This window comes from Streptomyces sp. MUSC 14 (assembly GCF_001866675.1).
In the GTDB taxonomy this organism is placed as follows: Bacteria; Actinomycetota; Actinomycetes; order Streptomycetales; family Streptomycetaceae; genus Streptomyces.
The window spans coordinates 56,710-172,052 of the sequence record NZ_MLYN01000026.1; the positions used below are offsets into that span (position 1 = coordinate 56,710).

General features: G+C 71.2%; 102 protein-coding genes, 1 tRNA gene and 3 pseudogenes (2 of these 106 only partly in view). 67 read left to right on the top strand and 39 right to left on the bottom strand.

Features of this window, described 5'->3' with window-relative positions; genetic code table 11:
- From nhaA to BIV25_RS17165, 3 genes and pseudogenes are all read right to left on the bottom strand, one after another.
- On the bottom strand, positions 1–717 hold the 5' end (the start) of the coding sequence (nhaA, locus tag BIV25_RS17155; RefSeq protein ID WP_071373216.1) for a Na+/H+ antiporter NhaA. Its footprint begins 726 nt before the window's first position; only the first 717 of its 1,443 coding nucleotides appear in the window; its start codon is at positions 715–717; its stop codon lies off the left edge, out of view.
- 236 nt (positions 718–953) lie between these two features.
- Positions 954–2,909, bottom strand: a complete 1,956-nt coding sequence (acs, locus tag BIV25_RS17160; RefSeq protein WP_071373217.1) for an acetate--CoA ligase — start codon at positions 2,907–2,909, stop codon at positions 954–956.
- 117 nt (positions 2,910–3,026) lie between these two features.
- A pseudogene (locus tag BIV25_RS17165) lies at positions 3,027–4,034 on the bottom strand (carbonic anhydrase); the annotation flags it as partial.
- A gap of 362 nt (positions 4,035–4,396) precedes the next feature.
- Between BIV25_RS17165 and BIV25_RS17170 the strand changes: the two are divergent.
- Complete coding sequence (locus BIV25_RS17170; RefSeq protein ID WP_071373219.1) at positions 4,397–5,662, top strand: hypothetical protein; 1,266 nt, start codon at positions 4,397–4,399, stop codon at positions 5,660–5,662.
- 31 nt (positions 5,663–5,693) lie between these two features.
- On the opposite strand, the gene BIV25_RS17175 is transcribed toward BIV25_RS17170, so the two are convergent.
- Positions 5,694–6,686: an ATP-binding protein gene (locus BIV25_RS17175; protein ID WP_177235312.1), complete on the bottom strand. Its 993-nt coding sequence runs from the start codon at positions 6,684–6,686 to the stop codon at positions 5,694–5,696.
- Positions 6,687–6,786: 100 nt separating this feature from the next.
- Here BIV25_RS17175 and BIV25_RS17180 point away from each other — a divergent pair, with 100 nt between their 5' ends.
- Complete coding sequence (locus BIV25_RS17180; protein ID WP_071373221.1) at positions 6,787–7,650, top strand: Fic family protein; 864 nt, start codon at positions 6,787–6,789, stop codon at positions 7,648–7,650.
- 361 nt (positions 7,651–8,011) lie between these two features.
- Here the strand turns inward: BIV25_RS17180 and BIV25_RS17185 are convergent, their stop codons facing one another.
- A complete protein-coding gene (locus tag BIV25_RS17185) occupies positions 8,012–8,842 on the bottom strand; it encodes an HAD family phosphatase (protein ID WP_071373222.1) in 831 nt (276 codons plus the stop codon).
- Between the two features lie 593 nt (positions 8,843–9,435).
- Here BIV25_RS17185 and ssd point away from each other — a divergent pair.
- The 7 genes and pseudogenes from ssd to BIV25_RS52820 all read left to right on the top strand — a co-directional run.
- Complete coding sequence (gene ssd / locus BIV25_RS17190; protein ID WP_071373223.1) at positions 9,436–10,542, top strand: septum site-determining protein Ssd; 1,107 nt, start codon at positions 9,436–9,438, stop codon at positions 10,540–10,542.
- Positions 10,539–11,756: a TadA family conjugal transfer-associated ATPase gene (locus tag BIV25_RS17195; protein ID WP_071373224.1), complete on the top strand. Its 1,218-nt coding sequence runs from the start codon at positions 10,539–10,541 to the stop codon at positions 11,754–11,756. Before ssd ends, BIV25_RS17195 begins: the two co-directional genes overlap by 4 nt.
- 95 nt (positions 11,757–11,851) lie before the next feature.
- Complete coding sequence (locus BIV25_RS17200; RefSeq protein ID WP_371273034.1) at positions 11,852–12,697, top strand: type II secretion system F family protein; 846 nt, start codon at positions 11,852–11,854, stop codon at positions 12,695–12,697.
- A gap of 125 nt (positions 12,698–12,822) precedes the next feature.
- On the top strand, positions 12,823–13,602 hold the full coding sequence (locus BIV25_RS17205) for a type II secretion system F family protein (RefSeq protein WP_071373226.1): 780 nt from the start codon (positions 12,823–12,825) through the stop codon (positions 13,600–13,602).
- A 71-nt stretch (positions 13,603–13,673) separates the two neighbouring features.
- Positions 13,674–13,874, top strand: coding sequence for a DUF4244 domain-containing protein (locus BIV25_RS17210; protein ID WP_071373227.1), 201 nt, complete (start codon positions 13,674–13,676; stop codon positions 13,872–13,874).
- A gap of 22 nt (positions 13,875–13,896) precedes the next feature.
- Positions 13,897–14,235, top strand: coding sequence for a TadE family type IV pilus minor pilin (locus BIV25_RS17215; RefSeq protein ID WP_071373228.1), 339 nt, complete (start codon positions 13,897–13,899; stop codon positions 14,233–14,235).
- Positions 14,232–14,663, top strand: a pseudogene (locus BIV25_RS52820) (Rv3654c family TadE-like protein); the annotation flags it as partial. The gene BIV25_RS17215 and the pseudogene BIV25_RS52820, both read left to right, overlap by 4 nt.
- Here the strand turns inward: BIV25_RS52820 and BIV25_RS17220 are convergent.
- Positions 14,611–17,160 (bottom strand): DEAD/DEAH box helicase, encoded by a 2,550-nt coding sequence (locus BIV25_RS17220; RefSeq protein ID WP_256255875.1) that lies wholly within the window; start codon positions 17,158–17,160, stop codon positions 14,611–14,613. The pseudogene BIV25_RS52820 and the gene BIV25_RS17220 overlap by 53 nt on opposite strands.
- A gap of 81 nt (positions 17,161–17,241) precedes the next feature.
- Here BIV25_RS17220 and bldG point away from each other — a divergent pair, with 81 nt between their 5' ends.
- From bldG to BIV25_RS17275, 11 genes are all read left to right on the top strand, one after another.
- Positions 17,242–17,583: an anti-sigma factor antagonist BldG gene (bldG, locus tag BIV25_RS17225; protein WP_071373230.1), complete on the top strand. Its 342-nt coding sequence runs from the start codon at positions 17,242–17,244 to the stop codon at positions 17,581–17,583.
- A gap of 158 nt (positions 17,584–17,741) precedes the next feature.
- Positions 17,742–18,170 carry an ATP-binding protein gene (locus tag BIV25_RS17230; protein ID WP_071373231.1) on the top strand — a complete coding sequence of 143 codons (429 nt, stop codon included), beginning with the start codon at positions 17,742–17,744 and terminating at the stop codon, positions 18,168–18,170.
- A gap of 284 nt (positions 18,171–18,454) precedes the next feature.
- The gene (locus BIV25_RS17235; protein WP_071373232.1) at positions 18,455–20,857 is read left to right on the top strand and encodes a sodium-translocating pyrophosphatase; all 2,403 of its coding nucleotides are present in this window, start codon (positions 18,455–18,457) and stop codon (positions 20,855–20,857) included.
- 268 nt (positions 20,858–21,125) lie between these two features.
- Positions 21,126–21,743 (top strand): small secreted protein, encoded by a 618-nt coding sequence (locus tag BIV25_RS17240; RefSeq protein ID WP_256255877.1) that lies wholly within the window; start codon positions 21,126–21,128, stop codon positions 21,741–21,743.
- Positions 21,744–21,763: 20 nt separating this feature from the next.
- Positions 21,764–23,293, top strand: coding sequence for a class I SAM-dependent methyltransferase (locus tag BIV25_RS17245; protein ID WP_177235313.1), 1,530 nt, complete (start codon positions 21,764–21,766; stop codon positions 23,291–23,293).
- A gap of 222 nt (positions 23,294–23,515) precedes the next feature.
- Positions 23,516–23,713, top strand: coding sequence for a hypothetical protein (locus tag BIV25_RS17250; protein ID WP_071373235.1), 198 nt, complete (start codon positions 23,516–23,518; stop codon positions 23,711–23,713).
- Positions 23,714–23,977: 264 nt separating this feature from the next.
- A complete protein-coding gene (topA, locus tag BIV25_RS17255) occupies positions 23,978–26,851 on the top strand; it encodes a type I DNA topoisomerase (RefSeq protein WP_071373236.1) in 2,874 nt (957 codons plus the stop codon).
- 155 nt (positions 26,852–27,006) lie between these two features.
- Complete coding sequence (gene tmk / locus BIV25_RS17260) at positions 27,007–30,210, top strand: dTMP kinase (RefSeq protein ID WP_071373237.1); 3,204 nt, start codon at positions 27,007–27,009, stop codon at positions 30,208–30,210.
- Positions 30,211–30,374: 164 nt separating this feature from the next.
- On the top strand, positions 30,375–31,580 hold the full coding sequence (locus BIV25_RS17265; protein ID WP_071373238.1) for a DNA polymerase III subunit delta': 1,206 nt from the start codon (positions 30,375–30,377) through the stop codon (positions 31,578–31,580).
- Positions 31,581–31,743: 163 nt separating this feature from the next.
- The gene (locus BIV25_RS17270; protein WP_071373239.1) at positions 31,744–33,348 is read left to right on the top strand and encodes an alpha/beta hydrolase; all 1,605 of its coding nucleotides are present in this window, start codon (positions 31,744–31,746) and stop codon (positions 33,346–33,348) included.
- A 130-nt stretch (positions 33,349–33,478) separates the two neighbouring features.
- Positions 33,479–33,552 (top strand) — tRNA-Thr (locus BIV25_RS17275).
- 127 nt (positions 33,553–33,679) lie between these two features.
- On the opposite strand, the gene BIV25_RS17280 is transcribed toward BIV25_RS17275, so the two are convergent.
- Together BIV25_RS17280 and BIV25_RS17285 are read right to left on the bottom strand one after the other, a co-directional pair.
- Positions 33,680–35,293, bottom strand: a complete 1,614-nt coding sequence (locus BIV25_RS17280) for a site-specific integrase (RefSeq protein WP_071373240.1) — start codon at positions 35,291–35,293, stop codon at positions 33,680–33,682.
- A complete protein-coding gene (locus tag BIV25_RS17285) occupies positions 35,290–35,973 on the bottom strand; it encodes a helix-turn-helix domain-containing protein (protein ID WP_071373241.1) in 684 nt (227 codons plus the stop codon). Before BIV25_RS17285 ends, BIV25_RS17280 begins: the two co-directional genes overlap by 4 nt.
- 95 nt (positions 35,974–36,068) lie before the next feature.
- On the opposite strand from BIV25_RS17285, the gene BIV25_RS17290 reads away from it, so the two are divergent.
- From BIV25_RS17290 to BIV25_RS17310, 5 genes are all read left to right on the top strand, one after another.
- Positions 36,069–36,308 carry a hypothetical protein gene (locus BIV25_RS17290; RefSeq protein WP_071373242.1) on the top strand — a complete coding sequence of 80 codons (240 nt, stop codon included), beginning with the start codon at positions 36,069–36,071 and terminating at the stop codon, positions 36,306–36,308.
- Positions 36,309–36,645: 337 nt separating this feature from the next.
- Positions 36,646–37,911, top strand: coding sequence for a DUF3631 domain-containing protein (locus BIV25_RS17295; protein WP_071373243.1), 1,266 nt, complete (start codon positions 36,646–36,648; stop codon positions 37,909–37,911).
- A 411-nt stretch (positions 37,912–38,322) separates the two neighbouring features.
- The gene (locus BIV25_RS17300) at positions 38,323–39,234 is read left to right on the top strand and encodes a DUF2637 domain-containing protein (RefSeq protein ID WP_071373244.1); all 912 of its coding nucleotides are present in this window, start codon (positions 38,323–38,325) and stop codon (positions 39,232–39,234) included.
- Positions 39,235–39,621: 387 nt separating this feature from the next.
- Entirely contained in the window at positions 39,622–40,188 is a 567-nt protein-coding gene (locus BIV25_RS17305) for a MobC family plasmid mobilization relaxosome protein (protein ID WP_071373245.1), read from the top strand.
- Positions 40,185–41,897, top strand: a complete 1,713-nt coding sequence (locus tag BIV25_RS17310; RefSeq protein ID WP_071373246.1) for a relaxase/mobilization nuclease domain-containing protein — start codon at positions 40,185–40,187, stop codon at positions 41,895–41,897. Before BIV25_RS17305 ends, BIV25_RS17310 begins: the two co-directional genes overlap by 4 nt.
- Positions 41,898–42,070: 173 nt before the next feature.
- Here the strand turns inward: BIV25_RS17310 and BIV25_RS17315 are convergent, their stop codons facing one another.
- The 5 genes from BIV25_RS17315 to BIV25_RS17340 form a co-directional block, all read right to left on the bottom strand.
- On the bottom strand, positions 42,071–42,394 hold the full coding sequence (locus BIV25_RS17315; RefSeq protein WP_071373247.1) for a DUF6087 family protein: 324 nt from the start codon (positions 42,392–42,394) through the stop codon (positions 42,071–42,073).
- A 31-nt stretch (positions 42,395–42,425) separates the two neighbouring features.
- Positions 42,426–43,613: an ATP-grasp peptide maturase system methyltransferase gene (tgmC, locus tag BIV25_RS17320; protein WP_071373248.1), complete on the bottom strand. Its 1,188-nt coding sequence runs from the start codon at positions 43,611–43,613 to the stop codon at positions 42,426–42,428.
- The gene (gene tgmB, locus BIV25_RS17325; protein ID WP_256255881.1) at positions 43,603–44,574 is read right to left on the bottom strand and encodes an ATP-grasp ribosomal peptide maturase; all 972 of its coding nucleotides are present in this window, start codon (positions 44,572–44,574) and stop codon (positions 43,603–43,605) included. The genes tgmC and tgmB overlap by 11 nt, the downstream gene beginning before the upstream one ends.
- Entirely contained in the window at positions 44,571–44,873 is a 303-nt protein-coding gene (tgmA, locus tag BIV25_RS17330; protein ID WP_071373249.1) for a putative ATP-grasp-modified RiPP, read from the bottom strand. Before tgmA ends, tgmB begins: the two co-directional genes overlap by 4 nt.
- 461 nt (positions 44,874–45,334) lie before the next feature.
- Positions 45,335–45,751 (bottom strand): ATP-binding protein, encoded by a 417-nt coding sequence (locus BIV25_RS17340; RefSeq protein WP_071373323.1) that lies wholly within the window; start codon positions 45,749–45,751, stop codon positions 45,335–45,337.
- Positions 45,752–46,034: 283 nt separating this feature from the next.
- Here BIV25_RS17340 and BIV25_RS17345 point away from each other — a divergent pair, with 283 nt between their 5' ends.
- The 3 genes from BIV25_RS17345 to BIV25_RS17355 are packed head-to-tail and all read left to right on the top strand — an operon-like array spanning position 46,035 to position 48,290.
- Complete coding sequence (locus tag BIV25_RS17345) at positions 46,035–47,258, top strand: XRE family transcriptional regulator (protein WP_256255883.1); 1,224 nt, start codon at positions 46,035–46,037, stop codon at positions 47,256–47,258.
- Positions 47,243–47,773: a GNAT family N-acetyltransferase gene (locus BIV25_RS17350; RefSeq protein ID WP_071373252.1), complete on the top strand. Its 531-nt coding sequence runs from the start codon at positions 47,243–47,245 to the stop codon at positions 47,771–47,773. Before BIV25_RS17345 ends, BIV25_RS17350 begins: the two co-directional genes overlap by 16 nt.
- A complete protein-coding gene (locus tag BIV25_RS17355) occupies positions 47,742–48,290 on the top strand; it encodes an NUDIX domain-containing protein (protein WP_071373253.1) in 549 nt (182 codons plus the stop codon). The genes BIV25_RS17350 and BIV25_RS17355 overlap by 32 nt, the downstream gene beginning before the upstream one ends.
- A gap of 433 nt (positions 48,291–48,723) precedes the next feature.
- Here the strand turns inward: BIV25_RS17355 and BIV25_RS51065 are convergent, their stop codons facing one another.
- Positions 48,724–49,059, bottom strand: a complete 336-nt coding sequence (locus BIV25_RS51065; RefSeq protein ID WP_177235314.1) for a hypothetical protein — start codon at positions 49,057–49,059, stop codon at positions 48,724–48,726.
- A gap of 174 nt (positions 49,060–49,233) precedes the next feature.
- Here BIV25_RS51065 and BIV25_RS17360 point away from each other — a divergent pair, with 174 nt between their 5' ends.
- The 4 genes from BIV25_RS17360 (at position 49,234) to BIV25_RS17370 (ending at position 60,533) form a co-directional block, all read left to right on the top strand.
- Positions 49,234–54,360: a DUF6531 domain-containing protein gene (locus tag BIV25_RS17360; RefSeq protein WP_177235315.1), complete on the top strand. Its 5,127-nt coding sequence runs from the start codon at positions 49,234–49,236 to the stop codon at positions 54,358–54,360.
- On the top strand, positions 54,360–55,058 hold the full coding sequence (locus tag BIV25_RS50360; protein ID WP_143076654.1) for a hypothetical protein: 699 nt from the start codon (positions 54,360–54,362) through the stop codon (positions 55,056–55,058). The genes BIV25_RS17360 and BIV25_RS50360 overlap by 1 nt, the downstream gene beginning before the upstream one ends.
- 857 nt (positions 55,059–55,915) lie before the next feature.
- Entirely contained in the window at positions 55,916–56,809 is an 894-nt protein-coding gene (locus tag BIV25_RS17365) for a glycosyltransferase family 2 protein (protein WP_079176704.1), read from the top strand.
- A 442-nt stretch (positions 56,810–57,251) separates the two neighbouring features.
- Positions 57,252–60,533 (top strand): BTAD domain-containing putative transcriptional regulator, encoded by a 3,282-nt coding sequence (locus BIV25_RS17370; protein ID WP_071373255.1) that lies wholly within the window; start codon positions 57,252–57,254, stop codon positions 60,531–60,533.
- Positions 60,534–60,573: 40 nt separating this feature from the next.
- On the opposite strand, the gene BIV25_RS17375 is transcribed toward BIV25_RS17370, so the two are convergent.
- Entirely contained in the window at positions 60,574–62,274 is a 1,701-nt protein-coding gene (locus BIV25_RS17375; protein ID WP_071373256.1) for a bifunctional 3'-5' exonuclease/DNA polymerase, read from the bottom strand.
- A 115-nt stretch (positions 62,275–62,389) separates the two neighbouring features.
- A complete protein-coding gene (locus BIV25_RS17380; protein WP_071373257.1) occupies positions 62,390–63,160 on the bottom strand; it encodes a Clp protease N-terminal domain-containing protein in 771 nt (256 codons plus the stop codon).
- A 255-nt stretch (positions 63,161–63,415) separates the two neighbouring features.
- Between BIV25_RS17380 and BIV25_RS17385 the strand changes: the two genes are divergently transcribed.
- On the top strand, positions 63,416–64,525 hold the full coding sequence (locus BIV25_RS17385; RefSeq protein ID WP_177235316.1) for a DUF2786 domain-containing protein: 1,110 nt from the start codon (positions 63,416–63,418) through the stop codon (positions 64,523–64,525).
- 92 nt (positions 64,526–64,617) lie between these two features.
- Here the strand turns inward: BIV25_RS17385 and BIV25_RS17390 are convergent, their stop codons facing one another.
- The 4 genes from BIV25_RS17390 to rpmB form a co-directional block, all read right to left on the bottom strand.
- Positions 64,618–65,136: a DUF4232 domain-containing protein gene (locus BIV25_RS17390; protein WP_071373258.1), complete on the bottom strand. Its 519-nt coding sequence runs from the start codon at positions 65,134–65,136 to the stop codon at positions 64,618–64,620.
- 98 nt (positions 65,137–65,234) lie between these two features.
- Entirely contained in the window at positions 65,235–65,711 is a 477-nt protein-coding gene (locus tag BIV25_RS17395; protein ID WP_177235317.1) for a hypothetical protein, read from the bottom strand.
- A 131-nt stretch (positions 65,712–65,842) separates the two neighbouring features.
- Positions 65,843–66,148, bottom strand: coding sequence for a 30S ribosomal protein S14 (rpsN, locus tag BIV25_RS17400; protein WP_071373259.1), 306 nt, complete (start codon positions 66,146–66,148; stop codon positions 65,843–65,845).
- Positions 66,148–66,384, bottom strand: a complete 237-nt coding sequence (gene rpmB, locus BIV25_RS17405) for a 50S ribosomal protein L28 (RefSeq protein ID WP_071373260.1) — start codon at positions 66,382–66,384, stop codon at positions 66,148–66,150. The genes rpsN and rpmB overlap by 1 nt, the downstream gene beginning before the upstream one ends.
- A gap of 61 nt (positions 66,385–66,445) precedes the next feature.
- Here rpmB and rpmG point away from each other — a divergent pair, with 61 nt between their 5' ends.
- From rpmG to BIV25_RS17445, 8 genes are all read left to right on the top strand, one after another.
- On the top strand, positions 66,446–66,610 hold the full coding sequence (gene rpmG / locus BIV25_RS17410; RefSeq protein ID WP_020141033.1) for a 50S ribosomal protein L33: 165 nt from the start codon (positions 66,446–66,448) through the stop codon (positions 66,608–66,610).
- 9 nt (positions 66,611–66,619) lie between these two features.
- Positions 66,620–66,883, top strand: coding sequence for a type B 50S ribosomal protein L31 (locus tag BIV25_RS17415; protein ID WP_071373261.1), 264 nt, complete (start codon positions 66,620–66,622; stop codon positions 66,881–66,883).
- On the top strand, positions 66,880–68,232 hold the full coding sequence (locus BIV25_RS17420) for a GTP-binding protein (protein WP_071373262.1): 1,353 nt from the start codon (positions 66,880–66,882) through the stop codon (positions 68,230–68,232). The genes BIV25_RS17415 and BIV25_RS17420 overlap by 4 nt, the downstream gene beginning before the upstream one ends.
- Complete coding sequence (rpsR, locus tag BIV25_RS17425) at positions 68,232–68,462, top strand: 30S ribosomal protein S18 (RefSeq protein ID WP_071373263.1); 231 nt, start codon at positions 68,232–68,234, stop codon at positions 68,460–68,462. Before BIV25_RS17420 ends, rpsR begins: the two co-directional genes overlap by 1 nt.
- Before the next feature lie 76 nt (positions 68,463–68,538).
- Complete coding sequence (locus tag BIV25_RS17430) at positions 68,539–68,913, top strand: VOC family protein (RefSeq protein ID WP_071373264.1); 375 nt, start codon at positions 68,539–68,541, stop codon at positions 68,911–68,913.
- A gap of 24 nt (positions 68,914–68,937) precedes the next feature.
- Positions 68,938–69,285, top strand: a complete 348-nt coding sequence (locus BIV25_RS17435; RefSeq protein WP_071373265.1) for a helix-turn-helix transcriptional regulator — start codon at positions 68,938–68,940, stop codon at positions 69,283–69,285.
- Positions 69,282–69,782: an SRPBCC domain-containing protein gene (locus BIV25_RS17440; protein WP_256255886.1), complete on the top strand. Its 501-nt coding sequence runs from the start codon at positions 69,282–69,284 to the stop codon at positions 69,780–69,782. Before BIV25_RS17435 ends, BIV25_RS17440 begins: the two co-directional genes overlap by 4 nt.
- A gap of 170 nt (positions 69,783–69,952) precedes the next feature.
- Positions 69,953–70,231, top strand: coding sequence for a DUF397 domain-containing protein (locus BIV25_RS17445; RefSeq protein ID WP_071373266.1), 279 nt, complete (start codon positions 69,953–69,955; stop codon positions 70,229–70,231).
- A 112-nt stretch (positions 70,232–70,343) separates the two neighbouring features.
- On the opposite strand, the gene BIV25_RS17450 is transcribed toward BIV25_RS17445, so the two are convergent.
- Complete coding sequence (locus tag BIV25_RS17450) at positions 70,344–70,820, bottom strand: ATP-binding protein (protein WP_071373267.1); 477 nt, start codon at positions 70,818–70,820, stop codon at positions 70,344–70,346.
- 367 nt (positions 70,821–71,187) lie between these two features.
- Here BIV25_RS17450 and BIV25_RS17455 point away from each other — a divergent pair, with 367 nt between their 5' ends.
- The 4 genes from BIV25_RS17455 to BIV25_RS17470 all read left to right on the top strand — a co-directional run bounded on the left by BIV25_RS17455 (position 71,188) and on the right by BIV25_RS17470 (position 74,907).
- Positions 71,188–72,021: a helix-turn-helix transcriptional regulator gene (locus tag BIV25_RS17455; RefSeq protein ID WP_071373268.1), complete on the top strand. Its 834-nt coding sequence runs from the start codon at positions 71,188–71,190 to the stop codon at positions 72,019–72,021.
- A gap of 66 nt (positions 72,022–72,087) precedes the next feature.
- Positions 72,088–73,548 (top strand): aldehyde dehydrogenase family protein, encoded by a 1,461-nt coding sequence (locus BIV25_RS17460; protein ID WP_071373269.1) that lies wholly within the window; start codon positions 72,088–72,090, stop codon positions 73,546–73,548.
- Between the two features lie 129 nt (positions 73,549–73,677).
- On the top strand, positions 73,678–74,226 hold the full coding sequence (locus BIV25_RS17465; RefSeq protein WP_071373270.1) for a DinB family protein: 549 nt from the start codon (positions 73,678–73,680) through the stop codon (positions 74,224–74,226).
- A gap of 39 nt (positions 74,227–74,265) precedes the next feature.
- Positions 74,266–74,907: a PadR family transcriptional regulator gene (locus BIV25_RS17470; RefSeq protein ID WP_071373271.1), complete on the top strand. Its 642-nt coding sequence runs from the start codon at positions 74,266–74,268 to the stop codon at positions 74,905–74,907.
- A 16-nt stretch (positions 74,908–74,923) separates the two neighbouring features.
- Here the strand turns inward: BIV25_RS17470 and BIV25_RS17475 are convergent, their stop codons facing one another.
- A complete protein-coding gene (locus BIV25_RS17475) occupies positions 74,924–75,244 on the bottom strand; it encodes a hypothetical protein (protein WP_071373272.1) in 321 nt (106 codons plus the stop codon).
- Entirely contained in the window at positions 75,241–75,405 is a 165-nt protein-coding gene (locus tag BIV25_RS51070; RefSeq protein ID WP_177235318.1) for a hypothetical protein, read from the bottom strand. Before BIV25_RS51070 ends, BIV25_RS17475 begins: the two co-directional genes overlap by 4 nt.
- 109 nt (positions 75,406–75,514) lie before the next feature.
- Between BIV25_RS51070 and BIV25_RS17480 the strand changes: the two genes are divergently transcribed.
- Both BIV25_RS17480 and BIV25_RS47060 read left to right on the top strand, forming a co-directional pair.
- Positions 75,515–76,309 carry a helix-turn-helix transcriptional regulator gene (locus BIV25_RS17480; RefSeq protein ID WP_071373273.1) on the top strand — a complete coding sequence of 265 codons (795 nt, stop codon included), beginning with the start codon at positions 75,515–75,517 and terminating at the stop codon, positions 76,307–76,309.
- Positions 76,302–76,523 (top strand): DUF397 domain-containing protein, encoded by a 222-nt coding sequence (locus BIV25_RS47060; protein WP_079176699.1) that lies wholly within the window; start codon positions 76,302–76,304, stop codon positions 76,521–76,523. The genes BIV25_RS17480 and BIV25_RS47060 overlap by 8 nt, the downstream gene beginning before the upstream one ends.
- Before the next feature lie 98 nt (positions 76,524–76,621).
- On the opposite strand, the gene BIV25_RS17485 is transcribed toward BIV25_RS47060, so the two are convergent.
- Both BIV25_RS17485 and BIV25_RS17490 read right to left on the bottom strand, forming a co-directional pair.
- On the bottom strand, positions 76,622–78,028 hold the full coding sequence (locus BIV25_RS17485; protein WP_071373274.1) for a glutamate decarboxylase: 1,407 nt from the start codon (positions 78,026–78,028) through the stop codon (positions 76,622–76,624).
- Between the two features lie 38 nt (positions 78,029–78,066).
- The gene (locus tag BIV25_RS17490; protein WP_071373275.1) at positions 78,067–79,353 is read right to left on the bottom strand and encodes an ion channel protein; all 1,287 of its coding nucleotides are present in this window, start codon (positions 79,351–79,353) and stop codon (positions 78,067–78,069) included.
- Between the two features lie 160 nt (positions 79,354–79,513).
- On the opposite strand from BIV25_RS17490, the gene BIV25_RS17495 reads away from it, so the two are divergent.
- Positions 79,514–80,275: a MerR family transcriptional regulator gene (locus BIV25_RS17495; protein WP_071373276.1), complete on the top strand. Its 762-nt coding sequence runs from the start codon at positions 79,514–79,516 to the stop codon at positions 80,273–80,275.
- 40 nt (positions 80,276–80,315) lie between these two features.
- Here BIV25_RS17495 and BIV25_RS17500 read toward each other — a convergent pair whose 3' ends face one another.
- Positions 80,316–80,681: a YbjQ family protein gene (locus BIV25_RS17500; protein WP_067046599.1), complete on the bottom strand. Its 366-nt coding sequence runs from the start codon at positions 80,679–80,681 to the stop codon at positions 80,316–80,318.
- A gap of 157 nt (positions 80,682–80,838) precedes the next feature.
- On the opposite strand from BIV25_RS17500, the gene BIV25_RS17505 reads away from it, so the two are divergent.
- Entirely contained in the window at positions 80,839–81,786 is a 948-nt protein-coding gene (locus tag BIV25_RS17505) for a DedA family protein (RefSeq protein ID WP_071373277.1), read from the top strand.
- Between the two features lie 5 nt (positions 81,787–81,791).
- Here the strand turns inward: BIV25_RS17505 and BIV25_RS17510 are convergent, their stop codons facing one another.
- Complete coding sequence (locus tag BIV25_RS17510) at positions 81,792–83,438, bottom strand: threonine/serine exporter ThrE family protein (RefSeq protein ID WP_071373328.1); 1,647 nt, start codon at positions 83,436–83,438, stop codon at positions 81,792–81,794.
- A gap of 121 nt (positions 83,439–83,559) precedes the next feature.
- A complete protein-coding gene (locus BIV25_RS17515) occupies positions 83,560–84,051 on the bottom strand; it encodes an inorganic diphosphatase (RefSeq protein WP_018547987.1) in 492 nt (163 codons plus the stop codon).
- A gap of 124 nt (positions 84,052–84,175) precedes the next feature.
- Between BIV25_RS17515 and dacB the strand changes: the two genes are divergently transcribed.
- From dacB to folE, 6 genes are all read left to right on the top strand, one after another.
- Positions 84,176–85,732 (top strand): D-alanyl-D-alanine carboxypeptidase/D-alanyl-D-alanine-endopeptidase, encoded by a 1,557-nt coding sequence (dacB, locus tag BIV25_RS17520; protein ID WP_071373278.1) that lies wholly within the window; start codon positions 84,176–84,178, stop codon positions 85,730–85,732.
- A 100-nt stretch (positions 85,733–85,832) separates the two neighbouring features.
- A complete protein-coding gene (locus BIV25_RS17525; RefSeq protein ID WP_071373279.1) occupies positions 85,833–86,966 on the top strand; it encodes a zinc-dependent metalloprotease in 1,134 nt (377 codons plus the stop codon).
- A gap of 192 nt (positions 86,967–87,158) precedes the next feature.
- The gene (gene tilS, locus BIV25_RS17530; protein WP_071373280.1) at positions 87,159–88,187 is read left to right on the top strand and encodes a tRNA lysidine(34) synthetase TilS; all 1,029 of its coding nucleotides are present in this window, start codon (positions 87,159–87,161) and stop codon (positions 88,185–88,187) included.
- A 97-nt stretch (positions 88,188–88,284) separates the two neighbouring features.
- Entirely contained in the window at positions 88,285–88,824 is a 540-nt protein-coding gene (gene hpt / locus BIV25_RS17535) for a hypoxanthine phosphoribosyltransferase (RefSeq protein ID WP_256255888.1), read from the top strand.
- A gap of 195 nt (positions 88,825–89,019) precedes the next feature.
- Complete coding sequence (gene ftsH, locus BIV25_RS17540; protein ID WP_071373282.1) at positions 89,020–91,062, top strand: ATP-dependent zinc metalloprotease FtsH; 2,043 nt, start codon at positions 89,020–89,022, stop codon at positions 91,060–91,062.
- Positions 91,063–91,174: 112 nt separating this feature from the next.
- Entirely contained in the window at positions 91,175–91,780 is a 606-nt protein-coding gene (gene folE, locus BIV25_RS17545; RefSeq protein ID WP_071373283.1) for a GTP cyclohydrolase I FolE, read from the top strand.
- 43 nt (positions 91,781–91,823) lie between these two features.
- Here the strand turns inward: folE and BIV25_RS17550 are convergent, their stop codons facing one another.
- The 6 genes from BIV25_RS17550 to BIV25_RS17575 all read right to left on the bottom strand — a co-directional run bounded on the left by BIV25_RS17550 (position 91,824) and on the right by BIV25_RS17575 (position 97,020).
- Positions 91,824–92,312 (bottom strand): DUF3180 domain-containing protein, encoded by a 489-nt coding sequence (locus BIV25_RS17550; protein WP_071373284.1) that lies wholly within the window; start codon positions 92,310–92,312, stop codon positions 91,824–91,826.
- Between the two features lie 72 nt (positions 92,313–92,384).
- A complete protein-coding gene (gene folK, locus BIV25_RS17555; protein ID WP_071373285.1) occupies positions 92,385–92,996 on the bottom strand; it encodes a 2-amino-4-hydroxy-6-hydroxymethyldihydropteridine diphosphokinase in 612 nt (203 codons plus the stop codon).
- Entirely contained in the window at positions 92,993–93,352 is a 360-nt protein-coding gene (folB, locus tag BIV25_RS17560; RefSeq protein WP_071373286.1) for a dihydroneopterin aldolase, read from the bottom strand. Before folB ends, folK begins: the two co-directional genes overlap by 4 nt.
- A gap of 249 nt (positions 93,353–93,601) precedes the next feature.
- On the bottom strand, positions 93,602–94,162 hold the full coding sequence (locus BIV25_RS17565; RefSeq protein WP_071373287.1) for a nuclear transport factor 2 family protein: 561 nt from the start codon (positions 94,160–94,162) through the stop codon (positions 93,602–93,604).
- Positions 94,159–95,073, bottom strand: coding sequence for a dihydropteroate synthase (folP, locus tag BIV25_RS17570; RefSeq protein ID WP_071373288.1), 915 nt, complete (start codon positions 95,071–95,073; stop codon positions 94,159–94,161). The genes BIV25_RS17565 and folP overlap by 4 nt, the downstream gene beginning before the upstream one ends.
- Positions 95,074–95,205: 132 nt before the next feature.
- Complete coding sequence (locus BIV25_RS17575) at positions 95,206–97,020, bottom strand: phosphatidylglycerol lysyltransferase domain-containing protein (RefSeq protein ID WP_071373289.1); 1,815 nt, start codon at positions 97,018–97,020, stop codon at positions 95,206–95,208.
- 224 nt (positions 97,021–97,244) lie between these two features.
- Here BIV25_RS17575 and BIV25_RS17580 point away from each other — a divergent pair, with 224 nt between their 5' ends.
- Positions 97,245–98,372, top strand: a complete 1,128-nt coding sequence (locus tag BIV25_RS17580; protein ID WP_071373290.1) for an esterase family protein — start codon at positions 97,245–97,247, stop codon at positions 98,370–98,372.
- Between the two features lie 95 nt (positions 98,373–98,467).
- Positions 98,468–99,703 carry a hypothetical protein gene (locus BIV25_RS17585; RefSeq protein ID WP_177235319.1) on the top strand — a complete coding sequence of 412 codons (1,236 nt, stop codon included), beginning with the start codon at positions 98,468–98,470 and terminating at the stop codon, positions 99,701–99,703.
- Positions 99,704–99,794: 91 nt separating this feature from the next.
- On the opposite strand, the gene BIV25_RS17590 is transcribed toward BIV25_RS17585, so the two are convergent.
- Positions 99,795–101,147, bottom strand: a complete 1,353-nt coding sequence (locus BIV25_RS17590) for a PH domain-containing protein (RefSeq protein WP_071373291.1) — start codon at positions 101,145–101,147, stop codon at positions 99,795–99,797.
- Complete coding sequence (locus tag BIV25_RS17595; protein ID WP_071373292.1) at positions 101,144–101,674, bottom strand: PH domain-containing protein; 531 nt, start codon at positions 101,672–101,674, stop codon at positions 101,144–101,146. The genes BIV25_RS17590 and BIV25_RS17595 overlap by 4 nt, the downstream gene beginning before the upstream one ends.
- 31 nt (positions 101,675–101,705) lie before the next feature.
- Between BIV25_RS17595 and BIV25_RS17600 the strand changes: the two genes are divergently transcribed.
- Positions 101,706–102,857 carry an NADH-quinone oxidoreductase subunit D gene (locus BIV25_RS17600; RefSeq protein WP_071373293.1) on the top strand — a complete coding sequence of 384 codons (1,152 nt, stop codon included), beginning with the start codon at positions 101,706–101,708 and terminating at the stop codon, positions 102,855–102,857.
- 18 nt (positions 102,858–102,875) lie between these two features.
- Here BIV25_RS17600 and BIV25_RS52830 read toward each other — a convergent pair whose 3' ends face one another.
- Positions 102,876–104,201 carry an SAM-dependent methyltransferase gene (locus tag BIV25_RS52830; protein ID WP_256255890.1) on the bottom strand — a complete coding sequence of 442 codons (1,326 nt, stop codon included), beginning with the start codon at positions 104,199–104,201 and terminating at the stop codon, positions 102,876–102,878.
- Positions 104,202–104,319: 118 nt separating this feature from the next.
- Between BIV25_RS52830 and BIV25_RS17610 the strand changes: the two genes are divergently transcribed.
- Both BIV25_RS17610 and BIV25_RS17615 read left to right on the top strand, forming a co-directional pair.
- A complete protein-coding gene (locus tag BIV25_RS17610; RefSeq protein ID WP_071373294.1) occupies positions 104,320–105,525 on the top strand; it encodes a sensor histidine kinase in 1,206 nt (401 codons plus the stop codon).
- Positions 105,526–105,592: 67 nt separating this feature from the next.
- Positions 105,593–106,264, top strand: coding sequence for a response regulator transcription factor (locus BIV25_RS17615; RefSeq protein ID WP_071373295.1), 672 nt, complete (start codon positions 105,593–105,595; stop codon positions 106,262–106,264).
- Between the two features lie 214 nt (positions 106,265–106,478).
- Here BIV25_RS17615 and BIV25_RS17620 read toward each other — a convergent pair whose 3' ends face one another.
- Positions 106,479–107,582, bottom strand: coding sequence for a DUF5937 family protein (locus tag BIV25_RS17620; RefSeq protein ID WP_071373296.1), 1,104 nt, complete (start codon positions 107,580–107,582; stop codon positions 106,479–106,481).
- 170 nt (positions 107,583–107,752) lie between these two features.
- Here BIV25_RS17620 and BIV25_RS17625 point away from each other — a divergent pair, with 170 nt between their 5' ends.
- Positions 107,753–107,959, top strand: a complete 207-nt coding sequence (locus tag BIV25_RS17625) for a hypothetical protein (protein ID WP_071373297.1) — start codon at positions 107,753–107,755, stop codon at positions 107,957–107,959.
- On the opposite strand, the pseudogene BIV25_RS17630 reads toward BIV25_RS17625, so the two are convergent.
- Positions 107,960–109,116 (bottom strand): annotated as a pseudogene (locus tag BIV25_RS17630) (low specificity L-threonine aldolase).
- Between the two features lie 197 nt (positions 109,117–109,313).
- Here BIV25_RS17630 and BIV25_RS17635 point away from each other — a divergent pair.
- The 6 genes from BIV25_RS17635 to BIV25_RS17660 all read left to right on the top strand — a co-directional run.
- Positions 109,314–110,258, top strand: coding sequence for a Rossmann-like and DUF2520 domain-containing protein (locus BIV25_RS17635; RefSeq protein WP_071373298.1), 945 nt, complete (start codon positions 109,314–109,316; stop codon positions 110,256–110,258).
- Complete coding sequence (gene panC / locus BIV25_RS17640; protein ID WP_071373299.1) at positions 110,258–111,259, top strand: pantoate--beta-alanine ligase; 1,002 nt, start codon at positions 110,258–110,260, stop codon at positions 111,257–111,259. The genes BIV25_RS17635 and panC overlap by 1 nt, the downstream gene beginning before the upstream one ends.
- Complete coding sequence (locus tag BIV25_RS17645; protein WP_071373300.1) at positions 111,256–112,977, top strand: L-aspartate oxidase; 1,722 nt, start codon at positions 111,256–111,258, stop codon at positions 112,975–112,977. The genes panC and BIV25_RS17645 overlap by 4 nt, the downstream gene beginning before the upstream one ends.
- A 37-nt stretch (positions 112,978–113,014) precedes the next feature.
- Positions 113,015–113,992, top strand: a complete 978-nt coding sequence (nadC, locus tag BIV25_RS17650; RefSeq protein WP_071373301.1) for a carboxylating nicotinate-nucleotide diphosphorylase — start codon at positions 113,015–113,017, stop codon at positions 113,990–113,992.
- A 5-nt stretch (positions 113,993–113,997) separates the two neighbouring features.
- On the top strand, positions 113,998–114,795 hold the full coding sequence (locus BIV25_RS17655; RefSeq protein ID WP_071373302.1) for a type III pantothenate kinase: 798 nt from the start codon (positions 113,998–114,000) through the stop codon (positions 114,793–114,795).
- Between the two features lie 228 nt (positions 114,796–115,023).
- Positions 115,024–115,343, top strand: the 5' end (the start) of a protein-coding gene (locus BIV25_RS17660; protein WP_071373303.1) for a hypothetical protein. Its footprint extends 328 nt past the window's final position; only the first 320 of its 648 coding nucleotides appear in the window; the start codon lies at positions 115,024–115,026; its stop codon lies off the right edge, out of view.

The window sequence follows — 115,343 nt, forward strand, 5'->3', positions numbered from 1 at the left end:
GTACATCAGCGCCCAGATCACCAGCGCGAGCGGCACGTACACGTACCAGCCGCGCACGCCCTTGCGCAGCAGCAGCCAGAAGACCACCAGTGCGGCGACGGCCCCGCCGAGGGCGGCGAAGTTCAGCCGGTCCGTGAAGAAGATCGCGATGATCATGATCGCGAAGAGGTCGTCGACGACCGCGAGGGTGAGCAGGAAGGCGCGCAGGGCGCTGGGCAGGGAGGTGCCGATGACCGCGAGGACGGCGAGCGCGAAGGCGATGTCGGTGGCGGTGGGCACCGCCCAGCCCTGGGTCGAGCCGTGTCCGGTGAGGTTGGTGAGGGTGTAGAAGAGCGCCGGTACGGCCATGCCGCACAGCGCCGCGACCACGGGCAGCGCGGCCGCCCGCGGGTCGCGCAGGTCCCCGGCGACCAGTTCGCGCTTCAGCTCGATGCCGGCGACGAAGAAGAACACCGCGAGCAGGCCGTCGGCGGCCCAGTGGGCCACGGAGAGGTTCAGGCCGAGTGCGCCGGGGCCCAGGTGGAAGTCGCTGACGGCCTCGTAGCTGTGGCGCAAAGCGGGGATGTTCGCCCAGACCAGGGCCGCGACGGCGGCGATCAGCAGCAGGATGCCGCCGACGGTCTCGGTGCGCAGCGCGTCCGCGACGAAGGACCGCTCGGGCAGGGACAGGCGTCCGAGGACCTTGCGGGGGTGGATGCGGGCGCGGGGCGCGGTCACGGCGGGACCTCCGGTGGGTAGGCAGGACGGCTCACTTCGCCGACCAGACTTCCCGGCACACCTTTGTCGCGCTCTTGACGCTTTACTTAGCTTACCTAAGATTGCCTGTTTACCCAAGAGCCGAGGGATGCGGTCCGGGACCGGTGATCCTCGCGCTGGACGCCGAAGGGGCACCCGGCGCGTCGGCCGGATGCCCCTTCGCGGGACGGTGCGGGTCGGTCCTCGGACCGTGCGGGTCAGTCCTCGCTGGACGCGGCCGGCAGCTTGGTCTGGATGAGGTCCATCACCGACGAGTCCGTCAGCGTCGTGACGTCTCCGAGCTGGCGGTTCTCGGCGACGTCGCGCAGCAGGCGGCGCATGATCTTGCCGGAGCGGGTCTTCGGCAGCTCGGCCACCGGCAGGATCCGCTTGGGCTTGGCGATCGGGCCGAGCGTGGCGCCCACGTGGTCGCGGAGCGCGCCGATGAGCGTGTCGTCCTCCGAGGCCGTGCCGCGCAGGATGACGAAGGCGACGATGGCCTGGCCGGTGGTCTCGTCGGCGGCGCCGACGACGGCCGCCTCCGCGACGGAGGGGTGCGAGACGAGGGCGGACTCCACCTCGGTGGTGGAGATGTTGTGGCCGGACACGAGCATGACGTCGTCGACCCGGCCCAGCAGCCAGATGTCGCCGTCGTCGTCCTTCTTCGCGCCGTCACCGGCGAAGTACTTGCCCTCGAAGCGGGACCAGTAGGTGTCGATGAACCGCTGGTCGTCGCCCCAGATGGTGCGCAGCATCGACGGCCACGGCTCGGTCAGCACCAGATAGCCACCGCCGCCGTTGGGCACCTCGTGCGCCTCGTCGTCGACGACGGTCGCGCTGATGCCGGGCAGCGGGGTCTGCGCGGAGCCGGGCTTGGCCTCGGTGACGCCGGGCAGCGGCGAGATCATCATCGCGCCGGTCTCGGTCTGCCACCAGGTGTCCACGACGGGGGTCCTGTCGGCGCCGATGTTCTTCCGGTACCAGACCCATGCCTCGGGGTTGATGGGCTCGCCCACCGAGCCGAGGACGCGCAGGCTGCTGAGGTCGAACTTCGCGGGGATGTCGTCGCCCCACTTCATGAACGTCCGGATCGCCGTCGGGGCGGTGTAGAGGATCGTGACGCCGTACTTCTGCACGATCTCCCAGAACCGGCCCTGGTGTGGCGTGTCCGGGGTGCCCTCGTACATGACCTGCGTCGCGCCGTTGGCGAGCGGGCCGTAGACGATGTACGAGTGCCCGGTGACCCAGCCGACGTCGGCCGTGCACCAGAACACGTCTGTCTCGGGCTTGAGGTCGAAGACCGCGTGGTGGGTGTACGCCACCTGGGTGAGGTAGCCGCCGGAGGTGTGCAGGATGCCCTTCGGCTTACCCGTCGTCCCCGAGGTGTAGAGGATGAACAGCGGGTGCTCGGCCTCGAACGCCTGAGGGGTGTGCTCCGCGGACTGCCGGCCGACGAGGTCGTCCCACCAGACGTCCCGCGTGTCGTCCCAGGCCACGTCCTGGCCGGTACGGCGCACCACCAGCACGTGCTCGACGTTGTCGACCTTGCCGATCGCCTCGTCCACGGCGGGCTTGAGCGCGGAGGGCTTGCCGCGTCGGTAGCCGCCGTCGGAGGTGATGACGACCTTGGCGTCGGCGTCCTGGATGCGCGTTGCGAGCGCGTCGGCCGAGAAGCCGCCGAAGACGACCGAGTGCGCGGCGCCGATACGGGCCGAGGCCAGCATCGCGATCGCGGTCTCCGGGATCATCGGCATGTAGATCGCGACCCGGTCGCCCTTGCGGACACCCAGCTCCAGCAGGGCGTTGGCCGCCCTGGAGACCTCGTCCTTCAGCTCCGCGTAGGTGATCGAGCGGCTGTCGCCGGGCTCACCCTCGAAGTGGATGGCGACCCGGTTGCCGAGTCCGGCCTCGACATGGCGGTCCACGCAGTTGTAGGCGACGTTCAGCTCGCCGTCCTTGAACCACTTCGCGAACGGAGGGTTCGACCAGTCCAGCGTCTCGGTCGGTTCCTTGGCCCAGGTCAGCCGACGGGCCTGCTCGGCCCAGAAGCCGAGCCTGTCAGCCTTGGCCTGTGCGTACGCCTCCGCGGTGACGTTGGCGTGCGCGGCCAGGTCGGCGGGCGGCGCGAACCTGCGTTCTTCCTTGAGCAGGTTGGCCAGGCTTTCGTTGCTCACGACATTTCCCTTTCGAAGGGTGTCTTTTGTGTCCCAGCCCACAGCTCATCAGACCCGGGGGTCCGATGACAAGGGTCGCCGCCCAAATTGGTGTAGACCTATCGGCAAACTATGGGCTCACACGGCACCATGGGCCTCCTCTCCTGCGAGGACGTCCTCTCCGAAGTCCTCTCCGACGTCCTCGAACACCCGGTCATCTTCCGCTTCCGCCAGCAGATATGCCCGCGCCTCGGCCACGTGGAAGTACATCCCGTGCAGCTCCAGCTCGCCCCTGCCCGACGCCCGCGCCACCGGCCCGTGCGCCCGCAGGTGCTCCAACTGCTGGACCACGTTGACCAGGCACAGCTGTTCCACGGCGTCCATGGCGTGTGCGACGTCCACCGTGGTCCGGCCGGTCAGCCGGGGCCGGGCCCAGCGGTCCTCCCGGGCCATCCGCGCGAGACTGGGCAGCCCGTGCCGGAGCCAGCGGCGCAGGGGCGTGGCCTCGGCGCCGACCGCGGCACCGGCTCCCGTCCCGGCCCCTGCTGCCGCGGAATCGCCGCTCCCGCCCTCGCACTTGCCGGACAGCAGCGCCTGCATCGCCCCGCATCCCGAGTGACCGCACACGGTGATGGAACGGACCCCGAGCACGTCCACCGCGTACTCGATGGCCGCCGCCACCGAGTCGTCGCCGTGCTCCTCGCCCGGCGGCGGCACCAGGTTGCCGACGTTGCGGACGACGAACAGGTCGCCGGGGCCGCTGGCGGTGATCATCGATGTCACGAGCCGGGAGTCGGCACAGGTCAGGAAGAGCTGTGCGGGCCGCTGGCCGTCCCGGGCGAGCCGCGCCAGCTCCGCCCGCACCAGCGGCGCCGTGTGACGCTGGAACGAGCTGATGCCACGCGCGAGTTCCCTCCCCGCCGCCATCTCGCCTGCCGTCTCCTGTTCTGCCGGAGAGGCCGGAGCGCCCGTGACGCAGTCCTGGTGATCACGCCACGGCGTCCAGGGCCGGCATCGGCAGAGCGCGGACCGGGCCGGGACGGTGACGGATCCGGCGGTCCGGATCCCGTCGCGTCGGCCCAACTCCACGGCGGCACGGGCGCCTTGAGGTCTGCGCCGAAAGGCCCTGTCGAGTCGGGGCGCCGACGGGACGCCGACGGCCGCCACCAGGGCGGCGAGGGCGGTGAGCGGCGGGTGCTGGGTGTGAGGGGGTGTGCAGGTCGGCATGGTCCCGTCTCCTCCGGGGCGGCGTGGTCGCGGACTGGGGCGGGAGAGGGACTCTCAGTAAATGAAGAGTAACGCAATGTAAAGAAGAGGTATAGCTTTGCGGGGCAAATGACGCACCAAATCCCCCGGATGGGCGAAGTAATCATTTGATCGGCTTGTCGTACTAATTCCCTCTCGGTCCCGTGCGACGTTGGCGGCGCTGTCGGTGCAAGCCCGGCAGATCGCCAGAGAACGGCCTCGTCAGCGTTTACCCGAGAGAAGGAAGAAGGTGGGCGGAACACATGACCGCCACCCAGAGGATCGCCGTCGGCGTCGTGGTCGCCGCGGCCTGTGCCTCGTCACTCGCCGGTTGCGCGACCGGCTCCCACGGTTCGAAGGAAGGGGCGCCCGGTCCGCAGAAGGCGGCGCCGCCGCCCCGGAGCATCGTCCGGCTGATCGGTGACGGATCCACCGCGTACACCGGCGCGCAGCCGCATCTGCCCAGACCGGATCGGCTGAAGCCCGGTCAGAAGCCCCCCCAGTTCGTCGTCTTCTCCTGGGACGGCGCCGGCGAGGACAGCCAGAAGCTGTTCTCGCACTTTCGTAAGGTCGCCAAGGAGAACCACGCGACCATGACCTTCTTCCTCAGCGGCGTGTACATGCTGCCGCAGGCCAAGCGCGACCTCTACAAGCCCCCGCAGCACTCCCCGGGCCGCTCCGACATCGGCTTCAACGACCAGAAGGGGATCGCCGACACCGTCAAGCAGGCGCGGCTGGCCTGGCTGGAGGGCAACGAGATCGGCACCCACTTCAACGGCCACTTCTGCGGGCCCGACGGCGGCGTCGGCACCTGGTCGGTGGACGAGTGGAAGAGCGAGATCGCCCAGGCCAAGCAGTTCGTGAAGACGTGGAAGACCAACACCGGCATGAAGGGTGCGGCTTCGCTGCCCTTCGACTACGACAAGGAGCTGATCGGCGCCCGCACCCCCTGCCTGGAGGGTCAGAAGAACTTCACGGAGGCGGCCCGTGAGCTGGGGTTCCGCTACGACTCCAGCGGGGTCGACAACCAGGTCTGGCCCAAGAAGAAGGACGGCCTGTGGGATCTGTCCATGCAACTGGTCCCCTTCCCGGGCCACACCTTCGAGCAGTTGACCATGGACTACAACTTCATGGTCAACCAGTCCGGCACCCAGACCCAGGGCGACCCTGGCAAGTTCGACTACTGGGGCGACCAGATGCGCGACGGCCTCGTCAAGGGCTTCTACCGGGCCTACGACGGCAACCGGGCACCGCTGATCATCGGCAACCACTTCGAGTCCTGGAACGGCGGCACGTACATGCGCGCCGTCGAGGACACGGTGAAGGAGGTGTGCAACAAGCCCGACGTGCGCTGTGTCTCCTTCCATCAGCTGGTCGACTGGCTGGACGCACAGGACCCGAAGACCCTGCAGAAGCTGCGCACCCTGACGGTGGGCGAGGCGCCCCGCCAGGGCTGGGCGTCCTTCCTCGCCGGCCGTCCGGCTCCGGCGCCCAGGGGTGTGCCCGGGGCGCCGGCGGTCAGGCCGTAGGCGGCAGGCGGGAGTTGCCGGCCGGGCGCGGTCAGGCGGGAGCCGTCACGCCCGCACCGGCGCTCTCGCTGAGCACGAATCCGGGGTCGACCTGCGCGGCCAGGTCGGCTCCCGTGCGTTCGTTGCCCCACGCCTCGGCGTTCTTCAGGTGGAAGTGCGCCATCTGGCGCGTGTAGCGCTCCCAGTCGCGCAGCTCGTACGTGGCGTCCACGGTGTCCTTGAGGGTGCGCAGGGCATGGGAGCCGGCCTCCTCCAGGAGATCGAACCGGGGCGGTCGCCCCTTCTCCATGGCGCGCACCCAGTCCGAGTACCCGACCGTGACGAGCAGGTCGTCCCTGACCTCCGCGCGCAGGAAATCGACGTCGTCCTGTTCCTGGATCTTGTTGCCGACGACCTTCAGGGCGACACCGAAGTCGCGGGCGTACTCCTTGTACTGGCGGTAGACGGAGACCCCCTTCCGGGTCGGCTCGGCGACGAGGAACGTCATGTCGAAGCGGGTGAACATGCCGGAGGCGAAGGAGTCCGAACCGGCCGTCATGTCGACCACGACGTACTCGTCGGGGCCGTCGACGAGGTGGTTCAGGAACAGCTCCACCGCTCCCGTCTTGGAGTGGTAGCAGGCGACCCCCAGGTCGGCGTCCGTGAAGGGGCCCGTGACCATCAAACGGACGGCACCGCCGTCGAGTTCCACCGGGCGCGCGCATGCGTCGTAGATCGGGTTCGGCTCGCTCACCCGGACCAGGCGCGAGCCTTCGCCGGGCGGGGTCGTCTTGATCATCGTGGCGGCGGAGGGGATGCGCGGGTTGGCGCCGCGCAGATGGTCCTTGATCAGCGGCAGCCGCTCGCCCATGGCGGGCAGCGCGGCCGCCTCCGCCTCGTCGAGTCCGAGTGCGGGACCGAGGTGCTGGTTGATGTCCGCGTCGATGGCGACCACCGGGGCGCCGACGGCCGCGAGGTGGCGGATGAAGAGGGAGGAGAGCGTGGTCTTGCCACTGCCACCCTTCCCGACGAAAGCAATTTTCATGTTCACCAAAGGTAGTCAGTTGATAGCTGTATGTGGCAGGTTGAGTGAAGAAGACCACTCCTTCGAGGGGTGGGGCGCTGTGGTGCGTAGTGTCGTACTCATGAGTACGACAGGCGCGACCGCCGATCCTCCCCCGAGCTCCCGGAAGAGCTCGAACAGCGGGGACCCCCTTGCGGCCCTGGGCTCGCTGCCCGGTGTGGCCGAGTCCGTGGAGTCCGTGCGCAAGGCCGTGGACCGGGTCTACGGGCACCGGATCATGCGGCGCCGGAGCGCCGAGATCACCGCCGAGGCGGCCCTGCGCGGCGCCCGCGGCTCCGCCGCGCTCTCCGGCGCCGACTGGGCTCTGGAGGAGGTGCGGCGGCGCACCGACTTCAGCGGTGACGCCGAGGCGCGCGTGGTGGGCGCGGCCCTGCGGCTGTCGGCCGAGGCGGGGCAGTTGCTGTCCATCTGGCGGCAGTCGCCGCTGCGGGTGCTGGCCCGCCTGCACCTGGTGGCCGCGGCCGGCAGCGGCGACGAGGTCGGCCGGCCGCGCCTGGCGGGCGAGGCGGTGGAGGAGCCGCTGATCGAGCTGCCGCTGCCGGACGCCGCGGAGGTCTCCGGCCGGCTGGAGGGGCTCGCGGACCTGATCATCGCCGGGACGTCCGCGCCCGCGCTGGTCACGGCCGCCGCGGTGCACGGCGAACTGCTCGCGCTGCGGCCCTTCGTGTCGCACAACGGTCTGGTCGCGCGCGCGGCCGAGCGGATCGTCCTGATCGGCAGCGGCCTGGACCCGAAGGCGATCTGCCCGGCCGAGGTCGGGTACGCCGAACTGGGCCGCGCCTCCTACCTGGCGGCCCTCGACGGCTACGTCTCCGGCACCCCCGAGGGCATGGCGGCGTGGATCGCCCACTGCGGCAAGGCGGTCGAGCTGGGTGTGCGCGAGTCGACGGCGGTGTGCGAGGCGCTCCAGCGCGGCGCGGCCTGAGGCGGCGCCCCGGGCGCGAGGAGTGCGTGGGAAGGGCCGGACAGGGTTGCGGCGGTACGAATTCTCGTACCGCCGCTGGCATGCTCACCCGGTTACCAAGCGTCCTCGATATGTGCCCATCAGGTCGGAGACTTTGCCCGCCACCTGGTGCTGCTGGCCCGTAATCGACGGGTCGACGTCGCGTGGGTACCCGATGTTCATGCGGGGGTCCGTGGGGCCAAGTGCGTAGTGAAAGGTGATCCTCTCGGATGTCCTTTGGTCTCGCGGGCCTAGGTTCTTTCTACCGCGAGCCCGGAGGAAGCGGAACCCCTGCCTGCACTTCTTTACTTTCAGGTTCAAACATGGGTGAAACGGGCGAAGTTCACGCCGTGCTGCGGCGTCGGCTGGCGTACCAGACGAGGCCGGCGGTCGCGGCCGCCGCTCCGACGGCCGCCGCCGCGACAAGTGCGGGGCGGGGCGGGACGGAGAGCGAGGGCAGCCGCTTCTTGAGCGGGACCGGCCGGCGGAACTCCAGAACCGGCCACCCGCGCGCGAGTGCCTCGCGGCGCAGCGCACGGTCCGGGTTGACGGCGTGCGCGTGCCCGACCGCCCGGAGCATCGGCAGGTCGGTCACCGAGTCGCTGTAGGCGTAGCAGCGGTCGAGGTCGTAGCCCTCGGACGCGGCCAGCTCGCGGACCGCCTCGGCCTTGGTCGGGCCGTAGGCGTAGTACTCCACCTCGCCGGTGAAGCAGCCGTCCTCGCCGACGACCATGCGCGTGGCCACCACCCGGTCGGCGCCCAGCAGTTCGCCGATCGGCTCGACCACCTCGGCGCCCGAGGTCGACACGATGACCACGTCCCGGCCGGCCGCGTGGTGCTCCTCGATGAGGGAGGCGGCCTCGTCGTAGATGATCGGGTCGATCAGGTCGTGCAGGGTCTCGGCGACGATCTCCCGCACCTGCTGCACGTTCCAGCCGCGGCACATCGCGGACAGATACTCGCGCATGCGCTCCATCTGGTCGTGATCCAGGCCGCCGGCCAGGAAGACGAACTGGGCATATGCGGTACGCAGCGCGGCTCTGCGGTTGATCAGCCCGCCTTGGTAGAAGGACTTGCTGAAGGTGAGCGTGCTCGACTTCGCAATGACCGTCTTGTCCAGGTCAAAGAAGGCTGCTGCGCGGGGCGAGGAGTGGTTTTCCACGCCCCTGAGCATAGGCGCCCACCATTCGGCGTAAGGTGGGGCGCGTGGGTTTGCCTGAGAAGGCTCTCGGGTACACCATGGAAGTCACGGATCGTTCGCGACCGTGCTAACCCGGTCCGGCTCCTCCCCCCCCGAGTCGGCCGTGGGGACGACCCCCGCTCTCCCCCCCGGCGGGGGTCGTCGCATGTCCGGACGCGGTTTCGTCCGCCTCTCCCTTCGTTCCGCGACCGCACGGGGACTCTCGCGCCGCTGCGGCCGGCGGGTCCGTATGTCCATGATTCATCACGCACGGTAATCGTGGCGCTGCTCTGTGGAAGTCGCACAGGGATCGGTGCAGGCGTCACCGGTATGGGTGATGGAGATATTCACAGGCCCTGAGTTGTCCACAGTTTTCCACCAAGATCCACATTATTTCGCGGATCGCTGCACCGTGATTCCAGCGCGCTGCGGCCGTGTCGAGTTCATGGCCGGTTCCGATTGTCGGAGCGCGTATGGCCGGATTCCGTCGGCCGTTCATATGGGGGGCCGCTTGTCGGTTCTCCGCATCTTTGGGAATCGCGGGGCCGCAGGGGCTGCGCGGCCCATGCAGCGAAGGGGGAACACCCGTGACCGGAACCGTCACCCACGACCCACCGCCCGATGCGCCGGGCCGGCCGGGCCGACCGCTCATCGTCACCGAGGACGCCGAACTTCTGGACGACCTGCTGCGCCTGTGCGCGGCCGCCGGTGCCACACCCGAGGTCCATCACGGGGTGCCGGACCACGGCGACGGCTGGGATACGGCCCCGCTCGTCCTGGTCGGCGACGACGCGGCCCGGCGGGTCGGCGGCGCCGCGCGCCGACGCGGAGTGGTCCTGGTCGGCCGGGACCAGGACGATTCGGGGGTGTGGAAACGCGCTGTGCAGATCGGCGCGGACCACGTCCTGATGCTCCCCGACGGCGAGCAGTGGCTGGTCGACCGCATCGCCGACGTCGCCGAGGGCGTCGGCCGCCCGGCCCTCACCGTCGGGGTGATCGGCGGCCGGGGCGGGGCCGGCGCCTCCACGCTCGCGTGCGCCCTCGCCGTCACCTCCGCGCGCGAGGGCCTGCGCACCCTCCTGGTGGATGCCGATCCGCTCGGCGGCGGACTCGACGTCCTCCTCGGCGGGGAGAGCGCCGAGGGGCTGCGCTGGCCGGCCTTCGCCGCCTCGCGCGGCCGGGTCGGCGGCGGCGCACTGGAGGAGTCCCTGCCGGAACTGCACGCACTGCGCGTGCTCAGCTGGGACCGCGGCGACTGCGTGGCCGTTCCGCACCAGGCGGTGCGCGCGGTGCTCGCCGCCGCCCGGCGACGCGGCGGCACGGTCGTGGTCGATCTGCCCCGCCGCCTCGACGACGGTGTCGCCGAAGCCCTTGCCCAGCTCGATCTGGCCCTGCTCGTCGTCCCCGCCGACCTGCGGGCGGTCGCGGCCGCCGGGCGGGTGGCGTCCGCCGTCGGCATGGTCGTGCGCGACGTGCGCGTGGCGGTCCGCGGGCCGTACGCGCCCGGCCTGGACGGCCGTGAGGTGGCCCGGCTGCTCGGCCTGCCACTGGCCGGCGAGGTCCCGGTCGAGCCGGCGCTGCTGCGCCCCCAGGGCGGCGCGAAACCGCCCGGCGCCACCGGCCGCGGCCCGCTCGCCCGCTTCTGCACGACCTTCTGGGAGCGTGCGCTGGTCGAGTCGGGAGGCGCCCGATGACACGTCCCGGACTCGCCCGGGCCGACGGCGCCGCCCTGCTCGACGGCGTCCGGCGCTGGCTCGCCGAGAGCGGCGGCGAACCCACTCCCGCGCGCGTGGCCCAGGCCCTGCGCGAACAGGGCCGCGTGCTCGGTGACGCCGAAGTCCTCGGCGCTGCCGCACACCTGAGGAGCGAACTGGTCGGCAGCGGCCCCCTGGAGCCGCTGCTCGCCGACCCGGACGTCACCGACGTCCTGGTCTGCGCCCCGGACCGGGTCTGGGTCGACCGCGGCCGTGGCCTGGAGCTGACCCCGGTGGCGTTCCCCGACCCCGCGGCGGTACGACGCCTCGCGCAGCGGCTGGCCGCCGTTGCCGGACGGCGCCTGGACGACGCCCGGCCGTGGGCGGACGCCCGGCTGCCCGACGGCACCCGGCTGCACGCGGTGCTGCCCCCGGTCGCCGTCGGCTGCACCTGCCTGTCCCTGCGGGTCGTACGGCCCCGGGCGTTCACCCTGGAGGAACTGGTTGCGGCCGGCACGGTGCCGCCCGGCGGTGACCGGATCCTGCGGGCGCTGCTCGCGGCCCGGCTGTCCTTCCTGATCAGCGGCGGTACCGGCTGCGGCAAGACGACCCTGCTCAGTGCCCTGCTGGGCCTGGTCGGAGCCGGCGAACGCATCGTCCTCGCCGAGGACTCGGCCGAGCTGCGGCCGGACCACCCGCACGTCGTGCGGCTGGAGACCCGGCCCGCCAACCAGGAGGGTGCCGGACTGGTCACCCTGCAGGACCTCGTCCGGCAGGCGCTGCGGATGCGGCCCGACCGGCTGGTCGTCGGCGAGGTGCGCGGTCCCGAGGTCGTCCATCTGCTCGCGGCCCTCAACACCGGTCATGAAGGCGGCTGTTGCACGGCTCACGCCAACGCCGCGGCGGACGTCCCGGCCCGGCTGGAGGCGCTGGCAACGGCCGCCGGGCTCGACCGGGCCGCGCTGCACAGTCAGCTGGCGGCCGCGCTCTCCGTGGTCCTGCACCTCGTACGGGACCGGTCCGGGCGGCGCCGGATCGCCGAGGTGCACGTGCTGGAGCGGGACGGCGCGGGCCTGGTGCGGACGGTACCCGCGCTGCGCTGGGGCGAGCGGGCGTTCGTCCGCGAACGGGGCTGGGGGCGGCTGCGGCAACTGCTCGGCGCGGCAGGCGGGTTCGGGGGCGACCTCGGGGACGAACGAGAGGCGGACCGGTGAGGGAGGGGACGGAAGTGGTCGGTGGGGCCGCAGGAATCGCTGGTAGCGGTGGGAGTGGCGGATTCGGCGGGATCGACGGACTGTCCGGGATGTCCATGGGCGCGGCGCTGGTCTGCCTCGCCGCGCTGGCGTGGCTGCTGGGCGGGCGGCACTACGGGATGCGGCGGGCTCGGCTGCTGCTCGCGGGCGGCGGAGTCGTGCCGACCGGGCCGCCCTCGTGGGACCGGCTGAGCGTGGAAGTACGGCGGCTGGGCGGCAGGTTGGGGGCCGAGTGGTGGGCGCTCGCGGCCGGTTTGCTGCTGGCGGCACTGGGCACCTCGCTGATTCCGGTCGTCGCAGGGGCAGCCGGGGTGCCGGTGCTGCGCCGGGTGCGGCGGGCACGGCAGGCCGGGCGCGAGCGTGAGCGACGGGCCGACGCGGTGATCGCCCTGTGCGGCTCCCTCGCCGGGGAGGTGCGTGCCGGACGGCAGCCGGGCGAGGCGCTGCCGCGGGCGGCGCGGGACACCGGAGGGCTCGGCGACGCGCAGGCGGCCGTGGTCGCGGCGGCGCGGTTCGGCGGGGACGTGCCCGGCGCGCTCACCACGGCGGCCCGGCAGCCGGGCGCCGAGGGCCTGCTGGGGCTCGCCGCGTGCTGGCGGGTGGCGGTGGACCAGGGCGCAGGACTCGCGGTCGGTCTGGACCGGCTGGACGCCGCCCTGCGCGCCGAGCGGGACCAACGCGCCGACCTGCGCGCGCAGTTGTCGGGTGCCCGGGCTACCGCCGTACTGCTCGCCGCGCTCCCCGCCCTCGGCCTGCTCCTCGGCACGGCCATGGGCGCCGACCCGCTCCACGTCCTGCTCCACACCGGCGCGGGCTTGGGCTGCCTGACGGTCGGCGCGGCTTTCGAGGCGGCGGGGACGGCGTGGGCGGTCCGGATCGTGCGGGGAGCGGAGGTGGTGTGAGCGGGTGCGGTGCACGGGCCGGAGCACGGCGTGCGGGCGGCGGCGTGCGGGAGTGGCGTGCGGGCACGGGTCAGGCGGGACGGGCGGTGCGGTGAAGTCGAGGAGAGACGAGGGGAACGGGCGGTATGGGTACGGAAGTTGTCCACAGGTTGGGGATGGCCGTGGTCGCGGTGCTGGGCCTCGGGTGGGCGGTCCGGCGGCTGGGGCTGGTGCGCCGGCGGCGCCGGTCGCGGCGACGGGCGGCCGAGTTGCTGGGGCTGGACGTGCCGGCACCGAGGCGGTCCTTCGACGTCGCGGTCGCGCTGCGGCGGTGGCTGCCGCCGGCCGGGGCCGGGTGCGGCGCGTGGGTGCTGGTCGGCGGCCTGCCCGGCGCCGTCCTGGGGCTGGCCGTCGGTGCGGGGCTGTGGCGGTGGCACAGCCGGCGGATGGCGGCCGGCCGGGGGGAGCCGGCGGACGGCGCCGAGGCCGCACGCGGGCTCCCGCTCGCAGCCGATCTGCTGGCCGCCTGCATCGCGGCCGGTGCCGGTCCGGTGATCGCCGCCCAGGCGGTGGGAGAGGCGCTCGGCGGGCCCGTCGGGCAGGCGCTGGCGCGGGGTGCGGCGGAGGTCCGGCTCGGTGGTGAACCGGCCGACGCGTGGCACCGGTTGGCCGCGCTGCCCGGCGCGGCGGCGCTGGCCCGGCTGCTGGCGCGGGCCGACGAGTCCGGACTGCCGGCGTCCGCCCCGGCCGCGCGCCTCGCCTCGGACGCCCGTGCGGAGTGGGCCCGCGGGGCCACCGTCCGGGCCCGGCGCGCCGCCGTACTGATCTCGGCACCCGTGGGCCTGTGCTTCCTGCCGGCCTTCATCGCCGTCGGCGTGCTCCCCGTCGTGATCGGACTTGCGGCCGGCGTGCGGGGAGGGAGGTGAGGCGTACGGGGGTGAACAGGAACGAGTAGGCGTGCACGAACACAAAAGACCTGAATCTCACGGGGGTTGGAATGAACAGAAAGATCAAGGAAGTCGCGGTACGGCTGCGGGGCAGGTGCTGCAAGGACGCCGGCATGGTCACGTCGGAGTACGCGATGGGGATCCTGGCAGCTGTCGGGTTCGCGGTGCTGCTCTACGAGGTCGTCACCAGTGGCCAGGTCCGGGCCGAGCTCCAGTCGATCGTGAAGAGGGCCCTCGGTGCGCGGATGTGAGCGAGGGGCGGACCGGGGGTTCGTGACGGCCGAGGCGGCCGTGGTGCTCTGTGTGCTGGTGGCGTTCACGATGGCGCTGGTCTGGGGGCTGCTCGTGGTGACGGCGCAGATCCAGTGCGTGGACGCGGCCCGCACGGGCGCCCGGGCCGCCGCCCGGCAGGACCCGGCCGACGCGGTGGTGACGGTGACCCGGGAGGCGGCACCGCGCGGGGCACGCGTGAGCGTGGAGCACGTGGGCGACCAGGTCCGGGTGACGGTGACGGCCAGACCCCCGGTGCTGGGCGGGCTGCCGTTCGAGGTCCGCGAGCAGGCCGTGGCGCTGGCCGAGGAGACGGTGGGAGCGCGGGAGGAGGGGCGATGAGAAAGGAAGCCGGGTGGACCGGCGGCCCTGCCTGCGGGTGCCGGGGGAGAGGCTGCCCGCGAGGCCGGCCCTGCTCCTGCCGGGACCGGGGATCCGCCACCGTCTGGAGCCTCGGGGTGATCACCCTGCTGTGCGTGGTGTTCGGCGCCGCGCTCGCGCTGGGGCAGGCCGTGGTCGTCCGGCACCGCGCGGCGGGCGGTGCGGATCTGGCCGCGCTCGCGGCGGCGGACCACTGGGACGAGGGCGGGGCGGCGGCCTGCGCCCGGGCCGGGCGGGTGGCGGCGGCCCAAGGGGTGCGGCTGGTGCGGTGCGCGATCGTGGGCGAGACCTCGGACGTGACGGCGGCCTCGGGAAGAGGCCCGTTCGCGGCGGAGGTCAGGTCGAGAGCGGGCCCTGCGGGGCCGTTGCCGGCTCCTGCGCCCCCGCCTCTGCCCCCGCCGCCTGCGCCTGCCCCGCCCCTGCCTCCGCGGGCTTCTCCTCCGGCGCTCCCCGCAACAGCACCGTGAGGAGCCGGACCGCTCCCCGCTTGTGCAACGGGTCGTTGCCGTTGCCGCACTTGGGGGACTGGATGCAGGACGGGCAGCCGGCCTCGCACTCGCAGGAGGCGATGGCCTCGCGGGTGGCGGAGAGCCAGGTGCGGGCGGTGTGGAAGGCGCGCTCGGCGAAGCCCGCGCCGCCGGGGTGGCCGTCGTAGACGAAGACCGTCGGCAGGAGGGTGTCGGGGTGGAGGGGGACGGAGACGCCCCCGATGTCCCAGCGGTCGCAGGTCGCGAACAGGGGCAGCAGGCCGATGGAGGCGTGCTCGGCGGCGTGCAGGGCACCACCGAGGATCTCCGGGTTGATCCGGGCCTCGTCCAGCTGGTCGTCGGTGACCGTCCACCACACCGCGCGCGTGCGGAGCGTACGGGGAGGGAGGTCGAGTTTGGTCTCACCGAGCACTTCGCCGGTGATCAGGCGTCTACGGAGGAAGGAGACCACCTGGTTGGTGACCTCGACCGAGCCGTAGCAGAGGCGGCCGGCGCCCCAGGGGATCTCGGTGTCCGTCTCCAGGACGGAGATCGAGGTGGTGTCGCGGGCGACCGTGGAGTACGGCGGGTCGGCCTGCTCGACCAGGGCCACCGACTCCTCCAGGTCCAGACGGCGTACCAGATAGGTGCGGCCCTGGTGGAGGTGGACCGCGCCCTCGTGGACCGTGGAGTGCGCGGCACCCGCGTCGACCGTGCCCAGCAGGCGGCCGGTGCCCTCCTCCACGACCTGCACCGGGCTGCCGCCCGCGCCGCGGATGTCGGTCAGGTCGGCGGCGCGCTCCCGGCGGGTCCAGTGCCAGGCCCTGGTGCGCCTGCGCAGCAGCTTCGCGGCCTCCAGCCGGGGCAGTACGTCCGCGCAGGCGGGGCCGAAGAGGTCCAGGTCCTGCTCGGTCAGCGGGAGTTCCGCCGCGGCGGCACACAGGTGCGGGGCGAGGACGTAGGGGTTGTCGGGGTCCAGGACCGTCGATTCCACCGGTTGGTCGAACAGGGCCTCCGGATGGTGGACCAGGAACGTGTCCAGTGGGTCGTCGCGGGCGACCAGCACGGCGAGCGCGCCCTGCCCGGAGCGGCCCGCGCGGCCCGCCTGCTGCCACAGGGACGCGCGCGTGCCCGGATAGCCGGCGATCACCACCGCGTCCAGGCCGGAGACGTCCACGCCCAGCTCCAGGGCGGTCGTGGCGGCGAGCCCGAGAAGGTCGCCGGAGTGCAGGGCGCGTTCCAGGGCGCGCCGTTCCTCGGGGAGGTAGCCGCCGCGGTAGGCGGCGACCCGCCGGACCAGGGAGCGGTCGACCTCGGCCAGCCGTTCCTGGGCGATCACGGAGATCAGTTCGGCGCCGCGCCGGGACCGTACGAAGGCGACCGAGCGCACGCCCTGCACGGTCAGGTCGGTCAGCAGGTCGGCGGTCTCGGCGGTGGCGGTGCGCCGGACCGGGGCGCCCTTCTCGCCGTGCAGCTCGGTGAGCGGGGGCTCCCACAAGGCGAAGACGACCTCCCCGCGCGGAGAGGCGTCGTCGGCGACCTCGACCACCGGCAGACCGGTCAGCCGGCGGGCGGCGACGGACGGCTCGGCGGCGGTCGCCGAGGCCAGCAGGAAGACGGGCGACGCGCCGTAGCGGGCGCAGAGCCGGCGCAGCCGGCGCAGCACCTGGGCGACGTGCGAGCCGAAGACGCCGCGGTAGGTGTGGCACTCGTCGACGACGACGTACGTGAGCGACTTCAGGAAGGAGGACCAGCGCGGGTGGGACGGGAGGATCCCGCGGTGCAGCATGTCGGGGTTGGTGAGGACGTAGTTGGCGTACTGGCGGATCCACTCCCGTTGCTCGACCGGGGTGTCGCCGTCGTACACGGCGGGGCGCACGGCGTTGCCAAGGGGTTGTGAAAGTTCCTTCACCGATCGGCACTGGTCCGCGGCGAGCGCCTTGGTGGGCGACAGGTACAGCGCGGTGGCCCCGCGCCCGTTCGGCGCACCGGAACCGTCCAGAAGGGCCGACAGGACGGGCACGAGGTACGCGAGGGACTTGCCGGAGGCGGTGCCGGTGGAGACGACCACGGAATCGCCGTCCAGGGCGTGCTCGGCGGCCAGCGCCTGATGCGCCCACGGATGCTCGATCCCGGCCGCCTGCACGGCCGCGATCACTTCCGACCGAATCTGGTCAGGCCAGACGGCATGGCGGCCCGCGCGCGGGGGCAAGTGCTCCGTATGAGTGATGCGCGCAGCCCGGCTCGGCCCCGAGGCGAGCCGGTCCAGGACCACGCCCGGAGACGGGCGGGATGCCGGGTCCGCCGGGGATCGATCGGATCGGAGATTCTTGGCCATCGGCACCGAGTGTGTCACTGGCGTGACGGACAATGGAGCCAAGGCGTCGTGCACGCCTGCCGGTAAGTGATTGAATGCCATCGCGGCTGGCGAAGCGTCCCGGGGGCCGCAAGCCGAGGTGCCCGAGGGGCGACCGCTCGATAGCAAGGTGCTGGAGGATCCGTGGACCTGTCCTTGTCGACCGAGACCGTCGGCGATCGTACGGTCGTCCGAGTCGGTGGCGAAATCGACGTGTATACCGCGCCCAAGCTGCGCGAGCAGCTGGTCGAGCTGGTGAACGACGGGAATTTCCACCTCGTCGTCGACATGGAGGGCGTGGACTTCCTCGACTCCACCGGGCTCGGCGTGCTGGTCGGCGGCCTGAAGCGCGTGCGTGCCCATGAGGGCTCGCTGCGCCTGGTCTGCAACCAGGAGCGCATTCTCAAGATCTTCCGTATCACCGGCCTCACCAAGGTGTTCCCGATCCACACCTCGGTCGAGGAAGCGGTGCAGGCCACCGACTGACCCGGACCGTCCGTCGATGTCGGGCTCCTGCCGGGAGTCCGACATCGGGCGGTCCCGTCCAGGCCGATGACGTGGCCCGGACACCGACGTACATCTGGGGTGCGGGCGCTCGGCGGCCCCGCCTCCCGACCGCACGCCCGTAGCCGCGAGGGGGATGCATGGCCACCGTCGAACTCCGCTTCAGCGCGCTGCCCGAGCACGTCCGGACCGCCCGGTTGGTGGCGGCCGCGGTGGCGCGCAGGGCCGGAGTGGACGAGGCCGTCCTGGACGAGGTCCGGCTCGCCGTGGGCGAGGCCTGCTCACGTGCCGTCGGACTGCACCAGAACAGCGGTATCTCGGCACCGGTGAAGGTGGCGCTGATCGAAGAGGAGAAACAGTTCTCCATCGAGGTCGGCGACGAGGCCCCGCACGCCGCGCCGGACAGCTCCGGCGCGGCGCAGGACGGCGAGACGGACGTCGAGGAGGACGAGATGGGCCTCGCGGTCATCAGCGGCCTCGTCGACGACGTGCAGGTCACCACCGGGCAGGACGGCGGCCTGATCCGCATGACCTGGCCGACCACACCGCCGGCGGCGGTCGTGCTCTGAAAACCGTCGCAGCAAACCATCGCAGCACTTCACCGAGGGCCCTGCCGAGCAGGGCCCTCGGTGTTTTTCCGGCTCGAACAGAGATCCTCCCGAATTCGTGAAGGAATTCACGATCATTGCCATGCCCTGGGGGCATTACTCCATTCGGGTTGTGTGGCGCGATCTCGATCATTCGCTGATGAGCCGGTTAGGCTAATTCCGTTTACCGCGCCCTGTTGAGATCACTCCGGGGTACCTAGAATCCGTCCACATCTTGAGCTCAGCCCAAGCGTCAAGGAGGACGAATGGCGGGGCTTTCTACTACTCCATCGGTTCACTCGACCAACCTCGCGGCCGCGGTCCTGACCGACCACAACCGCATCCTCGTGGCCGTCGTCGCCGTGGTCGCCCTGGCCGCCCTGGTGGTCGCGGCGATCCTGGTGCGCCAGGTGCTGGCCGCGGGCGAGGGCACCGACAGCATGAAGCGGATCGCCGAGGCGGTCCAGGAAGGGGCGAAGGCGTATCTCGCCCGGCAGTTGCGCACGCTCGGTGCATTCGCCGTCGTCGTCTTCTTCCTGCTCATGCTGCTGCCCGCGGACAACTGGAATCAGCGGGCCGGACGATCGGTGTTCTTCTTGATCGGCGCGGTCTTCTCCGCGGCCACCGGCTATATCGGCATGTGGCTGGCCGTACGCAGCAATGTGCGGGTCGCCGCGGCGGCCCGGGAAGCCACACCGGCACCGGGTGAGACGGAAAAGGATCTCACCACCGTCTCGCACACAGCTATGAAGATCGCATTTCGTACGGGCGGCGTCGTCGGCATGTTCACGGTGGGCCTCGGCCTGCTGGGTGCCTCCTGCGTGGTGCTCGTCTACGCGGCCGACGCGCCGAAGGTGCTGGAGGGCTTCGGCCTCGGCGCCGCCCTGATCGCCATGTTCATGAGGGTGGGCGGCGGCATCTTCACCAAGGCCGCCGACGTCGGCGCCGACCTGGTCGGCAAAGTCGAACAGGGCATTCCGGAGGACGATCCGCGCAATGCCGCGACCATCGCCGACAACGTGGGCGACAACGTCGGCGACTGCGCGGGCATGGCGGCCGACCTCTTCGAGTCGTACGCCGTGACGCTGGTGGCCGCGCTGATCCTCGGCAAGGTCGCCTTCGGCAACTCCGGGCTGGCGTTCCCGCTGCTCGTGCCGGCCATCGGCGTCGTCACCGCGATGATCGGCATCTTCGCGGTCGCTCCGCGCCGCACGGACCGCAGCGGCATGAGCGCGATCAACCGCGGCTTCTTCATCTCCGCGGTGATCTCCCTCGTGCTGGTGGCGGTCGCGGTCTTCGTCTACCTGCCGTCGTCGTACTCCGCCCTGCACGGCGTGACGGACGCGGCGATCCGCGGCAAGGACGGCGATCCGCGAATGCTCGCCCTCGTCGCGGTCGCCATCGGCATCCTGCTCGCCGCCGTCATCCAGCAGCTCACCGGCTACTTCACCGAGACCACCCGGCGCCCGGTGCGGGACGTCGGCAAGACCTCCCTCACCGGCCCGGCGACGGTCGTGCTGTCCGGCATCTCGCTCGGTCTGGAGTCCGCCGTCTACACCGCGCTGCTCATCGGGCTCAGCGTGTACGGCGCCTTCCTGCTCGGCGGTACGTCGATCATGCTGGCGCTGTTCGCGGTCGCCCTCGCCGGCACCGGCCTGCTCACCACGGTCGGCGTGATCGTCGCGATGGACACCTTCGGCCCGGTCTCCGACAACGCCCAGGGCATCGCCGAGATGTCCGGTGACGTCGAGGGCGCGGGTGCGCAGGTGCTCACCAACCTGGACGCGGTCGGCAACACCACCAAGGCCATCACCAAGGGCATCGCCATCGCCACCGCCGTCCTCGCGGCCTCGGCGCTGTTCGGGTCCTACCGGGACGCCATCACCACCAACGTGCAGAACGTGGGGGAGAAGCTCACCGGGCCCGGCTCGCCGATGAGTCTGTCGCTGGACATCTCGCAGCCCAACAACCTCGTCGGGCTCATCGCGGGCGCCGCGGTCGTGTTCCTCTTCTCCGGACTGGCCATCAACGCCGTGTCCCGCTCGGCGGGTTCGGTGGTGTTCGAGGTGCGGCGGCAGTTCCGCGAGCACCCCGGGATCATGGACTACACCGAGAAGCCCGAGTACGGGCGTGTCGTCGACATCTGCACCAAGGACGCCCTGCGGGAGCTGGCCACACCGGGTCTGCTCGCCGTGATGGCGCCCATCTTCGTCGGCTTCACGCTCGGCGTCGGCGCGCTCGGCTCCTATCTCGCCGGCGCGATCGGCGCGGGCACGCTGATGGCGGTGTTCCTCGCCAACTCCGGTGGCGCCTGGGACAACGCCAAGAAGCTGGTGGAGGACGGCCACCACGGCGGCAAGGGCAGTGACGCCCACGCGGCCACGGTGATCGGTGACACCGTCGGCGACCCGTTCAAGGACACCGCCGGACCGGCCATCAACCCGCTGCTGAAGGTCATGAACCTGGTCTCGCTGCTCATCGCACCCGCGGTGATCAAGTTCTCCTACGGCGCCGACAAGAACATCGGTGTACGGATCCTGATCTCGGCCCTCTCGCTCGCCGTGATCGTCATCGCCGTGTACGTCTCCAAGCGGCGCGGCATCGCCGTGGGTGACGACGAGAGCACCGAGCGGGTCGCCAACTCGGCCAGTACAGCGGTGGCTTCGTAGCCGTACTGCTGGTTCGTTCCGGAAGCCCTGCTCAACGGGTGGGCGGGCGGCGCGTGTTGACGTGCCGCCCGCCCACCCGCGTCTGCGGGGACGTATGCGCGACGCGGGCGGGGCGGCTGTGGGCTCGCCCACGTGGTGAGCCTTCTCTCTCTCGGCTCTCTTGGTGCAAAGGGTCACAAGGGGCGCTTTAGGGGGCGTACGGGATGTGAGGGGTGTGCGACCGACGTGTAGGGTCCGTGGGCCGAGAGCCATGGAAGGGACCGATCCGGTGAACAAGAAGCTCGCGGCCGCACTGTCCGGCGGTGCGGTACTGGTAGTGGCGCTGACGGGATGCACCGGCAGCGGCAGCGGCAACAACGGCGACAAGGGGCCCGACCCCAAGATGGTCGCCTGGGCCAAGTCCGTGTGCCAGCCGCTGCCCGCGCAGCAGGCGAAGATCTCGGGTGCCTACGACGCGCTGTCGAAGGTCGCCAAGGACGGCCCGCCGAAGGACGTCCAGCAGACCGACTCCCAGGCCTTCCAGGACCTGGCCGACGGCTTCAAGGCGCGCGCGGCCACCCTGGACGGTGCCGGGGCGCCTCCGGGCGTCGAGGGCGGCGCGCAGAAGCAGCAGGACGCCGTCAAGAAGCTGACGGCCCTGTCGGCGGCGTACGCCGACCTGAAGAAGCGGGTGGACGGTCTCGACACCAAGGACCAGACGAAGTTCGCCTCCGGCCTGAGTGACCTCTCGGACCGGATGAAGGTGGTGCTCACGCAGTACGACAGCGTGATCGCCGCCTTGAAGAACCTGGAGAAGGGCGACGTCAACGAGGCGGTCGCCAAGCAGGCGGGCTGCACGAAGACCTCCGGGTCGAGCTCCGCGTCGCCGTCGTCCGCCAACGGCTGAGTCGTCCGTCGCGGGCCACAATGGGGGGCGTGACTGACACCGGACTCGCCCCCCTGCCCGCCTCCGACCGGCCCGACGCCGCCGCGCGCCTGCGGGAGGCGCTGCTGGCCGCCTCCTTCACCGCCGATGGGCTGCTCGACCTGCTCGGCGCCCCCGCGTACGCGGCGCTGGCCCGCAGCGAGACCGTGCCCGCCCTGCGGGCGACCCGCGGCGACACGCCGCCGGAGACGCTCGTACGGCTCTTCCTGCTGCAGCAACCGGTGCCGTACGCGCGCGTGGCGGCCGTTCTGCCGGCCGAGGAGGCCGTGGACGCCGGGTGGCTCATGCGCGTGGGCGGCGACGAGGTGGCCGCCACCGTGGACGTACGGCCCTACGGCGGCCCCGGCGGCGAGGACTGGTTCATCGTCTCCGACCTGGGCTGCGCGGTGGGCGGTGCGGGCGGCATCGGGCAGCACGACGAGCGCGTCGTCCTGGGCGTCGGCGGCGCCTCCACGACCCTCGCCGGCATCACCGTCCGTACTCCGGTCGCCTCCGCCCTGGACCTCGGTACCGGTTCCGGCATCCAGGCCCTGCACGCCGCCCAGCACGCCACGCGCGTGACGGCGACGGATCTCAACCCGCGCGCGCTGCACATCACCGCGCTCACACTGGCGCTGTCCGGCGCGCCGGCGGCCGACCTGCGCGAGGGCTCGCTCTTCGAGCCGGTCCGGGACGACGAGACCTACGACCTGATCGTCTCCAACCCGCCCTTCGTCATCTCTCCCGGCGCCCGGCTGACGTACCGGGACGGCGGGATGGGCGGGGACGATCTGTGCCGCTCGCTCGTTCAACAGGCGGGGGAACGGCTGAACGAGGGCGGGTTCGCGCAGTTCCTCGCCAACTGGCAGCACGTGGCAGGGGAGGACTGGCAGGACAGACTCAGGTCGTGGGTGCCGCGCGGGTGCGATGCCTGGATCGTGCAGCGCGAGGTGCAGGACGTCACGCAGTACGCCGAGCTGTGGCTGAGGGACGCCGGTGACCACCGCGGGGATCCGGCGGACTACCAGGCGCGTTACGACGCCTGGCTCGACGAGTTCGAGGCGCGCAAGGTCAAGGCGGTCGGCTTCGGCTGGATCACCCTGCGCCGGACGGGTTCCGCCGAGCCCGTCGTCACCGTGGAGGAGTGGCCGCACCCGGTCGAGCAGCCTCTCGGGGACGCGATCCGGGCGCACTTCGAGCGCCTCGACTATCTCCGCGAGCACGACGACGCGGCGCTGCTCGACGGCCACTTCAGGCTGACCGCCGAGGTGGTCCAGGAGCAGGTCGGCCTGCCCGGCGCCGAGGACCCGGAGCACGTGGTGCTGCGTCAGCACCGCGGCATGCGTCGGGCCACGAAGGTGGACACGATCGGCGCGGGCTTCGCGGGCGTGTGCGACGGCACGCTCAGCGCGGGCCGGATCCTGGACGCCATCGCGCAGCTCATGGACGAGAACCCGGTCCTGCTCCGCGACCGCACCCCGGCCCAGATCCGCCTGCTCGTGGAACAGGGCTTCCTGGAGCCGGTGCGCTGACCCCGCCCCGGAGGGCCCCGGAGCGCCCCGGCACGCCGCTCGGCGCGGTCGGATGCAAAAAGGCCGGAAAATGCGGATGGCATGTGTGCCCGGGTGGCGCTCGATCGCGTGTTCGATATTGGGTCGACTCGCCGTTCACCCCGATGTCGCCCGCCCGTCTCCCGCGCGTGCCACCCTCCCCGCGCTGGGCGGAGCCGGAGGCGCGGGAGGGGGGTGCGGGGAATGGAGAGCGGGCCGGCGATCTTCGCGGGAGTGGTGTTCGCCCTGTTCGGAGGCGCCCTGCTGGCCTGGACCGGCACCCGGGCCCGGCGCGGGGAACCGGTGGCCCACGGTGTGAACCGAGTCGCATCGGCCACCCTCGCGAGCGTCGCCGGAACGGTCGCGCTCGCCCTCGGCGTGTACTGCCTGACCCGTCTCTGACGTCGGCGGGACTCCCGCGAGGGCCTGTCGCGGGAGTAAGGGGAGCGTCACGCTCCGGACATGGGGTACGGCGCTGCCGGGCAGTCCGGGCGGCAGGAATGCCGGTAGTCGGGTTACCGTTCGAGTGGCCGTTGTGGGCTTTTCCCGTTTGACACGGGGGCGGGATGTACCGTCACACTCCGCAGCGTCACACGTGCCAGCACGCCGCGACCCCGGGACGAAGGCCTGGGGAGGCCACAGCGTCGACCGGAGAGAAGAGCGAAGTTGTCCCCGACCAGCGAGACCGCACAGGGCGGCCGCCGACTCGTCATCGTCGAGTCGCCTGCCAAGGCGAAGACGATCAAGGGCTACCTCGGCCCCGGCTACGTCGTCGAGGCGAGCGTCGGGCACATCCGTGACCTTCCCAACGGCGCCGCCGAGGTGCCCGAGAAGTACACCGGCGAGGTGCGCCGCCTCGGTGTGGACGTAGAACACGACTTCCAGCCGATCTATGTCATCAACGCGGACAAGAAGGCCCAGGTCAAGAAGCTCAAGGACCTGCTGAAGGACTCCGACGAGCTCTTCCTCGCCACCGATGAGGACCGGGAGGGCGAGGCGATCGCCTGGCACCTCCAGGAGGTCCTCAAGCCGAAGATCCCCGTCAAGCGGATGGTCTTCCACGAGATCACCAAGGACGCGATCCGCGAGGCCGTCGCCAACCCGCGCCAGCTCAACCAGAAGCTGGTCGACGCCCAGGAGACCCGCCGCATCCTCGACCGCCTCTACGGCTACGAGGTCTCGCCGGTCCTGTGGAAGAAGGTCATGCCCCGGCTGTCGGCCGGCCGTGTCCAGTCCGTCGCCACGCGTCTCGTGGTCGAGCGGGAACGCGAGCGCATCGCTTTTCGTTCTGCCGAGTACTGGGACCTGACGGGCACTTTCGCGACCGGCCGTGCGGGAGACTCGTCGGACCCGTCGTCGCTGGTCGCCCGCCTCCAGACCGTCGACGGCAGGCGCGTCGCGCAGGGCCGCGACTTCGACTCCCTGGGACAGCTCAAGAGCGAGAACACCCTCCACCTCGACGAGGCGACCGCCCGCGCCCTCGCCGCCGCCCTGGAGAGCACCCGCTTCTCCGTGCGCTCGGTCGAGTCCAAGCCGTACCGCCGCTCGCCGTACGCCCCGTTCCGTACGACGACGCTCCAGCAGGAGGCGAGCCGCAAGCTCGGCTTCGGCGCGAAGGCCACCATGCAGGTGGCCCAGAAGCTGTACGAGAACGGCTACATCACGTACATGCGTACGGACTCCACGACGCTGAGCGACACGGCGATCGCGGCGGCCCGCGCGCAGGTCACGCAGCTCTACGGCGCCGACTACCTCCCGCCGCAGCCGCGCACGTACGCCGGCAAGGTCAAGAACGCCCAGGAGGCGCACGAGGCGATCCGCCCCTCGGGTGATCGTTTCCGCACCCCGGCCGAGACCGGCCTGAGCGGCGACCAGTTCAAGCTCTACGAGCTGATCTGGAAGCGGACCGTCGCCTCCCAGATGAAGGACGCGACCGGCAACAGCGTGACCGTGAAGATCGGCGGCACCGCGGCCGACGGCCGGGACGTCGAGTTCAGCGCCTCCGGCAAGACGATCACCTTCCACGGCTTCCTGAAGGCCTACGTCGAGGGTGCCGACGACCCGAACGCCGAGCTGGACGACCGCGAGCGCCGGCTGCCCCAGGTCGCCGAGGGCGACGCGCTGTCCGCCGAGGAGATCACGGTCGACGGCCACGCCACCAAGCCCCCGGCCCGCTACACCGAGGCCTCCCTGGTCAAGGAGCTGGAAGAGCGCGAGATCGGCCGCCCGTCGACGTACGCGTCGATCATCGGCACGATCCTCGACCGCGGCTACGTCTTCAAGAAGGGCACGGCCCTGGTGCCGTCCTTCCTGTCCTTCGCCGTGGTCAACCTCCTGGAGAAGCACTTCGGGCGGCTCGTCGACTACGACTTCACCGCCAAGATGGAGGACGACCTCGACCGCATCGCCGCCGGTCAGGCGAAGGCCGTGCCGTGGCTGAAGCGCTTCTACTTCGGTGAGACCCTGTCCGACAGCGGCTCCGCCGCGGGGGGCCACGGCACCGCGGCCGACGCCGGCAACGGCGACGGGGACCACCTCGGCGGCCTCAAGGAGCTGGTGACCGACCTGGGCGCGATCGACGCGCGCGAGGTGTCGTCGTTCCCGGTGGGCAACGGCATCGTGCTCCGCGTCGGCCGCTACGGCCCCTACATCGAGCGCGGCGAGAAGGACACCGAGCAGCACCAGCGCGCCGACATCCCGGACGACCTGGCGCCGGACGAGCTGTCCGTCGAGCTGGCCGAGGAGCTGCTGGCCAAGCCCAGCGGCGACTTCGAGCTGGGTGCCGACCCGGTCACGGGCCACCAGATCGTCGCCAAGGCCGGCCGCTACGGCCCGTACGTCACGGAGATCCTCCCCGAGGGCACTCCGAAGACCGGCAAGAACGCGGTCAAGCCGCGCACGGCCTCGCTCTTCAAGTCCATGTCGCTCGACACGGTGACGCTGGAGGAGGCGCTGCAGCTGATGTCGCTGCCGCGCGTCGTCGGCGCCGACGCCGAGGGCCAGGAGATCACCGCGCAGAACGGCCGCTACGGCCCGTACCTGAAGAAGGGCACTGACTCGCGCTCGCTCCAGTCCGAGGACCAGCTCTTCACGATCACGCTGGAGGAGGCGCTGGCGATCTACGCCCAGCCCAAGCAGCGTGGCCGCGCGGCCGCCAAGCCGCCGCTGAAGGAGCTGGGCACCGACCCGGTCAGCGAGAAGCCGGTCGTGGTCAAGGACGGCCGCTTCGGTCCGTACGTCACCGACGGCGAGACCAACGCGACCCTGCGCTCCGGCGACAGCGTCGAGACGATCACCCCGGAGCGCGGCTTCGAGCTGCTCGCCGAGAAGCGCGCGAAGGGGCCCGCCAAGAAGACCGCGAAGAAGGCGCCGGCCAAGAAGGCGGCCCCGGCGAAGAAGACCGCGGCCAAGAAGACGGCGGCGAAGAAGACGACCGCGGCCGCGAAGAAGACCACGGCGGCCAAGAAGACCACCGCCAAGAAGACCACCGCCAAGAAGGCCACCGCCGCCGAGGCCACGGCCTCCGGCACGGAGGACTGATCCGCCGCACGGTCTCGCCTTCGGGTTTCCGTTCGGCTTCGTGAAGCGCCCGCCCGCTGTCACTTGGGCACGCCTCGGCATCACTTTGGTGTCGGGGCGTGCGCATGCCAGGACAGAGGACGTGTCCTGTCGGTGGCTGCCGATAGGCTGAACGCATGACGCGAGCCGAGCAGCCAACGGCCCCCACCACAGAACCGGACGAAGCCCTGGTCGCGGACTCCCGCGAGCGCGCCGTCCGCTCCCTGCTGCGCCGACCGGACCTGCGGCGCCTGTGGAGCGCGCAACTGGTCGGCGGCACCGGTGACGCCCTCGCCCTCCTCGTCCTGGTCGTCCTCGTCCTCCAGGCGGCGATCGCCCAGGGCGCGTTCGGCGGGGGGTACCGAGGCGTGGCGTTCGCAGTGGCGACCGTCTTCGCCGCGCGGGTGCTCGCCACCCTGCTCTTCGGCGCCGTCCTGCTCGGCCCCCTGACCTCGCTCACCAGCCAGGAGGGCCCGCTCGACCGGCGCTGGGCCATGGTCGGCGCCGACGGCGTGCGCGCCCTGCTGCTGATCGTCGCGCCCCTGTGGATCGACTGGACGCCGGACAACGCGCTGGCCGTCCTGCTCGTCACCGCCTTCGTCACCGGCGTCGCCGAGCGCCTGTGGACGGTGTGCCGGGAGAGCGCGGCCCCCGCCCTGCTGCCCGGCCCGCCCCCGGAGGGCGCCACCGTACGGCCGCTGCCGGACCACATGGACGCCCTGCGCCGGCTGTCGCTGCGCACCGGTTTCCTGGCCGTCCCGCTGGCCGCCGCCACCCTGGTCCTCGCCGGACTGCTCAACAACCTGCTGGGCACGGGCGTGGTCTGGTTCGACCAGCACCACGCGGCCCTCGGTTCGTACGTCGCGGCGGGTCTGTTCGCCGCCTCCCTGTCCGTGCTGACCTCGCTCGAACTGCCCGACGTGCGCACCCCCCGCGCGCGGTCCCCGTTGGAGGGCCTGCGCCGTCCGCGCACCGGCACCGGCGTCGACAAGGGCCGTACGGGCGCGATCCCGCTGCTCGTCCCGGCCTGTGCCGCCGTCGCGGGCGCCATCGCCGCAGCCGTCTCGGTGTGCGTGCTGCACGCCACCGACCTGGGCGGCGGCCCGGTCCTGTACGGCCTGCTGGTCCTCGGCCTGACCGGCGGCGTCGCCGTCGGCATCCGTACGGCCCCCGTGCTGCTGCCCTCGCTCTCGCGCCGTCGGCTGCTCGCCCTCGCGATCGCCTTCACCGGCATCGCCCTGCTGGCCGCCGGCCTGGTCCCGGACGTCACCACGGTGCTGCTGATCGTCGCGATCGCCGGCGTCACCGCGGGCGTGGCGGCGAACACCGGGCACGCCCTGCTCGACCAGGAGACCGAGGACTTCCGCCGGGCGCGCGTCACCGAGCATCTGCACGCCGTGGTGCGCGTCTGCATAGCGCTCGGCGTCCTGACCGCGCCCGTCGTCGCCGGGCTCATCGGCCGCCACCGCCTGGAGAGCGGTCGGTTCGTCTTCGCCCACGGCGGTGCCTCCTTCACGCTGATGCTGGTCGGCGCGCTGCTGCTGCCGGTCGCCGCGCTGGTGCTCGCCAAGGTCGACGACCGCTCCGGCATCCCGCTGCGCCAGGACCTCAAGGACGCGCTGCTCGGCGGCGACGACCCGGTCGAGGCACCGGCCACCAGCGGCTTCTTCATCGCCCTGGAGGGCGGCGACGGAGCCGGCAAGTCCACCCAGGCCGAGGCCCTCGCCGAGTGGATCCGGGCCAAGGGCCACGAGGTCGTGCTCACCCGCGAGCCGGGTGCCACGCCGGTCGGCAAGCGGCTGCGCTCGATCCTGCTGGACGTGTCCTCGGCGGGCCTGTCGCACCGCGCGGAGGCGCTGCTGTACGCCGCCGACCGCGCCGAGCACGTCGACACGGTCGTACGCCCCGCCCTGGAGCGCGGCGCGGTGGTCATCTCCGACCGCTACATCGACTCGTCCGTCGCCTACCAGGGCGCCGGCCGCGACCTGTCCCCGACCGAGATCGCCCGCATCAACCGCTGGGCGACCGACGGCCTCGTCCCGCACCTCACCGTCCTGCTGGACGTCTCCCCGGAGACGGCCCGCGAGCGGTTCACCGAGGCGCCGGACCGGCTGGAGTCGGAGCCGGCGGAGTTCCACGCGCGCGTGCGGGCCGGTTTCCTCACGCTGGCCGCCTCCGACCCCGGCCGCTACCTGGTGGTGGACGCCGGTCAGGAGCCCGAGGCCGTCACCACCGTGATCCGGCACCGGCTCGACACCGTGCTGCCGCTGTCCGAGGCCGAGATCGAGGCCCGGGAGGAGGCGCGGAAGAAGGCCGAGGAGGAGGCCCGCCGCAAGGCCGAGGAAGAGGCCGCCCGCAAGGCCGAGGAGGAGCGCCTGGAGCGTGAGCGCCAGGAGCAGCTCGCCAAGCTGCGCGCCGAGGAGGAGGAGCGCAAGCGCCGCGAGCTGGAGGAGGCGCAGCGCCGCGAGGCCGAGCGGCAGGCGGAGGAGGCCCGGCAGCGGGCCGAGGAGGCCGCCCGGCGCGCGGAGGAGGAGCGGCTGCGGCTGCTCGCCGAGGAGAAGGCCCGCGCCGAGGAGGAGGCCCGCCGCAGGGCCGAGGAGGAGCGACGCCGCAAGCAGGCCGAGGAGGAAGCCCGGCTGCGCGCCGAGGAGGAGGCCCGCGAGGCCCGGCTGCGCGCCGAGGAGGAGGCACGGCGCCTGGAGAAGCAGCGGAAGGCCGAGGAGGCGCTGCTGCGTGCCGAGGAGGCCCGCCGTCAGGCGACCGAGGCAGCGGCGGCGGCCGACACGGCGGCCCGCAGGTCCAGCACCCGCCTGCCCGCGGCGCCGGGTGTCCTGCCCGAGGCGTCGACGGTTCCCACGCCGGTCGTGTCCCCGGCGCCGCGCGGTACCGAGGAGACGGTCCCGACGCCTGTGGTGCCGCTCGGCAAGGACGAGCGGGGGGCCGACGAGGAGGCCCGTCCCACGCGCGCGTCCAGGACCGGCGCCGGCTCCGAGTCCGAGGTGACCGCCGAGCTCCCGCAGCCGCCGGCCGCTCCGGGCGCGGCGGACGAGACGGCGGTGCTGCCGCCGGTGACGCCGGGCGCGGTCGACGAGACGGCCGTACTGCCGTCCGTACGGCCCGGTGCGCGCCCCGACGGCTCCGAGGACCGCACCCGCGAGATGCCCCAGCTCGACGCCGACGGCACACCGCGCCGCCGTCCGCGTCCCGACTGGGCCGAGGAGACTCCGCTGGACGACCTGCCGTCGCTGGCGGACGAACTGCTGGGGTCGTACGACGAGCGGGAGTACGGCGACCGGGACGAGGAGCAGGGCGGTAGCCGGGGCCGCGGCCGGCGCGGCTGACGGCGGTCCCCGGCGAGGCGGAGGGCGGTGCGGGTCGGAGGGATCGACCGGCGCCGCCCTCGCGCTTTCCCGGTGGCCGCCGGGGCGGCCGGGCGGCGTTGTCAGTGCCCGCCCGCACAATGGAGGGCAGGAACGCGGAGTGTGACGGAAGGGCGGCGTGACCCATGACCGTGTGGGACGACCTCGTCGGGCAGGAGAAGGTGAGCGCGGTGCTCGGCGCCGCCGCGCGGGACGCCGACGCCCTCGTCACGGCCGCCGCGGCCGACGAGCCGCCGCCCGAGGCGTCGAGGATGACGCACGCCTGGCTGTTCACGGGCCCGCCCGGCGCGGGGCGGAACCAGGCGGCGCGGGCCTTCGCCGCGGCCCTGCAGTGCGTGAGTCCCGACCGTGCCCTCGGCGGCTCCCCCGGCTGCGGCTTCTGCGACGGCTGCCACACCGCGCTGCTCGGCACGCACGCCGACGTCAACACGGTCGCCGCGGTCGGCTCCGAGGTCCTGGTGAAGGACATGCGGGACACGGTCCGCAAGTCGTTCACGGCGCCGGCGAACGGCCGCTGGCAGATCATCCTGGTCGAGGACGCCGAGCGGCTGAACGAGAAGTCGGCCAACGCCGTCCTCAAGGCCGTGGAGGAGCCCGCCCCGCGCACGGTCTGGCTCCTGTGCGCCCCCTCCGTCGAGGACGTCCTGCCGACGATCCGCTCCCGCTGCCGCCACCTGACCCTGCGCACGCCGTCCGTCGACGCGGTCGCCGACATGCTCGTACGGCGCGACGGCATCGAGCCTCAGGTCGCGGCCGCCGCCGCCCGCGCCACGCAGGGGCACGTGGACCGGGCCCGCCGTCTGGCCACCGACCCGGCGGCCCGCGAGCGGCGGGGCGCCGTGCTGAAGCTGCCCCTGCGGCTCGACGAGGTCGGCGCCTGTCTCCGGGCCGCCCAGGAGCTGGTGGACGCGGCCGCCGAGGACGCCAAGCAGCTCGCCGAGGAGATGGACGGCAAGGAGACGGAGGAGCTGAAGGCAGCGCTCGGCGCGGCCCAGGGCGGCCGACTGCCGCGCGGCACGGCGGGCGTGATGAAGGACCTGGAGGACATGCAGAAGCGCCGCAGAACCCGCACCCAGCGCGACAGCCTCGACGTCGCCCTCGGCGATCTCACCGCCTTCTACCGCGATGTGCTCGCCCTCCAGCTCGGCTCCCGCGTGGCGATCGCCAACGCCGACGCCGAGGACGCCCTGGACCGGCTGGCCCGGGGCAGCAGCCCGGAATCCACCCTCCGCCGCATCGAGGCGATCGGCGCGTGCCGCGAGGCCCTCGACCGCAATGTGGCCCCGCTGCTGGCGGTGGAGGCGATGACGATGGCGCTGCGGGCCGGGTGAGCGGCGTGCGGGCGCTGCCGGAGACGGGATGAACGGCGGGCGGCTGCCGCCGGAGCGGGTGCGGGGCGCCCGTGACACCACTCGCAGTCCCGCATGTCCCTCGTACGAGCACATCACCCGCACGGGCCGCGCTCGATCCATAGCGCAGCGTTACGCTCGCCGAATGCACACCAGGCCATCCCCCCGCCGGACCAGGGGCCCCCGCACCCGGGCGACGGCGCACCTCGCCGCCGGTCTGCTCGCGGCTGCCGCCCTGCTCGTGTCCGCCTGTTCCTCCGGCAGTTCGACCACCCCGGCCGGCGACACGGCGGACGCGGCGCTGGCCGCGCTGCCGCGGGCGACGCCGCCGGCGCTGTCGTCGTACTACAGCCAGCGGCTGCGCTGGCAGAGCTGCGGCGCCCCGGGCTTCCAGTGCGCGACGATGAAGGCCCCGCTGGACTACGACAACCCCGGCGCCGGTGACGTGCGGCTCGCCGTCGCCCGCAAGACCGCCACCGGCAAGGGCCGGCCGATCGGTTCGCTGCTGGTCAACCCGGGCGGCCCGGGCGGCTCGGCGATCGACTACCTCCAGAGCTACGCGGGCATCGGCTACCCGGCTGACGTCCGCGCCCGCTACGACATGGTCGCGATGGACCCGCGGGGCGTGGCCCGCAGCGAGCCGGTGGAGTGCCTCGACGGCCGCCAGATGGACGCGTACACGCAGGCGGACATGACCCCCGACGACCAGCGGGAGCGGTCCGCGCTGGTCGCGGCGGACAAGAAGTTCGACGAGAGCTGCGGCGCGCACTCGGCGCGACTGCTGCGGCACGTCTCCACCGTCGAGGCGGCGCGGGACATGGACATCCTGCGGGCGGTGCTGGGCGACCGGAAACTGAACTACGTGGGGGCGTCGTACGGCACGTTCCTCGGCGCGACGTACGCGGGCCTGTTCCCCGGCCGGGTCGGGCGGTTGGTCCTGGACGGCGCGATGGACCCCTCCATCGACGCCCGCACGCTGAACCTCGATCAGACGGCGGGCTTCGAGACGGCGTTCCAGGCGTTCTCGAAGGACTGCGTGCGGCACTCCGGTTGCCCCCTCGGCGGCAAGGGCACGACGCCGGCACAGGTCGGCGACCACCTCAAGGCGTTCTTCCACAAGCTGGACGCGCACCCGATCCCGACGGGCGACGCGGACGGCCGCAAGCTCAGCGAGCCGCTGGCCACGACCGGCGTGATCGCGGCGATGTACGACCAGGGGGAGTGGGAGCAGCTGCGCGAGGCGCTGACGTCGGCGATGAAGGAGAACGACGGCGCGAGCCTGCTCGCGCTCTCCGACAGCTACTACGAACGGAACGCGAGCGGCCACTACAGCAACCTCATGATGGCCAACTCCGCCGTGAACTGCCTGGACCTGCCCCCCGCCTTCACCGGCCCCGACCAGGTGCGCCAGGCCCTCCCCGCGTTCGAGAAGGCGTCCCCGGTCTTCGGTGACACCCTGGCCTGGGCCGCGCTGAACTGCGCGTACTGGCCGGTGAAGGCCACGGGCAAGCCGCACCGCATCGAGGCGAGGGGCGCGGCGCCGATCGTGGTGGTCGGCACCACCCGCGACCCGGCGACCCCCTACCGCTGGGCCCAGTCCCTGTCCCGCCAGCTCTCCTCGGGACACCTGCTGACCTACGTCGGCGACGGCCACACCGCCTACGGCCGCGGCAGCACCTGCATCGACACCTCGATCAACACCTACCTGCTGAACGGCACCCCGCCGCCCCCGGGAAAACGCTGCTCGTAGCCCGCGAAATCCCTGCTCACACCCCCTGCGACCCGCCCCGGAGCCCTCGCCCCCGGGGCCTGGTCGGAGCACTCTCGGAAACTGTGTAGACTTACCGATGTTGCCGATCGCACCATAGTGCGGACGGCGCGCCGCCTTAGCTCAGATGGCCAGAGCAACGCACTCGTAATGCGTAGGTCTCGGGTTCGAATCCCGAAGGCGGCTCCGGCAAAAGCCAGGTCACATAGCCCGTGACCTGGCCTTTTGTGTTGCTCGGGGCGTGACGCATCACACGGCCGGGGTGCCGTGAGATGGCTTGCGTGAGCGATGCGTGAGCGGATGGGGCGCGGCCCTACTTCTTGGGCTTCTTCCGCCGGGCCTTCGTCTTGCCCTCGGCCTGGGCCTTCTTGGCACGCTTGGCCTTCTTCCGGGCCTTCTCCGCCTTGCGTGCGGCTTCCTCCGCCTCCGCCTTCCGCTGGAGCGGGACCAGTTTGGCGGTGGCCTCGGCGGCGCTCTTGCCGACGTGGGGGAGGACGCTCTGGTAGATGTCCCGCGTGATGCGGGTGTCGCTGTGCCCGAGGGTGTCCGACACGATCTTCACGTCGATGCCTGCGGCGAGCATGAGCGTGGCCGCGCCGTGGCGGAGGTCGTGCAGCCGGATCGGCGGGAGGCCGGAGGCCGCGACGAGCCGCTCGAAGAGATCGGTGACCTTCCCCGGGTGCAGCCAGGAGCCGTCTTCCTGGGTGAAGACGAGGCCGGTCTCGACCCATGCCGTTCCCCATTCCTCGCGGTCCGCCTCCTGCTGCTTGCGGTGCCGTTCGAGGACGCCGACGGTGTCGTCGTCCAAGGCCACGACTCGGAAGCCGCTGTCGGTCTTCGGCTCGGACGCCTCGACCTCCCACCCGTCCTGCACGAGTTGGCCGGTGACGGTGAGGGAGTGCCGGTCGAGGTTGGTTTCCGACCAGGGCTGCCCGCATGCCTCACCGCGACGCAGGCCGCGGAAAGCGATCAGATGCCACATGGCGTACAGCCGGTCATCCGCCACGAAGTCCAGGAAGGCGCCGGTCTGCTCCGGCGTCCAGACCATGACGGGGGAGGGCTTCTCGCCGGTCTGCTCCCACCGGGCGACCCGCTCGTCCGTCCACACCAGGGCCTTCGGTTTACGGACGGGGTCGATCTCGACGTGGGCCGCCGGGTTAAACGTGATGATCTGCTGGCCGACCGCGTCGTTCAAGGCAGCGCGGAGCGTGGCCTTGATGTGCTGGCGCGTGGCGGGGCCCGTGACGCGACGGAAGGGCGGCATCGCATCGATCGCCGCCTTCATGGCCTTGCGGCGGGCCCGGTTCTCCAAGCCCTTCCACGGCACGGCCGCCAACTCCTCTACCGCAGCCCGCCGCTGGGCGTTCTGCTCCAGGATCTCGGCATTGGCGTCGGTGATGGCTGTGAACATCTCGCTGAGATGGCTCACACGCAGCCGATCGAGCCGCCGGTGCCCCAAGTGGGGCTTGAGGTGCACGCGGACGTCGGTCTCGTAGCGGCTGATGCCCGACTTCCGGATGCGCTTGCCCGCGAGCCAACGGTCCAGCCACTCACCCACGGTGAGGCTGCCCACAAGGTCCTGGCCGGCGTTGAGACGCCGCCTGGTCTCCTCCACGTCGGGGAGGGGCAGCTTGTCGCGGCTGACCTCCGACAACATCTCCGCGATCAGCTGGGTGCCTTCGAGGTCGTCCGACTCGGCGAGCCCGAGAAGGGCGCGTACGTGGTCGAGGTCGGACTGGGCCGCCTTGAGGCTGTCGTACCCACCACGGGCGAAGGAGCGTCGGCTGCCGTCCTCTCGGGGCGGCAGCTCCTGGCGTATGGAGTACGTGCAGTGGTTCCTGCTGTTGCGCTTGGGGCAGGAGGAACCGAGTTCCTTGCCGGTCTTCGGGTCGCGGCAGGAGCAGCGGCGGTAGGTGGAGCCCTTCAAAGATCATTCTCCTCGGTGGTGCTGTCGATGGATGGGTCGACGTCCGCGAGTTCGGGTGGCAGGTAGGGGAGCAGGCCGCGGTCGCGGCGGATGAAGGAGCGGGCTACGCGGAGGCGTTGCTTGGCCTTGTCGATGCGCTCCAGGCAGGTGGCCTGGTCTCGCAGGGCCTCCGCCCGCTTTGTGGCGCTGGTTGCGTGCTCGACGGCGTATTGCGCGTAGCTTTCGCTGGCCATCGCGGCGCGCGCCTCGCCGAGGGCCTCGATGTGCTCGCGCTGGTAGCGGAGCATGTCGCGGTCGGCCAGGGAGCCGCTGTCCTGAGCGGTGAACCAGCACATGGCCTCCCACGGAGCAGTGCGGTCCTCGTACGGGAGCCGCTGGACCTCGGCGATGTAACCGATCGGGTAGATGAGGCAGATCGGGTTCGTGTGCAATGCCCTGGCCAGGACCATGACGTCGACCAGGGGCAGGTTGGCGCGGCGGCCGGATTCCATATTGGCGATGACGTTGCGGGGGATCGGGTGGCCGATCTCCGCGCAGCGGTCGGCGAGGTCCTGGGCGCTCATGCGCAGCTCCTTCCTTCGGCGTCGGACCTCAGCGGCCACGGTGGCCATGACGTGGTCGGCCCACTCGGGGACGTCGTCCTCGTCGTCGTATCCAGCATCGGAATCGTTTTGTGTCATGGAGACACATTAGCTTCGCCATTCTGGATTTAGTGGCCTGGAGCCGGGCGTGATCGTCACGTTCGCCGAGGGCTGCGTGGAAGGGGGTGCACTGCATGCGCGAAGGTGCGACGACCGGGCAGCCGAAGGGCTCGAAGGGCATGAGCCGGGAGGAACTGCTCGCTCTGCCCGTGGCTGTCGACCTGGACACGGGCAACCGGGCTCTGGGACTCGGCCGGAGTAAGGGGTATGAGCTGGCGAAGCGGGGCGAGTACCCGTGCAAGGTGCTGCGGCTGGGCAATGCCTACCGGGTGGTGACCGCGGATCTGCTGGAGCTGCTCGGGCTGGCGGCGTGAAGGGGCGGGAACCTAGCAGATGGTTCTGCGCTGAGCTGACACAGAAGCGCTGGACTGTTGCCGGGCGTGGACGTACTGTCCGTGTTCCCTCAGGGAACAGAGCACGCGTCTCCGCAGGAAACGAAGCGAGTGTTTCCTCAGGAAACAGCGCCCGCGTCCCGACTCGGGACAGACCGTGTGTTCCGACTCGGAACACACCGAGCGCTCAGTCTCTGAACACAGCGAGCCTCCGGCGCAGCAACGCCGGAGGCCCTGGAAACTCTGTCGCCCGCATCCAACGAACGATCCGCGCCCGCCGGGCCTGCATGCCCGGCGACGCAGAAAGAGGAACCGCCGAGTGCAACCTGAGAACCCCGCGCCCTATTCCACCCCCGCTCCCGCACCTGCTTCTGTCTGGCCGCCGGTCGCGGTGCCGGGCAAGCCCGACCAGGGCGAACCCGAGCGCACTGCGCCAGCCGTGGCAGCCGAAGAGCCGGCACCGGATCCGGAGCCGACCGTCGGCTCGGCGCTGTTGGACGAACTGCGTGCGCAGATAGCGAAGTTCGTGATCCTGCCCACGCCGGAAGCGCTGGACGCGGTCACGCTGTGGGTGGCGGCGACGCACCTGCAGCCCGCCTGGCAGCACGCGCCGCGTCTGGCGGTGGTGGGTCCGGCGAAGCGGTGCGGCAAGTCGCGGCTGCTGGACGTGCTGACCGAGACGGTCCACGAGCCCATGCTCACCATCAACACCACACCGGCTGCGGTCTTCCGGTCGATTACCGAGGAGCCTCCCACGCTCCTGGTGGACGAGGCGGACACCATCTTCGGCACGCCGAAGCAGGCGGAGAAGAACGAGGAGATGCGCGGCCTGCTCAACGCCGGCCATCAGCGCAACCGCTTCGTCACGCGTGTGGTCGGCAACGACCACACCCCGCACCGGTTCGCCACCTTCGCGATGGCTGCCCTCGCGGGGATCGGTGACCTGCCCGACACGATCATGGACCGGTCGGTGGTCATCCGGATGCGCCGCCGGGCAGAGGGCGAGCACGTCAAGCCCTTCCGCTCGCGCCGCGACATCCCGGCTCTTCACGACCTGCGTGACCGCATCGCCGCGTGGGCCCGCCCGCTGCTGGACGAGGCAGCGGACCTGGAGCCGGAGATGCCGGTGGAAGACCGGGCTGCCGATACCTGGGAGCCGTTGGTCATCGTCGCCGACCTTGCCGCCGGGTCCTGGCCCCGCCGCGCCCGTGAGGCGTGCGCACGGATGGTCACCTCCGAGGTCGAGGTGGAGGAGGAGCATCCCGGTGGGGCACGGATCCTGGCGGACATCCGCCGGGTCTTCGTCGCCCAACGGGAGGTGGACAGCCTCTCCACGGACGAACTGCTGCACCACCTCCGCCAGGACGCGGAGAGCCCGTGGGCGGAATGGGGACGCAATGGGCTGACCGCCCGCGATCTGGCGAAGATGCTGGGCCAGTTCGGCATCAAGCCCGGCAATGTCCGCCTCGCCGACGGAACCCAGCGCAAGGGCTACATGCGCAACAAGTTCCTCGATGCCTGGCGCCGCTACTGCCCCACCGTTCACTCAGTGAACGCCGAACCTGCCGCCCCCGCCGCAGGCTGAACCCCGCATCCCCCAGTGGCCGTCCCTGCCGTCCCTGCCGTGATCCCGCAGGTCAAACGGCATGCAGGCAAGACGGCAACTGGGGACAAGACGGCAACGCGATCACGATGGACGCGCTGCCGCCGCCAGGACACTGCCCCGGTCCGTCTTGTGGCGTCCCGCACGTCCCCGCCGTATCGCCGCAGGCCACGGCTTTGCCGGTCGGGACGGCACAAAGCGTCAGTGCCGTCCCGACCGGCAGAGACCCACGCCCACACTCGGTTCGACCATGACGGGTCGCGAGCCCCGTGGCAGCCGAAGACGCCTGCAGGACGGAAGGCCGAGCCCCCTGCCGTACCGGCCCTGACCTGCGCTTGCAACGGCCAAGACGGCCAAGACGGATCACACCACCAAGCCCCAGGAGTACCCCGCTTGACCCTCCTCACACCCACCCCCGACGACCGGGGGCACCGCCCCGACGAAGGCTGGCTGTCGATGACCCAGCAGGACGCCGAGCGGTACGCGCTCATTGCGGCCGGCGTCGTCATCGTCGTCCTAACCGCCGGAGCGTTCTGGCTCTCCTACGCACACCTGGCCGACGTCGCCGGCCAACACGGCCTCGGTGGCTCCCCGATCCGCCGCTGGGCCTGGCCCGCCACCCTGGACGCGTTCATCGTCGCGGGCGAACTGCTCATGCTCCGCGCCGGCCTGCGCCAGGTGACCGACAAGTGGGCCATCGCCGTGACCGCTGCCGGGTCGGTCGGCTCCATCGCGCTCAACGTGGCCGGGGCCAATGGGACTGGCAACGCCGACACCGTGCCGCTGCTCGACTATGTGGTCGCAGCGGTTCCCCCGACCGCCGCACTGCTGGCCTTCGGTGTCCTGATGCGGCAGATCCACCAGCTCGTCGAGCAACCCGCCAGCCTCCGGAAACCCGCGCCCGCCTCGGCGCCGGAACCACCGGCCAGCACCGCACAGCCTGCCGCTCCTGGCGAAGACCCCCATCACGGAGACGGGCCGACGGAGCATCCCGACTCCGACCGTCCGGTCGATGCGGCATCCCCTCCGAAAGGTGAGGCCACCAGCCCGGCCCCAAAGCCGACCGGAGCACGGTCTCGGCGTACCGGGCGCCCGCAGGACATCTCCGATGACGAGATACGGGCCATCGCGCGCGAGGTGAAGGCCCGTACGGGATCCGCTTCCTCCACCGAGGTCGGGGACGAGATCCGCGTCAAACGCGGCCGGAAAGCCGCGAACGGCCGCGTGCAGAAGATCTGCGACGAGTTGAACGCTGAGAAGGCCGAGCCCGAAAGCGCCGCCGCAGTCGGCAGCAGCACCGGCTGACACGCCTGGAACGACGCCTTTCGGTGGGCACCGGAAGTACTTCCGGTGCCCACCGAAACCCCGGCGAGCCCACGCACCGAGCGTGCCGTGTCCCGCACCCCCGCCACCGCAGCGCCTGCTCATCCACACCTGTGGACAGCCAGCCGCCGCTGCATACCCCTGGCCTTTGCCACCGCCCCGCCTGCCTTCCCTGCCCCATCCGGAGAACCACCCATGACGCACGACCCGCACCACTGCGAGAACACCCCCGACGAGCCACTCAAGCTGACGAAGTCCCCTACGCTGATGAACCGTCTGCGGCGGGCGTTCGGACGGGGTGGCCCTGGCGGAGCCAGTAGTACCCCGAGTCCGACTCAAGGTCGGTCTTCGGGGGCCTCCGCCCCAGGGGTGGCGGAGACGGCCCAGCGCCAGGGGGCGCAGAACCAGGGGGCCGGGGCCGAGGGCAGCCCCGACCCGGACAAACTCCAGGCTGCTCAGCGCGAAGTCCTCCACCCCGTTAGCGCCGTCGAGACCGACGTCGGCGAGCCCGCCGTGCAGAACGTGCAGCCCACGATCCGTCGCTTCACCGGTACCAAGCGCGTGGTCCGCGTCGGACCGCTGCGTTTCACCGGCGACGAGCACACCCAGCTCCAGGACCAGGCAGCTGACCACGGCTACAAGGGCGAGTCCGGCTTCGCCGCCGACATCGTCCTCGCCTTCATCACTGGCCGGTTCACCGCGAACCTGCCGCTGTCCGAGGACCGCCGCCGTACCCACATGTTCCGCGCCCAGGTGCTGCGCGAACTCAACCGGATCGGCGTCAACGTCAACCAGATCGCCCGCGCCCTCAACAGCGACCTCACCCCGCCGGACCTCCGCCAGCGCCTCGGCGAGCTGCACCATCTGCTGGAGCTGATCGCCGAGGCCCTGCGCGAACCGGCGGACACAGACACGGGGAAGGACTGGGCCGCGTGATCGCCGCCATCAAACCGGCTGGGTCCAACACCCGTGGCCTGCTCGCCTATCTCTACGGCCCCGGTCGGCACGACGAGCACACCGACCCGCACATCGTCGCCGCCTTCGCCGTGCTCGGCATGCCCGACCCCGGCCGCGACGAGAACGCCACCCTCACCGAACTCGCCCGCCACCTCGATGCGCCCGTTCAGCTTCGGAACAGCGAGTTCGGCAAGAAGGTCACCGACCACGTCTGGCACTGCCCTGTCCGCGCGGCCCCCGAGGACCGCTACCTCTCAGACACTCAGTGGGCCGAGATCGCCCAGCGCATCGTCCAGGCCGCTGGCATCGCCCCGGCCGGTGACGACCTGGCCTGCCGCTGGATCGCCGTCCGTCACGCCGACGACCACATCCACATCCTCGCCACCACCGTCCGCGAAGACGGCCGTCGCCCCAGGCTCCACGGCAGCGGCATCCGCGTCGGCGACGCCTGCCGGCAGATCGAGAAGGATTACGGGCTGCGCCGGCTGAAGAAGGGCGACCGCACCGGTGTCCGCCGGCCCACCCAGGCCGAGATGCACAAGGCCGAACGCCTCGGCTGGGAGCAGACCAGCCGGGAGTGGCTCCAGGACCGCATCCGCGCCGCCATCCCTCATGCGGGCAGCGCCGAGGAACTGCTCGCCTACCTCGAAGCCGACGGCATCGCGGTCAAACCGCGCCGTGGACCGTCCGGAGACCTCCTCGGCTACGCCGTCGGCCGCCCCGGCGACCTCGACAAGGACGGGGAACAGATCTTCCACCCCGGCGGAAAGATCGCCCCTGACCTCACCCTGCCCAAGCTGAAGGCCCGCCTGGAAGCAGGCCGGCCGGAAGAACACCCCACCGCCCGCCGGAACCGCCCCACCACTCCCTGGCATCAGGCCACCGACGCCCTCGACACCTTCCACAGCGACCTCGCCGACGACACACACGCCCAAGCTCAGATCACCGCCCTCGGCGAACTACTCGAAGCCACCGCTCAGAAAGCCCCCGAGAATCTGCGTGCCGAACTCCAAGCCGCCTCAAAGGCGTTCGCCCGAGCCCAGCGTTCCCAGATCCGGGCCGAAGACCGTGCCGCCCAAGCTCTTCGTAGCGCGGCACGCGACATCGTGTACACCGCCACCGGGCCAGAGGGCAGCGCGCTAGCAGCACTGATCGCGGCCCTCGCCTGGGCTGCCATCGTCGCCGCCCGCTGGCATGAGGCGAAGAGCCACGCTCACCAGGCTGACGCCGCTCGCCAGGCCGCACAGCACCTCCAGACAGCTGCTGACCGCGCCCTCGGGCCAACCCTCGCCGAACTCTCGTCCCGGCCGCCCAAGGAGGAAGCCCATCGGGTCTTGGCCGGTGACGTACGAGCAGCCGTCCCTGACCGCGCCGAGCGGATCCTCGCCGACCCTGCCTGGCCCGCGCTCGCCACCCTCCTTGCCGACGCCGAAGCCCGCGGCCACCAACCCAACAAGCTGCTCAAAGAGGCCGCTGCGCAGCGCGAGCTGACCACCGCCCGACAACCGGCCTGGGTCCTGATCACCCGCATCCAGCACACCGGCCGAAACCCGGCACCCAACCGCCGTGCCGAAGCCGCCCGCCGACGCTCGACCATTGCAGGCTCGGTCCCCACTCAGCAGAGCCGTCGGCCCCAGCCCACAGCGGCGGCGCCCCCCACCGAACAGCAGTACCGACAGCGCCGGTAGGCGCCAAGCGTTCCCGCCCGACCGGTATTGCCAAGCCGGCCTGGTGTCCTCGCCGCTGCGATCGGCGAGGACACCAGGCTTCCTGCCCCTTGCCTCCGTCGACACGGCGCTCGCTCAGGCAGCGGCAATGGTCATAGTGCAATCCAGCACAGCCACAGGCCCGGCGGCGCCGATCACCTCTGTGTCTGGCCGTATTCCGGCCTGGGCGCCCGGGGCTTGCGGTGTTTGCCGGTGCCGGAGCCGAGCGGCTTCGGCACCGGTCCTGGAAGAGACAGCTTGCTGACCTCTGGGTACAGGATGGCTTTGGCCTCGGCCAGGTCGGGGGCAAACCCGTACGGCTCCCACATGTGCCCGTTCCAGCGCTCGATGGCGCGGGGCGCGTCCGGATTCAGGTGAGATGCCCTGGGACCGTCGCCGGAGACGACGGGCACGGCGCGAAGGCGGCCGATCGCCGCGTCATGGCGTTCCGCCCAGTCCTTCAGCGGTTCGTCGTCCATCCTGACGTTCCTCGCGTCGGCGGTGGCTGTCTCAGGAGGGTAGTGGCCAATGCGGACCGTTCGGATTCCCGAGCCAGACGACCTGCTTCTCGCGGGAGACGGTCGCGCCGAACGCGGCGGTGTTCGGCGAGCCGTACTCCTCCCAGGTGCCCACCGCTGACTCGACCGCGTCCCAGAGGCGGCGCGGGCCGCCTTGGCGGACCTGCCAGCCACTGTCCGTGGGATCGAGGACGGCGAAGGAATCGGTGACGCTGTCCAGCACGAACGTGCTGTCCGGCCCGCCGTCGACCGTCATGGAGAAGAACCGGGCGTCCGGTGCCGCGAGCTGCGCCATGAACGCCGGCCCAGAGGCTGTGAGGACTTCTGGCCCGTACGTGGCCCTGCGCGTGGTTCCGTCCTCGGGCGCCGGAACCGCGCCGAGGCTCTCCGGCGCGTCCTGTTGGCGGGCGATCATGAAGCTCGGGTCGTCCTCGCTGAACCACCCGCTCGCGCTGTCTCCGGCGACGATGAGCTTGACCAGACCGAGGGAGCGCATCCAGCCACGCAGGGTGGCGAGGATGACGCCGCCCGGCGCCACCTGCCGGAGCCAGGTGGGAGGGATGCTGCGGAAGCCGCACGTGGCGATCAGCCGGTCGTACGGCACTCCGCCTGGGTGGCCGGCACGGCCGTCCCCCACCAGCAGCCGCGGGTTGTAGCCGGAGGCGCTCAGAGCCGTTCGGGCGCGTCGGGCCACGCCCTCGTCCGTCTCGATCGAGGTCACGCGCTCGCTTCCGAGTCGGTGGCACATGAGCGCTGTCGAGTAGCCGGTGCCGGTGCCGATTTCCAGGACGTTCATGCCGTCCTGCACGTCCAGGTCTTCCAACATCCGCACCACGAGGCTCGGCAAGGTGGACGAGGAGGTCGGAACCGCGTTGCTGATCGGTTTCGGGTCGGCCCAGTCGATGTCCCGGCCGCCGAACTGGGTCATCCACGTCTCGTCGCTGTAGACGAGGCGCAGCCACTCCTCTTGGCCGACGGACTGGGGTGTGACCGGCTCCCAGGTCGTGACGCCTGGGGCGTCGCTCTCCCGGTAGAAGCGTGGAACGAAGGTGTGGCGAGGGACGGCTTCCACAGCGGCACGCCACTGCGGCGACCGCAGCCAGCCGTCCTTCTCCAGCTGTCGGGCGAGGCGGTGCCGGAGGTCGGCCGAGGCCGTCTCGATGTCGGTCTCACTGGCCATGCAGCCCTCCTTGCAGGAGATCGGCGAGTGCGGCGGTCATGGGCAGGCCGGTCGCCGGCTCCATCCATGCCCACTGCCCCGAAGGATTGCACTCGATGAAGATCCACTCTCCAGAGTCGGTCAGGGCGAAGTCGAACGCTCCGAAGACGAGCCGGAAGTGCTCCAGGTAGGCACGCATCGACCGCTCCACAGCGGGCGGCACGGCAAGAGGCGTGTACGCGTGTGTGCTGTAGTCCGTGCGCCAGTCGAGCAGCCCGGAGTCGATCCGCACAGCGAAGACGTGTGCGCCGATCACCGTGACGCGGATGTCGGCGACCTTGTCCACACGCTTCTGGAAGAGGTGCATGGTGCCGGTCACCGAGCCGTCGATCTCGTCGGCGGTCACTTCGGTCACCGGCACGGTCTGGGCCTTGCCGTCGACCAGGTAGAGCGGAACCGAGATCGGTTTGAAGATGACGGTGCCGTGCTCCTTGATGAAGGCACGTGCGTCGTCGGGGACATTGGTGATCAGTGTCGGCGGCACCGTGAAGCCAGCGGCCGTCGCAGCGGCGAGCCCGGCGGGCTTGTACTCGGCGTCGCCGATTCGGTTGGGGTGGTTGACGTAGAGGCAGTCGGGCAGGGAGGTCAGGACGCCGCCGAGCCCGTAGCGGGCCTGCGCCACGGCGAACCGCTCGTCCTGCCGGTCGAAGTGAGGGAACGCAAACCCGGAGGGGCGCCGGTAGTACATGGACCGCATGGTGCCCAGCGCGGCATGTCGGCTCGGGGTCCGCAGGCTTCCCCGCCAGCTGTCGGTGCCGCCGATGGTGGCAGAGCACGACAGGGTGGCGGGGAAGTCACCGGAGTCGAACCGCACGACCGGGACACCCCGGTCGTGCAGCTCGGCGATCACGAAGTCCGCGGTCGGGTCGTCGAGGTTGGTGACGACCAGGACGGGTCGATCGTCTTTCGTCAGCAGAGTCACTGGTCGGTGTCGTTCCCGGTGTCGCTGTCCGGGGAGTCGCTGCTGCGATCACCCTGGCCCGTGGTGCCGGTCGTGGGGTTGGTCCCGGAGGACGTGCCGTGGCCCGGGGACATGGTGGGCGCCCCGGAGGCGTCGAAGTACCGGGCGGTCTGCGTCTCGGAGTCCAGCTCCACCGTCGCGTAGACAGGGCCGGCGACGGGCGGGTATGGGGTCATGCGGCGCAGCCCCCACGGAGCCGCAGTCAGGTGCCCTTGCGGCAGCGGGCTGCCAGTGGGAAAGCGATCCATGTAGTTGAACACGGTCTTCCTTCCTGTCGGAACTTCCTTGTCCTTCATGTGACTTGCGACCCGCAGGGCGTCCGGGAGTCCGGACCGACCTGAGCGGGGGTCTTATGGGCGCTGGATGGCGGGGCGCCAGGGGTTACGCCGAAACCGGGTGGAGGTTCCGTAGCCCGGCGAGGACCCGTTGGAGAAGGCTGATGTCCGGTGCCCGCGACTGCACGGCCAGCCGGCCATCGCGGTACCAGTGGTCGAGCTGCCGCTGCCATGCGATTCGGAACGCTCTACCTGCCCGCGGATCTCTCCCAGAGCCAGCCCCGACTCGACGTGGAGTCGCAGCAGATCAGCCGGAGTTATTCGCAGCGGATCCGGTGCAACCGGAGCATCCGTAAGCGGGACGAAGAGGAGCTCTACGCATGCATTCGGGCACGGGTCGTCGACCAGTTCCTCGGAGGCCATGAGCCGTAAGAACACGCGCGAGGTCAGCATGAGGTCGGCACCCGCAGCTCGGCCCACACGATCTTTCCCCACCGATGCAGGTCGTAGCCCCATCGCCAGCTCAGCGACTCCACCAGGAGGAGACCACGGCCGTCTTCAGCTTGGTCGTCCGGGCGGCCCGGTTCCGGAGTGGCTCGGCATTTGTCGGCGACGCCGATCCGGACCACCTCGGCTGTCTGGCGTCGAATCACGACACGGACCAAGCGGCAGGGAGTGTGGTCGATGGCATTGGTGATCAGCTCCGAGACGACCAGCGTGCCGGCCTCTGCCAGCTCGCCTATGCCCCAGGCGTTCAGAGCGGTGGAGACGAGTATGCGCGCTCGGCGTGCGGATTCCGGCACACACGGCACGGTCTGGGTGTAGCCCGGAATGCCTGTCGCTGTTGTTCTGGCGGCGGTCATGGTCACGGGGTCATCCCTCCGAGGCTGGGACGCCCGCCCTGCGACTATGTGCGCCGGGCGGGCGCTCCTCCATGCCGTCAGGGAGAGGTAGGGGGACCCTGGCCCGCTTGACGGCTGATACCGAGTCAACGCCCCCTCGGCGATGAGGAACAGGAAAGGTAGCGCTCCGACCGCCCACGCAGAACCGGAAGACTTTACGCTCCAGTGACCTCTGGTCTGGTCGGTCCGTGGTCGTGGGGCTACGGTCGGTTGCATGGGAGTGAACACCGTCCTCAGGAGCCGGATGGAGGAACTCGGGCTCAGCCAGGATGAATTGGCTGGTCGGATGAACGCTGCGCTGGCAGAGATCACCGGTCGGCCCGGCGACGTTTCCTCCCGCACGGTCCGCAACCTGCTCAACGGAACATCCTGTCGGCCCATCGGGCGCACGTGCGCGGCGTTGGAGCGGGTGTTCGGCTGCTGCGTCGAGGACTTAGGGTTCACCGCACCACGCGCCATGCAACATCCGCAGGAGGACCCCGTGCGGCGTCGCACCTTCCTCAGCTCAGCCACCGGCACCGCAGCCGCCGCCGTTCCCCTGATTGCCCAACGCCGCACGGTAGGTATGTCGGACGTGGCTCGGGCCGCCGCCGGTGTGGACGCCCTTGTCGAAGCCGACGACCGCCAGGGTGGGCACACAGCACTGGAGAAAGACGCCGTGCAAGGGCGTGACAAGGTGCTGGAGCTACAGCAGCGCAACGCCGGCGAACGTGTCCGCCGCTCCCTGTACGCGCTGGCCGCCGAATACACCACCATTGCGGCCTGGTCCTGCATCGATGCCCGCAACCTCGACCAAGCACAGACCTACCTGAACGAATCGGCGACCTACGCCGGCCTCTCCCAGGACGGTGCCACCGAAATACGCGTGTGGATCAACCTCTCGATCCTGGCCTACCAGCGGCACAACTGGCCGGAGGCGCTGGCAGCGGCACAGGCCGCACAAGCCTCCTCGGCGGCTCGCCGCGATCCGTTCTTCGACTCGCTGGGCAGGGTCCGCATCGCCCTCGCCTACGCGGCTCTCGGTGACAGCCGTGCGGGGCTGCGGTCCCTGGGATCGGCCCAGGACACCTTCACCAAAGCCGCGCAGCGCCAGCGCCCTCGCTGGACGGCCTTCTACGGCCAGGCCGAGCTCGACCACCTCGCCGCCGTCGTGCAGTTCAACAGCCGCCGTAACGCCCACGCCGAAGCCATGGCCCACCGGGCACTGGCCAAGATCCCCACCGCCTTCAGGCGCAACAGGGCACTCGCGACCGCTCAGCTCGCTCTCGCACAACTCCACCAAGGAGAAGCCGAACAGGCCACAGCGACGGCTGCCGACGTCTTCACCATCATGGACGGCGACCCCATGCCCGGCCGGATGCGGACCCTCATCGGCGACTTCCACCGCGGACTGTTCACCGTGGCTCCCTCCACCTCCTACGCACGAGACTGGGCAGACCGCATGCGAACCGAATGGAGCCGAACGTGACCGACCTGCGTCACTTCCAGGAGGGAAACCTCCCCGAGGGCTTCCGGCAGATGCTCATTGATGTACACGCCGACGCCTACGCCGACCAGATGGACGACCCCTTCCACCAGCGCTTCGCCTGGTTCGTCGACCATTGGGCAGGCAGGGAGGGCTTTTCCTGCGTGGTGGCGTACGACACCGACGAGCCGGTCGGCTTTGCCTACGGTGCACCCCTCGCTCCCGGCCGCGAGTGGTGGCGCTCCACCGACTACGAGCCGAACAACGGCTACACCGCCACCTACGCCGTGTCCGAGGTCATGGTGCGCCCACGATGGCGCAAGCAAGGCGTCTCTGAACGACTCCACGAAGCTCTGCTGAAGGAGCGCACGGAAGATCTCGCCGTGCTGCTGGTCGACGTCACGCACCCGAAGGTGCAGGCGCTCTACGAGTCCTGGGGGTATGCCAAGGCCGGCGAGCAGCAGCCCTTCGCCGACTCACCGGTGTATGCGGTCATGGTCAAGGGTCTTCGTGGCTGAGTGGGGCGATGAGGTGACCCAGCCGCGGACCGACGACCAGCCCAAAGCCCTTCCACCCGCCCTCGAATCCATGACCCTGCTGGTCGCCGGCGTTATCGTCCACGACAAGGTCACCAACCGCGTCGTCCTCCTCCAACGCAGCCAGAACGCCAAGTTCGCCCAGGGCATGTGGGACCTCCCCGTCGGCAAGAACGAACCCGGCGAACCCATCACCGATACAGCAGTGCGCGAGCTGTACGAGGAGACCGGCCTGACCATGAAGCCGGAGGCCCTGAAGGTCGCCCACATCATCCACGGCGCCTGGGGCGTCGAAGCCCCCAACGGCTTCCTCACCGTCGTCTTCGAGGCCCACGATTGGACCGGTGAACCGGAGAACTGCGAACCGCACAAGCACGCCCAGGTCTGCTGGGTCGACACCGGCGCCATCCCTGCGGAGTTCGTGGACACCACCGCCGCCGCACTTCACCACTACCTCACCGGAGGGCCGAAGGTTTCCCTCGACGGCTGGCACCGCTGAGTCTCCCGACGATCCCGGTCTCGGCTGCCATCACCGGTTGGGGTGGAATTGATCAGGCTTTCGTAGAGGTCAATGCACCGGCGGACGAGATAGGGGCTGTACACGGTGCTGTTGACGGGCCCAGTGATCTCTACGAGAAGCGCCTCCCACCTTCGGCCCCTGAGCCGGCGAAGATAACCTGCTGCCTCATTGGCCACCGACAGCTCAGGTCATCGCTTTCGCGTCAGCTTTCGGGTAACCGCGCAGTCGAGCAGCGATCGGAGCTTCTCATGTCCAGCCACATACGCTCTCTAAAATCCCCATGGTTACGAGATGTCAGGGTCAACTTACGGTGAAGACTGCAAATGGGAAACCAAGAAACTCGGCGACGTCACAGGGGGCACACGGAAAGCTAGAGGAAAACCGTCACCTTGAGTGTCATATCAACGCTTGACTAAATAGAGTCGAGATCGACTTTTCTGGGATCTTCGGTGTTGACCTTCAGCGTGTACGCCGGGAATCCTTCTTCGGCGACATGTTCATGACCGACTGAGTGTCGCGGTGCCACGAAGTACCGGGCCAGGGGGGTTGTGTCATGAACGTGCGTCGATTGAGGCTGCTCAGAGCCGGTGTGGTGCTCGCTCTTCTCGTGGGTCTCAACGCCGCGGTCCCAGGCGCGGCGGTCGCCGCGCCGGCTGCGGGTGGCGGAATCGCCGCCAAGGCGAAGCCGGGTCCCGTGAAACCGCAGCACGCGATGACGCTGTTGCAGCGGCACGCTGAAGTCTCGCATGACCGTGCGACCGGCGCTCGTGCCGCGTCCGTCGTGTCCGCGCGTGGCTTACGGCCCACCGCTTCCGAACTGCGCAAGAACGTCATCAAAGTGCGGAAGACCGCCTCGGCACACAGTCACGCCTCCGCACTGACAGCGCGGCCGGACGCGGCTGCCGCCACGAGCGTCTGGGGCATGCCGGACAACGTCGTGATGTCGGGGCCGGGCGGCGATCCGAGGTCCTGGTCCGACACCGAGGTGTCGCCGGGCTCCTTCAACACCGGCGCGGTCATACCCGGCGAGACCCTGACACTAGCCGCGGACATCTGGGACTCGGTCGACGACTACGACTCGACAGCTCACTACTACGTGGACGTCACAGCCCAGGTTCACGTCACCTGGGAACTCTCAGGCTGCGGCTCCAACGTCACCATCGATACCGGTCAAATCGTCACCGCTCACTCTTACTTCACACAGCTGAACACCAACAACGGCGGTCCGACCCCGGCTCCGCCCCGGGTATCCGCGACGTACACGGTGCCGCAGAACTGCCTCGCGAACGGAGCCAACCTCGTCAGCCTGGACGTGGTCGGCACCGTGACGGATGCCGGCGGCACGTCCGGCGGTACCGCTGTCAACGCCTACAGCTTCTCCAGCCTCCAAGACGCCCAGACCTACGGTGGGCACTGCGGCGGCACCTCCTCCGGCGCGGTCCGGCCGCAGGCCCTGGACTGCGACCCGGTGAACACGGCAACCGGCGCGTTCTCCGAGGTGTCCACCGACGCGAAGGTGGCTGGCGCTGGCGTGCCGTTCACACTGTCGCGCAACTACTCGTCCAACGACAGCACTTCCGGCGCTCTGGGCACAGGCTGGACACTGCCCTGGGAGACCTCGCTGACGGTGGGCACGACGGGTGACGTCACGGTCCGCGACGAGAACGGCGCCACCTTCACCTACGCCAAGTCCTCGACTGGCGCCTTCACCGCGCCCGTCCTGGCACGGTCGACCCTGGCAGCAGCCTCCGGCGGCGGCTACACCCTGACCACCCTGGACGACCACGTGCTGGCGTTCAGCGCCGCAGGACAGCTCACCAGCGACAAGGACCGCTCGGGCCAAGGACTGTCGTTCTCCTACTCCGGCAGCGAGCCGGTGACCGTGACGGACGCCGCCGGACGCGCAGTGAGCCTGTCGTACAGCGGCAGCACCCTCAGCCGGGTCACGCTGGCGGACGGCCGGCACGTCGACTACGCCTACTCCGGCGGCCGCCTGGCATCGGTGACCGGCCTCGACGGCGGCACCACCACCTACACATACGACACCGCCGGTCGGCTCACGAAAATCAACGACCCGCGCGGCCACGACGTGGTGACCAACGACTACGACTCCTCCGGGCGGGTCGACTCACAGACCGACGCCACGGGCGCGACCACCACCTTCGCGTACAAGACCGGGGAGACGGACATCACCGCCCCGGACGGGGGCGTGTGGAGCGACCTGTACGCCGGAGGCTTGCTGACCGCCCGTTACGACCCCTTCGGCAACCGGACGTACTTCGGCTACGACGGCTACGGCAACCGCACCTCCGTCCTCGATCCGCTCGGTGACCACACCACCTACACCTTCGACACGTCGGGCCACATGCTCACCCATGTCATGCCCACCGCGACGGAGAAGTGGACCTACGCCTCCGGTAACGTCGCCACCCACACCGACGGCCGCTCCAACAAGACGACGTACGGATACGACAGCACTGGCCGCCTGACCTCGATCACGGACCCGGCCGGCGGGGTGACGAGCCTGACGTACACGACGGCCGGCCTCACTTCCTCGCTCACCACACCGCGCGGTAAGACGACGTCGTACGGCTACGACTCCGACGGGAACCTGACCTCGGTCACCACGCCGGCGAACGAGAAGACCAGCTACACCTACGACGCGTCGGGCAGACTCCTGACCAGGTCCGACCCCCTGGGCGACACCACGACCTACACGTACGACACCACAGACGGCGTCACCTCGGTCACCGATGCGCGCGGCAAGACGACCACATACTCCTACGACGCGGCACACAACCTGACCTCCGCGGCCGACCCTCTGAGCAACACCACGACCTACACCTACGACGCGGCGAACCGGCTGACGTCCGTCAAGAACGCCGACGGCAAGACCACCACCCGCGCGTACAACATGGTCGGCCTCATCACATCCATCACCGACCCGATGGGCGGCACCACCAGCTACGGCTACGACAAAGCCGGCCACCTGGTGAGCGCCACCACCCCGCGAGGCAACGCATCCGGCGCCAACGCAGCCACATACACCTGGACCTACGGATACGACAGCGCTGGCAACCGCCTCACCGTCACCGACCCGACCGGCGCCACCACCGCCACGGCATACGACGCCGACCACCGGCCCGTCAAGGTCACCGACCCCCTCGGTAGGGCGACCGCGTACACCTATGACGGTGACGACAACCTCACCAAAGTCACCAACCCGCTGAGCCAGAGCATCAGCCGGACCTACGACCAGACCAACCACGTCACAGCCGTCACCGACGCACGTGCCTACACCACCACTTACAGCTACGACACCGACCACAACCTGACCTCCGTCACCTCACCCCTGGGTGGGAAGACGACCTACACGGTGGACGACGACGGCCGCCGCATCACCGCAACCGACCCGCGCGGTAACGCCTCAGGTGCCAACCCGGCCACCTACACGTGGTCCTATGCTTACGACGCTGCTGGCAACCCTCTGAGTGTCACCGACCCAACTGGCGCCACCAGCCATCGCTCCTACGACGCCGACGGCAACATCGCCTCCACCACCGACGGACGCGGCAACTCCACCACCTACGCCTACGACGCCGATGACAACCTCACCTCCGTCACGGCGCCCGACAACGGGGTGACGGCGTACACCTATGACTCCTTCGGCGACGTCACCAGCCGCACCGACGCGGCTGGCCACGCCACCGGCTATACCTACGACGCCGACCACCGCCTCACCAAGACCACGGACCCGCTCGGCCGATCCGTCTCCCACACCTACGACGCCGACGGCCACGCGACGACCACCACCAACGCCCGCGGTCAGACAACCACCACGGCGTACGACGGCCGCGGCCTGCCGACCTCACGGACCTACAGCGACGGCACCGCCTCCGTCGCCTACACCTACGACGCGGCAAGCGAAGTCACCGGCCTCACCGACGCGACCGGCAGCCGCACCGCCACCTACGACGGCGCCGGCCGATTGCTCACCCTGTCCGTTCCTGGGAGCAGCACGCCGTTCACCTACACCTATGACGCCGACAACGACGTGACGGCTCGGACCTACCCGGACGGCAACCAGGCCACCTTCACATACAACTCTGACGACGAGGCGACAGCACAGACTGCCAACTCGGCAACCACGAAGTACGCGTACGACGCAGCCGGAAATCTGATCACCACCACGCTTCCCACCGCCAACGGCTACACGGAGACGCGCACGTACGACGGAGCCGGCAGGGTCGCAACCATCGCCTCAGCGAATTCCACCAGCACCCTGGCGAGCTGGTCCGCCACCCGCGACGCCAACGGCTCGCCCTCCGTCGTGACGTCGACACGATCCGGAACCACAGCGCCGCCGACCAGCTACAGCTATGACACCGACGGACGACTGCTGTCCGAGTGCACCGCCCCCTCCGGCTCCACCGGCTGCCCCAGCGGTTCCACGAAGATCGCGTACACATATGACAAGCTCGGCAACCGTCTCACCAAGGCGACGAGTACTCCGGGCTCCAGTACAACCACCACGACCTACGCCTACGACGCGGCCGACGAACTGACCAGCGCCGCGACCGGTTCGGCCACGACCTCCTACACGTACGACGCCGACGGCAACCAGGCCACCGCCGGCAGCACGACCTACAGGTACAACGCTGCCGGACAGCTCTCTGGCGCCACTGCTGGCTCCAACACCTACGCCTACACCTACGACGCCACAGGCAACCGATCCACGACCAAGACGAACGGCAGCCTCTCCCGCACCACCAACTGGGATATCAACAACCCACTGCCCCAGATCGCGGACGAGACCAACGGCTCGGGAACCCTGATCGGTGACTATCGCTACGACCCGCTCGGTGAACCCCAGGCCCTGCGCACCAGCGCTGGCACCTTCTACGACCACCACGACCTGTCCGGCTCCATCACCGACCTGACGAGCTCAGCAGGCGTCGACCAGTACAAGTACACCTACGACGCCTACGGCACGACCACGGCCACCTCCCTCGCCACGGGCGCACCCGCCAACCCGTTCGCCTACACCGGCCAGTACCGGGACCCTGCCGGCACCGCCCTCGGCTATCAGTTGCGTGCCCGCACCTACGACCCCGGCACCGGTCGCTTCACCAGCACCGACCCCGCAGGTAGCTCGCTCACAGAGCCCTACGGATCCCCCTACGCCTACGCCGACGACGACCCGACCACGCTCACCGACCCCTCCGGAGCCTGCCCCGAGTGCGTCAGCGCGGCAATCGGCGGAATCATCGGAGGCGTCTTCGGCGGCGTCGGCTATTCCCTGAGCCACCCCCATGACTTCAGCTGGAGCGGCTTCGGCAAAGCCGCTGGCAAGGGCGCGCTGTACGGCTTCGGCGCCGGGTTGCTCATGCCCGCAGCCGGCGCTGGCGCAGTCGACTTCCTGGGTCTGGAGGAAGGCAGCACTGAGGCCACGGTGACCTCGGCGGCCGTCAACGCAGGAGTGGGCGCCGGTTACACCTGGGCCTTCAACTCCGCCTTGTGTGAACCGACCTCCCCTGAAGACCTGCTGCTCGGCGCCCTTGGAGGAGCCTTCTCGGGGCTCAACGCGGGTGACTCACCCACCTCACTCTCCATGGTGGAAAACGGTGGTGAACAGCCGCGTACCTTCCCGAATCTGTACGACGACCCGGAATGGCTCGCCCGCGAGCTGGCCGACGCGGAAGCGGCCGGGGTTGCTCCCATCGAGGTGGGCACCCAGGCATTCGACGAGGCGGTGTCCAACGGGGGGAACTATCTGTGGGCCGTCGGGCCGGACGGTAAGCTCCGCATCCTCTTCGAAGCTTCCGACAAGGTCAAGCACTCGGTGCTCTTCCGAGGCGGGCCGGTGCGAGGAGCCGGGGATGTAACCTTCACGAACGGGACGGTCAGCCGTATCACGGACAAGAGTGGCCACTACTATCCGATGGCTGAGCTCGACGCCCCTGACTCGTATCTCCAATCGGGCGTCAAGGCTTTCCGGGAGGCGGGTATAGGCGTCCCGGAAGACGCGATCCAACCGTTCGGGTGGTGATGACTTTGAACAACCCGGGCGACCGGTACAACCCGATCGCTGACTACAGCTCGCTCATCAGGATCGCCGCCCCGCAGCTACCGGACGCTCTGCGACGTTTTGCCCTGCCGGTGCCTCCGGGGCGACGGGCACGATGGGTCCTTACCCTGGTCGACATCGCTTTCACGGACTACTACCCCGCCAACAAAGACCAGGGTATCGACCTGGGGTTGCGCCTCTCCTTTGCGTCGATTCTGCTCGATTTCGTGGAGCGAGAACTGAATGTGCACGACCCAGTCGTCATCAGCCGGGAGTACATCAGGTTTGCTCGGCTAGCGGTGGATGAAGGGGCTCGGGACGTGCCTGCTTCGTTTCGAATCGATGCCGTGGCAGCGCGACTACTGGGTTGCTTCCCTTGCGCCCGTGAGCAGGCACTGAGGGCGGCAGTTGTCAGGCGTGACCGGTATCGAGAGGCTTTGAATGCAGGTTTGCAACAGGGAGAAGAATTTGATCGGGCGGTCAGCTTCGAAGGGGGCGCCGAATTTCTTGCGGTGACCGTTCTGGTGGCAGAATTGCCCTGGTTTCGAGGGAAGATCACCGACAGGGATATAGCCCGTGAAGCGGAAGCCTGGCTCGATATTGCTCCAGAACTTGGACTCGGGGATGACGTGGAAGAGTTGCTGGCCGTACGACGAAGAAGGAGCGGCGGGGGCCTGTGACCTGGTAAGGGCGCAGATGGCAACTGACATGCCCTTTGAAGAGCCAGGCCGTCACCAAACCTTTCGACCTGGCCACCGGTCCTGGTCACCGAGCTGATCACGGTGCACATCACCCGCCAGCACTCTCCAGCGGTACCTCTCAGGTGTCGCTGGACGGGAGGACGTGGCGGGAACCTGCATATCTGAGACGCCCCTTGGCCCTGCAGCGCGGATGTCGGCTCAGTGCCGGCGCCAGCATCTGGCAACGGCGCGACCACGTCTCATCGGCGAGGCCGGAGTTCCACGAACCCCGGGGCCCGGCCTACACCGACGAGACCATCCAGTCTGATCGCGCGGCGGCGGATCGAGGACGACTGGCTGGAGAGCTGGCGGCTACTCAGGAGAAGCTCCGGCGCGACGAGCGCGAGGCTGAGGCGACGCGTCGCCGCAGAAGCAGCTCGGCGCCGGGTCCTGAAGCTGAGAACAGCCGGGTTGCGTGAGCGATGCGTGAGCGGACGGGGAAGCATCCATTGGATGTGACGTCATGCACGGGCGGCCAACAAGTCTCTGACCAGGGAGAACAGGACCGAGCGTGATCACCGAGCACCACCCGTCACGATCTTGCAGGCCCTCGTAATGCGTAGGTCTCGGGTTCGAATCCCGAAGGCGGCTCCATGGGAACCCCGGATCGCTTCCGATCCGGGGTTTCGTCGTTTCCGCTCGGGGGCCGGGGGAAGGTGCCGACAAAAGCGGAGCAAAGGGGCCGTGAAGTGAATCCGGGTCGGGGGAACCCGCGGAGCTGAGGCAACATCTTGGTGAACGGGGAGCGCCGCGCGGTCAGGGTGCGGTGCCGCTGCCGGCCGGATGGGGTGAAGGACGTGGTGGAGCCGAGGATCGCCGTCGCCGTGGTGACGATGGGCAACCGGCCCGCCGAAGTGGACGCCCTGCTGGAGTCCGTGGCCAAGCAGGATCTCGCCCCCGCCCGCATCGTGATCGTCGGCAACGGCTGCCGGCTGCCCGAGTTCGCCCGCCGGCTCTCGCTGCCCGGTGAGGTCACCACCATCGACGTCGAGGAGAACCTCGGCTGTCCGGGCGGCCGGAACGTGGCCCTCGCCCGGCTGCGTGAGTTCGGGGACGTCGACGTCGTCGTCGAGCTGGACGACGACGGTCTGCTCGTCGACGCCGATGTGCTGCGCCGGGTGCGGGACCTGTACGTCGCTGATCCGCGCCTCGGCATCGTCGGGTTCCGGATCGCCGACGAGCACGGCGAGACCCAGCAGCGGCATGTGCCCCGGGTGGGGAAGTCGGATCCGCTGCGCGGCGGTTACGTCACCGGGTTCCTCGGTGGCGGGCACGCCCTCAGCATGGCGATGCTGGCCGAAACCGGCGACTGGCCCGCCGAGTTCTTCTTCGCGCACGAGGAGACCGACCTCGCCTGGCGCGCCGCGGACGCCGGCTGGAAGATCCTCTACGCCCCGCAGCTGCTGCTCCAGCACCCCAGGACCTCGCCCGCCCGGCACGCCGTCTACTACCGCGTCAACGCCCGCAACCGGGTCTGGCTGGTCCGGCGTCGGCTGCCGTCGCCCCTCGTCCCCGTGCACCTCGGGGTGTGGACCCTCCTCACTCTCGCCCGCACCCGCTCCCCCGCAGGGCTGAAGGCATGGCTCGCCGGGTTCGCGGAGGGCCTGCGGGAGCCGGCCGGCGAGCGGCGGCCCATGCGCTGGCGGACGGTGTGGCGGCTGAGCAGGCTGGGGCGCCCGCCTGTGATCTGAGCGGTGGGCGGGGCGTCGGCCGGGAGATTCCGGGAAGACGGGACGGAGCCCCGGTCGTTCACCTCCGCCGACCGGGGCCCCTGCGTCCCCGGATCCAGCCTGCGGCGACACTCCCCCGAGTTACGCGACACACGCGCGCGCCGTGGGGCCGGATCCGATGTAGTGATCACATCAGGACTCGCCAACGGATCGCTAACATGTGGCCAACGGTTCGCCTGAAGGTCGCGAACCGGATGGCCGGAACTCGACGGGCGTACGGGAGACCGGCCGTCAGACCGTCCGATCCGGAGCCGATCCCGGGCCGACCAGGGCGGGTTCGGTCGGCAGAAGGTGGCGGGAAACCGTTGTGGGCAGGGCGGATTTCCGCCAGGGAACGGTGGGCGTGCGCCCGCCGCGCAGTGCGGTCGGCCCCGACCGCGCGGGAAGGCAGTGGAGCGGCGTGATGCGGTGGTGCGGGCTGCGGTTCGGGCTGCTGGGGCCGCCGGTCCTGTATGACCGGCCGCCGTACGAGATTTCGTACGAGGCGGCGGACGAGACGGCGCACGAGGTGTCGTACGAGACTCCTGGTGTTCTTTCCGGTGAGGCCTCCGACGACCTCCCCGACAGCGACGTCCGGGCCATCGGCAGTCCCAAAGTGCGTGCGCTGCTGGCCGCGTTGCTGCTGGAGGGGGGCCGGGTCGTGTCGGTCGAGTCGCTGAAGGACGCCCTCTGGGGCGGGGCGCCGCCCGTCTCGGCGCAGGCGTCCCTGCACAACCACGTCACCCGGCTGCGCCGGCTCCTGGACGACCCCGAGCGGCTCAGGGCCGTACCGCCCGGGTACGTGTTGCGTGTCGAGCACGGCGAGCTGGACGTGCACGTCTTCGACGCCCGGGTCGCGGAGGCGCGGGCCGCGCACGCCCGGCGGGAGTGGCCGGGTGTCGTACGGGCGTGCACGTCCGGACTGTCGCTCTGGCGCGGTACCCCGCTCGGCGGGCTGCCCGCCGACTTCGGCGGATACGCGCTGGTGCAGCGCCTGGAGGAGGCGCGGCTGCTCCTGCTGGAGTGGCGTTACGACGCCGAACTCTCCTTCGGTGGCGCACGGTTGGCGGCGCTCGTACCGGAGCTGGCCGCGCTCGTCGCCGAACATCCGCTACGCGAGGCGTACCACCGTCAGCTCATGCTCGCCCTGCACCGCACCGGCCGCCAGGCCGAGGCCCTCGCCGTCCACCGCGACCTGCGGGCCCGCCTGATCGAGGAACTCGGCATCGAGCCCGGCCCTGCGGTTCGGGCGGCGCATGTCGAGGTGCTGCGGGGGAGCGGTCGGCAGCGGGAGGGGGCGGACGCCGCGGTGCAGGACGTCCGCGGGCAGGGGCGCGGCGACGGGCCTGTCGAGGTCGTCGCCGCGGGGGAGAAGAACAGGCAGGACGCGGTGCAGGGCGAGCATGGCGAGGGGGGCGCGGGGACGCTCGGGGACGGGCGGGAGCCGGCCGCACCGGCCGCTCGGCAGACCCCGCGTCCGGCCCAGCTGCCCGCTCCGCCGGCCCATTTCACCGGGCGTACGGACGCGCTCGCCGAGCTGCGGCGCGCGCTCACCGAGCCGCCCGCGCCGGCCCCCGCCGTCGCCGTGATCAGCGGCATGGCGGGCGTCGGCAAGAGCGCGCTCGCCCTGCACGTCGCACACGAGCTGCGGGAACGTTTCACCGACGGTCAGCTCTACGTCAACCTGCACGGCGCCACCCCCGGCATGACCCCGCTGACCGCCGTACAGGCTCTCGCCGCGCTGCTCCGGGACCTGGGCGTCGAGCCCCGCAGCATCCCCGAACACCCCGACGCCGCAGCCGCGTTGCTCCGCTCGCTGCTCGCCCCGGCCCGGATCCTGCTGGTGCTGGACGACGCGGCGCACGCGGCCCAGGTACGGCCCCTGCTGCCCGCCGGTCCCGGCTGCGCCGTGATCGTCACCAGCCGTTCGCCGCTGACCGCGCTCGACGGCGCCCGGCGTTTCCCGCTCACCCCGCTGACCGGCGAGGACAGCGCGGCCCTGCTGCGCGCGGTGAGCGGGCGGGACGGTCTGGACGCCGGACACGCGCTCGTCGAGCTGACCGGGCGGCTCCCGCTGGCGCTGCGCGTGGTCGCGGCCCGGCTCGCCGCGCGCCGCGCCCTCACCCCCGAGGTGCTGGCGGGTCAACTGGCGGAGACCGGCGGCCGGTTGCACCATCTGGAATACGACGACCTGAGCGTCCGGCGCTCCCTCGCCGTCGCCCACGACGCGCTCGCCGCCGCCGGGCGCGAGGCCGACCGGGACGCGGCCCTCGCGCTGCGCCACCTCGGCGCGCTCGACCTGCCGACCTACGGCGCCCCGCTGATCGCCCGCCTCACCGGCATCGACGAGCGTCGTGCCGAGGCCGCCCTCGACCGCCTGGTCGACGTCGCCCTCCTGGAGGAGACCGCCTACGGCCGCTACACCCCGCACGACCTGGTCCGCGACTTCGCCCGCGAACTCGCCGACCAGGAACGGGGTACCGACGACGGGGCACCGGACGCCGTTGCGGACACCGGCTCATCTGTCGATGCCGATGCCGATGCCGATGCAGCCGAGGCCGCCGCCCCCGACCTGGCCGCCCTTCGCTGGTACGCCGCCGTCGCCGAGCGGCTGATCGAGGCCATCGTGGAGCCCGGGCTCGATCTGGAGGACCGGCGGCGGGCGACCTCCGCGCAGCCGGCGGCACATGCGTCCGCCGTGGCTGGGCTGGGGTATTTCGGGTCGGCCGAGGAGGCCTTCGGGTGGGGTGAGGTGGAGCTGGAGAACGTGGTCGCCCTGGTGGCGCGGAACGCGGAGACCGCCGACCCGAACCGGGCCGCGTATCTGTCCGTGCTCGTGCGGCTGCTCTTTCCGTACGTCCAGCGCAGGGGGCGCGTCGCCGAGATGGAGGTGCTGGGGCGGGCCGGGCTCGGGGCGGCGCGACGGCTCGGGGACGCGGCGGCCGAGGCGTACGCCCTCGGCGACCTCTCGGGCCTGCACTTTCTGACCGGCCGGCAGAGGGACGCCCTCGCCCTCACCGACCGGTCCCTGGAGATCTGGCGGCGGCTCGGCGCTGCCTCCCGGATCCGGCGCTGCCTGAACAACCGGGGGCTGCTGCTGGAAGGGCTGGGGCGGTTCGAGGAGTCCGAGGAGGCGCTGCGGCAGAGTCTCGCGTACTCGCGGCAGTTGAACGACCCCTACGGTGAGGCCGTCACCCACAGCCACCTCGGCAACCTCTACGAGCACACCGACCCGCGTGCCGCCATCGAGCAGCACCGGCGCTCGCTGGCGATCGGGGACGAGATCGGCGCGGTCATCGTGCAGCACTCGGCGCACTGCAACATCGGTTACGCCCAGCTCGCCCTGCACGAACCGGCGGCCGCGGCACGGCACTTCGAGGAGAGCCTGCGCATCCTCGGCGGCGCCGGCGACTGGCACGGCGAGTCCCAGACCCGGCTCGGCCTGGTCCGCTCGCTGCGGCTGCTGGGCGAGACCGAGCGGGCGGACGGGGAGTGCGCCGAGCTGCTGCGGCGCGCGGACGCCCGCGCCGACCGGTACATCGGCGGGCTCGCCCGGCACCAGCACGGGCTGCTGCTGCGCGAGCGGGGGCGGTGGCCGGAGGCGTACGACGCCTGGCGGGCGGCCCTCGCGGCGCTGGACGGCACGGATGACCAGACGGTCCTCGGTGAACTGCGTGCCCTGCTCGCCGAGGACCGAACCGGCTGAACGGACCGAGGGGACCGGCCCAAGGGGGCGTGAACAGTGCTCACTTGGCGTCGGCATAGCACTCCACCACCGCCGTCGTGAACGGGAAGCGCACCGGTGTCTCGCCGAAGGTCAGCCGTCCGGCGAGGTCGGCCGAGGCGCGGATGGCCGACACGACGGTGTCGGCCTCCTCGGCGGGGCAGTGCACGATGACCTCGTCGTGCTGGAAGAAGACCAGCTCGGCCTTGAGATCCGCGCAGGCCTGGCGGAGCGCGGCGAGCATCAGCAGGGCCCAGTCGGCGGCGCTGCCCTGGACGACGAAGTTGCGCGTGAAGCGGCCGCGCGCGCGGGAGTTGGTCGAGGCGTAGCCGGGGACCCACGCCTGGCCGTCCGCCGGCGCCGGCTCGCCGTCGTCCTCGCCGAGGGGGATGCCCGCCTCCTCCGCCGCGTCCTCGCCGACGCCGGCGGCGGGCGGGCAGGTCCGGCCCAGCCAGGTGCGCACGAGGCGGCCCTCCTCGCCCGCGCGGGCCGCCTCGTCGACGTAGGCGACGGCCTTCGGGAAGCGGCGGCGCAGCGCCGCCAGGTTCTTCAGGCCGTCGCCGGAGGTCTGGCCGTAGACCGCGCCGAGCACCGCGAGCTTGGCCTGGTCGCGGTCGCCGGAGAAGGCGTGTTCGGAGACCGACTGGTAGAGGTCGCTCTCGCGGCCCGCGACCTCCATCAGACCGGGATCACGGGAGATCGCGGCGAGCACGCGCGGCTCCATCTGGTCGGCGTCGGCCACCACCAGCCGCCAGCCGGGGTCGGCGACCACGGCCCGGCGGATCACCTTGGGGATCTGCAAGCCGCCCCCGCCATTGGTCACCCAACGTCCGGTGACCGTGCCCCCGGCGAGGAACTCGGGGCGGAAACGGCCGTCGCGCACCCAGTCCTGGAGCCAGGACCAGCCGTGGGCGACCCAGACGCGGTACAGCTTCTTGTACTCCAGCAGGGGGGCGACGGCGGGGTGGTCGATGTCCTGGATCTCCCAGCGGCGCGTCGAGCGCACCTTGATCCCGGCCTGGGCGAAGGCCTTGACCACGTCGGCCGGCAGATCGGGGCGCACCCGGCGGCCGAAGGCGGCGGACACCTCGTCGGCCAGCTCGGCGAGGCGGCGTGGCGCGCCCCCGCCCGCGTACCGCTCGCCCAGCAGGCCGTGCAGCAGCTCGCGGTGGACCTCGGGGCTCCAGGGCAGGCCCGCGTGGTTCATCTCGGCGGCCACCAGCATCCCGGCCGACTCGGCGGCCGTCAGCAGCCGCATCCGGTCGGGGTGGGCCGTGCGCGCGTGCCGCCGCAGCTGCTCGGCGTAGACCGCGAGGAGGTCGGTCAGGGGCAGGGGGGTGCCCATGGGTTCGAACAGCGGGGACTGGGCGCCCGGTTCGGCCGCGCGCAGCGGCGGGTCGGGCGGTACGGGGCCGCCCCGGAGGCGGGCCAGGGCGGCGGCGGCCGAGCGTGGCTCGCCGTGCCGGCCCTCGTGACCCAGCAGGAGTGTCTCGGCGTCCTCGATGTCGTAGCACCGCTCCACTCGCACCCCCGTGGCGAGCAGACGCGGGTAGACCTCGGGGGTGGACCGCCACACCCAGCGCGTCACCTCCGGGCGGCTCCGCACCGCCCCGGCGGGATCGCTCTCCCGCCGCACCGGCCCTGCGGGCAGTCCGTCCCGGCCGAGGGGGGCGACGTCCACGCCACCGTCCTCGGCCGGAGCGAGTGCCCACCGGTCGGTCATGGTGCGAGTCTGACAGGCCGGTCTGACAATCCGTCCGACCTGCTGTTTCATCCTTTCGAGGGGCCGACGGCGGAGGCCTGTCGACGACGGCGCCCGCCGGACGGGCCGGGCGGCCTCAGTCCTCGGTGGCGGGCGACTCGTCGGCCGTCCCGCCGGCCCCCGGGAGTTTCTGGTCCGCCAGCAGCGACAGCACCTTGGCGACGTACGCCTCGGTCCCGGCCTTGGTGACGCCGAGGCCGCTGAGGACGCCCTCGCCGTTCTCCTGCTCCAGGAGCGCCAGCAGGATGTGCTCGGTGCCGATGTAGTTGTGGCCGAGGCGCAGGGCCTCGCGGAAGGTGAGCTCCAGGGCCTTCTTGGCCTCGGGGCCGTAGGGGATCAGGCCGGGTACGTCGTCCGAGGCGGGCGGGAGCGCGGCGGTCGCGTCCTGTCGTACGGAGTCCAGCAGGACGCCCTGGTCGATGATCGCCTTCGCTGCCAGGCCCTCCGGCTCGGCCAGCAGTCCGAGGACCAGGTGCGCGGGCCGGCTCTCCGGGTTGCGGGCCGCCACCGCCTCGTTGTGCGCGGCCATGACCACGTTCCGCGCGCGCGGTGTGTAGCGGCTGAAGCCCTGGCTGGGGTCGAGGTCGTTGGACTCCTTCGGTACGAACCGCTTCTGGGCCGCCTGCCGGGTCACGCCCATGCTCTTGCCGATCTCGGTCCAGGAGGCGCCGGAGCGGCGGGCCTGGTCGACGAAGTGGCCGATCAGATGGTCGGCCACGTCATCGAGGTGATCGGCGGCGATCACCGCGTCCTGGAGCTGGTCGAGGGGTTCGGGGTGAACTTTCTTGATGGCCTCGATGAGGTCGTCGAGGCGCACGGATGCCGTGATGTTCGGGTTGGTCGCCATGTGTCAACCGTAGGTTGCACTCTCAGGGATGTCAACCGATGGTTGACAGTCCAGTTCTCCAACGGACTGACAGGGAGGGCCCCTGCGGGCGCCCTCCCGTCGTCAGCGCCCCTCGGCCGTTACCGTGGTCGCGCCCGGCGGTCCGGCGGCCCGGCTTCCGGCCGCCGGACGCCTGGATGCCGCTTCCCTGCATTTGTCCACAGGCTGTGGACGACGCCGGGCCGGCTGTCGGTGGGGCATGGCACGATCGATGGCGTGACCAGCACTGCCAGCACCGTCGAGCGGGCCTTTCGGGCCGCGCTGTACGACGACACCGACACCGGGCTCGACACGGGCGCCTCCCTGCTCGCCGCCGACTCCTCCGCCGATGCCGAACTCACGCGGCGCGGCGAGGAGTTCGTCGCGTCGGCCTGGCAGCGCGGCTGGCAGCCCGCCGATGTCATACGGCTGGTGCGGCGCGAGCTGGCGGAGGCGCACGTGTGCCTGGCCGCCGCGCTGATCCGGGCGCAGGCCGGCCGGGACCGCGCGCGCGGGCACCGGTGGAACTCCCAGCTGGCCGGGCTGCCCGAAGCACCCGCGCGCGACGCCGACCGCTTCTCGCGGGCCACGACCGCGCTGGAGCTGTACCGCCTGCTGCTGCGGCTGCCCGCTCTGGAGCCGCTGCAGGACGAGCCCCGCCGCGCGGCCGGTCCGCAGGCCTCCCGCATGCTCGCCCGGATCCGTGCGCTGCTCGCCAAGGCCGAGGCGACCGGCTATCCGGAGGAGGCCGAGGCGCTGAGCGCCAAGGCGCAGGAGCTGATGGCCCGGCACAGTGTCGACGAGGCGCTGCTCGCCGCCGAGGCGCCGGCGCCGGATGCGCCCGGGGCCTGCCGGATCGGGGTCGAGCCGCCGTACGAACAGGCCAAGGCGGTGCTGCTGGACGCGGTGGCGGGGGCGAACCACTGCCGCGCGGTGTGGAACGAAACGCTGGGCTTCTCCACGGTCGTCGGCTTCGAGGCGGACCTGGAGACGGTCGAGCTGCTCTACACCTCGCTGCTGGTGCAGGCCACGCACGCGATGGCCGGGGCGGAGGCCGCGCAGCGGGCGGGCGGGCGCAAGCGGACCAAGACCTTCCGGCAGTCGTTCCTCGCGGCCTACGCCCACCGCGTGGGTGACCGGCTCGCGGCCGTCGCCGAGAGCCAGGTCAGCCAGGATCTGCTGCCGGTCCTGGCCACCCGGGAGATAGCCGTCACGGACCGGATGGAGCGGATGTTCCCGCAGACCACCACGACCCGGCTGCGCGGGGTGAGCGACGCGGCCGGATGGACGGAGGGTGCGCGGGCGGCCGACCAGGCGCAGGTCCGCTCCCGCCCCCGGCTCGGATGAACCTGAGCGAATGAACCGGGGCGGATGAGTCTGAGCGGCTATGCCCGAGCGGATGCGCCGCCCGCCGGATTTGGCGGGACGCGTCGGTCGCGTCAGTCGCCGACCTGCTGGAAGGCGCTCACCGAGGCGTTCGGGGTGCCGCCCTGTCCGGCGACGGGGCCGTACGACCAGGGGAAGCCGCGGGAGGCGCTGGTGCCGGGCAGGGTGATCTGCACGGTCTTCGCGTCCAGGCCGGTCTTGTCGCCCGCCTTGCCGCGCACGTAGGTGATGGTGAAGGTCGCCGAGTCGCCCTTGTTGAGCTTCAGCTTCTGGGCCTTGGCGCCCTTGAGCACGGGCACCTTGGCCTGGGTTCCGCCGGCGCCGAGCACCACACCGGCGAAGTCGTCCAGGGTGCAGGGGGCGCTCTGGTTGGTGAGGCTGACGGGGATCTCGCCCGTGTCGCCGACGCCCGGGGCCACGCTCGCCGACCCGATCTGCACGGAGACCTTGCCGATCTCGCAGGCCGAGCTGTTCTTGCCGCTGGTGCCGCCGCTCTTGCTGCCGCCGCCGTTGCAGGCGGTCAGCAGCAGGGCGGCGGCGAGGGCGGTGACGGTGAGCGGAATGGCGCGCATGAGCAGGTCCCATCGAGGTCGTGACGGTGCCCCTGCATCATGGCGCCTGCGGCCCGGCCGTGTTCGCCCACCCCTCCGGAATCACCACTTCAGGTGGGTCACTTCTTCGGATGGGTCGTCGGCACCTTCGGCAGCGAGCCGCCCTCCGCCCTGGTGTACGTCTCCTGGCCGGCCTTGCCCGACCACGTCACCTTCATGGACTTGGCGTCGACCGAGTCGACCATGCCGGTGCCCCGGTCGTCGCTGCCGCCAGGGCAGGTCAGATGGATCATCTGCATCCCCGACTGCTCGCCCGCGGTGCCCTGGCACCACGCCTTCTGGCCGGTCATGAAGAGTCCGGCCTTCTTCCCGGTGATCACCAGCGCCACGATCTTGCCGCCGTTCGTGGTGACCCAGCTGCCCTGGAGCTTGCCGGACGCGCCGGTCACGGCTGCGGAGCCCGAGGGCGACGAGGAGGGGGTCGCGACGGCGCTCGGCGTGGTCTTGGCGGTGCTCTTGTCGCTGCCGCCCCCGCTGCACGCGGTCAGCGCGGCGAGCGCGCCCACCAGCCCCGCGGCCACGACGGCGGTGCGCACTCTTGCGGGCGCAACCCTCGCGGCCCTCGCGGTCCTTGCAGCCCTTGCAGTCGCAGAAGTCACCGGAAAAGCTCCCAAGCTGTAGCGGCCGGCCGCCCTCGGCCGGGCGGCCCGCAGCAAGCTACCAGCCCTTACCAGGAGGATTTCCGGACTCCGGGCAGGAATCCGTTGTGAGCCTGCTCGCGCAGACTCACCCGGGACAGGCCGAAGGCGCGCAGGTAGCCGCGCGGACGGCCGTCCACCTGGTCGCGATTGCGCACGCGCGTGGCGCTCGCGTCGCGCGGCTGCCGGCGCAACTCGCGCTGCGCGGCGAGCCGCTCGGCGTCCGAGGACGACGGCCGCCGGACGATCTCTTTCAGCTCGGCGCGCCGGGCGGCGTACCGGGCCACGATCTCCTTGCGGCGTTCGTTCTTCGCGATCTTGCTCTTCTTCGCCATCAGATCCGCACTCCCCGGGCGCGGATCCGGGCCACGGCCGCCTCGACACCGATCGCGTCGACGGTCTTCACGGCCCGTGCGCTCAGCCGCAGCCGGACGTACCGGCCTTCGCCGGGAAGCCAGTAGCGCTTGCTCTGGATGTTGGGGTCGAAGCGGCGGGAGGTGCGCCGGTGGGAGTGGGAAACGCGGTTGCCGAAGCCCGGCCGGGCTCCGGTGAGCATGCAGTGCGCGGACATGGTGACGCAGCTCTCCTCAGGCATAGTTCGTAATGGATTTCATTTTCAGTAAGATAGCAGCATGGCACGCAACGAACTCCGCCCGGTCATCAGGCTCCGGTCCACCGCCGGGACCGGCTTCACCTACGTCACCCGCAAGAACCGCCGGAACGACCCGGACCGCATGACGCTGCGCAAGTACGACCCGGTCGCCGGCCGGCACGTCGACTTCCGAGAGGAGCGCTGAGCCACCGCCATGCGCAAGGGAATCCACCCGGACTACGGGCCCGTCGTGTTCCGTGACCGTGCAGCCGGCCACGCCTTCCTCACCCGCTCGACGCTCGTGGGCAGGGCGAGCGGGAAGACGATCGAGTGGACCGACGGCCACACCTACCCGGTGGTCGACGTCGAGATCTCGAACGTCAGTCACCCCTTCTACACCGGTACCGCGCGCGTGCTGGACACCGCCGGGCGCGTGGAGCGCTTCGAGCGCCGGTACGGGAAGCGGGGCGGGGCGTGAGGCTGGCGGTGGCCGTGGTCGGCGGGCTGCACGCCGACGCGCGCAGGGCGGCCGTCGACCGGCTGCTGGCCGACGTGCCCGGCAGTGTCGTACTCCACCACGACCTGGCGACGGCCGCCGCCGGCATGGTCGTGCGCACGGTCCGCGACCGCGGCGGGGTCCTGTCCTCGGGCGAGACGCCGCTGGTCAACGACTGCGCGTGCTGTGCGCTGCGCGAGGATCTGGTGCCCGAGCTACGGCGGCTCGCCGACGACGGCACGACCCGGCTCGCCGTCGTCGAGCTGTGGGACTCGGTCGAGCCCAGGGCGATGGCCGAGGTGATCGTCTCCGGCGGGCTGACCGTCACGTCGGTGATCACCGCCGTCGACCCTGCGCTGGTCCTGCCGTATCTCGGCAACGGCGACGACCTCGCCGAGGCCGGGCTCGCCGCGGCGGCCACCGACCAGCGTACGGTCGCCGACACCTTCGCCCGGCAGCTGGAGTACGCCCCCGTCCTGGCCGTCGCCGACTCCCCGGAGGCCGACGACGAGGACCGCGAGCTGCTCGCGCAACTCCACCCGACCGCCCGCCAGGTCCCGATCGGCCACGGCCCTCTGGCGGGCACCTCACCCGCGCCCCCACCGACCCCGCCCGTCGGCGCGGCACCCCCACCGGCACCGGCGGTCGACGCCGCACCTGCACCGGAACCCGCAGCTGCACGTGCACCGGAGCCGCAAGCTCCCCGAGCCCCGGAAGTCCCCCAATCCCCGCAAGCCCCGGAAGTCCCGCAAGCCCCGCAAGCCCCGCAAGTCCCCGAAGGGCAACAGCAGCCGGGCCCTCTCGCTCGCGCCGCTCTCGGTGGGTTCGATGTCGAGGCGGCCGCGGCGGCGCAGCATCCGGCCTGTGCGCGGTTGCCCGCCGAGGCCGCCGGGCACGGTGTCTCGACGTTGGTCTGGCATCGTCGCCGCCCCTTCCACCCGGAGCGGCTGTACGCAGCGCTGGAGGACCTGACCTGTGCCGCGGCCCGCAGCCGGGGCCGGTTCTGGCTCGCCGACAAGCCCGACGCGCTCCTGCACTGGGACGCGGCCGGCGGTGCGTTGTGCGTGGAGAGCGCGGGGCCGTGGCTGGCGGCGCTGCCGGACGCGGCCTGGGAGCTGGTGCCGCCGGTGCGCCGGACCGCCGCCGCGCTGGACTGGCACCCGGAGCACGGCGACTGCTGCAACCACCTGGTCTTCACCTCACCCGGCCTGGACCGCGACGGGCTTACGCACCTGCTGGAGACCTGCCTGCTCACCGACGCGGAGTACGCCGCCGGCCGCGACGCCTGGAAGCGGCTCCCGCCCGCCTTCGACACCCTGTTGGAGATCTGATGTCCCGCAAGTCCGACCGCAAGCCCCATCCCCGCCCGAACCCCCTGGACCAGGCCGGGGTCACGTACATCGACTACAAGGACACCGAGCTGCTGCGGAAGTTCATCTCCGACCGCGGCAAGATCCGCAGCCGCCGTGTCACCCGGGTCACGGCGCAGCAGCAGCGGCAGCTGGCGCAGGCGGTCAAGAACGCACGGGAGATGGCGCTGCTGCCGTACTCCAGCAGGTGAACGCAGAGGTGAGGTCTTACAGGTAGGAGACTTCCTACGGTTGACGCGTAGGGAATTACCTACCTACTCTTCCGGCATGACCATCACGCACGCCTCATTCGTCACGCTTCCCGTCTCCGACCTGGACCGCGCCCTGCGCTTCTACCGGGACGTCCTCGGTCTGACGGTCACCGCCGACCGGGACATGCCCCAGGGCCGCTGGCTCCAGGTCGCCCCCGAAGGGGCGCAGACCGTCTTCACGCTCTCCGGTCCGGGCATGGGTGGTTTCGAGCCCGGCTCGGCGCGGGGGATCATGTTGGTCACGACCGACGTCGACGCGGACTGCGCCCGGCTCGCCGCGGCCGGGACCCCCGTGCAGGGCCCGGACGAACTGCCCTGGGGGCGCATGGCCTCCTTCGCGGACCCCGACGGCAACGGTCTGATGCTGCTGACGGAGAAGGAAGGCCTCTGACCGCTCAATGAATCCGACCAGTCGATGAACGGGACCGCCGCGGCCGCCGAGGACCGCGTCTTCGCCGCGCTCGCCAACGCCACCCGCCGCGAGGTGCTGCGGCTGCTGCGCGAGCGCGGGCCCCAGCCGGTCCAGGCCCTCGCGGACCACTTCGAGATGCGCCGCCCGAGCCTCTCGGAACACCTCAAGGTGCTCCGGGAGGCCGGCCTCGTCGCCGAGCAGCGCTCCGGGCGGCAGCGCATCTACCGTCTGCGGGCCGCCCCGCTCGCCGAGGTGCAGGACTGGCTCCACCCGTACGAGCGGTTCTGGCGCGAGCAGTTGAAGGGCCTCGGCGATCTGCTCGACCGCATGCCCGACGATGACCGGCCATGAGCACCGGACCCGATGACGGCATGACGCCCGACGGCGACACGACGGCCGATGACGACCTGTCGACCGTCCGCGTCGCCCAGTTCTTCCCGCACCCGCCCGCCAAGGTCTGGCGCGCCCTGACCGACCCCGATCTGCTCGTGCAATGGCAGATGCCCGGGGCCGAGGGCTTCCGGCTGGAGATCGGGCACGTGTACCGGATGACCTCCGTCCCGCGTCCCAACTCCAACTTCTCGGGCGTCGTGGAGGTGCGGGTCCTCGCCTACGCCATCGAGCGGATGCTGTCCGTCCGCTGGGCGGACGCCGATCCGGCCAACCGGGCCGACTGGACGATCACGTGGACCCTGGAACAGGAAGGGCGCGGAACGCGTCTGTTCCTAGTGCACGAGGGGTTCGATCCGGACGACCCGGCTCAGCTGATGGCGCGGAAGATCATGGACGGGGGATGGCGGGGGCATGTCCTGCCTGCTCTGGGGCAGACGCTCGAACGGCTTCGGTGACACAGGCGTCTTCCCGGCGGGTAAAGCGAACGTCAAAGCTGTAATCATGGGAACACCGCGCGTGCACGTGCATTTGCTCATGCATCCGCACGTGAACGGGGTTATGATCCGGGTCAGTTGACTACAGCATCCATGGCCACACCAGCCAGTGCACCAGCGGGGAGCGACCTGTGGACCGCGACGTTGACGGCGTGTACGGGGGGTACGACGTGTGCAACGTGTACAACGGCATGGCTGCCACGCAGCTGGACGGAGTGGCCTGGCAGAAGAGCAGGCACAGCAACTCGCAGGGTTCCTGCGTGGAGTTCGCCCGGCTGCCGGGTGGTGAGGTCGCCGTACGCAACTCGCGCTTCCCGGACGGGCCGGCGCTCGTCTACACGCGCGCGGAGATCGAGGCGATGCTCCTCGGCATCAAGGACGGGGAGTTCGACCACCTGATCGCCGGCTGACGTGCCGGGGCCGGCGGTGCCCGTGGTGGCAACGATGTCGGGGTGGTCGGGGTAGGCGGAGAATCCGGGGCGACGCGCGTAGAAAGTGTGCGTCGCCGGGTGCTGCACCGAGTCAGGCCGTCGGCCGGAGCCGGAACAGCGCCCAGACGACCTTGCCTTCGAGCGTGCCCGCGAGCGGGTGCCAGCCCCAGCTGTCGGCGAAGGAGTCCACCAGGAACAGCCCGCGCCCGGACTCGGCCGAGAAGTCGTCCGAGTCCCGTGGGGTCGGTGTCTCGTGGCTCGGGTCGCGCACCGCGCACACCAGCCGCTCGGTCCAGCGCATCAGATGCAGCCGGACGGACGGGGCGGTGTGCGCGGCGCACGCCGTGTCCGTCGGCACCGCGTGGCGCAGGGCGTTGGTGACGAGTTCGGAGACGACGAGACATATGTCGTCGAAGCGGTCGCCGACGTCCCACTGGTCGAGGGTGACGCGGGTGAAGCGCCGGGCCTCGCGCACCGCTTCGTAGCGGGCGGGCAGGGCGCAGGAGGCGGCGTCCGACACGGCTGCGGGATCCAACGGCGGAAGGCCCTGCCGTAACGGCTTGAGCATGGTCGATCCATTCGTTCCCATGCGAGGCACTCCCGGGGAGTTCGCGGTCGTTGCGATGCAGCGGTGGCGCGGCACCCATGGTTTCGGATGCGCAGAGCAGATGCAAGGGCAGATGCACGTGCACGCGACCGAAATGACACTGCCCGTACCGCTTCTTGGCCATTTTTTCTGCCATCTTCAGTGCGATTACCGTCAGTGGTCCTGACCTCTTCCCGCCAGACGCAGGCAGAAACGGCCGAGCTCTTTCCGTTTCCGTAACCGGACGAGTACTGCGCGAAGCGTTTTAGTGGCAGACTGCGGGCCCTAGGACGGGTTGGGGAGGCTGGCGAACGTGAGCGCGGGAGAGCCCGGATCGGTGGTGCGGCGGATGCTGCTCGGCTCGCAACTCAGGCGGCTGCGTGAAGCACGGGGGATCACGCGCGAGGCGGCGGGTTACTCGATCCGTGCATCCGAGTCGAAGATCAGCCGCATGGAACTGGGCCGGGTGAGCTTCAAGGTCAGGGACGTGGAAGACCTGCTGACGCTGTACGGCATCACCGACGAGGTCGAGCGCCAGTCGCTGCTCTCCCTCGCCCGCGAGGCCAATGTGGCGGGCTGGTGGCACAGTTACACCGACGTCCTGCCCAGCTGGTTCCCCACTTATGTGGGCCTGGAGGGCGCCGCCTCGCTGCTCCGCGTCTACGAGGTCCAGTTCGTCCACGGCCTGCTCCAGACCGAGCAGTACGCGCGCGCGGTGGTGCGGCGCGGCATGACGGGCGCGAGCCCGGACGACGTCGAGCGCCGGGTCGCCCTGCGCCTGGAGCGGCAGAAGTACCTGCTCGCCGACGCCGCCGCCGGCGCCCCCGAGTTCCACATCGTCCTCGACGAGGCCGCCCTGCGCCGCCCGTACGGCGACCGCGAGGTGATGCGCGGGCAGCTCCAGCACCTCATCGACGTCTCCGAGCGGCCCAACGTACGCCTCCAGGTGATGCCGTTCCGCTTCGGCGGGCACTCCGGTGAGAGCGGCGCCTTCACCATCCTCAGCTTCCCGGACGCCGACCTGTCCGACGTCGTCTACGTCGAGCAGCTGACCAGCGCCCTCTACCTCGACAAGCGCGAGGACGTCGCCCAGTACGAGCAGGCGCTGAAGGAACTCCAGCAGGACAGTCCGGGCCCCGACGAGAGCCGGGATCTTCTGCGAGGTCTCCTCCAACTCTCCTGAAACGTAAGTACGATGACATGCGATCAGACCTTGACCGGATCTGTCCGCGAGTGATTGAGGGATCACATGTCGTCCTACTTCAGCGACCTGGCCCAGCAGTACATCGACGGCGCATGGCGTCCGGGCACCGGCTCCTGGGACGTCATCGACTTCAACCCGTACGACGACGAGAAGCTGGCCTCGATCACCGTGGCCACCGTCGACGAGGTGGACCAGGCCTACCGGGCCGCCGCGCGCGCTCAGAAGCAGTGGGCCGAGACCAACCCGTACACGCGGCGTGCGGTCTTCGAGCGCGCCCTGCGGCTGATAGAGGACAGCGAGCAGGAGATAGCGGACCTGATCATCGCGGAACTGGGCGGCACGCGCGTGAAGGCCGGTTTCGAGCTGCACCTCGCCAAGGAGTTCCTGCGCGAGTCGATCCACCTCGCGCTGCGTCCCGAGGGCAAGATCCTGCCCTCCCCGGCCGACGGCAAGGAGAACCGCGTCTACCGGGTGCCGGTCGGGGTGGTGGGCGTGATCAGCCCGTTCAACTTCCCCTTCCTGCTGTCGCTGAAGTCCGTCGCCCCGGCCCTCGCGCTAGGCAACGGCGTGGTCCTCAAGCCGCACCAGAACACCCCGATCGCGGGCGGCACCCTGATCGCGAAGATCTTCGAGGACGCCGGGCTGCCCGGCGGCCTGCTCAACGTCGTCGTCACCGACATCGCCGAGATCGGTGACGCCTTCCTCGAACACCCGGTCCCGAAGGTCATCTCCTTCACCGGCTCCGACGCGGTCGGCCGGCACGTCGCCACCGTGTGTGCCAGGCACTTCAAGCGCTCGGTGCTCGAACTGGGCGGCAACAGCGCGCTGGTGGTCCTCGACGACGCCGACATCGACTACGCGGTGGACGCGGCGGTCTTCAGCCGCTTCGTGCACCAGGGCCAGGTCTGCATGGCCGCCAACCGGGTCCTCGTGGACGCCTCCGTCGCCGACGAGTTCACCGAGAAGTTCGTCGCCAAGGTCCGCACCCTGAAGACCGGCGACCCGCGCGACCCGCAGACCGTCATCGGCCCGGTGATCAACTCCCAGCAGGCGGCCGCCCTTTCCGGCACCGTCGAGCAGGCGCTCGCCGAGGGCGCCACGGCCCTGGTCCGGGGCGCCACGGAGGGCAACCTGGTGGAGCCCAGCGTGCTCACGGGCGTCCCGGCCGGCTCCGCGCTGCTCCAGCAGGAGGTCTTCGGCCCGGTCGTCTTCCTCATCCGGTTCGACGGCGAGGAGGAGGCGGTCCGCATCGTCAACGACACCCCGTACGGCCTCAGCGGCGCCGTCCACACCGGGGACATCGAGCGGGGCGTCGCCTTCGCCAAGCGGATCGACACGGGCATGTTCCACGTGAACGACGGCACGGTCCACGACGAGCCGCTCGTGCCGTTCGGCGGCGAGAAGCACTCGGGCATCGGCCGGCTGAACGGCGAGACGACGTTGGAGGCGTTCACGACGATCAAGTGGATCTCGGTCCAGCACGGGCGCAGCGGCTTCCCGTTCTGACGCCTCCGACGTCTCCGACGTTTCCGGGAGCGGCGGGCCATTGAGGTCAGGATCTGACCTCAATGGCCCGTACGTTCATCGGTGCCAGGGGCGCGGAGCCCCGGCGGTACCGACGAAAGGCGGCCGGTCATGGTCACGCACGTAGCGGCGGAGGCGCAGGGCGACGAGCGCGGGGCGCTGCTCGCGTTCATCGAGGAGCAGCGGGGCGGCGTCCGCCGGGCCCTGCTCGGGCTGACGGAGGAGCAGGCCCGCCTCCGCCCGAGCGCCAGCGAGCTGTCGCTCGGCGGCCTGCTCAAGCATGTCGCCGAGGTCGAGCAGACCTGGATCGCGCGGGCGAAGCACGAGCCGCCGGCGGTGCACCGCGACCAGTCGAACTGGCACGAGTGCTTCCAGCTGGCCGACGACGAGACGGTCGCGGGACGGCTGGCGTACTGGGAGCAGGTCGCCGCCGAGACGGAGAAGTTCATCCGGTCCGCGCCGAGCCTGGACGACTCCTTCCCGCTGCCGCCGGACCCCTGGTTCCCGCCCGAGGGCCGGGTCTCGCTGCGCTGGGTGTGCCTGCACCTGATCCGCGAGACCGCCCGGCACGCGGGCCACGCCGACATCATCCGGGAGAGCCTGGACGGCAGGACCGCCTTCGAGCTGGTGGCGCTGGAGCAGGGCACCTCCTGGGGGTGAGCGCCGGGCGGGCGGTCGTACGGCAATAACCTGGACCCCATGTCAGCGATCCGTCTTCTCGTGCTGGGCGCGGTCCGCCAGCACGGGCGGGCCCACGGCTACCAGGTGCGCGGCGACCTGGAGTACTGGGGCGCGCACGAGTGGTCCCATGCCAAGCCGGGTTCGATCTACCACGCCCTGAAGCAGATGGCCAAGCAGGGGCTGCTGCACGCGCACGAGATCGCGCCGTCCACGGCCGGCGGCCCGCCCCGCACCGAGTACGAGGTGACGCGGCAGGGCACCGAGGAGTACTTCGCCCTGCTGCGCGAGGCGCTGGTCACGTACGACCAGCGCGGCGACATGAAGACGGCGGCCCTCGGCTTCATGGTCGACCTGCCCCGGGCCGAGGCGGTGCAGCTGCTGAAGGAGCGCTCGCGGCGGATCGAGGCGTGGCGGGCCTCGGTGACCGAGCACTACGTGCCCGAGGGCGGGACCGCCCGGCTCGGTCACATCGGCGAGATCATGAACATGTGGGTCCACACGGCCGACTCCGAGGACGCGTGGACCCGGGGCCTCGTGGAGCGCCTGGAGAACGGGGCGTACACCTTCGCGGGCGAGGGCGAACCGTTCGTCGGCGTGCTCGCCGAGGGCGAGGAGAACCCGTACGCGACGGGGGAGCGGCATCCGGAGGACGACCGCTGAGGCAGGAGCGGCCGCGTCAGACTCCGTCGCCCTCAGCAGGGTCGTCGTGGACCGGCACGGGAAGGCGGGCGCCACGGCTCTGTGCGATCCGGAGTACGGCGATCAGAGCCTCGCTCATCCGGGCCAGCAGGAACCGGAGTTGGGCCGGCGTCGGCCCGTCGTCGGCGAGCAGGTCGCTCGCGTGCCCGAGCAGGTCGTGTGCCATGCCGAGCTGCACACGCTCGACGGTGTCGGCGATCCGGGACATCTGCCCCGACCCGTCGGTCACGAGATAGCAGGGCTTGCCCCCGAGCCCCGTCCAGGGCAGCAGCCGGGTCCCGTTCCCGCCGGACGTCACTTGCCCACCTCGGCATCCAGGCACGCGCCCACACCGATGCCGGGCACCCGGCCCGCGATGAGACGGGGTACGTAGGGCGCGGGCGGCGGGGAGGCCGCCGTACCCGGACGGCGTCGGCGGCGCAGTGCCCCGAAGAGGCGGCGGACCAAGCGGTGACTCATGTCGCGAACTCGCTTTCTGTGGCGAACTGATCACACTGTGCGGTCGCGCGGGCTAGCCTCGCCAGAGGGGAGCGTGTGACGGAGCATTTGTCACAAGGGAGTTGATCCGGTGGGCAGCAAGTACGGCGACTGGCTCAAGGAACAGCGCGAGGCGGCGGGGCTGACACAGCAGCAGTTGGCGGACACGACGGTCATGACGCGTTCGCACATCGCGCATATCGAGGCGGGGCGCAGGGTGCCGTCGGTGGAGGACGCGCGGAGGCTGGACAAGGCTCTGAACACGGGGAATGTGTTGAGTAGTTTTCGGCCCCGGGACGAGGTGGCGATCGCCGACTATTTCGAGGCGGTGCGCGTACTCGAACAACAGGCGGTGATGATCCGGGAGTTCGCCCTGGCGTACATCCCTGGCCTCCTTCAGGCTGAAAGGTACGCACGCGCGGTTCTGGGCTCGGCGTTCCCTCCGGTGAGCGAGGAGGAGTGTGACAGGCGCGTCGTCACACGCCTTGAACGCGCGAAGATCCTCGAAGATTCCGTCACGCCCGTACTGTGGGCGCTGTTGGACGAGGCGTTGCTACGACGGCCTGTGTGCAGCGGGAGCGTCATGGCGGAGCAGATCATGCATCTCGTCAGCCTTACTGAGGCTGGACGTATCCGCGTACATGTGCTGCCGTTTGAGGTGGGCCTTCATCCGCTGCTGGAGAACACCCTCAGGCTCATGTGGTTCGAGGACCAGCCGCCCCTGGCGTACACCGAGGGGCACGGGGCGGGGAAGGTGCACGATTCTCCTTCCACGGTCCACGAGTTGCAGAGTCGCTACGATCTCGCCCTGAGCGACGCCTTGTCCCTGAAAGACTCGGTCGCTCTGCTCAGGACCACTGCGAAGGACTACGGACACGATGACTGACCGGACCATATGGAACGCCGCCTCACTGGCCGGCTGGCGCAAGTCGACCTATAGCAGTCCCAATGCTGATAATTGCCTCGAAGTCCTCGACCACCACCCCTCCGGCGTCCCCGTCCGCGACTCCAAGCGCCCGGAGGGCCCCGCGCTCCTCGTCGCGGAGCCCGCGTGGGCGTTGTTCGTCGCGGCGGTCAGGGGCGGAGCCCTTCGCTCCTGACCACTCGCAGCGCCCGAAGGGGCGCGGGGAACTGCGCGACCAGCCACGATGGACCCGCAGATGGCCGACGGCACATTGCGGCACTTCCAGCGGAGCACCTAGTGATGGAACCCCGTCGCCGCCGCCTTGTCCCGGGTCAACGGATGTGGCTGGCGGCGTAGTTGGGGCAGCAGACGGGTCAGGTCGGCCAGGAAGAGGTCGGCAAGGTCGTGCGAGAAGCCGTTGCGGCACACGATCCGCAGGGCGGACAGGTCCTCGCGGTTCGCCGGGAAGGTGTACGCCGGCACCAGCCAGCCGCTCTCGCGCAGTCGCCGGGAGACGTCGAAGACGTCGTACGCCGTGACGTCGCCGGTCGTGGTCAGGGCGAACACCGGCAGCTCGTTCCCGTGGGTGAGAAGCCTGAAGTCGCCCAGTTCTCCGATGCGTTCGGCCAGCGCGGTCGCCACGTCCCGGGTTGACTGCTGAACCGCCCGGTAGCCGTCGCGGCCGAGGCGCAGGAAGGTGTAGTACTGCGCGACCACCTGCGCGCCGGGCCGGGAGAAATTGAGGGCGAAGGTCGGCATGTCGCCGCCCAGGTAGTTCACCCGGAACACCAGCTCCTCCGGCAGCGCCTCCGCGTCCCGCCACAGCGCCCAGCCGACGCCGGGGTACACGAGCCCGTACTTGTGCCCGGAGGTGTTGATCGAGGCCACGCGGGGAAGGCGGAAGTCCCACTCCAGGTCCTCGTCCAGGAAGGGCGCCACCATGCCGCCGGACGCGCCGTCCACGTGCACCGGGATGTCGAGTCCGGTGCGTTCCTGGAGGGCGTCCAGGGCCGCGCACAGGTCGGCGATCGGTTCGTAGGAGCCGTCGAAGGTCGAGCCGAGGATGCCGACGACCCCGATGGTGTTCTCGTCGCACAGCTCGGCCGCCGCCTGCGGGTCCAGGTGGAAGCGGTCGCCCTCCATCGGCACCTGCCGGGCCTCCACCTCCCAGAAGTTGCAGAACTTCTCCCAGCAGACCTGGACGTTGACGCCCATGACCAGGTTCGGGCGGGCGCCCGGGTAGCGGTCGGCGTTGCGTGCCGCCCAGCGCCGCTTCAGCGCCATCCCGGCGAGCATGCACGCCTCGCTGGACCCGGTCGTCGAACAGCCCACCGCCGCCGACGGGTCGGGCGCGTTCCACAGGTCGGCGAGCATCGCCACACAGCGCCGTTCCAGCTCGGCCGTGCGCGGGTACTCGTCCTTGTCGATCATGTTCTTGTCGCGGCACTCGCCCATCAGCACCCCGGCCTGCGGCTCCATCCAGGTGGTGACGAACGTGGCCAGGTTCAGCCGGGAGTTGCCGTCCAGCATCAGCTCGTCGTGCACCAGCTGGTACGCCGTGTTCGGGGGCAGCGGGCCGTCCGGGAGCCGGTGCGTGGGCGGGGCCTCGGTCATGCCGGCGACCGGATTGGCCTCACCGAAGAACGGGTTGACCGACATTACGCGCTTCTGGTGCTGCTCGGGACCTTTGTGCAGGGCCATGAAACGTGCCTCCGGGGGTTCGGGAAGGATCAGAGGGATCAGCGGACCGGGGAGCCGTCCGGCCGCAACTGCATCTGCGGACGCCCCGTCACCAGCAGCCAGGCGGGCAGCGAGGCGATGCACAGCAGGGTGAGGACAGCGGGCGAGGCCACCAGGACGGCGGCGGTGAACAGGCTGACCCAGCCGTGTCGCGTGACAGCCAGGAGCATGCCCAGGACGCCCGTCGCCACGCCCACCGAGGGCTGCACGGCCGGAACGAGCGCATGGGCGCACAGACCCAGCGACGTACCGACGAAGACCGCAGGGAAGATACGGCCGCCACGGAAGCCGCAGGCCGCGGCCACCAGCAGCGCCGCCAGCTTCACCACCGTCATCACGGCGAACCGCCCCGCCGACCAGCCCTCCGGGTGCCGGGCCAGCTCCTCGACCTCCGCCAGCCCCTTGAACAGCGTCAGACGCCCGCCCAGCGCCCCCAGCGCGCCCAGCACGAGCCCGCCCGCCGGCAGCATCAGCATCGGGTGCCGCAGCCGCCGGAAGGCCGCGTGGACGTACGGGAAGGCGTACACCGCGGTCATGCCGAGCAGCGCGGCGGCCGGGGCGATCACCACGGCGGCCAGCACGTCCTGGGCGTCGAGGTGGCGCAGCGGCGGCAGTCCCAGGTCGAAGGTCGGGTGGAAGACGAGGGCGGTCGTCAGGGCCCCGCACGTGCCGGCCGTGAGCGGCGCGAACAGGTTGTCCCACAGCCGCCCCCGCATCGGCTTCCCGGCCAGCGCCTCGGAGATGACCAGCGCCGCCGCCACCGGGGCGCCGAACAGCGCGCCGATCGTCGCCGACTCGGCCAGGACCGGCCACAGCGAGTCCGGCGTCCGGGGCAGCAGCCGGGTGCCGAGCCAGGCCGCGAGGCCCACGTTCACGGCGATGACCGGGTTCTCCGGGCCGAGGCTCGGACCGCCGGCCAGCATCAGCGCGGCCGCCAGCAGCAGGCTCGGCAGCACGGCCGGCGGCAGGACCGGGGCGTCCAGGCCGAGCGTCGCCGGGTCGGGGCCGGCGTGGCCCGGCACCTTCCAGACCACCAGCCCGACCGCGATCCCGGTCGCCACGAGCATGACGCACATCCACAGCGCCGAGTAGCGGCCCACCCCGAGCGCGTCCGGCAGCGGCCCCCACAGCACGTGCTGGAGCTTCTCCGCGGCCGCGCTCACCCCGACGAAGACCAGGGCCGCGGCCGCGCCCACGACGGCGGCGGGCAGGATGAACGGCAGCAGAGACCGTGCCGGAGCCGTGGAAGCGGTCGGGGGCGGCTGCCGCACGGTGTCCTGGGCCACGAGCTCACCATAAACGGATAAAACTAATGAAACGGGCTAAACGCGTACGGCGGGCACCGTGCGTGCGTCATCCGGGGTGATCCGGAACGCGAACCGGCTTGCACCTCACGCCACGTGAGGCCTCAGCGTGGAGGGCGTACCGACGACAAGGAGCGGAAAAGTGAGCTACTCCGTGGGACAGGTCGCGGGGTTCGCCGGGGTCACGGTGCGCACCCTGCACCACTACGACGAGATCGGGCTGCTCGTGCCCGGCGGGCGCACGCACGCCGGCCACCGGCGCTACACCGACGCCGATCTCGACCGGCTCCAGCAGATCCTGTTCTACCGGGAGCTCGGCTTCCCGCTCGACGAGGTCGCGGCCCTGCTCGACGATCCGGCGGCGGACCCGCAGGACCACCTGCGCCGTCAGCACGACCTGCTGACCGCCCGGATCGAGAAGCTGCAGAAGATGGCCGCGGCCGTGGAGCACGCCATGGAGGCACGCACGATGGGCATGCAACTCACCCCCGAGGAGCGGTTCGAGGTCTTCGGGGACAAGGACCCCGAGCAGTACCGCGAGGAGGCGGAGCAGCGCTGGGGCAACACCGAGGCGTGGGCCGAGTCCCAGCGCCGCGCCGCCACCTACACCAAGGAGGACTGGAAGCGCATCCAGGCCGAGGTCGACGACTGGCAGGAGCGCTACGCCGCCCTGGTGGACGCCGGCGAGGAGCCGACCGGCGAGGCCGCCATGGACCTCGCCGAGGAGCACCGGCAGCACCTCGGCCGGTGGTACTTCGAGGTGCCGTACGAGATGCACCGGTGCTTCGGCGACATGTACGTCTCCGACGAGCGCTTCAAGGCGTTCTACGACGCGGTGCGGCCGGGCCTCGCCGAACATCTGCGGGGCGCGATGCTCGCCAACGCCGACCGGCACACCTCCTGACACGCGCCCCGGGCCGGTCCTGACCCGGGGCGCACGGGGGTCACTCCCGGGCCAGGACGACCGCCGTGCCGTACGCGCACACCTCGGTGCCCACGTCGGCGGCCTCGGTCACGTCGAACCGGAACGCGAGCACGGCGTTGGCACCACGCGCGCGTGCCTGCTCCACCAGGCGCTCCATGGCCTGGTTACGGGTCTGCACGAGCGTCTTGGTGAGGCCCTTCAGCTCACCGCCGATCATCGACTTCAGTCCGGCGCCGATCTGGCTGCCGAGGTGGCGCGAGCGCACGGTGAGTCCGAAGACCTCGCCGATCACCTGCTCCACCCGGTGTCCGGGCACGTCGTTCGTCGTCACGACCAGCACGTCCGGCTGTGGCCCCTGGCCGCCGCCGTAGTCTTCGAGTCCCATGCGTCACAGCTTTCTCTCAGTCGTTCCCCAGTGCATCCTGGAGACATCGGTGGAACCTGGGGCGGTCACCTCACGTTGATAGCTTTGGGCGGCACTCGCAGGGAAGTACGCCGTTCAGCCGCCGCAACCGCCTTCACCCCTTCAGGAGCCCGGACCCGTGATGACACTCGCCCTCGGCCCGAGCTGGCTCGATCCCAACAACCTGCTGGACAACTTCGGTATATGGGGCCTGCTGCTCGTCGTCTTCGCCGAGTCCGGCCTGCTCATCGGGTTCTTCCTGCCCGGTGACTCGCTGCTGTTCACCTGCGGCCTGCTGATCACCTCGCACCAGATGAACTTCCCCCTGTGGGGCGCCATCGGTCTGATCTGCCTCGCCGCGGTACTCGGCGACCAGGCGGGCTACATGTTCGGCAAGAAGGTCGGTCCGTCCCTCTTCAACCGCCCGGACTCCCGCCTGTTCAAGCAGGAGAACGTCACCAAGGCGCACGAGTTCTTCGAGAAGTACGGCCCCAAGTCCCTGGTCCTGGCCCGCTTCGTGCCCGTGGTGCGCACGTTCACGCCGATCATCGCGGGCGTGAGCGGCATGAAGTACCGCTCGTTCGTGACGTTCAACGTCATCGGCGGCACCCTGTGGGGGGCGGGCGTCACGCTGCTCGGCTCCTGGCTCGGCAAGATCGCCTTCGTCAAGAACAACATCGAGGCGATCCTGATCCTGATCGTCCTCGTCTCCGTGGTCCCGATCGCGATCGAGTTCCTGCGCGCGCGGAGCAAGGCCAGGAAGGAGGCGGCCGCCCGCCCCGAGCCGCGGCCCGTCCCGCAGCAGTCCCGGCCCGCGTACCACCAGCAGCCGGTGACGGACGACGCGACGACCCAGCTCCGCCGCATCGAACCGACCGAGCCGGAGCCGTACGCCTACCAGCAGCCCCAGTACCAGCAGCAGTACCAGCAGCAGTACCAGCAGCCCCAGTACCAGCAGCAGCCGCAGCAGGAGTGGAACCAGCAGCAGTACTACGACCAGGGGCAGTACCAGCAGCAGTACGACCAGCAGCACTACGACCCGAATCAGTACGACCAGAACTCGTACCCGAACTACCGCAACCAGTAGGCCGCTCAGAAACCCCTGGTCCGCTTCGCGGCCTTGCGCTTCCCGGCGGAGCCGACCCGCAGGAACAGCCGGGAGATCTCCGAGCCCAGGTTGACCCCGATGGCGATGGCCATGGCGAGTGACGCCGCCTTGGCCAACGACACCAGCCCCTTGTCGACCTGGTTCTGGGCCATGCTGAGCAGCCCGAAGTACGTCGCCGAGCCGGGCAGCAGCGGCCCGATCGCCGCCGTCGTGTACGGCAGTGCCGACGCGAACCGGTAGCGGGACAGCAACTGCCCGAACAGGCCCACCAGCCCCGCCGCCACCGCCGTGGAGGCCACCGGCGAGATCCCGGCGACGTAGTGCATCGCGCCGTACACCGACCACGCGACGCCGCCGTTGAGCGTCACCCACAGCACGGTCGAACGTTCTTGCTGGAGCAGGACCGCGAAGGTCATGCACAGCACCATGGAGGCGGCGATCTGGATCAGCGGCCGTTCGCTGATGATCATCGCCGCGTCCGGGTTCAGCTTGCCGCCGACCTTCACGCCGAAGTACAGGACGACGAGCACCCCGGCGACGATGCCGACGAAGAAGTACAGGACCTCCAGCAGCCGGGCCGCGGCGGTGATGTAGAAGCCGGTCAGGCCGTCCTGCACGCCCGCCACCAGCGCCCGCCCGGGCAGCAGCGCGAACAGACCGCCGGTGACCACGGCGGACGCCTTCACGTCGACGTCGGCCAGCGCGAACGCCACCCCGATCGCGGCGGGCGGCATCGCGGCGACCGTGAACTGGTAGAACTCCGGCAGTCCGCGCCCCGCGCACAGCCAGGCCAGCCGGTCGCCGAGCATCGCGCCGATGGCCGCCGCGACGAACACGATCAGGTCACCGCCGACGAGGATGGAGGCGGCACCGGCCAGCAGCCCGCCGGCGAGGGTCAGCACCCAGCCGGGGTAGGGGTGGCGGTTGCGGCGGATCTCCGCGAGGCGCCGGTAGGCCTCCTCCAGCGAGACATGCGTCTCCGGGTCGGTCAGGTCGTCCACCAGCCGGAACACGGCCGCGAGCCGCGTGTAGTCGGTGCCCCGCCGCCGTACCGTCCGCGACGCCGTCACCGGGTCGTCCACCAGCGACGGCTGGTGCGAGATCGACAGCAGCGTGAAGGTGACGGTGGGCTCGCAGCGGTCCAGGCCGTAGGAGCGGCACACCGCGAACATCGCGGCCTCCACGTCCTCCGCGCCCTCCCCGCCCGCGAGCAGCAACTCCCCGATACGCAGCGTCAGGTCGAGCACGCGCGGAACCGCCGGGCCCTCCTCCTCGTGGCGCTGCACGGGCTCGGGCGCCGGCCGCTCGGCCACCGGCATGCGCAGCATGGTGCGCATCCGGTCCTGCCACGGCGCGTCCTTGATCAGGCTGACCGCCGGTATCCCGGAAGCCGGGGTGAACGCGGTCGGCGCGCTGTAGGTGCTCGGCAGGCTGAACGCCGACCCCTCCGGCTCCGCGCCCGGCGCCTGCGGCACGGCCAGCCCGTCCGGCACGGCGAACTCGGACGTGGTCTCCGGTTCGGCACCGCCCTCGGAAACCTCGATGCCCTCGGGAATGGCGAACTCGGACGTGATCTCCGGGTCGTACCGCGCCTCGTCGGACCGGGGCTTGCGGTCCTCCGCCTCCGTCACCACGCACCGCTCCCTGAACGTCACCTTTCTGCAAGCCTCAGTATGCGCATGCCTGCGCGGCGGGAACACAAACGGGCCGCACGCGTGCGCGTGCGGCCCGTTTCAGCGGGACGGATCCGGCTCAGTGGCCGCCCGTCTCCTTGAAGCGCTTGTACGACCGCTCGATCTCCGCCTCGGCGTCGGTGCGGCCCACCCAGTTGGCGCCCTCGACGGACTTGCCGGGCTCCAGGTCCTTGTAGACCTCGAAGAAGTGCTGGATCTCCAGACGGTCGAACTCCGACACGTGGTGGATGTCGCGCAGGTGCTCCACCCGCGGGTCGGTGGCCGGGACGCACAGCAGCTTGTCGTCGCCGCCCGCCTCGTCCGTCATCCGGAACATGCCGATCGCACGGCACTTGATCAGGCAGCCCGGGAAGGTCGGCTCGTCCAGGATGACCAGCGCGTCCAGCGGGTCGCCGTCCTCGCCGAGGGTGTTCTCGACGAAGCCGTAGTCGGTCGGGTAGGCGGTCGAGGTGAAGAGGCGACGGTCCAGGCGGATCCGACCGGTCTCGTGGTCCACCTCGTACTTGTTGCGCGAACCCTTCGGGATCTCGATCGTGACGTCGAACTCCACCGGTGGCTCCTCCATGATCAGCACATAGTTCTGGTGGTTAAGTGTCCCTCACGCACGTGTGTGATCGCGAAAGGGGCTGGTGGTCGTGCCGGAGCCGAGGCCGTGGCGGGCCGCAGGACCGCAGATGGAGCGGATTGCGAACGCCGTACGACCGCGTCTGGCGCGGGCCGTCGCAGCCGTACGGCCGGGGGCCGCGCGGCTGACCCGGGCCCTTGGCTCCCGGTCCCCGCACCTCCCCCGTCCGCGGGCCGTCAGGACCTGGCAGTACACCGCGGGCGCCGCCACCGCCGGCCTCGCACTCGCCGCCGGCGTGGTGACCGTGTCCGGCCCCTGGGACGCCAACGGCCAGCGTACGGCCGAGCGGGACAGAGCGATCGCTCTGGAACGCTCAGGTGGCGCAGATCACGGCGGTTCCGGCGCGGCCGCCGGGGCGCCGCGGCCCGCGCCGAGCGCCGCGCCCGTCCTAATGGGCCTGGACGCCGCGACGCAGGCCGTGGGCACCAAGAAGGCCGCCCCGGGCGGAAAGCCCCTCTCGGACGTCCTCGGGCCCCTTCTGGGCGCTCCCGCGCTGGGCGACAGCCACGCGGCGTCCGTCGTCGACGTCACCACCGGCGAGCGCCTGTACGGCAGCGCCGACACCACGGCCCTCACGCCCGCCTCCACCACCAAGATCGCCACCGCGGTCGCCGCCCTGTCCGCCCTCGGCCCCGACCACCGCTTCACCACCCGCGCGGCCTTCGAACCCGACACCGGCGAGCTCGTCCTGGTCGGCGGCGGCGACCCCACGCTGACCGCCCACAAGGAGGCCGACAGCTGGGCGAGCCTGCGGCAGCTCGCGGCCGACACCGCCCGGGCGCTGCAGAAGCGCGGCATCCGCAAGGTCACGCTCTCCTACGACACGACCCTGTTCACCGGCCCCGCCCTGCACCCCATCGGGGTCAACGACAACCTCGCCCCGGTCAGCGCCCTGACCGCCGACGAGGGCCGGACCGACAACTCCGCCAGCGGCCCGGCACCCCGGGTGAGCGACCCGGCGAAGGACGCGGCGGCCAGGTTCGCGGCCTGCCTGAAGTCCGCGGGCGTCACGACCACGTCCCCCGGCCCCTCGAAGGCCTCCACGCGCGCGCAGACCCTCGCCACGGTCTCCTCGCCCCCCCTGGCCGACATCGTCGAGCGGATGCTGACCAACAGCGACAACGACATCGCCGAGACCCTGGCCCGCCAGACGGCGCTCGCGAGCGGTCAGCCGGGCAGCTTCGACGGCGGTGCCGAGGCGATCTCCGCGCGGCTGACGAAGCTGGGCCTGCCGATGACCGGTGCCTCCTTCCACGACGGCAGCGGCCTCAACCGTGACGACCGGCTCACCCCCGACCTCCTCACCGGCCTGCTGGTCACGGCCGGCGACCCGGCCCGCCCCGGCCTGCGCCCGGTCCTCACCGGCCTGCCCATCGCCGGTTTCACCGGGACCCTGGCCAGCCGTTACGCCAATGGCGCCGCCGGCGTCGTACGCGCCAAGACCGGCACCCTGACCGGCGTCAACACCCTGGCCGGCACGGTCGTCGACGCCGACGGCCGCCTCCTGGCCTTCGCCTTCATGGCCTCCGGCACGACGAACCCCGACGAGGCCCAGTCGGCCCTCGACCGGACGGCCACCGCGCTGGCGGGGTGCGGGTGCGGCTAGCCACGCGCGCGTGGCCCGCGTTCACACCGCAGGCCACGCGCGCGTGCTGCGCGTTCACACGGCCTGCCCGAAGTGGGAACGCTCACGTACGGTTGACGACATGACTGGCTTCGGTGGCACCACATCTCCCGGGATGGTCGACTGGAACCTCGCGGTGGCGACCGCGACACGGCTCGTGCGACCGGGCCCCGACGTCAGCCGCGACGAGGCACGCACCGTCGTCGCGGAGCTGCGGCGGCACGCGAAGGCCTCGGAGGAGCACGTCCGGAGCTTCACCCGGATGGGCACCGGCGAGATCCACGACACGCCGGTCCTCGTCGTCGACCGCCCCGGCTGGGTCCGGGCCAACGTCGCCGGCTTCCGCGAGATCCTCAAACCGCTCCTGGAGAAGATGCAGGAGCGGCGCTCCGCCACCCCCGGCAACGCGGTCCTCGGCGCCGTCGGCGGCAAGGTCACCGGGGTCGAACTGGGCATGCTGCTGTCGTTCCTGTCCTCCCGGGTCCTCGGCCAGTACGAGACCTTCGCCCCGGCCACCCGCGAGCTGCCGGCCGGCGAGAACGGCGGCGGCCGCCTCCTGCTCGTCGCGCCCAACATCGTCCACGTCGAGCGCGAACTCGACGTCGAACCACACGACTTCCGCCTGTGGGTGTGCCTGCACGAGGAGACCCATCGCACGCAGTTCACGGCCGTGCCTTGGCTGCGCGATCACCTGGAGGGCGAAATCCAGTCGTTCTTGGCGGAGACCGACGTCGACCCCATGACGTTTCTGGAGCGCATCCGCGAGGCCGCCCAGTCCCTGGCGGGAGGCCGCCCCGAGGGCGAGGAGGACGACGGCGGCCGCTCCTTCGTCGAGCTGGTGCAGACCCCCGCCCAGCGCGAGATCCTCGGGCGCCTCACCGCCGTGATGTCCCTGCTGGAGGGCCACGCCGACTTCGTCATGGACGGCGTCGGACCGAGCGTCGTACCGTCCGTGGCCGAGATCCGCGAGAAGTTCCAGCAGCGTCGCGCCAAGGGTGCCTCCCGGCTGGATCTCGCCCTGCGCAAGCTGCTGGGTCTGGATGCCAAACTGAGGCAGTACCGGGACGGCGAACGGTTCGTACGGGCCGTCGTCGAGCAGGTCGGCACCGACGGCTTCAACCGGGTGTGGACCTCGCCCAACACCCTTCCCACCAAGGCCGAGATCGCCAAACCGGCGGACTGGGTCGCGCGGGTGCACCGCAAGGCCGAGTCGTGAACGCGACGGCCGCGTCGTGAATCGAATTCGGCCCGCGGCAGGCGAACGCCCCTCCAATCACCCGTCCGAGGGACCGTGAGCCTTGCGCAGGCGTGCAATGCTCGGGGAACCTCCCGGTTCTGTCACCATCTACACACTCTGAGTGACTGAGCTCGGACCCACCCCCCGACAACTTCATGAAGGGAACCGACCATGGGTCCCCATCCTGCGGTCGCGGCGATACGCCTGGCGGTCCGCCGCGTCCTCCACGACATCCTCAATGACCACACCCCGGGCGAGTCCCCGGGCCGGACGGCCGAGCAGCCCCCCTCCCCGCTCGTCCTCGTCGCGTGCTCGGGCGGTGCCGACTCCATGGCCCTCGCCTCCGCGCTCGCCTTCGAAGCGCCCCGCCTCGGCATCCGCGCCGGCGGCGTCACCGTCGACCACGGTCTCCAGGCGGGCTCCGACCTCCGCGCCGACGAGGTCGCCCTGCGCCTGCGGGGTCTCGGCCTCGATCCGGTCGAGTCGGTCGCCGTGACCGTCGGCCGCGAGGGCGGACCCGAAGCCGCCGCGCGAGACGCCCGCTACGCCGCCCTCGACGCCGTCTCCGAGCGGCACGGCGCCACCGCGATCCTGCTCGGCCACACCCGCGACGACCAGGCCGAGACCGTCCTGCTCGGCCTCGCCCGCGGCTCCGGCATCCGCTCCCTGTCCGGCATGGCCGCGGTCTCGGGGGCCGGCGGCCGTTACCGGCGCCCCTTCCTCCAGCTCGACCGGCAGACCGCCCGCAAGGCCTGCATGGTCCAGTCGCTGCCCGTTTGGGACGATCCTCACAATGCCGACCCCGCCTACACCCGCTCCCGGCTGCGGCACGAGGGTCTGCCCGCCCTGGAGAAGGCCCTCGGCAAGGGCGTCGTGGAGGCGCTCGCCCGCACCGCTCAGCTCTCCCGCGACGACGCCGACGCCCTCGACAGCTGGGCCCGCCAGGCCGAAGGCTCCGTACGGGACGGCTCCGGCCTGCTGGAATGCGCCAAGCTGTACGCCCTGCCGCCCGCCGTGCGCCGCCGTATCCTGCGCCGCGCGGCCATCGACGCCGGAGCTCCGGCCGGTGCGCTGTTCGCCCGTCACATCGAGGAAGTCGACCGCCTGATCACCGGCTGGCGCGGCCAGGGAGCCATCAATCTCCCGGGCAAAGTCGTCGCCCAGCGGCAGGGTGGCAGACTGGTGATTCGGCAAGGCTGAATCCCGACACCCGGCGGAGCGATCCTCCGACGGTCCGGGCGGCCGGCCGCCGGGAAGTGCGGGACGACCGAAAGTGATGCGGGTGGACGCGAAAGACATGGGTGCCGACCTCGAGAAGGTGCTCATCACCAAGGAAGAGATCGACGCGAAGCTGGCGGAGCTGGCCGCGAAGATCGACGCGGAGTACGCGGGCAAGGACCTGCTCATCGTCGGCGTCCTCAAGGGCGCGGTGATGGTCATGGCGGACCTCGCCCGGGCGCTGTCCACCCCTCTCACCATGGACTGGATGGCCGTGTCCTCCTACGGCGCGGGCACCCAGTCCTCCGGTGTCGTGCGGATCCTCAAGGACCTCGACGCCGACATCAAGGGCCGGCACGTCCTGATCGTCGAGGACATCATCGACTCCGGGCTGACCCTGTCCTGGCTGATCAACAACCTCGGCTCGCGCGAGCCCGCCTCGCTGAAGGTGTGCACGCTGCTGCGCAAGCCCGACGCCGCGAAGGTCGCGATCGACGTCGAGTGGGTCGGCTTCGACATCCCGAACGAATTCGTCGTCGGCTACGGCCTCGACTACGCCGAGAAGTACCGCAACCTCCCGTTCGTCGGTACGCTCGCGCCTCACGTCTACGGCGGCTGAGCCAGTCGGCTCAGTCCTTGTAGGACGATCGGGAACCCCGGCGGGTTCCAGGCCGTTGAAGCATGCAGAGACGGGTTTCCCTGCCGTCGAAGCACCTTCGTGCGGCTTCGGACAAGCATGCTGGGGTACCGTCAGAAGAACTGTCTTATCAAACTCACTATGGCAGGAGGGACGGGGCGACACCGCTCCGTATGGATGGACGTGAAGCGATACTTCCGTGGGCCGGTCATGTGGATCGTGCTGGCCGTCCTTGCCGTGGTCGTGTTGATGCAGGTCGTCGGCTCGTCCGGCGGCTACAAGACGGTGGACACCGGCCAGGTCGTTGCAGCGATCAACAGCGACAAGGTCCAGTCGGCCAAGATCACCACTGGTGACGAGCAGACCATCAAGGTCACCCTCAAGGACGGCCAGAAGGTCGACGGCAGCTCGAAGATCCAGGCGAGCTACATCGGCGACCAGCAGGGCACCCAGCTGGCCAGCAACCTTCAGACCAAGTACGAGAGCAAGCAGATCCCGGACGGCTACACGGTGTCGCCGTCCAAGCAGAACCCGTTCGTCGGCGTCCTGCTCTCCCTGCTGCCCTTCGTCCTGATCGTGGTCGTCTTCCTGTTCCTGATGAATCAGATGCAGGGCGGCGGCTCCCGGGTCATGAACTTCGGCAAGTCCAAGGCCAAGCTCATCACCAAGGACACCCCGAAGACGACCTTCTCCGACGTCGCCGGCTGTGACGAGGCCGTCGAGGAGCTCCACGAGATCAAGGAGTTCCTCCAGGAGCCGGCCAAGTTCCAGGCCGTCGGCGCCAAGATCCCCAAGGGCGTGCTGCTCTACGGCCGCCCGGGTACCGGCAAGACGCTGCTCGCGCGCGCCGTCGCCGGCGAGGCGGGCGTGCCGTTCTACTCGATCTCCGGTTCCGACTTCGTCGAGATGTTCGTCGGTGTCGGTGCCTCCCGTGTCCGTGACCTGTTCGAGCAGGCCAAGGCGAACGCCCCGGCGATCGTCTTCGTCGACGAGATCGACGCGGTCGGCCGCCACCGCGGCGCCGGCCTCGGCGGTGGTCACGACGAGCGCGAGCAGACGCTGAACCAGCTGCTCGTCGAGATGGACGGCTTCGATGTCAAGGGCGGCGTCATCCTGATCGCCGCCACCAACCGGCCCGACATCCTGGACCCGGCGCTGCTGCGCCCCGGCCGCTTCGACCGGCAGATCGCGGTCGACCCGCCGGACCTCCAGGGCCGTCTGGAGATCCTCAAGGTCCACCAGAAGGGCAAGCCGGTCGCGCCCGACGTCGACCTGTCGGCCGTCGCCCGCCGCACCCCGGGCATGACCGGTGCCGACCTCGCGAACGTGCTGAACGAGGCCGCGCTGCTCACCGCCCGCGGCGATCAGAAGCTGATCGACAACAAGGCGCTGGACGAGGCGATCGACCGCGTGGTCGCGGGCCCGCAGAAGCGGACCCGGATCATGTCGGACAAGGAGAAGAAGATCACCGCGTACCACGAGGGCGGTCACGCCCTGGTCGCGGCGGCCTCGCCGAACTCCGACCCGGTCCACAAGATCACGATCCTGTCCCGCGGCCGCGCCCTCGGTTACACGATGGTCCTGCCCGACGAGGACAAGTACTCGACCACGCGCAACGAGATGCTGGACCAGCTCGGCTACATGCTGGGCGGTCGCGCGGCCGAGGAACTGGTCTTCCACGACCCGACCACCGGTGCCGCGAACGACATCGAGAAGGCCACCAACCTGGCCCGCGCGATGGTCACGCAGTACGGCATGACCGAGCGGCTCGGCGCCATCAAGTTCGGCGGCGACAACAGCGAGCCCTTCCTCGGCCGTGAGATGGCTCACCAGCGCGACTACTCGGAAGAGGTCGCCGCGCTGGTCGACGAAGAGGTCAAGAAGCTCATCGAGAACGCGCACAACGAGGCCTGGGAGATCCTGGTCGAGAACCGCGACGTGCTCGACCAGCTCGTCCTTCACCTGCTGGAGAAGGAGACCCTGGGCAAGGAGGAGATCGCCGAGATCTTCGCCCCGATCGTCAAGCGCCCGCCGCGGCCCGCGTGGACCGGTTCCTCGCGCCGCACCCCGTCCACCCGCCCGCCGGTGCTCTCCCCGAAGGAGCTGGCACTGACCAACGGTGCGAACGGCTCGACGGCCTCGATCAGCACGGTCAAGTCCACGGCGTCGGAGTCCGCTCCGGTGACCGACCAGGCGCCGGAGGACCGCTCCGAGAGCTGAGTACGTTTCGGCCAACCGGCCCGGAATGCACGCCGCGCCCCCCAGGGTTTTAGCCTGGGGGGCGCGGCATTTTCCCTATGCGCGCATGTGGACGACAGGAACGAGGCACCAGATGACCGACCCGGTGACGCTGGACGGTGAGGGACGCATCGGCGAGTTCGACGAGAAGCGCGCCGAGAACGCCGTGCGGGAGCTGCTGATCGCGGTCGGTGAGGACCCGGACCGCGAGGGGCTGCGGGAGACGCCGACGCGGGTGGCCCGGGCGTACAAGGAGATCTTCGCGGGCCTGTGGCAGCAGCCGGAGGACGTCCTGACGACGACGTTCGACATCGGTCACGACGAGATGGTCCTGGTGAAGGACATCGAGGTGTACTCGACCTGCGAGCACCACCTGGTGCCGTTCCGGGGCGTCGCGCACGTCGGGTACATCCCGTCGACGTCCGGGAAGATCACGGGTCTGTCCAAGCTGGCCCGGCTCGTGGACGTCTACGCACGCCGCCCGCAGGTGCAGGAACGGCTCACCACGCAGATCGCGGACTCCCTGATGGAGATCCTGGAGCCGCGGGGCGTGATCGTGGTCGTGGAGTGCGAGCACATGTGCATGTCCATGCGCGGTATCCGCAAGCCGGGGGCGAAGACCATAACGTCGGCCGTCCGAGGTCAGCTGCGGGACGTCGCCACCCGGAACGAGGCGATGAGCCTGATCATGGCGCGCTGAACCGCGCGCCGTCCGGACCCGGCAGGGTGAGGCCGCCGTGCGGTCACGCCGCCGGCTCGGCTCCCGGGTGGTTCTGGTCCTCGTCGTCCGGGAGCTTGCACACGCGCTCCAGGAACAGGGCCGCCACTATCACCGCGATGCCCGCCAGCACCGAGAATCCGGCGTAGATGGCCTGGTCGCGGCGGGTGGGCAGGTCCAGCAGCTCCAGCAGGAACACGCCCGTACCGCCGTACATGCCGGCGACGAGGGCCGCGACCAGGGCGCTGGCCTGCCCGAAGACGACCGCGCGGGCGGCCATCAGCGGGTCGACGCCCTTGGCGCCCGGCCGGCGCTCGCGCTGGGCCCTGAGCCGGGCGCGCAGCGAGAGCGCCGTCGCGGCCAGGACCACGGCGATCAGGGCGAGCACGATGGGGGCGGCCAGAGGGACGCTGGGCAGGGTCCCGATCGCGTTCCAGAGGCGGGCGCCCGCCCAGGACAGGACTCCGGCCACGACGAACACGCCGGCCAGCACCCTGATGCGCAGCTCTTTCACGGTGTCCCTTCAGCTCCCCCGGACCGGCCCGGACCGTGGTCGTGTCCGACCTTGCCGTCTTGACCTTAACGACTACTCGGGCAGTCGGAGTTCCAGGTCCGCGCGGGGCGCCACGCCCTCCCGGGTGACGGCCGCCAGCAGATCGGCCACCGTGCCCCGGCCGGGAAGCTGGGCCTGCGGGTCCACGTCGTGCCAGGGGGCGAGCACGAAGGCGCGCTCGTGGGCGCGCGGGTGGGGGAGCGTGAGCCGCGGGTCGTCGGAGGTGACGTCGGCGTAGGCGACGATGTCGACGTCCAGGGTGCGCGGACCCCAGTGTTCGTCGCGGACCCGCTTGAAGGCCTCCTCGACGGCGTGCGCGCGCTCCAGCAGGGACTCGGGGGGCAGAGTGGTCTTCAGGACCACGACCGCGTTGAAGTACGACGGCTGGGTGCCGGGCGCCACGCCCCACGGCTCGGTCTCGTACACCGGCGAGACCGCTTTCACGCGCACTCCCGGCGTGTCCTCCAGCGCGTCGACCGCGCCCTGGAGTGTCTCCAGGCGGTTACCGAGGTTGGCGCCGATGGAGATGACGGCCCATTTGGGGTTCTGCAGGGTCGTGTCGGCGGCGTCGACCCGCTCGACGACCGAGGCGGGCACCGGCTGGACGGTCGGGTCGCTGTGACCCTGGAGGAACGGTCGGGTCATACTCGGCTCCTGGTGATGGTGACGGTCACGTCGTCGAAGGGGACGGTGATCGGCGCGTCCGGCTTGTGGACGCACACCTCCACCTCCAGGACCCCTTCGTGCTTCAGACAGGTGCGCGCGATCCGTTCGGCGAGCGTCTCGATGAGGTTCACCGGCTCGCCCTCGACCTCGGTCACGACCTCCTCGGCCACGATGCCGTAGTGCACGGTCTTCGTGAGGTCGTCGTCCGCCGCGGCCGGCCGGGTGTCCAGCCCGAGGACGAGGTCCACGATGAAGGTCTGGCCCTCTTCGCGCTCCTTGGGGAACACACCGTGGTGCCCGCGGGCCTTGAGGCCGCGCAGCGCGACACGATCCACGCGAATCACTCCTGCAATCGTCGGGAAGGACCGGTCCGTACCGCGTGCGGGCGGCACACCGGCCTCTGACGAATCTACCTGCGGGTGCTGACACAGCCGGGGCGCGGGGCCACGGGGCCGCGCGGGGACCATGAGCGTTCATCTCGTGTTTCCCCCGGGAAACCCGGCCACGCCATGGACTGATAGCCGCTCATACCCCGGGGTAGGTGATTCCAACCACTTCTTCGCGACCGTGGAACCGCCGGCGGTTCAGCCGAGGGGACCGTCGTCCGGATTCGTGCCGTTCGTCCCGGGCTCGTCGTCCGTGGCGTCCATGTCCTCGGTGTCCTCGGTGTCCTCGGTGTCCGCCATCACGGGGGAGGCGTGGTGCGACCAGATCTTCCAGCCGGCGGGCGTGCGCCGGAACACGTTCGTGGCGACGACGAGCTGGCCGACCAGCGGCCCCAGCTCCCCGCCGTCCGCCGGGGCCGGGCCGCCGCTGAGGATGTTCTCGGTGCAGGTCACGAGCGCCGTGTCGCCGGTGACGGACACATGCACGTCGGTGAGGAAGAACTGGATGTAGTCGGTGTTGGCCATGATCAGGGCGTACGACCTGAGCACCTCGCCGCGGCCGGTCAGCACGGGCCAGCCGGGGTGCACGCAGGAGATCACCCCGGTGTCCGCCGGGTCGTGGTACTCCTCGTCCACGCCCAGGTCGGCGGGGCTGAGCCAGAGCGAGGACAGCTCCTCGAAGTCGCCGCGTTCCATGGCCTCGTAGAAGGCGGTGTTGGCGGCCTCCACCTGTTCGACGTCGGTGTGAGGGGCGCTCACTGCTCTCCTTCCGCCCCGCGCTCGCCGCCGTCGACCGGCGTGTGAGCCGTTTCACGCGCCCATTCCACGGCCCGCGCCACCCGCACCGCGTCCGCGGTGGCGCGTACCTCGTGTACGCGCACCGCCCAGGCGCCGGAGTGCGCCGCGAGTGCGGAGACGGCGGCCGTGGCGGCGTCGCGCTCCCTGGCCGGCGGTGGCGCTCCCTCCGGGCCGGCCAGCACCCGGCCGAGGAACCGCTTGCGGGAGGCGGCCACGAGCAGGGGGTGGCCGAGGGCGCGCAGGCGGTCGAGGTGGGCGAGGAGGGTGAGGTCGTGCCCGGCCTCCTTGGAGAAGCCGAGGCCGGGGTCGACGATGATGCGGTCCGGGGCGACACCGCCCGCCAGAACGGCCTCCACGCGCGCGTGCAGCTCGTCCACGACCTCGGTGACGACGTCCTCGTAGACGCCCTGGACGTTGCCGCCCGCCAGGAAGCCACGCCAGTGCATGACGACGAACGGGGCGCCCGCCGCGGCGACCACCGGGATCATCGCGGGGTCGGCGAGGCCGCCGCTGACGTCGTTGACCAGCGCGGCACCCGCGGCGAGGGACTGTTCGGCCACGGAGGCGCGCATGGTGTCGACGGAGACGACGACGCCCTCGGAGGCGAGGCCGCGCACCACGGGGATCACACGCCGCAGCTCCTCGGCCTCGTCCACGCGCGTGGCGCCGGGCCGGGTGGACTCGCCGCCGACGTCGACCAGGTCCGCGCCCTCGGCGACGAGCTCCAGTCCGTGTTTGACGGCGCGTGTCGTGTCGAACCAGCGGCCGCCGTCGGAGAAGGAGTCGGGGGTCACGTTGACGACGCCCATGACCGCGCACCGGTCCCACGCCGGAAGGCCCGTCACCCGGCCGCGTCCGCTGAGGTTGTTCATACGTTCAGCGTAGGCCCAGGAGCGGGCCGTGAACGCGCGGCGGCCCGGGCGGCAGCCCCTGCTGGAGGAGGTGGGGCTGCCGTCCGGGCCGGTCCTCGGACATGCCGCGCGGTTGCGTGCCGTTCGCGCCGTTCAGGCCGCGCGCATGTCGCGTTCCGCCACCCCGTGCGCGCAGGGGCGCTCGGCGGCCGCCCTGTGCCGGCGCAGGAAGCGCGGGAGCGGCAGCGCGAGGTCGACGAAGCCCTCCGCCTGCATCACGGCGAAGCCGATGCGGGGCAGGTCGCTGGAGGCCCGGTAGACCATGAACCGCGGCTCCCAGCGCGGCTGGAACTTGGCGTTGAACTTGTACAGCGACTCGATCTGGAACCAGCGCGACAGGAACACCAGCAGCCCGCGCCAGGCACGCAGCACCGGACCGGCGCCGATCTTCTCCCCGCGCGCGAGGGCGGAGCGGAACATCGCGAAGTTCAGCGAGACCTTGGTGACGCCGAACTTCGGTGCGGCCTGGAGGGCGGCGACGATCAGGAGCTCGTTCATGCCCGGGTCGGCGCTGCGGTCGCGCCGCATCAGGTCCAGCGAGGCACCGTCCTTGCCCCAGGGCACGAAGTGCAGGATCGCCTTCAGGTCGCCGTACTCGCCGGGCTCGTCGTCCTGCTTGTGGGCGGTGGCGATCAGGCAGTCCGCGTCGGCCGGGTCGCCGACGCGGCCGAGCGCCATGGAGAAGCCGCGCTCGGTGTCCGTGCCGCGCCAGTCGTCGGCGGCGCGCCGGATGCGGTCCAGCTCGCCGTCGCTGAGGTCACGGATGCGCCGTACCCGGGTTTCGTAGCCGGCCCGCTCGATGCGCTTGACCATTTGTCGCACGTTGCGCATCGCGCGTCCGGCGAGCGAGAAATCCGCGACGTCCACCACCGCCTCGTCGCCCAGCTCCAGGGCGTCCAGGCCGGTCTCGCGGGTCCACACCTCGCCGCCCGTCTCCGAGCAGCCCACGACGGCCGGGGTCCACGAGTGGGCCTTGGCCTCGTCCATGAAGCGCTCGATGGCGCCGGGCCAGGCCTCGACGTCGCCGATGGGGTCGCCGCTGGCGAGCATCACGCCGGAGACGACGCGGTAGGTGACCGCCGCCTTGCCGCTGGGCGAGAAGACGACCGCCTTGTCGCGGCGCAGCGCGAAGTGGCCGAGGGAGTCCCGGTGTCCGTGCTTGGCCAGCAGCGCGCGCAGCTGGGTCTCGTCCTCCTCGGTGAGCCGCGCGGCCGGGTGCTCGGGGCGGAAGGCCAGGTAGATCGTGGTGACCGCGGTGATCCAGCCGAGCGCGCCGAGGGAGAAGGCGACGGTCCAGGAGGCGTTGCCCGCGTAGTCGACGGGGCCCTCGAAGCCGAACAGGCCGTAGACGACGTGGGTGAGCCGGTCCGCCAGGCTCGGGTTGCCGATCGTCCGGTGCGGGTGAACGCTCACGATCACGAGCCCGAGGACCAGAGAACCGGCGCTCATGAGTACGAAGTTGGTAAGAGCGCGCCACCTGCTGCGCGGGTCCGGCAGCGCCGCGAACTCGCTCCGGTGCCGCAGCAGCGGCAGGAGCAGCACGACCGCGATTAGCATGCCGGCGAGCGAGTGGCGGTACGCGAACTGTGCCGCGGCACCCGCGGGCAGCAGCGCGACCGCGGCCCGCCACGCCCGGCGCTTGCGCCGTTTGAGCCCGTGCGCGAGGAGGAGGAGCAGCACACCCGCGCTCAGCGAGAGCGCCGCCGCGAAGGGCCCGAACGAGCCCGGCAGCACCTCGGCGATCGCGTGCATGCGACTGTGGCGGAAGCGCGGGAAGACACCCGCGGCAATGTCCAGGACACCCACGAGCGCGGCAGCCCTGCTGACCAGAGTGGGTACGGCCTCGGGACGCGGCCCGCGGAGTATGCGCCGCGCCCGGCTCTTACCACCCGGAACCTCGCCCGACATTTCCCCATCTATCCTGACAGACATCGCATCCCGTAGTTCTGCGAGAGACCTTGAACCCGGGCCCGATCAGGGCATCCGGCGACATTGCGCCCTCTAGGACGGTGTCTCGGGGGGAGAGGTTCACTCCTCACCGGAAAGTCGGGTCAAAGGCCAAGGAAAGCCCCGGGCAAGCTCACGCAATAAGGCGTGGGTACCGGGCGGAGAGCGCAGGCAGGAAGCACCCCATGGGACTCACGAGCAATAAAGTGCTGTTGCTGGCGATCGTGTTCGCAGCTGTGCTGTTCGCCGGCACGGTGTGGCTGTGGCCGCGACTGGCACGGCAGAGCTGGCAGTCCATCGGTGGGCGGATCGGTCTGCTGCTGACCACTCAGCTCGCGATCTTCGCCTCCGTCGGGCTCGCCGCCAACCAGGCCTTCGGGTTCTACGCCAGCTGGGCGGACCTGTTCGGCCAGGAGAACGCCCAGGGTGTGGTCGTCGACCACATAGCAGGCGGTGGCAGGACCGGTTCGATCAAGGTCGTCTCCACGTCCCGGGTCGCGGGCGTGGGCGGCGGGATGCCGCAGCTGACCGGTCAGGTCCAGAAGGTCGACATCGTCGGCCGTACGACCCACCTCGCCACCCCTGCCTACGTGTACCTGCCCCCGGAGTACTTCCAGCCGCAGAACCACGCGCGCAAGTTCCCCGTCTCCGTGGTCCTCACGGGGTACCCCGGCACCGCCGAGGCCCTGGTGAACAAGCTGGACTACCCGAGCACGGCGCAGCAGCTGGCCAAGCGCGGCAAGATGCAGCCGATGATCCTGGTCATGCTGCGGCCGACCGTGGCGCCGCCGCGGGACACCGAGTGCGTGGACATTCCGGGCGGCCCGCAGGTCGAGACCTTCTTCGCCAAGGATCTGCGCAACTCCGTGATGGAGCAGTACCGCGTCGACAAGACGCCTGCCAGCTGGGGCATAGTCGGCGACTCGACCGGCGGCTACTGCGCGCTGAAGATCGCCATGCACCACCCGGGCTCCTACGCGGCCGCCGCGGGTCTCTCGCCGTACTACAAGGCGCCGATCGACCCCACCACCGGCGATCTCTTCCACGGCAACAAGGACCTGCAGAACCGCGCCGACCTGTTCTGGGCGATCAAACACCTGACCGCGCCCGAGACCTCGCTTCTCGTGACCAGCAGCAAGGTCGGTGAGCACAACTACAAGGACACGATGAAATTCATCCAGGCCGTGCAGAGCACGAACGTGACCAGGATTTCCTCGATCATCCTTCCGAGCGGCGGGCACAACTTCAACACCTGGAAGCGCGAGATCCCCCCGGCGCTCCAGTGGCTCAGCACGAAGCTCACCGCCCACTGAGATCGCTGCCCCGATGCCCCGTGAAACGCACAGTGTGGCCGTGTTTTTACGGGGCGGGGGCCCGCGATTCGCCTACGCGCGGTAAGTTTCTGGCCATGCCACGTGGACGCCACCGCCATTCCCCACCTCTGCACCGGCTGTTGCCTCCCTCGGCGATCGCCGGTGTCTCCGTCGTCTGCGCGCTGGGTCCCTGGGCGTTCTCCGGGGCCACGGTGTTGCGCGCACTGGCCGCGGCCGCCGCGGCGACCGCTGTCGTCGGCGCGGTCGTGATGCGCCGCTGGGACGCGCAGGCGGGCAAGCAGGTCGCCGAACTCATGCGCGCGCGTGCCAGCGACGAATGGCGCAACGAGGAACGGGTCGCCGAACTGGAGACCGATCTCGAGGAATCCCGCGAGCTGCGGACCAAGCTGGAGCAGCGGCTGCGCGCCAAGCGCGCCGAGCTGGCCGGCCTGCGCAACGAGCACGCGGCCCTGCTGCGCCGGTACGCCACGGCGGAGACCGAGCGTGCGAGCGCCCTGGAAGGCCGCCGGCTGCTGGAGATCGAGGCCGCCGAGCCCTCGTCGGCACTCGCCCTGCCGCCCGCGCGCAGCGCCGAGCCGGAGCCGGCAGCGGCCGAGGCGAAGGAGCAGGCCGACAGCGATGTGCCGTCGGCGCGCGCGGTCTTCTCGGCCGAGGGCGCCTGGTTGTACAAGCGCGCCCTGACGGCTCTGGCCGGGTTCGAGCAGGAAGCTCCGGCCGAGACCGAGGTCGTCGACGAGACCGAGGCCGAGTCCGGGGCTTTTGAGTCCGAGGCGGCCGAGGACGTGGCTCCTGAGGCCGAGGCCGAGTCCGTCGCCAAAGGAGAAGGCGGCGAGCCAGCTGCCGAAACCGAAGCCGGATCCGCCGCCGAGCGGGCCGCAGAGGACGCCGCGGACGCCCTGACCGGCGACGTGACCGACGGCGCCGGTGTCGCCGCGAGCGAGGCCGCCGTGCCCAGCGCCGATCTCGAACCGGTACGGCCGATGGGGCAGCCGCCCGCCGGGCACTTCACGGTGCCGACCGCGGTGGCCGTCGTACCCGCCGCGCCCGCTCGGCGACCGGTGGTCGAGGGCGGTTTCGACTTCTTCGGCACCCAGAAGGCCGCGCCCCGGGCCGCGCTGGACTCCGTGCAGAACGAGGACCTCGCCGATGTCGTCGGCCCGGAGGCCCTCGCAGTGCACAAGGCCGAGGCCGAGGCCGCGTTCAAGCCCGCCGACGCGCAGGCGGACGGTGTGGGCCAGGTCATCGACCTGACCGCGCACGACGAGACCGAGCAGATCGACGTCCAGGGCCTGCGCAGCGCGGCTTCCTGAGGCGTGCTCCGCAGTCCTGCGAGGCAGAGGGCAGGGCCCGGCTTCCCCGAGGGGAGCCGGGCCCCACGTCGTTCCGGCGCTCGGCCAGGGGTCACCCGGCGGTCATCCAGCGGTCCGGGCGGGCGTCCCGGCGTCCGGTGCGGGACCGCTCGGCCTGCTCGTGCAGCAGCCGTACGGCTTCCTCGGCGTCCCGCTGCCCGGCGGTGACGGTCTTTCCGGCCCCGGTGTCCACGTGGACGTCGGCGAGCCGCCACACGCGCTGCCAGGGCCCCTGGGTGAGTCGTACGCTCTGCACCTTGGCGTGCGGGACGAGGGAGAGGCTGCGGCGCAGCAGGCCGTGCCGGGTGGCGAACACCGTGCCGGTCACCGCGAGGCGACGGCCGCGCCACCACACCGGCGCGCACCACCGGGCCCGCCCCGGTGCGCGGGACAGTTCCTGAGGCACCGTCACATTCGGCAGCACGCGCGCGATGACGGACTCGGCGACCGCGCGGGGGGCGACCGGTATCAGCACCGAGTTGGCGGACCCGGCCACGTCCAGCTCCACCCGCACCCAGCCGAGCCGCCGCCACAGCAGGGGCTCCACGATCCGTACGGTCTGCACCCGGCCGGGCGGCACCGTCTCGTGCGTGCGGTCGAGCAGCCCGTGATCGATGCGCAGCCCGTCCGGGGACTCGGCCACCTTCCAGTCGAACTCGGCGACGAACCGTCCCGCGCTGTGCGCGCCGGCCCCGCCGAGCAGCGGCAGGGCGGTGCCGAGGACGGTCCACAGGTTGTGGGTGGTGAGCCACAGCACGGTCGGCACGAGGAGCGCGGCGCACAGCGAGCCCCAGGTGGCGGCCGTCAGCACCAGGGAGAGCGCGAGCGCGCGCGGGGGCACGTGCAGCAGCTCCTGCGCCGGTGCCTCGCCGACCTCATGCGCCGTCTCGGGTGCGAAACCCGCCGCGCGCGCGAGCAGTTCCGCGCGCAGGGCGCGTGCCTCCTGCTCGCCGAGGAAGGCCAGCTCGTCCTTCTTGTCGGCGCCCACGACGTCGATCCGCAGCTTCGCGACGCCCGCCACGCGCGCGAGGAGGGGCCGCGAGACGTCCACCGCCTGGATGCGCTCCAGCCGGATGTGCGCCGTGCGCCGGAACAACAGGCCGGTGCGGATGCGCAGTTCGGAGCCGGTGACCGCGAAGTGCGTGAACCACCAGGACAGGAAGCCGTACAGGCCGGCCACCGGCACCAGGACCGCGAGGCCCAGCAGGAGCATGGTGTCGGTCAGCCGCGCCAGCTGCTCCTGCGCGCTGTTGGGGTCGTGCGCCGCCCAGCCGACGAGCACGGCGACCGGCGCCCACGCCCGCCGGAAGGGCGTGATCGGGTGCAGCCGGCGCTCGGCCACGGGTATGCGCTCCTCGGCGTCCTGCGCGCCCGCGTTCTCCCCGCCGCCGTCCGGGCCGCTCACAGGCCCGCCGATCGTGCCTCGCCCAGCTCGGTGAGCCGGTCCCGCAGCCGTTCCGCCTCGGCCGGGTCAAGGCCGGGGATGGTCGCGTCGGTCGCGGCGGCCGCCGTGTGCAGTTGCACGGTGGCCAGCCCGAAGCGGCGCTCCACCGGCCCGGAGGTGACCTCCACCAGCTGCATCCGCCCGTACGGCACCACCGTCTCCTCGCGCCACAGCACGCCGCGGCTGATCAGCAGGTCGTCCGCGCGCTCGGCGTAGCGCCACGAGCGCCAGTTGCGCCCCAGCAGCCGCCAGCACCACACGGCGCACACCACCGGCAGCAGCGCGAACACCGCCCACACGGGCCCCGCGAACAGACCCGGCAGCACGCCCGCGGCGAGCGCGAGTACCGCCGTCCACACCGTGAGCAGCAGCCGGCGCATCCGCAGCAGGCCCGGCGGCAGCCCCCGCCACACCGGCTCGTCCCCCGGTGTCCCGGTCGTTCCCGCCGTCCCGGCCGTCCCCGCCTCGTGCGGGCTCCCCGTTTCCATGGGGCCAGCGTACGTAGGGGAAACTGGTGCCATGACTCCTACGACCCAGACCACCGTCGGGATCGGCGGCGCCGCGGAGAGCACCGACATGGTGCTCAACATCGGGCCCCAGCACCCGTCCACGCACGGTGTGCTGCGGCTCAAGCTGGTGCTGGACGGGGAGCGCATCGTGCGCGCGGAGCCCGTGATCGGCTACATGCACCGCGGCGCCGAGAAGCTCTTCGAGGCGCGCGACTACCGGCAGATCATCGTGCTCGCCAACCGCCACGACTGGCTGTCGGCGTTCTCGAACGAGCTGGGCGTGGTCATCGCCGTGGAGCGGATGCTCGGCATGGAGGTGCCCGAGCGGGCGGTGTGGACGCGCACGCTGCTCGCCGAGCTGAACCGGGTGCTCAACCACCTCATGTTCCTCGGCTCCTATCCGCTGGAGCTGGGCGGCATCACCCCGGTGTTCTACGCGTTCCGCGAGCGCGAGGTGCTCCAGAACGTGATGGAGGAGGTCTCCGGCGGGCGCATGCACTACATGTTCAACCGCGTCGGCGGCCTCAAGGAGGACCTGCCGGCCGGCTGGAGCGCACGCGCGCGTGCCGCCGTGGCGGCCGTGCGCTCGCGCATGGACGTCTTCGACGACCTGGTGCTCGGCAACGAGATCTTCCGTGGGCGCACGCGCGGGGTCGGCGCGCTGACGCCGGAAGCGGTGCACGCCTACGGCGTGAGTGGACCCGTCGCGCGCGCCTCGGGCGTCGACTTCGACCTGCGGCGCGACGAGCCGTACCTGGCGTACGGCGACCTCCAGGACACCCTGAAGGTCGTGACCCGGAGCGAGGGCGACTGCCTCGCCCGCTTCGAGGTGCTCCTGGAACAGACCCACAACGCGCTCGACCTCGCCGACGCCTGCCTGGACCGGCTTGCCGAACTGCCGCCGGGCCCGATCAACCAGCGGCTGCCGAAGGTCCTGAAGGCGCCCGAGGGGCACACGTACGCGTGGACCGAGAACCCGCTCGGCATCAACGGTTACTACCTGGTCAGCAAGGGCGAGAAGACGCCGTACCGGCTCAAGCTGCGGTCGGCGTCGTACAACAACATCCAGGTGCTCACCGAACTGCTGCCGGGGACGCTGGTGGCGGACATGGTGGCGATCCTGGGATCGATGTTCTTCGTGGTCGGCGACATCGACAAGTAGCCCGGTCGGCCAGGGCACCTAGGGGGCCGTCTCCAGCGGGTCCGGGACGCCGACCGGCTGGACCAGCCAGCCGAAGTCGCCGAGGCCGCCCGGCGCGGTGAGTTCGCCGGCCTCTCCGGCGCTCGCGAGGGCGCGTACGTAGGCGGCGGGGTCGGTGGAGGCCAGCGTGAGCGGAGGGCGCGCACCGGTGAGGTCCAGGGCGCGCAGGGCGGCGCGCTGCGTGAGCAAGCGTGCGGGTGACGACATGCGCGCTGCGCCGGGGAGCTCCTGCGCCGTGCCATGGGGTGTGCGCGCCGTGTTCTTGGGCGTAGGGGGCGCAATAGGGGTGTCCGGGGGTGCGCTGGTGGTGTTTCGGGATGCGAGCGCCTGCTCGGGGGGCACACACGCCTCGCTGGAGGGCATGCGCGGCGAATCGGGGGTCGCGTGCGGCGCATCGGGGGACGTGCGTGGTGTGCCCTCGGGTTCCCGCCCTGCGCTCCCGTCTCCCTCCGCGGGCCGGGTGCCGCGGAGCGGGTCCGGGGCGCCGGCCGCCGCGCACGCGTCCAGTGCCACATGCGCGGTGATGTCGCACGACCCGTCCGGCACGGGCGTCGTCTCGCGTCCCTCACGGAAGCCGGTGAGCGTCCCGAACGGGGGGCGTGTGTCGCGGGTGTGCGCGTAGTCCACCGCCACCGCGAGCCCGCGCACCACCCGGCCGGCCGCCGACGCCCACGCCAGGTCCCGGGGCAGCCCGATCTCCGCGCGCAGCCCCTCCTCGGCGGGCAGCGGCCACCAGCGGGCGAGCCAGTCCGCCTCCGCGCCCGTCACGGGCTCCCCGAGCCGCTCGCTGCCGTCCTCGGCGACGAGCACCAGCCGGGGCACACCCGCGGGGTCGACCTCGGCGACGTCGACGGGCACGTTGTCCAGCCACTCGTTGGCGAACAGCAGCCCGGTGATCGCCGCCGGGGGCTCGGGCAGCCAGGTGATGCGCGGGTCCAGGCCGGCCGGGCGGTCGGCGCGTTCGACGGCGTACCCACGCGCGCGTGCGGCCACGTCGGCCGGCAGGGCGGCGAGCACGCCGGTGACCAGCTCCCCCCGGCCCGCTCCCATGTCGACGAAGTCCAGCGCGCCGGGCCGCCCCAGGGCCTCGTCCACCCGGCACAGCAGCCGGGCCACGGCCCGCGCGAACAGCGGGGAGGCGTGCACGGACGTGCGGAAGTGGCCGGCCGGGCCCTCCGGGCGCCGGTAGAAGCCGCCGGGCCCGTACAGCGCCGCCTCGGCCGCCGTACGCCAGCCATGCCAGCCGCGCCCGTCGCGCCGGCTGCCGGAAGCGGGTTCCGCTTCCCCCGCTGTTTCATCCGTCACCGGAACAGACTAGGCGCACAGATGATCACTTCCTCCACCTTGCGGAGTACGCGCACCGGATGTGGATCGGCCCTCCGGTTGACCCCTGCACGCATCTCGTTTCCCTACTCTGGGTTACGTGCAGCGCCTCTACGACTTCCTCCGCCGCCACCCGACCTGGGTCGACTCCTTCTGGGCCGTCGTCCTGTTCGGCCTGTCCGGCGTGAGCGTGGTCAATCTGCACGGGGTGGGCGGGCACCACGGGTCGATCGCCGCGGGCCTGGCCGTGTCCGTCGTGCTGTGCACGGTCGTCGCGCTGCGCCGGCGTTTCCCGGAGGCGATGCTGCTGGTCGCGTGCGCGACCGGACTGGCCCAGCTGGTCCTGGACGTCGAGACGACCGTCGCCGACTTCGCGATGCTGGTGATCACGTTCACGGTCGCGGCGATCGGCGCGCGCTGGGCCTCACGGGTCGCGCTCAGCGTCAGCCTGGTCGCGGCGACCGTCGCGCAGATCCGCTGGCCGGCCGAGCACTCCAGCTTCGTCGGGCACGTCGCCCTCGCGGTCTTCCAGACGGTGCCCTTCGCGCTCGCCTGGGTGCTCGGTGACTCCATGCGCACGCGGCGTGCCTACTTCGCCCAGCTGGAGGAGCGCGCCGCCCGCCTGGAGAAGGAGCGCGAGGCACAGGCGAAGGTCGCGGTCGCCGCCGAGCGTGCCCGGATCGCGCGCGAGCTGCACGACGTCGTCGCACACAACGTGTCGGTGATGGTGGTGCAGGCCGACGGCGCCGCCTACGTCCTCGACGCCGCCCCCGACCAGGCCAAGAAGGCCCTGGAGACGATCTCCTCCACCGGCCGGCAGGCCCTCGCCGAGATGCGCCGCCTGCTGGGCGTGCTGCGCACGGGGGAGCACCAGGAGGGCGGGGAGTACGTCCCGCAGCCCGATGTCGACCAGATCGACGACCTCATCGAGCAGTGCCGCACCTCCGGGCTGCCGGTCGACTTCAAGGTCGAGGGCACTCCGCGGCCACTGCCGAGCGGCGTGGAGCTGACCGCGTACCGGATCGTGCAGGAGGCGCTGACCAACACCCGCAAGCACGGCGGGCCCAACGCGGGCGCGAGCGTGCGGCTGGTCTACTTCGACGACGGGCTCGGCCTGCTGGTCGAGGACGACGGCAAGGGTGCCCCGCACGAGCTGTACGAGGAGGGCGGCGCCGACGGCCAGGGGCACGGGCTGATCGGCATGCGCGAGCGCGTCGGCATGGTCGGCGGCACGCTGGACGCGGGCCCACGCCCGGGCGGAGGATTCCGCATCAGCGTCCTGCTCCCGCTCAAACCGGCGCACTGATGTCTTCACGCGCTCTCGACCGACACCCGTAAGCCGCCCCCGAAGCCGACTCCTGAAAAGAGGCCCGATGACGATCCGCGTGATGCTCGTCGACGACCAGGTGCTGCTGCGCACCGGGTTCCGGATGGTGCTCGCCGCCCAGCCGGACATGGAGGTCGTCGCGGAGGCGGGCGACGGCGTCGAGGCCCTCCAGGTGCTGCGCACCACCCCGGTCGACGTCGTCCTGATGGACGTCCGCATGCCGAAGCTGGACGGGGTGGAGACCACCCGCCGGATCTGCGCGGAGCCGGACGCGCCGAAGGTGCTGATCCTGACCACGTTCGACCTGGACGAGTACGCGTTCTCCGGGCTGAAGGCGGGTGCCTCCGGGTTCATGCTCAAGGACGTGCCGCCCGGCGAGCTGCTGGCCGCCATCCGGTCCGTGCACAGTGGTGACGCGGTCGTGGCGCCCTCCACCACCCGGCGGCTGCTGGACCGCTTCGCGCCGATGCTGCCCGCCACCGGCAAGGAGCCGCAGCACAAGGAGCTGGAGCGGCTCACCGACCGGGAGCGGGAGGTGATGGTGCTCGTCGCGCAGGGCCTGTCCAACGGGGAGATCGCGGCCCGACTGGTGCTCAGCGAGGCCACGGTCAAGACCCACGTGGGCCGCATCCTGACCAAGCTCGGCCTGCGCGACCGGGTGCAGGTGGTCGTGCTGGCGTACGAGACCGGGCTGGTCCGCGCGGGCGGACACGGCTGACCCGGGCTCAAGGGGAGCCGGGGCGCCCGACGGGGGCCGGGGCGTCGTGGGGTCGGCCGACGCCGGTCGGTGCCGACCTCGGCGGGCCTGCGGGCTCCGGCCGGACGGGACCTGACGGCGGGCACCGGGCACGGGGCTCCGGCGGGGTGGACGCACTGCGCGGCGCCGATCCGCTCGCCGAGGCCGGCGCGCCCGGCGGCCCCGCCGGGAGGCGTCAGCGCAGGACGCCCTCGATGAAGTCGCTGCCCAGCCGGGCCACCGCGGACAGGTCCAGCTGGTGCTGGACGTACCGGCCGCGGCGGCAGTCGGTGATCAGGCCCGCCTTCTTCAGCACCGCGAGATGCCGGGATATCTCGGGAGCCGACATGCCGTGCGCGTCGGCCAGTTCGCCCGTGGTGTGCGGGGCACGCGCGAGATGCCGGCACAGCCGCATCCGCACCGGGTGGGCCAGCGCCTCCAGGCGGCGCGTGAGCTGCTCGACGGACGGCGCCTGCGGGCGCGTGCCGCTCGCGGGGTAGGTGATCGAGGGCTGCCAGCCGAAACGGTGCAGCACCAGGACGTGCGGCCAGCCGAGGCTGGTCGGGACCAGGACCAGGTCGCCGTCGCCCGTGGCGGTGTGGCCCACCGAGAGCTTGTCGACCGTGATCAGCGCGGCCTCCTCGTCCAGCGAGATGGCCTCGGACAGGGACGCGACGGCTTCGCCGAGCCCCTTGCGGCGCAGCAACTCGGTCCTGTGCCGGGCGTCGGCGGCGAGCTGGGGCTGGACGCGGGCCCAGGTGTCGGCGAAGAAGGCCTCGTCGCAGTCGAGCATCAGCTGCCGGAACCACGCCCGGACGAGCGGCGGGTCCTCCAGCAGCCGGCGCGCGAACTGCTCCTGTACGGCCCCGCGCGCGGCGGCCAGCTCCAGGGCGCGGCGGCGCAGCTCCGGGTCGTCCAGCAGGGCCGGCTCCTGGACGTCGTACTGCAGCCGGCAGGTGAACTCCAGGGCGGCGTCGACGAACTGCTCGTCCGTCAGCTTGTCCAGGAGGTCCAGGTCCTCGGCGAGGGTGGCGCCGGGCACCGTGCTTCGGCCGGGGATGCCGCCGAAGGGGGCGAACACGTCCGAGAACGTCGTACGCCACAGGAAGTCGGCCTCGCAGAGCCGGTCGGCCAGGCGGGGGGCCAGCCGGGACGAGACGGCGGTCGCCCAGCCCTGGAGGTCGGGGTGGTGGCCGGGCTCGCTGAGCGCGTGCAGTGCCATCCCGAGCTCCGCCAGCGGGGAGGGCACGATCCGGACCCGCTCCGGCGGCAGTCCGGTGATGTCGATCGTCACGCTCATGCACCCATCGTGCACCGGCCCACTGACAGTGGCCCCGTGGATTGACGGCAGTCGTCAATCCACGGGACATCCGCACCGGGCTCGACCAGGCTGGAAGCACCGGGGCAGCCGCGGAGCCCGATCACCCACAGACGAGCCATGTCCCGACCATCCCGTGAAGGCGATCCGCCATGAGCATCACCCAGCAGTACCTCCTCGACATCCACCGTGCGCGCGCGCTCGGCGAGCCCGAGCCGCCCGCGCCGGGCCGCCACGACCTTCAGGCCGTGCGCGAACTGCGCGAGTACCGGCGCTTCAGCGCGGTCGTCGCCGAGCGCCCGGCACGCGGGCGGGTACGGTACGCCCTGCGCCGCTGGCTGCGTCCTCGCGCACTGTGATCACGGCGCGGGCAGGCGCGTCACGAAGCCGGCGACGGCCGCACGCACGTCGTCCGCCGTCCACTCCAGGCCTGCGCGCCGACCGTGACCTCCGTCCACGCCAGGTCCGGTCCACCGTGGTCCCAGGCCCGCGCGAACAGCAGGACCGAGGTCTCCTCCGCCTGCCGCACCGCGGCCTCGGCCAGTACCTCGGGGGCGTACGGCAGCCAGAGCCGGAACTCGTGGGTGTGCGGCACCGCGGGGTGCACGCGGGCCCACGGCACGCCGGCCTCGGCGAACCCCTCGCGCAGCGCGGCGGCCACCACGCGCGCGTGCCGCACATAGCCGGGCAGCCGGGGCAGTTCCGTGTCGAGTCCCGCGAGGGCCGACAGCACGGTCGGGAACTGCTGGAAGACCATGCCGCCGTACCGGTGCCGCCAGGTCTTCGCCTCCTCGATCAGCGTCCTCGGGCCGGCCAGAGCGGCGCCGCCGAAGCCACCGAGGGACTTGTAGAACGACAGGTAGACGGTGTCGGCGAGGGCGGCGATCTCCTGCAGGGAGCGCCCGAAGTGCTCCGTGCACTCCCACAGGCGCGCGCCGTCGAAGTGCACCACCGCATCGCGCTCCCGCGCGGCCTCGACGACCTCGGTCAGCTCCTCCCAGGCGGGCAGGACGTAACCGGCGTCCCTGAGGGGCAGTTCCAGCATCAGCGCGCCGAAGGGCTCGTCGAAGTCGCGTATCTCAGTGGCCGTGGGCAGCCGTGGCTCGCTGGTCACCCGCACCGGGCGCAAGCCGCTGACCTGGCTGAACGCATTCCGTTCATGCACCTCGGGATGGGCGAGGCCGTGCAGGGCGACCGTGGGGTTTCCGGTGCGGGCCGCCCAGCAGCGCAGGGCCACCTGCTGGGCCATCGTGCCGGTCGGGAAGAACGCGACGGCCTCCGTGCCGAGCAGCGCGGCGACCCTGTCCTCCAGGGTGCCCACGATCCGGTCGCCGTACATGTCGGCCCGCTCGTCGAGGTCATGGACCTCGGGTGCCGTCCGGACCAGCCGGTCAAGGCGCTCCCGGATCGTGCCCTCGAACGGGGCGCGGTGGAGCACGCGCCGTGCCGTTCGGGACGCGGCCACCCGCCGCTCGTACCGCGCCCGCCTCGGATCCTGCTCAGCCGTATCGGTCATGACGGCGATCATGCCGCGCCGAGGACACGCCCGGCACCGGGATTTCCGCCCCGTCGGAGCCCTCGCGGCGGCGTGGCAAAACCCACAGCCTGTGGACGACCGGCCGCTGCCGAACCGGATAGCGTTAACATGACGAGAAATCGTCCGGTACAGCGTCCGGTACCCAGAGCGGACTGGAACGGGAAGGCCGCCGTCGCGTGAGTACAGTCCATCAGCCAGACCTCAAGGACCGCCCCGCGCGGCTCACCGTCGGCGTCGTCGGCGCCGGCCGCGTGGGCCCCGCGCTGGCCGCGTGCCTCAAGCTCGCCGGGCACCGCCCGGTGGCCGTCTCCGCGGTCTCCGACGCCTCCCGCAGGCGCGCCGAGACCATGCTCCCGGGCGTGCCACTGGTGCCGCCCGCCGAGGTCCTCCAGCGCGCCGACCTGGTGCTGCTGACCGTCCCCGACGACGCCCTGCCCGGCCTGGTCGCCGGCCTCGCCGAGACCGGAGCCGTACGGCCGGGCCAGCTGCTCGTGCACACCTCGGGCCGGTACGGCGCCGGGGTCCTCGACCCCGCCCTGCGCGCGGGCGCGCTGCCGCTGGCGCTGCACCCGGCGATGACGTTCACCGGCACCCCGGTGGACGTCCAGCGGCTGGCCGGCTGCTCCTTCGGCGTCACCGCGCCCGAGGAGCTGCGGCTGGCCGCGGAGGCCCTGGTCATCGAGATGGGCGGCGAGCCCGAGTGGATCAGCGAGGAGAACCGCCCGCTCTACCACGCGGCCCTCGCCCTGGGCGCCAACCACCTGGTCACCCTGGTCGCACAGTCCATGGAACTACTGCGCACGGCCGGTGTGACGGCGCCCGACCGGATGCTGGGCCCGCTGCTCGGCGCCGCCCTCGACAACGCACTGCGCTCCGGCGACCTGGCGCTTACCGGGCCTGTCGCGCGCGGGGACGCCGGCACGGTCGCCGCGCACGTCACCGAGTTGCGCAAGCACGCCCCGCAGACCGTCGCGGGCTACCTCGCGATGGCCCGCGCCACCGCCGACCGGGCCCTCGCCCACGGCCTGCTGAAGCCGGAACTCGCCGAGGACCTGCTCGGCGTGCTGGCCGACGGATCCAACGGCACCAACGGCAACAACGGCACCAAGGGGAACGCCTGATGACCACCGTCCTGCTGAGCACCGCCGACGAGCTGCACGCACGCGTGCGTCGTGGCCGACGTGCCGTCGTCATGACGATGGGCGCTCTGCACGAGGGCCACGCGACCCTGATCCGCAGTGCGCGGGAGCTGGCGGGCCCCGACGGCGAGGTCGTCGTCACCGTCTTCGTCAACCCTCTCCAGTTCGGCGCGGGCGAGGACCTCGACCGCTATCCGCGCACCCTCGAAGCCGACCTGAAGATCGCCGAACAGGCAGGCGCGGACGCGGTGTTCGCGCCCTCCGCGGACGAGGTCTACCCCGGCGGCGCCCCCCAGGTACGCGTCACCGCCGGCCCGATGGGCGAGCGGCTGGAGGGTGCCTCGCGGCCGGGCCACTTCGACGGCATGCTCACCGTCGTCGCCAAGCTGCTGCACCTCACCCGCCCCGACGCCGCCCTGTTCGGGCAGAAGGACGCCCAGCAGCTGGCCCTGATCCGGCGCATGGTGCGGGACCTGAACTTCGGCGTCGAGATCGTCGCCGTACCGACGGTGCGCGAGGCGGACGGGCTCGCCCTGTCCAGCCGCAACCGCTACCTCTCCCCGGAGGAGCGCGGTACGGCGCTCGCGCTGTCCCGCGCGCTGTTCGCCGGCCGCGACCGGCACGCCGCGCAGGAGGCGCTGCGCGCGCGTGCCCGCGAAGTGCCCTCCACGCACGCGCGTGCCGAGGCGCTCAGCGCCATAGGGGAGTCGCGCGCGGCGGCCGACGCGCACGCCGTCGCCACCGCCGCGCCCGGCGGTCCGGCCGCGGTCCGCGCGGCGGCCCACCAGATCATGGACGAGGCCGCGCGCTTCGTGCCGCCGCTCCGGCTGGACTACCTCGCCCTGGTCGACCCCGCCGACTTCACCGAGATCGGCGACGACTTCACCGGCGAGGCCGTCCTCGCCGTCGCCGCCCGGGTCGGCACCACCCGGCTGATCGACAACCTCCCCCTCACCTTCGGAACCCTCGGAGCCGCCTCGTGACCAGCACAGGCACCAGTACAGGCAGCAACACGGGCATACGTCTGCACGCGCCCGCCCCCGGGTGGAGCATCCCCGCGGACGTGGTCGTCGTCGGGTCCGGCGTGGCCGGCCTGACCGCGGCCCTGCGCTGCGAGGCCGCCGGGCTCACGACGGTCGTCGTCACCAAGGCCCGCCTGGACGACGGCTCCACGCGCTGGGCGCAGGGCGGCATCGCCGCCGCCCTCGGCGAGGGCGACACACCCGAGCAGCACCTCGACGACACCCTGGTGGCCGGCGCGGGCCTGTGCGACGAGGAGGCCGTCCGCATCCTCGTCACCGAGGGCCCCGGCGCCGTACGCCGGCTCATCGACACCGGAGCCCACTTCGACGAGTCCTCCGAGGGCGGACTGGCGCTCACGCGCGAGGGCGGCCACCACCGGCGCCGTATCGCGCACGCGGGCGGCGACGCGACCGGCGCCGAGGTCTCCCGGGCCCTGGTGGAGGCGGTACGCGCGCGGGGGCTGCGCACGATCGAGAACGCCCTCGTGCTGGACCTGCTGACCGACGCCGAGGGCCGTACGGCCGGCGTCACGCTGCACGTGATGGGCGAGGGCCAGCACGACGGCGTGGGCGCCGTGCACGCCCCCGCGGTGGTCCTCGCGACCGGCGGCATGGGCCAGGTGTACTCGTCGACCACCAACCCGTCCGTGTCCACCGGCGACGGCGTGGCCCTGGCGCTGCGCGCGGGCGCCGAGGTCTCCGACCTGGAGTTCGTCCAGTTCCACCCGACCGTGCTGTTCATCGGCGCGGACGCCGAGGGACAGATGCCGCTGGTCTCGGAGGCGGTGCGCGGCGAGGGCGCCCACCTGGTCGACGGCGACGGCGTGCGCTTCATGGTGGGCCAGCACGAACTGGCCGAGCTGGCGCCCCGGGACATCGTCGCCAAGGGCATCATGCGGCGGATGCAGGAGCAGGACGCCGAGCACATGTACCTCGACGCCCGGCACTTCGGCGCCGACATGTGGGAGCACCGCTTCCCGACCATCCTGGCCGCCTGCCGCGCCAACGGCATCGACCCGATAACCGAGCCCGTCCCGATCGCCCCGGCCGCCCACTACGCCTCCGGGGGCGTGCGCACCGACGCGCGGGGCCGGACGACGGTGCCGGGCCTGTACGCGTGCGGCGAGGTCGCCTGCACCGGTGTGCACGGTGCGAACCGGCTCGCGTCCAACTCCCTGCTCGAAGGCCTCGTCTACGCCGAGAGCATCGCCGCCGACATCGCCGCCGCGCGGGCGGAGAACGGCCTCCACGCGCGCGTGCCCGCACCGGTGCCGCACCCCGAGACGCCCGCGCACCCGCTGCTCGCCCCCGAGTCCCGCTTCGCCATTCAGCGGATCATGACCGAGGGCGCGGGCGTGCTGCGCTCGGAGCAGTCCCTCGCGCGGGCCGCCGAACAGCTCCAGGGGCTGCACGCGCAGGCCCGCGACGCGCTCCAGGAGCACGGCAAGACCGCCGAGCCCGGTGTCGACACCTGGGAGGCGACCAACCTCCTGTGCGTCGCCCGTGTCCTGGTCGCCGCCGCCCGGTTGCGCGAGGAGACCCGCGGCTGCCACTGGCGCGAGGACCGCGCCGAGCGCGACGACACCGACTGGCGGCGCCACATCGTCGTACGGCTGAGCCCCGACCGGTCCCTGGCCGTACGCACCACCGACACCGCAGACTTCCCCCCGACCCGGTAACACCAGCGAACCCAGCGCCCCAGGAGCAGTGACAGACGTGAGCACCGACGACCTTCCCCTCGCCTCCGCCGGCGGCTGCGGCGACGACTGCGCCTGCGGCGCCGAGGGCGACCACGAATACCTGGAGTGCGGGCTCGACCCCGCGCTCGCCGAGCTGCTGGCCGCCGCCGGGCTCGACCCCATCGAGGTCGAGGACGTCGCCAACGTCGCCATCCAGGAGGACCTGGACGGCGGCGTGGACGTGACGACCGTCGCGACCATCCCCGAGGAGGCCACCGCCACGGGCGACTTCACCGCGCGCGAGACGGGCGTCGTGGCGGGCCTCCGGGTCGCCGAGGCCGTGCTGTCCGTGGTCTGCACGGACGAGTTCGAGGTCGAGCGGTACGTCGAGGACGGCGACCGGGTCGAGGCCGGGCAGAAGCTGCTGTCGGTCACCTCGCGCACGCGTGACCTGCTCACCGCCGAGCGCAGCGCGCTGAACATCCTGTGCCGCCTGTCCGGCATCGCGACCGCCACGCGCGCGTGGGCGGACGCGCTGGAGGGCACGAAGACCAAGGTCCGCGACACCCGCAAGACGACCCCCGGCCTGCGCTCGCTGGAGAAGTTCGCGGTCCGCTGCGGCGGCGGCGTCAACCACCGCATGTCGCTGTCCGACGCGGCCCTGGTGAAGGACAACCACGTGGTCGCCGCCGGCGGCGTCGCACAGGCCTTCAAGGCCGTACGGGAGTCCTTCCCGGACGTGCCGATCGAGGTCGAGGTCGACACGCTGCACCAGCTGCGCGAGGTGGTCGAGGCGGGCGCCGACCTGATCCTCCTGGACAACTTCACGCCCGGCGAGTGCGCGGAGGCCGTCGGCATCGTCGGCGGCCGGGCCCTGCTGGAGGCCTCCGGGCGGCTGACGCTCGGCACCGCGCGCGCGTACGCCGACACCGGTGTGGACTTCCTGGCGGTCGGCGCGCTCACCCACTCCTCGCCGATCCTCGACATCGGCCTGGACCTGCGCGAGGCGGAGTAACGCCCATGCTGCTCACGATCGACGTCGGCAACACGCACACCGTCCTCGGCCTGTTCGACGGCGAGGACGTCGTCGAGCACTGGCGCATCTCCACGGACGCGCGCCGCACGGCGGACGAGCTGGCGGTGCTGCTCCAGGGTCTGATGGGCATGCACCCCCTGCTCGGCGAGGAGCTGGGCGACGGCATCGACGGCATCGCCATCTGCGCGACCGTCCCGTCGGTGCTGCACGAGCTGCGCGAGGTCACCCGCAGGTACTACGGCGACGTGCCCGCGGTGCTGGTCGAACCGGGCGTGAAGACGGGTGTGCCGATCCTCACCGACAACCCCAAGGAGGTCGGCGCGGACCGGATCATCAACGCGGTCGCGGCCGTGGAGCTGTACGGCGGTCCGGCGATCGTCGTCGACTTCGGCACGGCGACCACGTTCGACGCGGTCTCCGCGCGCGGGGAGTACGTCGGCGGTGTCATCGCCCCCGGCATCGAGATCTCCGTGGAGGCGCTCGGCGTCAAGGGCGCGCAGCTGCGGAAGATCGAGGTGGCCCGGCCGCGCAGCGTGATCGGCAAGAACACCGTCGAGGCCATGCAGGCGGGCATCGTGTACGGCTTCGCCGGGCAGGTCGACGGGGTGGTCGAACGGATGGCCCGGGAGCTTGCCGACGACCCGGACGACGTGACCGTGATCGCCACGGGCGGGCTTGCGCCGATGGTGCTGGGGGAGTCCTCGGCGATCGACGAGCACCAGCCGTGGCTGACACTGATCGGGCTGCGCCTGGTGTACGAGCGGAACGTGTCGCGCATGTGAGACGACCGGCGCCCGCTTCGCGAGGCGCCGGTTTTCGCGTTCCCCGCGCGCGGGTGTCGCGCGGATACTGTGCGCGGGCGCGTGTCCCGTACCCGGTCGAGGGAACTCGTGGCCCCGGTCGGGGGAAACCGGGAGCGACACGCGGCGACACAGCATTTCGGTCCGTCACTTTTGTCCGATTAGCGGTAGCGTCGCCGCATGCCCACGCCATACGGATCCCGCGGCGGCATGGCGTTCGGCGTGGAGGAGCTGCGTGTGCTCCGTCGCGCCCTCGCCCTCGCCCTTCACCCCGGTCAAGCCTCTGCCGGGGACGTCCAGGACTGTTTCCGGCTCGCCGAGTCGCTCGACGAGGCGATGTGCGAGGGGGCGAGACTGCGCGCGTTCCTGGTGGCCGACCTCGGCCGGTACCGGGCCGCGTTGCCGGGCACCGCCGCCGGATATCTCACCCTCCTGGAGGAGGCGCTGGGTGCCGGGCACCGGCCGACGCCGGACGACCTTTCCGCGCTGCGGGCGCTGCGTGGCAGTCCCGTCGCGGCCGCGCTGCTGGA

Bases quoted from the DNA above. Each gene is read 5' to 3' on its own strand.
- BIV25_RS17170 (WP_071373219.1), top strand. From the start codon at position 4,397: ATGACCGCCACCCAGAGGATCGCCGTCGGCGTCGTGGTCGCCGCGGCC.
- BIV25_RS17175 (WP_177235312.1), bottom strand. From the start codon at position 6,686: ATGAAAATTGCTTTCGTCGGGAAGGGTGGCAGTGGCAAGACCACGCTC.
- BIV25_RS17180 (WP_071373221.1), top strand. From the start codon at position 6,787: ATGAGTACGACAGGCGCGACCGCCGATCCTCCCCCGAGCTCCCGGAAG.
- BIV25_RS17185 (WP_071373222.1), bottom strand. From the start codon at position 8,842: ATGCTCAGGGGCGTGGAAAACCACTCCTCGCCCCGCGCAGCAGCCTTC.
- BIV25_RS17195 (WP_071373224.1), top strand. From the start codon at position 10,539: ATGACACGTCCCGGACTCGCCCGGGCCGACGGCGCCGCCCTGCTCGAC.
- BIV25_RS17200 (WP_371273034.1), top strand. From the start codon at position 11,852: ATGGGCGCGGCGCTGGTCTGCCTCGCCGCGCTGGCGTGGCTGCTGGGC.
- BIV25_RS17205 (WP_071373226.1), top strand. From the start codon at position 12,823: ATGGGTACGGAAGTTGTCCACAGGTTGGGGATGGCCGTGGTCGCGGTG.
- BIV25_RS17210 (WP_071373227.1), top strand. From the start codon at position 13,674: ATGAACAGAAAGATCAAGGAAGTCGCGGTACGGCTGCGGGGCAGGTGC.
- BIV25_RS17220 (WP_256255875.1), bottom strand. From the start codon at position 17,160: ATGGCATTCAATCACTTACCGGCAGGCGTGCACGACGCCTTGGCTCCA.
- BIV25_RS17230 (WP_071373231.1), top strand. From the start codon at position 17,742: ATGGCCACCGTCGAACTCCGCTTCAGCGCGCTGCCCGAGCACGTCCGG.
- BIV25_RS17235 (WP_071373232.1), top strand. From the start codon at position 18,455: ATGGCGGGGCTTTCTACTACTCCATCGGTTCACTCGACCAACCTCGCG.
- BIV25_RS17245 (WP_177235313.1), top strand. From the start codon at position 21,764: ATGGGGGGCGTGACTGACACCGGACTCGCCCCCCTGCCCGCCTCCGAC.
- BIV25_RS17250 (WP_071373235.1), top strand. From the start codon at position 23,516: ATGGAGAGCGGGCCGGCGATCTTCGCGGGAGTGGTGTTCGCCCTGTTC.
- tmk (WP_071373237.1), top strand. From the start codon at position 27,007: ATGACGCGAGCCGAGCAGCCAACGGCCCCCACCACAGAACCGGACGAA.
- BIV25_RS17265 (WP_071373238.1), top strand. From the start codon at position 30,375: ATGACCGTGTGGGACGACCTCGTCGGGCAGGAGAAGGTGAGCGCGGTG.
- BIV25_RS17270 (WP_071373239.1), top strand. From the start codon at position 31,744: ATGCACACCAGGCCATCCCCCCGCCGGACCAGGGGCCCCCGCACCCGG.
- BIV25_RS17285 (WP_071373241.1), bottom strand. From the start codon at position 35,973: ATGACACAAAACGATTCCGATGCTGGATACGACGACGAGGACGACGTC.
- BIV25_RS17290 (WP_071373242.1), top strand. From the start codon at position 36,069: ATGCGCGAAGGTGCGACGACCGGGCAGCCGAAGGGCTCGAAGGGCATG.
- BIV25_RS17315 (WP_071373247.1), bottom strand. From the start codon at position 42,394: ATGGACGACGAACCGCTGAAGGACTGGGCGGAACGCCATGACGCGGCG.
- tgmC (WP_071373248.1), bottom strand. From the start codon at position 43,613: ATGGCCAGTGAGACCGACATCGAGACGGCCTCGGCCGACCTCCGGCAC.
- BIV25_RS17340 (WP_071373323.1), bottom strand. From the start codon at position 45,751: ATGACCGCCGCCAGAACAACAGCGACAGGCATTCCGGGCTACACCCAG.
- BIV25_RS17345 (WP_256255883.1), top strand. From the start codon at position 46,035: ATGGAGGAACTCGGGCTCAGCCAGGATGAATTGGCTGGTCGGATGAAC.
- BIV25_RS17350 (WP_071373252.1), top strand. From the start codon at position 47,243: ATGGAGCCGAACGTGACCGACCTGCGTCACTTCCAGGAGGGAAACCTC.
- BIV25_RS17355 (WP_071373253.1), top strand. From the start codon at position 47,742: ATGCGGTCATGGTCAAGGGTCTTCGTGGCTGAGTGGGGCGATGAGGTG.
- BIV25_RS51065 (WP_177235314.1), bottom strand. From the start codon at position 49,059: ATGCGAGACTTCAGCGTGCCGCTGCAACAGCGTCATCGCGTGCTGCGG.
- BIV25_RS17360 (WP_177235315.1), top strand. From the start codon at position 49,234: ATGCCGGACAACGTCGTGATGTCGGGGCCGGGCGGCGATCCGAGGTCC.
- BIV25_RS50360 (WP_143076654.1), top strand. From the start codon at position 54,360: ATGACTTTGAACAACCCGGGCGACCGGTACAACCCGATCGCTGACTAC.
- BIV25_RS17370 (WP_071373255.1), top strand. From the start codon at position 57,252: ATGCGGTGGTGCGGGCTGCGGTTCGGGCTGCTGGGGCCGCCGGTCCTG.
- BIV25_RS17375 (WP_071373256.1), bottom strand. From the start codon at position 62,274: ATGACCGACCGGTGGGCACTCGCTCCGGCCGAGGACGGTGGCGTGGAC.
- BIV25_RS17380 (WP_071373257.1), bottom strand. From the start codon at position 63,160: ATGGCGACCAACCCGAACATCACGGCATCCGTGCGCCTCGACGACCTC.
- BIV25_RS17390 (WP_071373258.1), bottom strand. From the start codon at position 65,136: ATGCGCGCCATTCCGCTCACCGTCACCGCCCTCGCCGCCGCCCTGCTG.
- rpsN (WP_071373259.1), bottom strand. From the start codon at position 66,148: ATGGCGAAGAAGAGCAAGATCGCGAAGAACGAACGCCGCAAGGAGATC.
- rpmB (WP_071373260.1), bottom strand. From the start codon at position 66,384: ATGTCCGCGCACTGCATGCTCACCGGAGCCCGGCCGGGCTTCGGCAAC.
- rpmG (WP_020141033.1), top strand. From the start codon at position 66,446: ATGGCACGCAACGAACTCCGCCCGGTCATCAGGCTCCGGTCCACCGCC.
- BIV25_RS17415 (WP_071373261.1), top strand. From the start codon at position 66,620: ATGCGCAAGGGAATCCACCCGGACTACGGGCCCGTCGTGTTCCGTGAC.
- rpsR (WP_071373263.1), top strand. From the start codon at position 68,232: ATGTCCCGCAAGTCCGACCGCAAGCCCCATCCCCGCCCGAACCCCCTG.
- BIV25_RS17430 (WP_071373264.1), top strand. From the start codon at position 68,539: ATGACCATCACGCACGCCTCATTCGTCACGCTTCCCGTCTCCGACCTG.
- BIV25_RS17435 (WP_071373265.1), top strand. From the start codon at position 68,938: ATGAACGGGACCGCCGCGGCCGCCGAGGACCGCGTCTTCGCCGCGCTC.
- BIV25_RS17440 (WP_256255886.1), top strand. From the start codon at position 69,282: ATGAGCACCGGACCCGATGACGGCATGACGCCCGACGGCGACACGACG.
- BIV25_RS17450 (WP_071373267.1), bottom strand. From the start codon at position 70,820: ATGCTCAAGCCGTTACGGCAGGGCCTTCCGCCGTTGGATCCCGCAGCC.
- BIV25_RS17455 (WP_071373268.1), top strand. From the start codon at position 71,188: ATGCTGCTCGGCTCGCAACTCAGGCGGCTGCGTGAAGCACGGGGGATC.
- BIV25_RS17460 (WP_071373269.1), top strand. From the start codon at position 72,088: ATGTCGTCCTACTTCAGCGACCTGGCCCAGCAGTACATCGACGGCGCA.
- BIV25_RS17465 (WP_071373270.1), top strand. From the start codon at position 73,678: ATGGTCACGCACGTAGCGGCGGAGGCGCAGGGCGACGAGCGCGGGGCG.
- BIV25_RS17470 (WP_071373271.1), top strand. From the start codon at position 74,266: ATGTCAGCGATCCGTCTTCTCGTGCTGGGCGCGGTCCGCCAGCACGGG.
- BIV25_RS51070 (WP_177235318.1), bottom strand. From the start codon at position 75,405: ATGAGTCACCGCTTGGTCCGCCGCCTCTTCGGGGCACTGCGCCGCCGA.
- BIV25_RS47060 (WP_079176699.1), top strand. From the start codon at position 76,302: ATGACTGACCGGACCATATGGAACGCCGCCTCACTGGCCGGCTGGCGC.
- BIV25_RS17485 (WP_071373274.1), bottom strand. From the start codon at position 78,028: ATGGCCCTGCACAAAGGTCCCGAGCAGCACCAGAAGCGCGTAATGTCG.
- BIV25_RS17500 (WP_067046599.1), bottom strand. From the start codon at position 80,681: ATGGGACTCGAAGACTACGGCGGCGGCCAGGGGCCACAGCCGGACGTG.
- dacB (WP_071373278.1), top strand. From the start codon at position 84,176: ATGGAGCGGATTGCGAACGCCGTACGACCGCGTCTGGCGCGGGCCGTC.
- BIV25_RS17525 (WP_071373279.1), top strand. From the start codon at position 85,833: ATGACTGGCTTCGGTGGCACCACATCTCCCGGGATGGTCGACTGGAAC.
- tilS (WP_071373280.1), top strand. From the start codon at position 87,159: ATGGGTCCCCATCCTGCGGTCGCGGCGATACGCCTGGCGGTCCGCCGC.
- hpt (WP_256255888.1), top strand. From the start codon at position 88,285: ATGGGTGCCGACCTCGAGAAGGTGCTCATCACCAAGGAAGAGATCGAC.
- ftsH (WP_071373282.1), top strand. From the start codon at position 89,020: ATGGACGTGAAGCGATACTTCCGTGGGCCGGTCATGTGGATCGTGCTG.
- folE (WP_071373283.1), top strand. From the start codon at position 91,175: ATGACCGACCCGGTGACGCTGGACGGTGAGGGACGCATCGGCGAGTTC.
- folK (WP_071373285.1), bottom strand. From the start codon at position 92,996: ATGACCCGACCGTTCCTCCAGGGTCACAGCGACCCGACCGTCCAGCCG.
- folP (WP_071373288.1), bottom strand. From the start codon at position 95,073: ATGAACAACCTCAGCGGACGCGGCCGGGTGACGGGCCTTCCGGCGTGG.
- BIV25_RS17575 (WP_071373289.1), bottom strand. From the start codon at position 97,020: ATGTCGGGCGAGGTTCCGGGTGGTAAGAGCCGGGCGCGGCGCATACTC.
- BIV25_RS17580 (WP_071373290.1), top strand. From the start codon at position 97,245: ATGGGACTCACGAGCAATAAAGTGCTGTTGCTGGCGATCGTGTTCGCA.
- BIV25_RS17585 (WP_177235319.1), top strand. From the start codon at position 98,468: ATGCCACGTGGACGCCACCGCCATTCCCCACCTCTGCACCGGCTGTTG.
- BIV25_RS17595 (WP_071373292.1), bottom strand. From the start codon at position 101,674: ATGGAAACGGGGAGCCCGCACGAGGCGGGGACGGCCGGGACGGCGGGA.
- BIV25_RS17600 (WP_071373293.1), top strand. From the start codon at position 101,706: ATGACTCCTACGACCCAGACCACCGTCGGGATCGGCGGCGCCGCGGAG.
- BIV25_RS17615 (WP_071373295.1), top strand. From the start codon at position 105,593: ATGACGATCCGCGTGATGCTCGTCGACGACCAGGTGCTGCTGCGCACC.
- BIV25_RS17620 (WP_071373296.1), bottom strand. From the start codon at position 107,582: ATGAGCGTGACGATCGACATCACCGGACTGCCGCCGGAGCGGGTCCGG.
- BIV25_RS17625 (WP_071373297.1), top strand. From the start codon at position 107,753: ATGAGCATCACCCAGCAGTACCTCCTCGACATCCACCGTGCGCGCGCG.
- panC (WP_071373299.1), top strand. From the start codon at position 110,258: ATGACCACCGTCCTGCTGAGCACCGCCGACGAGCTGCACGCACGCGTG.
- BIV25_RS17655 (WP_071373302.1), top strand. From the start codon at position 113,998: ATGCTGCTCACGATCGACGTCGGCAACACGCACACCGTCCTCGGCCTG.